Origin of the sequence: Paenarthrobacter sp. MSM-2-10-13, from assembly GCF_011605365.1 — a bacterium.
Lineage (GTDB): Bacteria > Actinomycetota > Actinomycetes > Actinomycetales > Micrococcaceae > Arthrobacter.
Genome location: NZ_JAAOXO010000001.1, coordinates 460,769 through 575,259, shown reverse-complemented (window position 1 = coordinate 575,259; position 114,491 = coordinate 460,769). Strand labels below are relative to the sequence as shown.

General features: G+C 61.4%; 110 protein-coding genes, 1 tRNA gene, 1 other RNA gene, 1 pseudogene and 1 riboswitch (1 of these 114 cut by a window edge). Of the genes and pseudogenes, 34 read left to right on the top strand and 79 right to left on the bottom strand.

Annotated features, from left to right (window positions below):
• The 5 genes from HAV21_RS02710 to HAV21_RS02690 all read right to left on the bottom strand — a co-directional run.
• Window positions 1–2,383 carry the 5' portion of an SMC family ATPase gene (locus HAV21_RS02710; protein ID WP_166840240.1) on the bottom strand. 668 nt of this gene lie to the left of the window's left edge, so only the first 2,383 of its 3,051 coding nucleotides appear in the window; it begins with the start codon at window positions 2,381–2,383; its stop codon lies beyond the left edge, outside the window.
• A complete protein-coding gene (locus tag HAV21_RS02705; RefSeq protein ID WP_166840239.1) occupies window positions 2,380–3,570 on the bottom strand; it encodes an exonuclease SbcCD subunit D in 1,191 nt (396 codons plus the stop codon). Before HAV21_RS02705 ends, HAV21_RS02710 begins: the two co-directional genes overlap by 4 nt.
• A gap of 68 nt (window positions 3,571–3,638) precedes the next feature.
• On the bottom strand, window positions 3,639–4,571 hold the full coding sequence (locus HAV21_RS02700) for an aquaporin (protein WP_166840237.1): 933 nt from the start codon (window positions 4,569–4,571) through the stop codon (window positions 3,639–3,641).
• Window positions 4,572–4,731: 160 nt separating this feature from the next.
• Entirely contained in the window at window positions 4,732–5,076 is a 345-nt protein-coding gene (locus tag HAV21_RS02695; protein WP_142938686.1) for a DUF202 domain-containing protein, read from the bottom strand.
• Between the two features lie 2 nt (window positions 5,077–5,078).
• Entirely contained in the window at window positions 5,079–5,438 is a 360-nt protein-coding gene (locus HAV21_RS02690; RefSeq protein ID WP_284705199.1) for a DUF202 domain-containing protein, read from the bottom strand.
• A gap of 77 nt (window positions 5,439–5,515) precedes the next feature.
• Between HAV21_RS02690 and HAV21_RS02685 the strand changes: the two genes are divergently transcribed.
• Window positions 5,516–6,586 carry an ADP-ribosylglycohydrolase family protein gene (locus HAV21_RS02685; RefSeq protein ID WP_166840235.1) on the top strand — a complete coding sequence of 357 codons (1,071 nt, stop codon included), beginning with the start codon at window positions 5,516–5,518 and terminating at the stop codon, window positions 6,584–6,586.
• Between the two features lie 7 nt (window positions 6,587–6,593).
• On the opposite strand, the gene HAV21_RS02680 is transcribed toward HAV21_RS02685, so the two are convergent.
• From HAV21_RS02680 to HAV21_RS02660, 5 genes are all read right to left on the bottom strand, one after another.
• Entirely contained in the window at window positions 6,594–7,181 is a 588-nt protein-coding gene (locus HAV21_RS02680) for a DUF4395 domain-containing protein (RefSeq protein WP_166840233.1), read from the bottom strand.
• Between the two features lie 78 nt (window positions 7,182–7,259).
• Window positions 7,260–8,270 carry an exonuclease domain-containing protein gene (locus HAV21_RS02675; protein WP_166840231.1) on the bottom strand — a complete coding sequence of 337 codons (1,011 nt, stop codon included), beginning with the start codon at window positions 8,268–8,270 and terminating at the stop codon, window positions 7,260–7,262.
• 96 nt (window positions 8,271–8,366) lie between these two features.
• Window positions 8,367–9,053, bottom strand: coding sequence for a hypothetical protein (locus HAV21_RS02670; protein ID WP_166840229.1), 687 nt, complete (start codon window positions 9,051–9,053; stop codon window positions 8,367–8,369).
• Window positions 9,050–9,988: an ABC transporter ATP-binding protein gene (locus HAV21_RS02665; protein ID WP_142938681.1), complete on the bottom strand. Its 939-nt coding sequence runs from the start codon at window positions 9,986–9,988 to the stop codon at window positions 9,050–9,052. The genes HAV21_RS02670 and HAV21_RS02665 overlap by 4 nt, the downstream gene beginning before the upstream one ends.
• The gene (locus HAV21_RS02660; RefSeq protein ID WP_208095788.1) at window positions 9,985–10,386 is read right to left on the bottom strand and encodes a GntR family transcriptional regulator; all 402 of its coding nucleotides are present in this window, start codon (window positions 10,384–10,386) and stop codon (window positions 9,985–9,987) included. The genes HAV21_RS02665 and HAV21_RS02660 overlap by 4 nt, the downstream gene beginning before the upstream one ends.
• Before the next feature lie 130 nt (window positions 10,387–10,516).
• Here HAV21_RS02660 and HAV21_RS02655 point away from each other — a divergent pair, with 130 nt between their 5' ends.
• Entirely contained in the window at window positions 10,517–11,278 is a 762-nt protein-coding gene (locus HAV21_RS02655) for a VTT domain-containing protein (RefSeq protein WP_347877610.1), read from the top strand.
• 68 nt (window positions 11,279–11,346) lie between these two features.
• On the opposite strand, the gene rdgB is transcribed toward HAV21_RS02655, so the two are convergent.
• The 6 genes from rdgB to clpS form a co-directional block, all read right to left on the bottom strand.
• Window positions 11,347–12,009: an RdgB/HAM1 family non-canonical purine NTP pyrophosphatase gene (gene rdgB, locus HAV21_RS02650; protein WP_166840223.1), complete on the bottom strand. Its 663-nt coding sequence runs from the start codon at window positions 12,007–12,009 to the stop codon at window positions 11,347–11,349.
• Complete coding sequence (gene rph / locus HAV21_RS02645) at window positions 12,006–12,764, bottom strand: ribonuclease PH (RefSeq protein WP_011775233.1); 759 nt, start codon at window positions 12,762–12,764, stop codon at window positions 12,006–12,008. Before rph ends, rdgB begins: the two co-directional genes overlap by 4 nt.
• A 65-nt stretch (window positions 12,765–12,829) precedes the next feature.
• Window positions 12,830–13,627: an MBL fold metallo-hydrolase gene (locus HAV21_RS02640; protein ID WP_142938677.1), complete on the bottom strand. Its 798-nt coding sequence runs from the start codon at window positions 13,625–13,627 to the stop codon at window positions 12,830–12,832.
• On the bottom strand, window positions 13,624–14,694 hold the full coding sequence (gene murI / locus HAV21_RS02635) for a glutamate racemase (protein ID WP_166840221.1): 1,071 nt from the start codon (window positions 14,692–14,694) through the stop codon (window positions 13,624–13,626). Before murI ends, HAV21_RS02640 begins: the two co-directional genes overlap by 4 nt.
• Before the next feature lie 64 nt (window positions 14,695–14,758).
• Entirely contained in the window at window positions 14,759–15,325 is a 567-nt protein-coding gene (locus HAV21_RS02630) for a DUF2017 domain-containing protein (protein ID WP_166840219.1), read from the bottom strand.
• Window positions 15,318–15,680, bottom strand: coding sequence for an ATP-dependent Clp protease adapter ClpS (gene clpS / locus HAV21_RS02625; protein WP_024817261.1), 363 nt, complete (start codon window positions 15,678–15,680; stop codon window positions 15,318–15,320). The genes HAV21_RS02630 and clpS overlap by 8 nt, the downstream gene beginning before the upstream one ends.
• A gap of 37 nt (window positions 15,681–15,717) precedes the next feature.
• Here clpS and HAV21_RS02620 point away from each other — a divergent pair, with 37 nt between their 5' ends.
• Window positions 15,718–17,046: a nicotinate phosphoribosyltransferase gene (locus HAV21_RS02620; protein ID WP_142938674.1), complete on the top strand. Its 1,329-nt coding sequence runs from the start codon at window positions 15,718–15,720 to the stop codon at window positions 17,044–17,046.
• Window positions 17,046–17,672 carry an isochorismatase family protein gene (locus HAV21_RS02615; RefSeq protein WP_142938673.1) on the top strand — a complete coding sequence of 209 codons (627 nt, stop codon included), beginning with the start codon at window positions 17,046–17,048 and terminating at the stop codon, window positions 17,670–17,672. Before HAV21_RS02620 ends, HAV21_RS02615 begins: the two co-directional genes overlap by 1 nt.
• Before the next feature lie 76 nt (window positions 17,673–17,748).
• On the opposite strand, the gene HAV21_RS02610 is transcribed toward HAV21_RS02615, so the two are convergent.
• From HAV21_RS02610 to HAV21_RS02575, 8 genes are all read right to left on the bottom strand, one after another.
• The gene (locus tag HAV21_RS02610) at window positions 17,749–19,524 is read right to left on the bottom strand and encodes a DEAD/DEAH box helicase (RefSeq protein ID WP_142938672.1); all 1,776 of its coding nucleotides are present in this window, start codon (window positions 19,522–19,524) and stop codon (window positions 17,749–17,751) included.
• 109 nt (window positions 19,525–19,633) lie between these two features.
• On the bottom strand, window positions 19,634–19,972 hold the full coding sequence (locus HAV21_RS02605; protein WP_142938704.1) for a DUF3039 domain-containing protein: 339 nt from the start codon (window positions 19,970–19,972) through the stop codon (window positions 19,634–19,636).
• Between the two features lie 8 nt (window positions 19,973–19,980).
• Complete coding sequence (nagB, locus tag HAV21_RS02600; protein WP_142938671.1) at window positions 19,981–20,763, bottom strand: glucosamine-6-phosphate deaminase; 783 nt, start codon at window positions 20,761–20,763, stop codon at window positions 19,981–19,983.
• Between the two features lie 86 nt (window positions 20,764–20,849).
• Entirely contained in the window at window positions 20,850–22,421 is a 1,572-nt protein-coding gene (locus HAV21_RS02595) for a transporter (protein WP_166840218.1), read from the bottom strand.
• Window positions 22,403–23,188 carry an ABC transporter ATP-binding protein gene (locus HAV21_RS02590; protein ID WP_223942651.1) on the bottom strand — a complete coding sequence of 262 codons (786 nt, stop codon included), beginning with the start codon at window positions 23,186–23,188 and terminating at the stop codon, window positions 22,403–22,405. The genes HAV21_RS02595 and HAV21_RS02590 overlap by 19 nt, the downstream gene beginning before the upstream one ends.
• A gap of 158 nt (window positions 23,189–23,346) precedes the next feature.
• Entirely contained in the window at window positions 23,347–24,447 is a 1,101-nt protein-coding gene (locus HAV21_RS02585) for an NADH:flavin oxidoreductase/NADH oxidase (protein ID WP_166840216.1), read from the bottom strand.
• Window positions 24,447–25,448 (bottom strand): tetratricopeptide repeat protein, encoded by a 1,002-nt coding sequence (locus HAV21_RS02580; RefSeq protein WP_166840214.1) that lies wholly within the window; start codon window positions 25,446–25,448, stop codon window positions 24,447–24,449. Before HAV21_RS02580 ends, HAV21_RS02585 begins: the two co-directional genes overlap by 1 nt.
• Window positions 25,449–25,486: 38 nt before the next feature.
• Complete coding sequence (locus HAV21_RS02575) at window positions 25,487–27,268, bottom strand: hypothetical protein (RefSeq protein ID WP_166840212.1); 1,782 nt, start codon at window positions 27,266–27,268, stop codon at window positions 25,487–25,489.
• 202 nt (window positions 27,269–27,470) lie between these two features.
• Between HAV21_RS02575 and HAV21_RS02570 the strand changes: the two genes are divergently transcribed.
• Window positions 27,471–28,784, top strand: coding sequence for an AI-2E family transporter (locus HAV21_RS02570; RefSeq protein ID WP_166840211.1), 1,314 nt, complete (start codon window positions 27,471–27,473; stop codon window positions 28,782–28,784).
• A 101-nt stretch (window positions 28,785–28,885) separates the two neighbouring features.
• Here the strand turns inward: HAV21_RS02570 and HAV21_RS02565 are convergent, their stop codons facing one another.
• The gene (locus HAV21_RS02565) at window positions 28,886–29,680 is read right to left on the bottom strand and encodes an alpha/beta hydrolase (protein WP_166840209.1); all 795 of its coding nucleotides are present in this window, start codon (window positions 29,678–29,680) and stop codon (window positions 28,886–28,888) included.
• Between the two features lie 18 nt (window positions 29,681–29,698).
• Window positions 29,699–30,043, bottom strand: coding sequence for an ATP/GTP-binding protein (locus HAV21_RS02560; protein WP_142938637.1), 345 nt, complete (start codon window positions 30,041–30,043; stop codon window positions 29,699–29,701).
• Window positions 30,044–30,092: 49 nt separating this feature from the next.
• On the opposite strand from HAV21_RS02560, the gene nucS reads away from it, so the two are divergent.
• The 3 genes from nucS to HAV21_RS02545 all read left to right on the top strand — a co-directional run bounded on the left by nucS (window position 30,093) and on the right by HAV21_RS02545 (window position 32,587).
• The gene (gene nucS / locus HAV21_RS02555) at window positions 30,093–30,788 is read left to right on the top strand and encodes an endonuclease NucS (protein ID WP_014922168.1); all 696 of its coding nucleotides are present in this window, start codon (window positions 30,093–30,095) and stop codon (window positions 30,786–30,788) included.
• 47 nt (window positions 30,789–30,835) lie between these two features.
• Entirely contained in the window at window positions 30,836–32,077 is a 1,242-nt protein-coding gene (locus tag HAV21_RS02550) for an amidohydrolase family protein (RefSeq protein ID WP_166840207.1), read from the top strand.
• A gap of 306 nt (window positions 32,078–32,383) precedes the next feature.
• Window positions 32,384–32,587, top strand: coding sequence for a cold-shock protein (locus HAV21_RS02545; protein WP_017199737.1), 204 nt, complete (start codon window positions 32,384–32,386; stop codon window positions 32,585–32,587).
• A gap of 179 nt (window positions 32,588–32,766) precedes the next feature.
• Here HAV21_RS02545 and HAV21_RS02540 read toward each other — a convergent pair whose 3' ends face one another.
• The 25 genes from HAV21_RS02540 to argS all read right to left on the bottom strand — a co-directional run bounded on the left by HAV21_RS02540 (window position 32,767) and on the right by argS (window position 60,308).
• The gene (locus tag HAV21_RS02540; protein WP_142938635.1) at window positions 32,767–35,283 is read right to left on the bottom strand and encodes a DUF2156 domain-containing protein; all 2,517 of its coding nucleotides are present in this window, start codon (window positions 35,281–35,283) and stop codon (window positions 32,767–32,769) included.
• Window positions 35,265–36,563 carry an alpha/beta hydrolase-fold protein gene (locus tag HAV21_RS02535; protein ID WP_166840205.1) on the bottom strand — a complete coding sequence of 433 codons (1,299 nt, stop codon included), beginning with the start codon at window positions 36,561–36,563 and terminating at the stop codon, window positions 35,265–35,267. The genes HAV21_RS02540 and HAV21_RS02535 overlap by 19 nt, the downstream gene beginning before the upstream one ends.
• 5 nt (window positions 36,564–36,568) lie before the next feature.
• A complete protein-coding gene (locus HAV21_RS02530) occupies window positions 36,569–37,000 on the bottom strand; it encodes a DUF2550 domain-containing protein (protein ID WP_142938633.1) in 432 nt (143 codons plus the stop codon).
• Between the two features lie 10 nt (window positions 37,001–37,010).
• Complete coding sequence (locus HAV21_RS02525) at window positions 37,011–37,295, bottom strand: F0F1 ATP synthase subunit epsilon (protein ID WP_014922172.1); 285 nt, start codon at window positions 37,293–37,295, stop codon at window positions 37,011–37,013.
• Between the two features lies 1 nt (window position 37,296).
• A complete protein-coding gene (gene atpD / locus HAV21_RS02520; protein ID WP_091468394.1) occupies window positions 37,297–38,748 on the bottom strand; it encodes a F0F1 ATP synthase subunit beta in 1,452 nt (483 codons plus the stop codon).
• Window positions 38,749–38,832: 84 nt separating this feature from the next.
• Entirely contained in the window at window positions 38,833–39,723 is an 891-nt protein-coding gene (locus tag HAV21_RS02515) for a F0F1 ATP synthase subunit gamma (protein ID WP_011775258.1), read from the bottom strand.
• A 76-nt stretch (window positions 39,724–39,799) separates the two neighbouring features.
• A complete protein-coding gene (gene atpA, locus HAV21_RS02510; RefSeq protein WP_011775259.1) occupies window positions 39,800–41,437 on the bottom strand; it encodes a F0F1 ATP synthase subunit alpha in 1,638 nt (545 codons plus the stop codon).
• 85 nt (window positions 41,438–41,522) lie between these two features.
• Window positions 41,523–42,350 (bottom strand): F0F1 ATP synthase subunit delta, encoded by an 828-nt coding sequence (locus HAV21_RS02505; protein ID WP_142938632.1) that lies wholly within the window; start codon window positions 42,348–42,350, stop codon window positions 41,523–41,525.
• Window positions 42,350–42,907, bottom strand: a complete 558-nt coding sequence (locus tag HAV21_RS02500) for a F0F1 ATP synthase subunit B (protein ID WP_011775260.1) — start codon at window positions 42,905–42,907, stop codon at window positions 42,350–42,352. The genes HAV21_RS02505 and HAV21_RS02500 overlap by 1 nt, the downstream gene beginning before the upstream one ends.
• A 50-nt stretch (window positions 42,908–42,957) precedes the next feature.
• The gene (gene atpE, locus HAV21_RS02495; RefSeq protein WP_011775261.1) at window positions 42,958–43,176 is read right to left on the bottom strand and encodes an ATP synthase F0 subunit C; all 219 of its coding nucleotides are present in this window, start codon (window positions 43,174–43,176) and stop codon (window positions 42,958–42,960) included.
• A gap of 79 nt (window positions 43,177–43,255) precedes the next feature.
• On the bottom strand, window positions 43,256–44,056 hold the full coding sequence (gene atpB / locus HAV21_RS02490) for a F0F1 ATP synthase subunit A (RefSeq protein WP_142938631.1): 801 nt from the start codon (window positions 44,054–44,056) through the stop codon (window positions 43,256–43,258).
• Window positions 44,057–44,137: 81 nt separating this feature from the next.
• Window positions 44,138–44,473 (bottom strand): hypothetical protein, encoded by a 336-nt coding sequence (locus tag HAV21_RS02485; protein ID WP_142938630.1) that lies wholly within the window; start codon window positions 44,471–44,473, stop codon window positions 44,138–44,140.
• The gene (locus HAV21_RS02480; protein WP_142938629.1) at window positions 44,460–44,951 is read right to left on the bottom strand and encodes a hypothetical protein; all 492 of its coding nucleotides are present in this window, start codon (window positions 44,949–44,951) and stop codon (window positions 44,460–44,462) included. The genes HAV21_RS02485 and HAV21_RS02480 overlap by 14 nt, the downstream gene beginning before the upstream one ends.
• Before the next feature lie 119 nt (window positions 44,952–45,070).
• Window positions 45,071–46,183 (bottom strand): MraY family glycosyltransferase, encoded by a 1,113-nt coding sequence (locus HAV21_RS02475; protein ID WP_166840890.1) that lies wholly within the window; start codon window positions 46,181–46,183, stop codon window positions 45,071–45,073.
• 280 nt (window positions 46,184–46,463) lie between these two features.
• Window positions 46,464–47,420, bottom strand: coding sequence for a glycosyltransferase (locus HAV21_RS02470; RefSeq protein WP_166840203.1), 957 nt, complete (start codon window positions 47,418–47,420; stop codon window positions 46,464–46,466).
• Window positions 47,421–48,206, bottom strand: a complete 786-nt coding sequence (locus HAV21_RS02465; RefSeq protein WP_142938627.1) for a WecB/TagA/CpsF family glycosyltransferase — start codon at window positions 48,204–48,206, stop codon at window positions 47,421–47,423. It abuts the gene before it with no gap.
• Entirely contained in the window at window positions 48,203–49,054 is an 852-nt protein-coding gene (locus tag HAV21_RS02460) for an L-threonylcarbamoyladenylate synthase (RefSeq protein WP_166840201.1), read from the bottom strand. The genes HAV21_RS02465 and HAV21_RS02460 overlap by 4 nt, the downstream gene beginning before the upstream one ends.
• Before the next feature lie 12 nt (window positions 49,055–49,066).
• Complete coding sequence (prmC, locus tag HAV21_RS02455; protein WP_166840199.1) at window positions 49,067–49,939, bottom strand: peptide chain release factor N(5)-glutamine methyltransferase; 873 nt, start codon at window positions 49,937–49,939, stop codon at window positions 49,067–49,069.
• A 64-nt stretch (window positions 49,940–50,003) separates the two neighbouring features.
• Entirely contained in the window at window positions 50,004–51,077 is a 1,074-nt protein-coding gene (gene prfA, locus HAV21_RS02450) for a peptide chain release factor 1 (RefSeq protein WP_166840197.1), read from the bottom strand.
• 253 nt (window positions 51,078–51,330) lie between these two features.
• Window positions 51,331–53,472 carry a transcription termination factor Rho gene (rho, locus tag HAV21_RS02445; RefSeq protein WP_166840195.1) on the bottom strand — a complete coding sequence of 714 codons (2,142 nt, stop codon included), beginning with the start codon at window positions 53,470–53,472 and terminating at the stop codon, window positions 51,331–51,333.
• 304 nt (window positions 53,473–53,776) lie between these two features.
• Complete coding sequence (gene thrB, locus HAV21_RS02440; RefSeq protein ID WP_166840193.1) at window positions 53,777–54,751, bottom strand: homoserine kinase; 975 nt, start codon at window positions 54,749–54,751, stop codon at window positions 53,777–53,779.
• A 2-nt stretch (window positions 54,752–54,753) separates the two neighbouring features.
• On the bottom strand, window positions 54,754–55,857 hold the full coding sequence (thrC, locus tag HAV21_RS02435) for a threonine synthase (protein WP_166840191.1): 1,104 nt from the start codon (window positions 55,855–55,857) through the stop codon (window positions 54,754–54,756).
• Window positions 55,858–57,174, bottom strand: a complete 1,317-nt coding sequence (locus HAV21_RS02430; protein ID WP_142938620.1) for a homoserine dehydrogenase — start codon at window positions 57,172–57,174, stop codon at window positions 55,858–55,860.
• Window positions 57,167–58,639 (bottom strand): diaminopimelate decarboxylase, encoded by a 1,473-nt coding sequence (gene lysA / locus HAV21_RS02425; protein WP_166840189.1) that lies wholly within the window; start codon window positions 58,637–58,639, stop codon window positions 57,167–57,169. The genes HAV21_RS02430 and lysA overlap by 8 nt, the downstream gene beginning before the upstream one ends.
• Window positions 58,640–58,643: 4 nt before the next feature.
• Window positions 58,644–60,308 carry an arginine--tRNA ligase gene (gene argS, locus HAV21_RS02420; RefSeq protein ID WP_166840188.1) on the bottom strand — a complete coding sequence of 555 codons (1,665 nt, stop codon included), beginning with the start codon at window positions 60,306–60,308 and terminating at the stop codon, window positions 58,644–58,646.
• 233 nt (window positions 60,309–60,541) lie between these two features.
• On the opposite strand from argS, the gene HAV21_RS02415 reads away from it, so the two are divergent.
• The 6 genes from HAV21_RS02415 (at window position 60,542) to HAV21_RS02390 (ending at window position 65,177) form a co-directional block, all read left to right on the top strand.
• A complete protein-coding gene (locus HAV21_RS02415) occupies window positions 60,542–61,036 on the top strand; it encodes a hypothetical protein (protein ID WP_142938617.1) in 495 nt (164 codons plus the stop codon).
• Window positions 61,037–61,041: 5 nt separating this feature from the next.
• The gene (locus tag HAV21_RS02410; RefSeq protein WP_166840186.1) at window positions 61,042–61,914 is read left to right on the top strand and encodes an FAD:protein FMN transferase; all 873 of its coding nucleotides are present in this window, start codon (window positions 61,042–61,044) and stop codon (window positions 61,912–61,914) included.
• Entirely contained in the window at window positions 61,911–63,413 is a 1,503-nt protein-coding gene (locus HAV21_RS02405; RefSeq protein ID WP_166840184.1) for an FAD-dependent oxidoreductase, read from the top strand. Before HAV21_RS02410 ends, HAV21_RS02405 begins: the two co-directional genes overlap by 4 nt.
• A 108-nt stretch (window positions 63,414–63,521) precedes the next feature.
• A tRNA-Arg gene (locus HAV21_RS02400) sits at window positions 63,522–63,594 on the top strand.
• Window positions 63,595–63,748: 154 nt separating this feature from the next.
• The gene (locus HAV21_RS02395) at window positions 63,749–64,792 is read left to right on the top strand and encodes a M4 family metallopeptidase (RefSeq protein ID WP_223940520.1); all 1,044 of its coding nucleotides are present in this window, start codon (window positions 63,749–63,751) and stop codon (window positions 64,790–64,792) included.
• Between the two features lie 82 nt (window positions 64,793–64,874).
• On the top strand, window positions 64,875–65,177 hold the full coding sequence (locus HAV21_RS02390) for a protealysin inhibitor emfourin (RefSeq protein WP_142938614.1): 303 nt from the start codon (window positions 64,875–64,877) through the stop codon (window positions 65,175–65,177).
• Window positions 65,178–65,239: 62 nt separating this feature from the next.
• On the opposite strand, the gene HAV21_RS02385 is transcribed toward HAV21_RS02390, so the two are convergent.
• Window positions 65,240–66,208, bottom strand: a complete 969-nt coding sequence (locus HAV21_RS02385) for a helix-turn-helix domain-containing protein (protein ID WP_166840182.1) — start codon at window positions 66,206–66,208, stop codon at window positions 65,240–65,242.
• Between the two features lie 81 nt (window positions 66,209–66,289).
• Between HAV21_RS02385 and HAV21_RS02380 the strand changes: the two genes are divergently transcribed.
• The 3 genes from HAV21_RS02380 to hrpA all read left to right on the top strand — a co-directional run bounded on the left by HAV21_RS02380 (window position 66,290) and on the right by hrpA (window position 71,567).
• On the top strand, window positions 66,290–66,460 hold the full coding sequence (locus HAV21_RS02380; RefSeq protein WP_165450181.1) for a hypothetical protein: 171 nt from the start codon (window positions 66,290–66,292) through the stop codon (window positions 66,458–66,460).
• Window positions 66,461–66,613: 153 nt separating this feature from the next.
• Window positions 66,614–67,606: a YafY family protein gene (locus HAV21_RS02375; protein WP_142938612.1), complete on the top strand. Its 993-nt coding sequence runs from the start codon at window positions 66,614–66,616 to the stop codon at window positions 67,604–67,606.
• Between the two features lie 13 nt (window positions 67,607–67,619).
• The gene (gene hrpA / locus HAV21_RS02370; RefSeq protein ID WP_166840180.1) at window positions 67,620–71,567 is read left to right on the top strand and encodes an ATP-dependent RNA helicase HrpA; all 3,948 of its coding nucleotides are present in this window, start codon (window positions 67,620–67,622) and stop codon (window positions 71,565–71,567) included.
• 99 nt (window positions 71,568–71,666) lie between these two features.
• Here the strand turns inward: hrpA and HAV21_RS02365 are convergent, their stop codons facing one another.
• Genes HAV21_RS02365 through HAV21_RS02355 form a run of 3 tightly spaced genes read right to left on the bottom strand, consistent with a single transcriptional unit; the run spans window position 71,667 to window position 74,136 of the window.
• Window positions 71,667–72,095: an HIT family protein gene (locus tag HAV21_RS02365; RefSeq protein WP_166840178.1), complete on the bottom strand. Its 429-nt coding sequence runs from the start codon at window positions 72,093–72,095 to the stop codon at window positions 71,667–71,669.
• Complete coding sequence (locus HAV21_RS02360; RefSeq protein ID WP_142938609.1) at window positions 72,092–73,240, bottom strand: NAD(P)-dependent alcohol dehydrogenase; 1,149 nt, start codon at window positions 73,238–73,240, stop codon at window positions 72,092–72,094. Before HAV21_RS02360 ends, HAV21_RS02365 begins: the two co-directional genes overlap by 4 nt.
• Window positions 73,237–74,136, bottom strand: a complete 900-nt coding sequence (locus HAV21_RS02355) for a sulfurtransferase (protein ID WP_166840176.1) — start codon at window positions 74,134–74,136, stop codon at window positions 73,237–73,239. The genes HAV21_RS02360 and HAV21_RS02355 overlap by 4 nt, the downstream gene beginning before the upstream one ends.
• A 71-nt stretch (window positions 74,137–74,207) precedes the next feature.
• Here HAV21_RS02355 and HAV21_RS02350 point away from each other — a divergent pair, with 71 nt between their 5' ends.
• The gene (locus HAV21_RS02350; protein ID WP_142938607.1) at window positions 74,208–75,290 is read left to right on the top strand and encodes a PLP-dependent cysteine synthase family protein; all 1,083 of its coding nucleotides are present in this window, start codon (window positions 74,208–74,210) and stop codon (window positions 75,288–75,290) included.
• Here the strand turns inward: HAV21_RS02350 and HAV21_RS02345 are convergent.
• Entirely contained in the window at window positions 75,287–75,940 is a 654-nt protein-coding gene (locus tag HAV21_RS02345) for an MBL fold metallo-hydrolase (protein ID WP_166840173.1), read from the bottom strand. The two genes, HAV21_RS02350 and HAV21_RS02345, sit on opposite strands and share 4 nt — an antisense overlap.
• Before the next feature lie 94 nt (window positions 75,941–76,034).
• Between HAV21_RS02345 and HAV21_RS02340 the strand changes: the two genes are divergently transcribed.
• Window positions 76,035–76,502, top strand: a complete 468-nt coding sequence (locus HAV21_RS02340; protein WP_142938605.1) for a Fur family transcriptional regulator — start codon at window positions 76,035–76,037, stop codon at window positions 76,500–76,502.
• On the opposite strand, the gene HAV21_RS02335 is transcribed toward HAV21_RS02340, so the two are convergent.
• The 5 genes from HAV21_RS02335 to HAV21_RS02315 all read right to left on the bottom strand — a co-directional run bounded on the left by HAV21_RS02335 (window position 76,499) and on the right by HAV21_RS02315 (window position 81,887).
• Window positions 76,499–77,389 carry a metal ABC transporter permease gene (locus HAV21_RS02335; RefSeq protein ID WP_142938604.1) on the bottom strand — a complete coding sequence of 297 codons (891 nt, stop codon included), beginning with the start codon at window positions 77,387–77,389 and terminating at the stop codon, window positions 76,499–76,501. The two genes, HAV21_RS02340 and HAV21_RS02335, sit on opposite strands and share 4 nt — an antisense overlap.
• Window positions 77,390–78,205 carry a metal ABC transporter ATP-binding protein gene (locus tag HAV21_RS02330; RefSeq protein ID WP_187697145.1) on the bottom strand — a complete coding sequence of 272 codons (816 nt, stop codon included), beginning with the start codon at window positions 78,203–78,205 and terminating at the stop codon, window positions 77,390–77,392.
• A gap of 153 nt (window positions 78,206–78,358) precedes the next feature.
• Window positions 78,359–79,360, bottom strand: coding sequence for a zinc ABC transporter substrate-binding protein (locus HAV21_RS02325; protein WP_166840171.1), 1,002 nt, complete (start codon window positions 79,358–79,360; stop codon window positions 78,359–78,361).
• A 107-nt stretch (window positions 79,361–79,467) separates the two neighbouring features.
• Complete coding sequence (locus tag HAV21_RS02320; RefSeq protein WP_166840169.1) at window positions 79,468–80,538, bottom strand: hemolysin family protein; 1,071 nt, start codon at window positions 80,536–80,538, stop codon at window positions 79,468–79,470.
• A complete protein-coding gene (locus HAV21_RS02315; RefSeq protein WP_142938601.1) occupies window positions 80,535–81,887 on the bottom strand; it encodes a hemolysin family protein in 1,353 nt (450 codons plus the stop codon). Before HAV21_RS02315 ends, HAV21_RS02320 begins: the two co-directional genes overlap by 4 nt.
• Before the next feature lie 486 nt (window positions 81,888–82,373).
• On the opposite strand from HAV21_RS02315, the gene HAV21_RS02310 reads away from it, so the two are divergent.
• Both HAV21_RS02310 and HAV21_RS02305 read left to right on the top strand, forming a co-directional pair.
• A complete protein-coding gene (locus HAV21_RS02310; RefSeq protein ID WP_166840167.1) occupies window positions 82,374–86,168 on the top strand; it encodes a multifunctional oxoglutarate decarboxylase/oxoglutarate dehydrogenase thiamine pyrophosphate-binding subunit/dihydrolipoyllysine-residue succinyltransferase subunit in 3,795 nt (1,264 codons plus the stop codon).
• Window positions 86,169–86,306: 138 nt separating this feature from the next.
• Window positions 86,307–86,906, top strand: coding sequence for a GDSL-type esterase/lipase family protein (locus HAV21_RS02305; RefSeq protein WP_141282482.1), 600 nt, complete (start codon window positions 86,307–86,309; stop codon window positions 86,904–86,906).
• On the opposite strand, the gene HAV21_RS22135 is transcribed toward HAV21_RS02305, so the two are convergent.
• On the bottom strand, window positions 86,884–87,066 hold the full coding sequence (locus tag HAV21_RS22135; RefSeq protein ID WP_238703398.1) for a hypothetical protein: 183 nt from the start codon (window positions 87,064–87,066) through the stop codon (window positions 86,884–86,886). The two genes, HAV21_RS02305 and HAV21_RS22135, sit on opposite strands and share 23 nt — an antisense overlap.
• On the opposite strand from HAV21_RS22135, the gene HAV21_RS22130 reads away from it, so the two are divergent.
• From HAV21_RS22130 to HAV21_RS02290, 4 genes are all read left to right on the top strand, one after another.
• On the top strand, window positions 86,986–87,390 hold the full coding sequence (locus HAV21_RS22130) for a serine hydrolase domain-containing protein (protein WP_243753118.1): 405 nt from the start codon (window positions 86,986–86,988) through the stop codon (window positions 87,388–87,390). The two genes, HAV21_RS22135 and HAV21_RS22130, sit on opposite strands and share 81 nt — an antisense overlap.
• A 32-nt stretch (window positions 87,391–87,422) precedes the next feature.
• Window positions 87,423–87,656, top strand: a complete 234-nt coding sequence (locus tag HAV21_RS22125; RefSeq protein WP_238703390.1) for a beta-lactamase family protein — start codon at window positions 87,423–87,425, stop codon at window positions 87,654–87,656.
• A 102-nt stretch (window positions 87,657–87,758) separates the two neighbouring features.
• Window positions 87,759–88,607: a DUF4097 family beta strand repeat-containing protein gene (locus HAV21_RS02295; RefSeq protein WP_142938664.1), complete on the top strand. Its 849-nt coding sequence runs from the start codon at window positions 87,759–87,761 to the stop codon at window positions 88,605–88,607.
• On the top strand, window positions 88,607–89,221 hold the full coding sequence (locus HAV21_RS02290) for a PadR family transcriptional regulator (RefSeq protein ID WP_166840165.1): 615 nt from the start codon (window positions 88,607–88,609) through the stop codon (window positions 89,219–89,221). The genes HAV21_RS02295 and HAV21_RS02290 overlap by 1 nt, the downstream gene beginning before the upstream one ends.
• Window positions 89,222–89,529: 308 nt before the next feature.
• Here the strand turns inward: HAV21_RS02290 and rsrA are convergent, their stop codons facing one another.
• Together rsrA and HAV21_RS02280 are read right to left on the bottom strand one after the other, a co-directional pair.
• Entirely contained in the window at window positions 89,530–89,790 is a 261-nt protein-coding gene (gene rsrA, locus HAV21_RS02285; protein WP_142938598.1) for a mycothiol system anti-sigma-R factor, read from the bottom strand.
• Window positions 89,787–90,584, bottom strand: a complete 798-nt coding sequence (locus HAV21_RS02280; protein ID WP_142938597.1) for a sigma-70 family RNA polymerase sigma factor — start codon at window positions 90,582–90,584, stop codon at window positions 89,787–89,789. Before HAV21_RS02280 ends, rsrA begins: the two co-directional genes overlap by 4 nt.
• 180 nt (window positions 90,585–90,764) lie before the next feature.
• Between HAV21_RS02280 and HAV21_RS02275 the strand changes: the two genes are divergently transcribed.
• The 7 genes from HAV21_RS02275 (at window position 90,765) to HAV21_RS02245 (ending at window position 98,049) form a co-directional block, all read left to right on the top strand.
• A complete protein-coding gene (locus HAV21_RS02275) occupies window positions 90,765–91,280 on the top strand; it encodes a DoxX family membrane protein (protein ID WP_166840163.1) in 516 nt (171 codons plus the stop codon).
• Between the two features lie 6 nt (window positions 91,281–91,286).
• A complete protein-coding gene (gene aroA / locus HAV21_RS02270) occupies window positions 91,287–92,669 on the top strand; it encodes a 3-phosphoshikimate 1-carboxyvinyltransferase (RefSeq protein ID WP_142938595.1) in 1,383 nt (460 codons plus the stop codon).
• Between the two features lie 2 nt (window positions 92,670–92,671).
• Window positions 92,672–93,787 (top strand): ribosome small subunit-dependent GTPase A, encoded by a 1,116-nt coding sequence (locus HAV21_RS02265; RefSeq protein WP_142938594.1) that lies wholly within the window; start codon window positions 92,672–92,674, stop codon window positions 93,785–93,787.
• 55 nt (window positions 93,788–93,842) lie between these two features.
• Window positions 93,843–94,655, top strand: coding sequence for a histidinol-phosphatase (gene hisN / locus HAV21_RS02260; RefSeq protein WP_166840161.1), 813 nt, complete (start codon window positions 93,843–93,845; stop codon window positions 94,653–94,655).
• A 170-nt stretch (window positions 94,656–94,825) separates the two neighbouring features.
• Window positions 94,826–94,939: riboswitch (SAM riboswitch) on the top strand.
• 32 nt (window positions 94,940–94,971) lie between these two features.
• Entirely contained in the window at window positions 94,972–96,381 is a 1,410-nt protein-coding gene (locus tag HAV21_RS02255) for an aminotransferase class V-fold PLP-dependent enzyme (protein WP_166840159.1), read from the top strand.
• A gap of 120 nt (window positions 96,382–96,501) precedes the next feature.
• Window positions 96,502–97,326 carry a class I SAM-dependent methyltransferase gene (locus tag HAV21_RS02250; protein ID WP_208096062.1) on the top strand — a complete coding sequence of 275 codons (825 nt, stop codon included), beginning with the start codon at window positions 96,502–96,504 and terminating at the stop codon, window positions 97,324–97,326.
• Between the two features lie 9 nt (window positions 97,327–97,335).
• Complete coding sequence (locus HAV21_RS02245) at window positions 97,336–98,049, top strand: metal-dependent transcriptional regulator (protein WP_142938590.1); 714 nt, start codon at window positions 97,336–97,338, stop codon at window positions 98,047–98,049.
• A 50-nt stretch (window positions 98,050–98,099) separates the two neighbouring features.
• On the opposite strand, the gene HAV21_RS02240 is transcribed toward HAV21_RS02245, so the two are convergent.
• The gene (locus HAV21_RS02240; protein WP_208095778.1) at window positions 98,100–99,548 is read right to left on the bottom strand and encodes an MFS transporter; all 1,449 of its coding nucleotides are present in this window, start codon (window positions 99,546–99,548) and stop codon (window positions 98,100–98,102) included.
• Window positions 99,549–99,585: 37 nt separating this feature from the next.
• Here HAV21_RS02240 and HAV21_RS02235 point away from each other — a divergent pair, with 37 nt between their 5' ends.
• Window positions 99,586–99,960: a hypothetical protein gene (locus tag HAV21_RS02235; protein ID WP_223940528.1), complete on the top strand. Its 375-nt coding sequence runs from the start codon at window positions 99,586–99,588 to the stop codon at window positions 99,958–99,960.
• A 23-nt stretch (window positions 99,961–99,983) separates the two neighbouring features.
• Here the strand turns inward: HAV21_RS02235 and HAV21_RS02230 are convergent.
• From HAV21_RS02230 to HAV21_RS02165, 14 genes and pseudogenes are all read right to left on the bottom strand, one after another.
• Window positions 99,984–100,737: pseudogene (locus tag HAV21_RS02230) on the bottom strand (trypsin-like peptidase domain-containing protein).
• Between the two features lie 176 nt (window positions 100,738–100,913).
• Window positions 100,914–101,282, bottom strand: a transfer-messenger RNA (tmRNA) gene (gene ssrA, locus HAV21_RS02225).
• A 98-nt stretch (window positions 101,283–101,380) separates the two neighbouring features.
• Window positions 101,381–101,851 (bottom strand): SsrA-binding protein SmpB, encoded by a 471-nt coding sequence (smpB, locus tag HAV21_RS02220; RefSeq protein WP_017198498.1) that lies wholly within the window; start codon window positions 101,849–101,851, stop codon window positions 101,381–101,383.
• Between the two features lie 76 nt (window positions 101,852–101,927).
• Window positions 101,928–103,343 carry a M23 family metallopeptidase gene (locus HAV21_RS02215; RefSeq protein ID WP_166840155.1) on the bottom strand — a complete coding sequence of 472 codons (1,416 nt, stop codon included), beginning with the start codon at window positions 103,341–103,343 and terminating at the stop codon, window positions 101,928–101,930.
• Window positions 103,344–103,398: 55 nt separating this feature from the next.
• The gene (ftsX, locus tag HAV21_RS02210; RefSeq protein WP_142938587.1) at window positions 103,399–104,313 is read right to left on the bottom strand and encodes a permease-like cell division protein FtsX; all 915 of its coding nucleotides are present in this window, start codon (window positions 104,311–104,313) and stop codon (window positions 103,399–103,401) included.
• Window positions 104,310–105,074 carry a cell division ATP-binding protein FtsE gene (gene ftsE / locus HAV21_RS02205; RefSeq protein WP_017198501.1) on the bottom strand — a complete coding sequence of 255 codons (765 nt, stop codon included), beginning with the start codon at window positions 105,072–105,074 and terminating at the stop codon, window positions 104,310–104,312. Before ftsE ends, ftsX begins: the two co-directional genes overlap by 4 nt.
• Window positions 105,075–105,271: 197 nt before the next feature.
• Window positions 105,272–106,390, bottom strand: a complete 1,119-nt coding sequence (prfB, locus tag HAV21_RS02200) for a peptide chain release factor 2 (protein ID WP_142938586.1) — start codon at window positions 106,388–106,390, stop codon at window positions 105,272–105,274.
• A 97-nt stretch (window positions 106,391–106,487) separates the two neighbouring features.
• Entirely contained in the window at window positions 106,488–106,943 is a 456-nt protein-coding gene (locus HAV21_RS02195) for a pilus assembly protein TadG-related protein (protein ID WP_142938585.1), read from the bottom strand.
• Window positions 106,940–107,329, bottom strand: coding sequence for a hypothetical protein (locus tag HAV21_RS02190; RefSeq protein ID WP_308196338.1), 390 nt, complete (start codon window positions 107,327–107,329; stop codon window positions 106,940–106,942). The genes HAV21_RS02195 and HAV21_RS02190 overlap by 4 nt, the downstream gene beginning before the upstream one ends.
• Window positions 107,330–107,486: 157 nt before the next feature.
• Entirely contained in the window at window positions 107,487–107,912 is a 426-nt protein-coding gene (locus tag HAV21_RS02185) for a TadE family protein (protein WP_142938583.1), read from the bottom strand.
• A gap of 8 nt (window positions 107,913–107,920) precedes the next feature.
• On the bottom strand, window positions 107,921–108,160 hold the full coding sequence (locus HAV21_RS02180; protein WP_166840153.1) for a hypothetical protein: 240 nt from the start codon (window positions 108,158–108,160) through the stop codon (window positions 107,921–107,923).
• Between the two features lie 94 nt (window positions 108,161–108,254).
• On the bottom strand, window positions 108,255–109,196 hold the full coding sequence (locus HAV21_RS02175) for a type II secretion system F family protein (protein ID WP_142938581.1): 942 nt from the start codon (window positions 109,194–109,196) through the stop codon (window positions 108,255–108,257).
• Window positions 109,193–110,047 (bottom strand): type II secretion system F family protein, encoded by an 855-nt coding sequence (locus HAV21_RS02170; RefSeq protein WP_142938580.1) that lies wholly within the window; start codon window positions 110,045–110,047, stop codon window positions 109,193–109,195. Before HAV21_RS02170 ends, HAV21_RS02175 begins: the two co-directional genes overlap by 4 nt.
• On the bottom strand, window positions 110,047–111,270 hold the full coding sequence (locus HAV21_RS02165; protein ID WP_166840151.1) for an ATPase, T2SS/T4P/T4SS family: 1,224 nt from the start codon (window positions 111,268–111,270) through the stop codon (window positions 110,047–110,049). Before HAV21_RS02165 ends, HAV21_RS02170 begins: the two co-directional genes overlap by 1 nt.
• A 282-nt stretch (window positions 111,271–111,552) precedes the next feature.
• Between HAV21_RS02165 and HAV21_RS02160 the strand changes: the two genes are divergently transcribed.
• Window positions 111,553–114,294, top strand: coding sequence for a GH25 family lysozyme (locus HAV21_RS02160; protein WP_208095775.1), 2,742 nt, complete (start codon window positions 111,553–111,555; stop codon window positions 114,292–114,294).
• Window positions 114,295–114,491: the final 197 nt, after the last annotated feature.

Genomic DNA, 114,491 nt, shown 5'->3' with positions numbered 1-114,491 from the left:
GTGCGTCATCGGCGGCCTTTGAAGCAAGAAGCTTCGCCTCGGCAAGCTCGGCTTCGGCCAAGGGGAGTTCGCCGATGCTGGCTTCCTTGGCCGCAAGGATCAGGTCCTCACCGGCAAACAGCTCATCCAAGCGGGACGATTCGGCCTCGAAATCGGCCAGATCCTTTTCCAGGCCCACCACATCTGCGGGCGGGAGGATCTCCCGGCGGGCTTCGTCAGCCGAAGCAAATCCGGATTCCACCAAGGCTTTGTCAAGGGAAGCGGCTGCGGCTTCGCAGGCTTGTTGTGCCTGTTCCAGTTCCCGCTCTGCATCCACGGCCGCCTGCAGAAGCCCGCGCTCATCGACGAGTGCTTCCAGCCGCTCGCGAAGGCTGGGGAAGCCGTCCTTCAAACCGGCAAGTTCTACTTCAAGGGCAGCACACTGCTCCTGAAGCAGCTGTGCTGCCGAAGACCCCTGGGCCGCAGCGTTCGCGGAAGCGTCGTGTTCTTGTTGCACCAGGGCGATCCGCTTGCTGAGGGCCTCGTGCCGGGCGCGAAGCTTCTCCAATGTCACCGCCGCCTTGCGAGCCGTCGAGGCAGCCTCCTGGGCAGACGCCCGCTTGGATTCTGCTTCAGCAGCATCCGCTGCACCTCCCTGGGCCACCAGTCCGGCGAGCACCTGCGCTGCGGAGGAGAGCTGCTCAGCGAGGAGCGCCAAGGCTTTTTCGCTGGCCTCAAACCGATCCTTGGCTTCTTCCTCTTCCTGGGCGAGGGAGAGCGCCGTTTGCACGGCTTCGGCTGGGTTGGGATGTTCCTCACTTCCGCACACGGCGCACGGCTTACCGCTTTCCAACGCCGCAGCGAGCTCCCCCGCAGCGTTGGCCAAACGCAGTTCACGGACATCAAGCCATTGCTGCCGGAGGTCCTGCGATTCGGTCCGAGCCTGAAGATGCTTCAGGGTGATCCCGTCCAACTCGTTGGTGGCCGTTGCGTGGCGGGCCACAATCCCTACCAGCTCGGCGGCACCAGCAGCCTCCCGCTCCAGTTCCGTGAGCTGGCTAGCCAAAGGTTCCAGAGGCTGGATCTCTGCTTCCACGGTGGACACGTCGGAGCGCAACTGTTCCAGTAGATCGGCCGAAGCGCCGGCAGCGGCCTGCTGTTCGGCGATATCACCACACATGGTTGCCAAACGTGCCGTGATGACTTCCAGACGTTGTTCATCGGGCAGCCGTGCCTCAACCACTGCGCAGACGGCTTTAACGGCTTCCAAAGCTACATCCGTAGTAGCGGCGTCCAGGCCAGCTGCACCAAGCTTCCCGCGCACACCGGCAGCCCGCGCTGCGGCGGCTTCGAGTTTGCGCGCCGTCGAATCGACAGCTTCGAGCTGGCCGCTGAGAACGGCGGCACCCCGGTGTCTGCCCAGCATCTCCTTGTTCTCCAGCGCTCGGGGCGCTGCCAGTTCAAGCAACACCCGCCGTTGCATCGCAGCGCCCAGCCGACCATGTCTGAGCGACCTCTCCTGAGCCTCGTGGAATTGTTCCAGCAGGCGGGTGGCCGCTGATTCTGCCTCCGCTGCCTCGTCCTGCCGACGCTGCCATTCAGAGTGAATTTCAGCCTCCATGACGGCCAGCCAAGCTTCCGGTTCCTTGCCTGGTTCCGGCGTTGGCTCTTGCCCCGGCTCCTGGTTTGGCTCCTTGTCGGCAGCCGGAGTAGCAGCTGCAGGAAGATCCAGATGGTCATGCTCAGATGCGACCCGGTCAAGTAGTTGCTGGAGTTCGGAGGCATTGTCCTGCACAGCGCGGGCGGCATCGGCGGCTTGCTGCAGGAGCTGGCGTTCCACCGCTTCGAATCGCTGCGTGCCGAACAATTTTTGGAGCAGGTCCAGTCGGTCGTTGGCCTTGGACCTCAGGAAAGCGGCAAAGTCGCCCTGTGGCAACATCACCACACGGGTAAACTGCTCCCTATCCATTCCCAGGACGTCCGAAAGCTCAGCCCCTACCTCGTCATTCCTGGACGACTTCTCCTCCCAGCTCCCGGCTACGCGTTCCCTGAGAAGGGTCTTGGCCTGCTGGGTAGTGAATCCATTGCGGCCGCGGGCGCTTGGACGGTCCCACGCCGGGGAGCGCGTCACTTCAAAACGGCGGCCACGCGCAGAGAACTCACACACCACCCGCGGCTCAGCACCCGGCGCAGCATGATCGCTTCGGAGCCGTTTGCCTTCCTGGCGGGCGCCGGGAACGGACCCGTACAGGGCGAAGCAGATGGCATCCAGAATGCTGGTCTTGCCGGCGCCTGTGGCGCCGTTAAGGAGGAAAAGGCCCTGCGCACTGAGCTGGTCAAAGTCAATGTGTTGGGGTGTTGCAAACGGACCGAAAGCTTCGATGTCCAAACGATGAATCCTCATAGCTCAGCCTCCTGCAGCCGGACGGCTTCAAGTGCTTCCGTCAGGGCAGCTTCTTCTGCACCGTTTGCACCACGTTCCCGGACATGTTCCAGAAAACCGCAGCAGACACCGAGGTCGTCTTCTGCGGCGGCGAGGCGGTTGCTGTAACTGGTGGAGGGCCGTGACTGACCACCTTGGGGATCGAAGGAGAGGACCAAGGTGTCCGGGAAACGTGTGCGCACCTTCTCCATGGCCTGCCCAGGACGTTGCGCGTCCGTCAGCGTGATCTGGCAATAGGCTGTCTCTGCCCACGCGTGCTCTTCACCGCCCAATAGCTCCTCCAGCGTTCCGCGCAAGGTGGCCAACGCTTTGGGAGCCTCCCACAGGACCTCCTCAACGGCGATCGCGCCGCTGGCGTCGAGGTCTACCAGCCAGGCACCCTTGTGGTGTTTGGCTTCCGAGAACGAGTAGGCCAAGGGAGAACCGGAGTACCGGACATTGGGTGCCAGCTCCTGCCGCCCATGGAGGTGACCTAAAGCTGTGTAGGCGAAGTCTTCAAAGAGATCCAGGGGAACCGCGCCCAAGCCGCCAATGCTCAGATCCCGTTCGCTTTCCGAGGTAATGCCCCCACTGGCAAAGGTATGCGCGAGGACCACCGGATACACCGGCCCTGATGCACGACGCGCCTGAACATCACGCCGGATCCGTTCCACTCCGGCCAGGGTCACATCAAAATGGTTGGCGTTCTCAGCTCCCAACCGTTCAGCCACAAGCCGGGGTTCCAGATAGGGGATGCCGTAGACCGCCACCTGGCCGTTCCCTACGCCGTCCTTGCCAGCCCCTTTGTCTGCCAACGGGAAAAGCACCGGTACGTCGAGTTCCTCCACCTTGGTCCTGAGGTGGACTCCTCCGCGTTCCAACAAGCGGGAAGCGAAGCCCAGCCTGATCGCGGAGTCGTGGTTGCCGCTGGTCAGGACCACTGCGGCTCCTGCCTGCGTGATGCGCACCAGTGCGTCATCGAGCAGCTTGACCACATCCAATCCGGGCAAAGCACGATCATAGACGTCCCCGGCAATCAGCACGACGTCAACGGACTTGGCTTCCACCAGTGATACCAACTGGTCCACAAAGCTCCGCTGGGCATCGAGCATGCCAACGCCGTGGAAAGACCGGCCAAGGTGCCAATCGGAAGTGTGAAGTAGCCGCATATTTTTAAGCTAACCGGGGGCACCGACAATAAAGCGCAGGCGAGCCGTCCGCCGTCGAGCCCGTAGGGTCATTTGCCCTTTTTACCGTCGAAGAAGTCCCGGGCGTCATCATTGACCGGCGTGGCCGGCACTGCGCGGGAAGGGGAACCGTCTGCTTCCGCAGCAGCGTCCTTGGCCCCGGTGTCCTCGTCCGGCTCATCGTTGGCATCATAAGAGTCGTTGACGCCATCGCTGCCGCCTTGAACGTCACCAGGCGCCGCCACGGCAGTAGTGGAGAAGCCTTGGAAGCCGCGGAAGGCAAGGCCTGCAAGCGCGGCGCCCATCAGCGGGGCCACCCAGAAGAGCCACAGACCCTCAAGCGCCCAGGACGAGCTGAAGAATGCCTGCGCTGTTGCCCGCGCAGGGTTGAAGGGAAGGTTTCCCAGTACCTGTCCAAGCTGGAGCAGGACAGCCATAGCCAAGCCGACGGCGAAGGGGGCCATAGCCGGAACAGCGCGGCGGCCGGCGGTCGCGCCAAGAAACACAGCCACGATGAGAGCTGCACCCAGGACCTCGACCAACAGAACCCCGGCGAGCTGTGTTTGGGCGGCAGCGTGGTCGCCATAACCTGGTGCAACGACGTCAAAAGCGGCCCTCGCGTCCGTAAGGACGGGCACCGTGCTCACCACAAAGTAGATCAAGGCAGCACCAACCACGCTGCCGATAATTTGCGCTGCTACATAGCCCAAGGCCGCAACGGCCCGGACTCGACCGGCTATCAGATTGCCCACAGTGATCACAGGGTTGAAGTGGCCTCCCGAGACATAGCCGAAGGCCAGCATGGCCACTGTCACCGCAAGGCCGGTTGCAAGAGCAACAGGCACGGGGGCACCACCAGGATTGGAGAAAATCCCGACTCCCGCCGCGACAACCACAACGAACATCGATCCCAAAGCTTCAGCCGACAACCGGGCAACAAGTCCCGGTTGGGGTTCAGGTGTGGCCTGTACAGGAGAGGTCATGTCCAAGGAGTCCTTCGGTTGGTGTGGATGCCGGTATGGCCGGCTTCGGTCGCGGCGGACGCTGATGCTTGGCACCGACGCTGCAGGGGTCATGCAAGCTCAAGGCCACTGAGCATTTTGTCAGCCGAGTCTGGGCGCCAGCTGAATCCCGCCTCCGAGCTTATCCGCCCAAGGCGATCGCTGCGATCGCGGTAGCACCGAGCCCCACCACAGCCAACATGCTGACCCGGACCAGCCGGGCCGAAGCAGCTCCGTTGCCGGCGTGGAGTTGCCGTGAGCGAACCCACACCACTGCCGCCACCACGATGGTGGCTGCAGCCGCCACGAGAGCGCAGATGCCTTGGTAATCAAGCCCGGGAAGGCCCGCGACGAGGTGGCCGGTTGAGGGCTCAGACGTCAGCCAGCTTCGCCAAATGAACAAGTCCACCACCACCAGGGAGATCAGCGTCCGGCGCCATGCCAAGATAGTGCGCTCAGGCTGCAATCCGGGGTCACGGACTTCCATAGTTACCGCGCCACCAAAATCAGCACCGCGAAAGCGAAGGCCGCCACGGCAACCACGATGGTCATGAACAGCATGACCCGGGAGAAAGGGAGCGCCTGATCATTGCGCATCGCCGCTTCCATCTGACCCCAACGACGATACGAAAGTGCCGCCAACCCCGCACCAACCAAGGCAAGCAAAACACAAAGAACCAGCCGCACCGGGGTGGGCGCGATGTTCGGGGCCAACTGGTCTACGGCAACCGCCCCGGCAAGCAGTGCCAAGGATGTGCGGATCCATGCGAGGAAAGTACGTTCGTTGGCGAGAGAAAACCTGTAGTCGGGTGTCCTGCCTGTCCGTCGCCACTGAGGTTCACGCGCCATGTCTCTCCAAGTTTTGTCAGTGCCGGGCAGCTTCCCCACCATACCAGCGGGGCCTCACGGCACGGTAAGTTACTGGCATGAGTGTTGAACCTAAATCGCCCGCTGATCCATCCTTCGAGTCCCGTGTCCATGGGTCACTGTTGGGAGGGGCACTGGGTGATTCGCTTGGCTACGCAGTGGAGTTCGACTCCATCGCCGCGATCCGCGCACGGTATGGTTCCGAGGGCCTGAGGACTTTCGGTCAGCTCGACGGCGCCAGCCACTTCTCGGACGACACGCAAATGACGCTGTACACCGTTGACGGCCTGGTGGAAGCACTCGAATGGGCCAACGATGGCGTAGCTGCGGACGAGATCGCCTGCCTATGGCTTGCCTACCTGCGTTGGCTCGCCACCCAGGACGTTGCTGTTGACTCCGCCGCTCCCGTGCCGCAACCGCGGTGGATCGATGCCCAGGAGGTCCTGCGCCACCGCCGCGCACCCGGTAACGCCTGCCTCAGCGGTTTGGCAACGGGCACTATGGGAACGGTGGCCCGTCCGGTCAATGCCGACTCCAAAGGGTGTGGCACCGTGATGCGTTCAGCCCCGTTTGGACTAATCCCCCACATTTCACGCGAAGCCGTGTACAAGCTCAGTTCGGACGCCGCGTCGTTGACGCACGGACACCCTTCAGCACGGCTCAGCGCAGCCGCCTTCAGCCTGCTGATCCACAACGTCGTGGCCGGTATGGACGTCCGCACCGCAGCAACCGAGGCGCTCAACTACGTCAACGCCGTTCCTACCAAAGCACCCGAACTGGCGGAGCGTCTTGAAGGAGCCTTGCAGTTGTCCCTGCGGCCCGCCCCTCTGGACCCGGAAGAACTGACCACAGCACTTGGTGAGGGTTGGATCGCCGAGGAAGCGCTCGCCGTCGGGCTTTACGCGGTGCTGGCAACCAAAGGCGGCACGCCGGCAGAGCACTTCCGCAACGCAATCGCCGTGGCCATCAATCACAGTGGCGACAGTGACTCCACAGGGTCCATTACCGGGAACATCCTGGGCGCGTACTATGGTCTGGCATGCTTGCCGGCCGATTGGCTGGAGGCCCTGGAGGCCCCGGAAGTCATTCGCGGCATGGCGGACAGATTGCTTGCCGTCACCACCGGGTAGGTAGTGGCTACGCCTTGCGGAGCGTGACGTTGTTGCAGGCTTCGCACACGTCCTCAGGGATAAAGCCACGGCGCTGCAGGAAGCCAAAGATCGCGCATCCGAGGCAGAAGCCCACGAATGCTTCCAGCGAAGCCGCCACGATCAGCAGCGTCAGCAGGATCCAGGCGGCGGGCTGGAAACCGGTGAAAAACAGCACGACGGCGGCACTCGTCAAGGCGGCACCGATGCCTTGCGCGAAACGCTTTGGTGGACCGGCAACGAGCTTGGCGTGTCCAAGCCGGGGTGCCAACACCTTCACTGACAGAAGTGCGAGCGGGGAGATCCGCGGACCGAACAGCACACGGAGCCAGAAGCCCACAGCCAGAGCCACCAGCCCCCAAGCCCAGCCGGTCAGGAGGGTGGCGACGGCCACCGCCACCACCAAGCCGGCCGTGATCCGGGCGGCGTATTCGTTAACCGGGTTGGGGAAAGCAAAAACTGCCCGCCAGTCCACCCCGCCGCGTTGAGCAGCGCCGGCAGAAGTAGCAGCGCCAGCAGAAGTAGCCGCAGCGGCAGGCTGGCGAGCGGGTGCTTGGGGAAGGACTGGTTTGGCCATGCCCCAAGGCTAGGAGTGCGGCTCTCCCAGCGGATAGCTTTGTTGCGCAGTATGAACTGCTGACCGCGTGGTTGGAAGCTATGCGCCGCCCACCATCTGCAGGAATTCACCTTCGGAGACAACCTCGATTTGCTGGCCCTTGGCGTGCAGCTCCAGGACGCGCTTGGCCTTGCCTGTGAGGCGGCCTGCGCGCAAGTCACCCGCCACGAAACCGTCACCAACTATCAGCACAGTAGTCCGCGCTGTTACCCGGCTTTCGGGACGTGCTCCCATGTCCGCGGCCCGTGACTTCGCCTCCGGCCTGGTGATGGCGAGGTCGCCCGTGAACACCACGGTCTGCCCGAAAAGCGGATGTCCGGGTTCCGCGGAAGGGTTGGGCAACGGGTTGGGCCCCTCCTCCGGCCAGGCCTGGAAGCTTCCTGCAACGCCCAGTGCGCGTTCGACCGTGCGTTCGGCGGCGCTTCCGGTCCGTGCCGCGAGCGCGGACATGGTCGCCTTGGAGAGGCCACGCGCGGGATCGAAGGCGGGTTGCTGTGGCAGATTCAGGCCGAGGGAAAGGTAGAGTTCGGCGATGCTGTTGGCGTTGTTCCGCCTGGCAATGTCCACCAGAATGCCGGCGCAAGCGCGGGCATCTTCCGCGGCGTCGTGGTGGTTGACCAAGGGAACCCCGGCTTCCTCGGCGGCGTAAGGGAGGGAATTTGAAACCAGTGAATAGCAGCGGCGGGAGAGCATGACCGTGCACACATAGTCGTAAGCGGGTCCGGCAAGGCCGGAGACTTCCAGTCCTGAGCGAATCACGCCGAGGTCGAAGGCTGCATTGTGGGCGGCGAGTACGTCGTTGCCAATGAAGGCGCCGATTTCCGGGAAGAGTTCACCGAAGCGGGGGCGCCCCGCCACGTCTTCGGCACGGATCCCGTGGATTCGGGTGTTGTGGAACTCGAAATGATCATGGTTCTCCGGCGGGCGCATGAGCCAGGAGGCTTCCTCCACCACGACGCCGCCACGGACTTTGCTGAGGCCCACCGAACACGGCGACCCCCGGAAGCCGTTGGCTGTTTCAAAGTCGATCGCCGTAAAGTCCAATGCCACTGGACAAGATTACAGCCGAAAAAGGCCGCCCTTGCCGATTTGCACGGCGGGGCGGCCCTTCCGGCCTGCATTGTGGTCAACGTGACATTTGGGCCTCTATGGAGTGGCCCTGCGCAGGGTTGCATAGGAACCTGCTGCGAGGACTACGCAAAGGAGCGCCGTCCATCCGCTGATGCTCAGGGGCGACTGTTGGGCAAACCAGTTCCCTACGTACCCCCACCATTCGGCCAATGTTGCCAAAGCTGCCAGGCCAATCAGGACCAACCCCGTGCCCAGGGTTGAGATGAGGGTGCCTGTGGTTCCCCAGCGCTTGAAAATGGTGGCGAACCAGAATCCGACGATGAACATGAACATCATGACCACGAAGAAGAATGCTGCGGTGGAGTACCAGGGGCCCTCGGTTACCCATGGAATGTTGAAGAAGTACCCATATACTCCCCAGCCGGTGGTTGCCTTCTCAATGACGCCACCGATCAGGTAAAGCGCCGTCATCCCCAGGGCAATGAGGGAGAACAGGCCCAGGGTCCCCAGGTAGAAGGCCCTCCGGCTGATGCTCAGACCCTGCGAAAACGGGAAGACCAAGGTCATGCTTTGGATGCCGAGGACCAGGAAGTACCACAGGGGTGCCTGGCTTCCGCCACCGTTTTTTCCTTCGGTGACTGGGATCAGCGCGAAGATGGCGATCGACATCAGGAACGATGCCGCCAGGATGGTCAAGGGCCATCCGATGTATGTCCACTTGTTGATCAGCTGCATCCGGGCAACTGCTACGGTCCTGCTCATCGCCTTGCCTCCAACGTGTCATCGGCGAAATCGTTTGTTTTTGACGCGGCTCCGGTGGCTCCCGGTCCCGCCATGGTCTTGCGGACTACCAGCTGCTGCAGGGAGACGGGCGAGAGCTCCAGGCCCAACTCCTGCGCTTCGGCACGATCGCGGCTGCCCAGCGCCTCATCCACAGTCACTGATGCCAGGGAACCGAGGGTTTCGCGATGCAGGATCTTCCGGCCGGCCAGGAACGTGTCCACCTTTTCGGCGGAGCCCGAGACAGTCACAGCCGAACCCCGGATTTCTTCGGCGTCGGCGTCCATAATGATCCGTCCCCTGTCAATGACCACAACATGTTCCAGGAGGTTCGCTACCTCGTCGATCAGGTGGGAGGACAGGATGATGGTCCGCGGGTGTTCTGCATAATCTTCCACGAGGCGGTCGTAGAACAGTTGGCGGGCCACGGCGTCAAGGCCGAGGTAGGGCTCATCGAAGAACGTCAGCTCGGCGCGCGAGGCGAGGCCGATGATGACTCCCACCGCGGACAACTGGCCGCGGGAGAGTTTCTTGATCCTTCGCTTGAGGGGAAGCTGGAAATCTTCTGCCAGGCGGTCAGCGAAGTCCTGGTCCCAGTTCTTGTAGAAAAGTGCGGCGGAGCGGAAGGCGTGCTGCGGATGGAAGTCCTCAGGATACTTCTGCGATTCCCGGATGAAGCAGATCCGGGACAACACGGCGTCGTTCTCGTAGGCGCTGGCGCCGAAGACGAGCGCTTCACCGGACGTGGCAAAGGCCTGCGCGGTCAGAATGGACATCAAGGTGGTCTTACCTGCGCCGTTGCGCCCAAGCAATCCGTAGATGCGGTTGGCCGTCAGGCTCAGATTGACGTTGTCCAGCGCGTTGAGTTCCTTGTAATGCTTGACCAGATGACGGGCCTCGATGATGGTCTCGTTCACAGGGCCGCGCTCCTTTCCTTGTCTGTCCCGGTGTCCGGGGCCAGCCCGGAATTGCGTTCGATCATGGTGTTCAGCTGCTCTGCCGAAATGCCCAGCTTCCGGGCCTCCACTGCCAGCGGCTTGACGTACTGCTCAACAAACTCTTCGGTGCGGCGCGCTATCAGCTGGGCGCGGGCTCCTGTGGCGACGAACATCCCTATCCCCCTGCGTTTGTAGAGAATTCCCGAATCCACCAGCACGTTCACGCCTTTGGCGGCGGTTGCCGGGTTGATGCGGTGGAAGGCCGCGAACTCATTGGTGGAGGGCACCTGGGATTCCTCTGCCATGGTGCCGTCCACGATGCCGTTCTCGATGAGTTCGGCGATCTGCATGAAGATCGGCTTGCTGTCATCGATCATGAGCTCCACCGCCTCATTGGTTCATTACTCATGTAACTAACCATACAACTGACAAACCTAGTGTCAAGAGGTCCCCGGGAAAAATACGACGACGGCCGTCAAGTAGGCTTGATGGGTGATCTTCTCTGCGATAAGCGACCTTGCCGTATCCACTTTCGGGGGCGCGGGCCCGGTACAGCCGCCTATGGCTTCGTTCCTGCCGGACTGGTTGAACCCCGACGTCTTCCTCCGTGATTCACCCCTGGGGCCGTGGGTGGTCCTTTTGGTCTGCGCCATTGTGTTCGCAGAAACGGGCCTCCTGGTGGGGTTCTTCCTTCCCGGCGACTCGATGCTGTTCACGGCGGGACTCCTGGTCTCCACGGGTGCCATCGAGTTCAATCTTTGGGCCATGTGCGGCATGATCATCGTGGCCGCGATCATTGGCAACCAGACCGGCTATCTCATTGGGTCCAAGGCCGGCCCTGCCATCTTTAATAAGCCGGATTCCAGGCTTTTCAAGAAGGAAAACGTGGAGAGCGCCCACGCATTCTTCGAAAAGCACGGCGGCAAGGCCTTGATTCTGGCGCGCTTCGTGCCCATCATCCGCACGTTCGTGCCGGTGATCGTGGGCGTGGCTCAGATGGACAAGCGTAAGTTCTTCCTCTTCAATGTCATCGGTGCCGTCCTGTGGGGCGGCGGCGTTACCCTGCTCGGCGCATGGCTTGGCCAGTTTGAGTGGGTTGGAAACAACATCGACATCATCTTCATCGTCATCGTCCTGATCTCAGTCATCCCGATCTTCATTGAGATCGGGCGTGGATTCATGGCCAAGCGCCGGGCCGCTGCCGAAGGCACGGACCCTGTGGAGGAATTCATCGAGGAACACGAGGGCGGCAAGCACAGCGAGCACTAAGCTCCCTGAACCCTGAACACAAAAGGCACCCCGCAGCAGCGGGGTGCCTTTTCGCGTAGGGGAAGAAGCTACGTAGCGTTGGGCCCGGACAACGCCGCGACGATCGCGGGAAGCAGTGAACGGAACGCCTGTCCACGGTGGCTGATGGCGTTCTTCTCCTCCGAGCTCAATTCCGCACAGCTGCGGTCCATCCCGGCCGGCTGCAGTATGGGGTCATAGCCGAAGCCACCTTCGCCACGGGGTTCACGCAGCAACGTCCCTTCCAACTGGCCGTACTCCACCGTCTCGTGGGCAATGCCGTCCGGACCCGGCACCGCCAATGCAGCAGCGCATACAAACGCAGCTGAGCGGAAAGCGTCCGGAACATCGGAGAGCTGTGCCAGCAACAAGTTCAGGTTGCCGATGTCATCACCATGCGTGCCGGACCATCGCGCCGAGAAAATACCCGGAGCCCCGCCCAGGACATCAACGGCCAATCCCGAATCGTCGGCGATGGCTACCAGGCCGGTCGCCTCCGCCACCGCTCTGGCCTTGAGGAGGGAATTCTCAGCAAAGGTGACACCGGTTTCGGCAACATCCGGGGCACCTGCCGCAGCGGCGTCCACCACTTGGGTGTCGACGTCGAGACCTGGTACCTGGCCCCGCAACAGTTCCCGGAGTTCCTTCAGCTTGCCCTTGTTGTGTGTTGCCAGGACGAGGCGTGGAGCCCCGGAGGCCTGTGCGCTGCTCACGGGGCTTCGGCCAGCGTCTCGCGCTGGATGGCGGACAACTGGGTGGTGCCCAGCAGTGCGAGGTCCAACAGGGCGTTGAGCTCGTCGCGATCGAACGGAGCGCCTTCCGCAGTGCCCTGAACTTCCACGAACTTCCCCGAACCGGTCACCACAACATTCATGTCCGTCTCCGCGCGAACGTCTTCCACATACGGCAGATCCAGCATGGGAACGCCGTCAATGATGCCCACGGACACTGCCGCAATGGTGTCCACCAGGGGCTCCGCGTTGCGGGCAATGAGCTTGTTCTCCCGGGCAAAGCGGATAGCTTCCGCCAGCGCCACGTATGCGCCGGTGATCGCGGCGGTGCGTGTGCCACCGTCGGCCTGCAGGACATCACAGTCCAGAACGATCGTGTTTTCGCCCAGTGCCTTGGTGTCGATGATGGAGCGCAACGAGCGGCCAATGAGGCGCGAGATCTCATGCGTGCGCCCACCGATCTTGCCCTTGACGGATTCCCGGTCCGAACGGGTGTTTGTGGCGCGCGGCAGCATGGCGTACTCGGCCGTGACCCATCCGCGGCCTTCGCCCTTGAGCCAACGGGGCACACCTTCAGTCAGGGAAGCGGTGCACAGAACCCGGGTGTTGCCGAATTCGATCAGTGCCGAGCCCTCGGCCTGCTTCGACCAGCCGCGGGTGATGCTGATGGGTCGCAGTTGATCGGGGGTCCGGCCATCGGCGCGGATGACGGGAGTGGCTGTAGCTTCAGAAGTCATGGTTCAAGCTTAGCCAAGCTGACGGCACCACCCCGACGCCGGGTAGGGCTGAACATGGTGTGAGGCTAGATCGTGTAGTGGACTCCGGCAACCGCCACTGCCACGTCACCGGTGAAGACCGGTTTAGCTTCGGACAACACCTTGGTCTGCGAGGTCCATACAGGGATGTGCGTGAGGAGGAGTCGCTTGGCACCGGCATTCATGGCAGCCTCACCTGCACGCTTGCCCGTGAGGTGGACGTCCTTGATGCCGTCATCCCTGCCTTCCTCGAATGCCGCCTCGCACAGGAACAAGTCCGAGCCCCTCGCGGCGTCCTCGAGTCCCTGGCAGGAATCCGTATCCCCCGAATAGGTCAGGACCTTGGTGACGGGAAGGCCGTCCTTGCCCGGTTCCGTAGCGGTGACGCGCAAGGCATAGGCCTCTTCAACGGGGTGGTTGACGGCGAAAGGGGTCACGGTGAAGGGACCCACCGTCACCGGCTTGAGCTCGGTCCAGTTGGTAAAGTCGAATTCCTCGTGCATGCCGGGATCGAGATCCAGCCCATAGGCGGTGGCCATCCTGTCCGCGGTGGCTGCAGGTCCCCACACCGGCAGGCGATCCCTGCCCCAGCCGCCCGGCTTCCAACGAACCGCGACGTGAAGGCCGCAGAGGTCCATGCAGTGATCAGGATGCAAGTGCGTGAGGAAGATCGCGTCGATGTCTTCCAGATCCGTATAGCGCTGGATGGCACCCAAAGCTCCGCTGCCCAGGTCCATCACGATCTTCCACTCGCGCTCACCGTCGTGCGCTGTCACCAGATAGCACGACGCCGGCGAGCCAGGGCCGGGGAACGAGCCCGTGCAGCCCACGATGGTCAGCTTCACAGGTCACGTCCCATGGTTGTTCCGGTGCCGCGACTGAGCGTCTCATCGGGCTGGACGAAGTACGAGCGGCGGGAGAGCCCGGATCCGGACCGTGCTGCTTCGAGCATCTCGGGAGTTATTCGAGCCAGGCTGCCTGTGGGGTACTGGGCCGCGACGTGGTCCACATGCTTTACGGAGAGGACTTCCGGCCCCAGGAAGCGGCGGGCCAGAGTCTCGAATTGGGTAGCATCACCGGTAGCTATGAATTCGTGGCTCGGTGCCCGCGTCTCTGTCCGCTGAATGCCGTGGTTGGCCAACGCGCGGTAGACGTCTTTGGCCGTCTCCTCGGCACTGGAAACCAGCGTGACGTCCTCCCCCATGACGAATGAAATGACACCAGTCAGCAGCGGGTAGTGGGTGCAGCCAAGGACAACAGTGTCCACTCCGGCGACTCTGAGGGGCTCGAGGTACTCATTGGCAGCAGCCAGGAGCTCGGGGCCCGTGGTGATTCCGGCTTCCACGAACTCCACGAATGCCGGGCAGGCCACGGACGTGATGCTAAGGTCCGGGGCGGCAGCAAAAGTGTCCTCATAGGCTCTCGAACCCACGGTGGCCGAGGTTCCAATAACACCAATCTTGCCGGAACGGGTGGCCGAGACAGCGCGCCGGACTGCCGGCTGGATCACTTCGATCACCGGGATGCCATAACGGGCGGTATAGCGTTCCCTGGCATCGCGGAGCACCGCGGCGGAGGCTGAGTTGCACGCAATCGTCAGCAACTTAACGCCCGAATCCACGAGCTCGTCCATGACGCCCAGCGCGTTCGCGCGAACTTCGGCAATAGGCAGCGGACCGTAGGGGCCATTAGCGGTATCGCCCACGTAAAGGATTGATTCGTTGGGGAGCTGGTCAATGATGGACCGTGCGACAGTCAGCCCACCCACGCCTGAATCAAAGATGCCGATCGGACGTGTCCCTAGGAGTTCCCCATTGCCAATGGGGGCATTACTGCCCAACGCGCCGATGGGTGAGCCCGAATCTGAAGTCATAATTATTCGAGAATAAGGCTTCCCGTGGTGTGCGGCCATTACCTGTGCTCTCCGCCTCGTGTCTGATGTGTCACACGGTGTGAGGAGCATCCCGCCACCCGGATCAGGATTTCGCCTGTCGTGCAGCCATCATCGCCTGCACCAAAGACTCCTGAAGCCAGGTGGCGAAGTTGTAGACGAGGGCCAGGTAGCTCTCCACGTCCTCTGCCTGGCTCCAGTCCTGCATGCTGTGGATGTGCTCGGCATCGGCTTCATCGCGAATATCCAGGCGTTCGGCCAGCACGAGCCGGACATCGTTCAGCGCCATGGACCAGCGGGTCGCGTCCTCGGGGGTCAAAACGAGCTCGTTCTTGTCCAGGCCCAAAGCCGCAGCCCTCAGGGCACCGATTTTGTTTTCCCGGACAGAGCGTTCGGTGAGTTGGCGGAATTCCAGCGAGCCGTCGTCGTCGTCCTTCATGACGTTCGGCAAGAGACGCAGCAGGGCGCGGTCGCTGGGCTGCTGGACGTCCATATCCAGGCCGATCAGCGCAGCCAGCGGATCCTCGTTCTCCCGGGCGTCCGACTCCAGCATGGAAATGACGTCGTCCAGCAATCCCCGCAGGAGGTCACGCTCCGCGGGCTCCAGGTATCCGCTGATGCCCTTGAGTCCGTACTTGAATGCCTTAGCCACGCTGGCGGCCGCCCTTCCCGGGTGTCTCGTTGCCGCTCGCGGCCTTTTCAACCGTGGCCCACAAGCCAAAGCCGTGCATGGCTACGGCATGCTGCTCCACTTGTTCCTTGCTGCCATGGGCAACAATGGACCGGCCCTTCTTATGGACCTCCATCATGAGCTTGTGGGCTTTGGATTCGGAGTAGCCGAAGTAACTCTGGAACACAAAGCTCACGTAGCTCATCAGATTCACGGGATCATTCCAGATCACAAGGTTCCACGGGATATCAGGGGCTGTCAGGACATCGGTGGAGGACTGCTCTGCAGCTTTGGTCCGCTCATCGATGTCCGTGCCGTACGCAACGCTAGGGCTCATCTGTCCATTCTAGGGCGGCTCGCACTAGAGTGAATTCGTGAGTAGAGCCTCGTCGTGGGACCACCCCGCAACTTCCTTGTACACAGACCACTACGAACTGACCATGCTTCAGGCAGCCCTGCACTCGGGCGCCGCGCACCGCCGCTCGGTGTTCGAAGCATTCGCCCGGCGACTGCCGGATGGCCGCCGGTATGGCGTGGTAGGCGGCACGGGACGCCTTTTGGAGGGCATAGCGGACTTCCGGTTCGGCGACGCCGAGCTCGCATTCCTTGAGCAAAACAAAGTGGTCAACCAGGAGACCCTGGACTACCTGGCCGACTACAAGTTCAGCGGCGACATCTGGGGCTACGCCGAAGGTGACGCCTACTTCCCCAACTCCCCCATCCTCATTGTCGAATCCACGTTCGCCGAAGCCTGCATCCTGGAAACCTTCATCCTGTCGGTCCTCAATCACGACAGCGCCATTGCTTCGGCAGCCTCGAGGATGACCTCGGCAGCCGGCACACGCCCTTGCATCGAGATGGGTTCCCGGCGCACCCAGGAGGAATCGGCGACGGCGGCAGCCCGCGCCGCCGTGATTGCCGGCTTCGCCAGCACGTCCAACCTCGAAGCCGGACGGCGGTACGGTATCAGGACCGTCGGCACGGCAGCGCACTCCTTTACGCTCCTTCATGACACCGAGCGTGAAGCATTCGAGGCACAGATCGCAGCGTTCGGCCCCGGTACATCCCTCTTGGTAGACACTTACGACGTCGAGACCGCGGTGCGTACCGCCGTCGAGCTGGCCGGCGATAAACTCGGCGCCGTCCGGCTGGACTCCGGCGACCTCATTGCGCAAGCACAGTGGGTCCGGCAACTTCTTGATGACCTCGGCAACGTCAACACCCGCATTGTGGTCACCTCCGACCTCGACGAATTCGCCATCGCCGCCCTGCAGTCCGCCCCGGTGGACTCCTACGGTGTTGGAACGTCGTTGGTCACCGGATCCGGTGCTCCGACGGCCAGCATGGTCTACAAACTCGTCAGCCGCACCAACGATGCCGGCGAGTTCATCTCGGTAGCCAAGGCCGCCAAGAACAAGGCAAGCGTCGGAGGTCGCAAATACGCCCTGCGGAAGCTCAACGAGCGCGGGCGGGCCACCCAGGAAGTCGTGGGGATCGGCCACCGCCCCGAAGATGACGGCAACGACCGCGAACTGCTTCACCAGTTCGTCAAGAACGGTGAGGTGTTGCCCGGGTGGACCGGACCCGAAGGTGTCATCCGCGCCCGGGAACGGCACGCTGCCACCATGGCCGAGCTGCCCGCCGTCGTGAACCGACTCCAGCGAGGCGAAGCTGCCATTCCCACCATCTACGAGGAGAACTGATGTCCAGGGCCCTGATTATCGTCGATGTTCAAAATGACTTCTGCGAGGGCGGAACGCTTGCTGTTGAAGGTGGCGCCGCCGTTGCAAGTGCCATCACCGAATACATGGACGCCAACCAACAGCATTTCGATCACATCGTGGCCACTCAGGATTGGCACGTCGAGCCCGGCGACCACTTCTCAGATAACCCGGACATGGTGGATTCCTGGCCTCCGCATTGCAGGGCCAGGAGTAAAGGTGCCGAGCTACACGAAGACCTGGATCCCGAGTACATCCATGCCTACTTCCGGAAAGGTCAATTCACCGCGGCCTACTCCGGCTTCGAGGGCGTCCTGGCTCCTGAAGACGACGTCCCCACCGGCGACCTCAAAGCCGGAGCAGCCACGGTGGAGGTCCTCGACGAAGACGCGATCGGACTCGACGATTGGCTCCAAAGCCACGACGTCGAGGAAGTGGTGGTGGTAGGACTTGCCACGGACTACTGCGTGAAGGCTACGGCGCTGGATGCGGTACAGGCCGGATACACCACCACGGTGATTGCCGGGCTCACGGCAGGAATCGCCGATGACCTCAGCGATGCCTATGACGAAATGGAAGCCGCCGGAGTGGAAGTCGAACGCGACTGATTCGTGAATTCCTGGAAACAGGGAAGGGCGCCGCAACCGCGGCGCCCTTCCCTGTTTCAGCTGCTAGTGGTTCCAGCTACTTCCTGCCGATGAACCAGTCCTGAAGCTTGCGCAGGCGGGCCTGCAGCTGCTCCTCGTTCGCTTGGGCGACAGCCGGGCCACCACACACTTCACGCAGTTTGGTGTGAACCACACCATGGGGCGTGCCGGTACGGGCAGCCCAGGCAGCCACGTTTTTGGCCAGCTCGTTGCGCAGGTCCATGAGCATCCGGTGGTCAGGCACAGCCGGCGCGGCCGCAGCCGCCAGCGGTGACTGGCGTTTCTTGCGGGACTGCTGATCGTGCTGGCGTTGGCGCAGCAGTGTGCCCACTTGTTCTGCGTCCAGGAGCCCGGGAATGCCAAGGAAGTCCAATTCATCATCGGAACCGATGTCCGCTCCCGTGCCAAACTCACCACCGTCAAAGAGGACGCGGTCAAATGACGCTTGGGAATCCAGAGCCTCGAACTTGCCTTTGGTGAGCTCGTCCGACGCTTTGTCTTCCCGATTGGCCTCTGCCATGAGGTTCTCTTCGGGATTGAAGAGGCCGTCTTCGTCCTTCTCCGGGCGGTCCAACGCGTGGTCCCGCTCTGCCTCCATGGTGTTGGCGAGAATCATCAGCGGCGGCACGGAGGGCAGGAAGACCGACGCCGTCTCACCCCTCTTGCGGGCACGCACAAAACGCCCCACGGCCTGAGCGAAGAACAGAGGTGTGGAGGTGGAGGTGGCATAGACGCCCACCGACAGCCGCGGCACGTCAACGCCTTCGGACACCATGCGGACAGCAACCATCCAGCGCTGTTCACCCGCGGAGAATTCCTCGATCTTGCTCGAAGCCTTGGAGTCGTCCGAAAGGATCACCGTGGGCGACTGGCCCGTGATCTTCCTGAGCTGGCCCGCGTAGGCCCGGGCGTCCTCGTGGTCTGTGGCAATGACCAGGCCACCGGCGTCCGGCACCGTCCTCCGGACCTCGCTGAGGCGCTTATCCGCCGCAGCCAGGACGGCAGGAATCCACTCGCCGGTGGGGTTCAACGCCGTGCGCCAGGCCTGGGAGGTGATGTCCTTGGTGACAGCAGCTTCACCCAGCGAGGCAGCCATCTCGTCACCTGCACTGGTACGCCACCGCATCTGGCCCGAATACGCCATGAAAAGTACGGGGCGCACTACGTGGTCCCGCAGCGCATTGCCATAGCCGTACGTGTAATCGGCTTTGGAACGCCGGATGCCGTCCCGGTCCTCAGCGTAGTCAACAAAGGGAATCGGCGAGGTATCCGAGCGGAACGGAGTACCTGTCAGTGACAGGCGCCTGGCGGCCGGATCAAAGGCCTCGCGCAGGCCATCGCCCCACGATAAAGCTTCGCCGCCGTGGTGGATTTCGTCCAGGATCACCAAAGTGCGTGCCGCTTCAGTTTTCGCCCGATGCAGCATGGGCTTGCTGGCTACCTGTGCGTACGTGACGGCAACGCCCACGAAGCCACGACCATGCTGGCCATCGGAATTCTTGAAGTTTGGATCAATGGCGATTCCCACTTTGGCTGCGGCATCCGCCCACTGACGTTTCAAGTGGTCCGTAGGTGCCACGATGGTGATCCTGTTGACCACTCCACTATCCAGCAGCGTGGTGGCGATGCGAAGGGCAAAGGTGGTCTTACCGGCGCCGGGGGTTGCCACGGCGAGGAAGTCCTTGGGATTGCGGTTCATGTAGAGGTCAAGTGCCTCCTGCTGCCACGCACGGAGCTTGGGCGCTGTACCCCACGCGGCACGTTCCGGGTACGCCGGAGGCAGGGACGGTCCACCAAATAGTGTTTCTGTCATGCTGGCTCCCCCGGGCTGATGGCAGCGATGATCATTTCCGGATTTCCGGGCACGCCAAAGCTGACGGGCAGGAGATGATCAGATAGGGCCGGTGTTCTCTTCCCACCCACTACTTGGAGTTGCCCGGGCCGCCGTTGTTTCCACCGTCGTTGCCGGGGCGGAGGCCGTCGTAAATCTCCTTGCACTCCGGGCAGACCGGGAACTTTTTGGGATCGCGCCCCGGTGTCCAGACTTTGCCGCAGAGGGCAATGACTGGCTCACCGCTCAGGGCCGACTCCATGATCTTTTCCTTGCGGACGTAGTGCGAAAACCGCTCGCGGTCGCCGGGTTCCACTTCCTGGCGCGTTTCCTCGCGCTCAATGGTGGCAGTGGACGTTCCGGCTCCGGAAAGCTCTCGCATGGGGTCGTTTTCGAATGGATCCGGAGGAAGCGTAGTCATGCCAAACATCTTACCGTCTACAGTCCCTGCCACTCCGGCTTGTTGTCGTAAGTGTGCCGATAATAATCAGCCAGTTTCAGCGATGACGCGGCTGCCTCATCCACCAAAATCGTGGCGTGCGGGTGCATCTGAAGGATTGATGCTGCACAAATTGCAGCTACAGGTCCCTCCACGAAATCACGCACAGCCTGGGCTTTCTGCGCCCCTGTTGCGACCAACACCACATGCCGGGCGTCCATGATGGTTCCCAGTCCCTGGGTGACTACGTGGTGGGGCACGTCGTCGATGCTGTCGAAGAAGCGGGCGTTGTCCTTCCGGGTCTGCTCGATCAGCGTCTTGATGCGCGTCCGGGATGCCAGGGAGGACCCGGGCTCGTTGAAGCCAATGTGCCCGTCTGTCCCCACACCCAGGATCTGGAGATCCACTCCGCCCACGGCTTTGATGGCATCCTCATAGGCCTGGCATGCTGCCTCAAGGTCCCCGGCTGCGCCGTCGGGTCCATGGACGTTTTCCGGCTTGATATTCACGCGGTTGGTGAACTCGCGCCGGATGACCTCGCGGTAGGACTCGGGATGTCCCGCTTCAAGCCCCACGTATTCGTCCAGCGCGAATCCATGCGCCTGGCTGAAGTCCAATCCCCCGGCCTCGTAACGGCTGGCCAACTCGTCGTAAATGGGCAGAGGGGACGAACCCGTTGCCAAGCCCAGTACAGCATTGGGCTTACGGCGGACCAGCGCTTCGATGGCATCGGCTGCAAGTGCACCGATCTGTTTAGTGCCAGGGAGAATGACAACTTCCATCGTCACGGCCTTTCTAGTTGTGGTCGTCGAGCTATCTGACAAAGACGTTATCCCATGTCCCACCTACGGGCACGGTTGTTACGTGGTTATCGGTTTGCGCTGAGCTGGGCGAACATCTCCGGCCCCCTGGCGTCCAACCACTTTCCACCAAGGCGGACGCCCACCACGAACAGGATAACGCCCAGTACCGGACCTACTGCCAAGTTGATCCATCCAGCTTCCGAACCTCCACTGAACGCCTGAACAGCCACCAGCGCAAGCTCCGGAACCAGTAGAAGAGCCAAAAGACCCATACCAACTGCCTGAACTGCGAGGGTCTGGGCGACATTTCCCGGGGGTTTCTTGAACGGGCTGTCCCCCGGCAAGGGCACGGCGATGTTGTAACGCGCTGAAATCACGGATGAAAGCCCCAGCCCGGTCAAGAGCGTGCCCAACGACAAGCCCAAGAGATTGGGCAGCCATTGCCAGTCACCGGTGACAAAAAGCGGCCCTACGGTGAACACCAGCACCACCGGAAGGGAAAGTGCCAGGCAAGCCAACGCCCGGCCCAGGCGGTCATCGATGCCACGGACACCTGCTGCGAGGTGAAGCGCAAAAGCTGTGTTGTCGTACGAGACATCAGCGCAAATCGACCAGGCCATCACAAAGGCCGTCAGCGGCCCCAGGATCATGAGCATGCCGTAACTGCCGCTCTGTGAGCCGCTGAAGAAAAAGATGACAGGAAACAGGGGAACAATAACCAGGGATGCCGCGTACCGCGGATCCTTCATCCAATAGACCAGAGCCCGGGCAGCAACTGCACCTGCCGGTGTTGCGGGAAGAAGACCGAACAGTCCAAGTTTTCCACCCTTCTTTGCTGACCCTCCGGAGTACGGAGGCGTCACCAACGCCCGCTGCAGCAGAACATGCCAGCACAGGAGCAGGGCGACGATGGTTGCTGCCGCAATGAGCAACTTGAGCCCCGCGGCGGCCACATTGCCTGATTCGAGGTCTCCGCCCAGAGACCACGCTGCACCCAGCGGCGTCCAGGAAACAGCCCTGGCCAACACGGGGAGGTAATCAGCACTTCCGCGAACGCCGTCAATAATTCCCATCATGATGGGGCCCAGCAACACCAGCGGAATGAACACAATAATGCTGCTGGCATCTTTGAAACGCCGCGACGCCGCAAGGCCGGCAGTCGCCGTCGTGACTGCTTTGGACAGGACGATGCACGTTATGGCACCCAGAACCGCACCCAACAAGGCACCTGCCACCGCTGGAAAACTACGCCACCAGGTCCCTACCGTCCCGAGCGCAGCCAGCAAAGTGGCCAGACCGGGAATACCGATGAAGCCCGCGAGGGCAAGGCCGGTCAAGAGTTGTCTAGGCGGTATGGCAAAGGTGGTGAACCGGGCAGGGTCCAAGGTCATGTCCGCGGCCGAAGCAATAAGCGGAATGATGGCCCAACCCAGGACAGCGGCCGCTCCACCCAATACCACTACAGTGTGGGCGATCTCCGGATCAGCCCACCGCAGCGCTATGAGGCCTCCAACCAGGAGGACCAGCAATCCCAATGCATAAACGAGCCCCAACGCCATGCCTACCAGCTGCCACGGGCTGCGCTTGAACCCGTTCAGGAGCAGGCGCCACTTGAGGTTTAGAAGGTGCGCAACCATTCCAAGCCCTCCGTCCGGTGTCCGCCGCCCACCAACTGGACGAAGCGTTCCTCCAACGTGGAACCATCGCGGACCTCGTCCACGGAGCCCGCGGCCAAAACACGCCCACCAGCCACAACTGCTACGTGGCTGCACATGCGCTGCACAAGATCCATGACGTGGCTCGAAACGATGACCGTACCGCCGGAAGCAACATACCCCTCAAGGATGCCCCTGATATTGGCGGCCGACACAGGATCCACCGACTCAAAGGGCTCGTCAAGGACAAGCAGACGCGGAGCATGGATCAGCGCTGAGGCCAAGGCAATTTTCTTGGTCATACCTGCCGAGTAGTCCACAACCAATTTGCCGGCGTCCGCTTGGAGATCCAGGGCAGCCAGCAATTCAGGCACCCGGGAGCCCACCACTTCACGGTCCATACCGCGGAGCAGACCCGAGTACGTCACCAGCTGTTCGCCGGTCAGCCGATCAAACAGGCGCACGCCATCAGGCAGGACGCCCATGAGCTTCTTGGCCTCCAGCGGCCGCGACCAGACGTCAACCCCGTGGATCAAGGCTGTGCCAAAGTCCGGCCGCAGCAGTCCGGTGGCCATGGACAACGTGGTGGTCTTTCCTGCACCGTTAGGCCCGACCATCCCGTAGAAGGATCCGGCAGGGACTTCCAGGCTCACGCCGTCGACGGCGATTTTCTCGCCGAATCGTTTGGCCAGGCCCCGAATGGACAGCGCAGCCAGTGGCTCGCTCCCGGGCGAGTCCTCCGAGGGCATCGGGTGAGCGGCCACCTGCGGTGGCTCGGCAGCTTGTGGCGGCTCGGCAGCTTGTGGCGGCGCGGCAGCTCGTGGCGGCTCGAATGTGGGCATGGGTTCATGGCGTGGTTCCGTCATGAACCCAGCCTAACCTTGCAGGCGGAAACCTGGAGGAGGTCCTAGAAGCCGTGGCGGGGAACGGCCCGCTGGTACTGCGGGACCCACGCAATGTCATGGCCTAATTCGTAGGCGGCCCTCAGCCACCAGTGCGGATCACGCAACGCGGCACGGGCCATGAACACCGCATCAGCCCTCCCGTTGGCCACAATGTCCTCCGCCTGCGTAGGACTCGTCAACAAACCAACCGCACCGGTGAGGACCCCGGCGTCGTTCTTTAACTGCTGGGCGAACCCTGCCTGGTAACCTGGCACGGCCCTGATCTGTTGATGCGCAACCGCGCCGCCACTGGAGACGTCCACCAAGTCAACGCCACGTTCAGCAGCGGCGCGAGCCAAACGCACTGAGGCCTCCACATCAACCCCGCCCTCGGCCCAGTCCGACGCCGAGATACGGAGCAGCAGCGGCATCGAATCCGGGATGACTTCCCTGACCGCGTCCACCACCGCGAGCATCAGCCGGTTGCGCCGTTCCTCGCTGCCGCCCCAAGCGTCTGTCCGGGTGTTGATGAGCGGGCTTTGGAACTGGTGAAGGAGGTACCCGTGGGCACCATGGATCTCCACGGTGTCAAAACCCACGGCCACCGCGCGCTTGGCAGCAGCGGCGTAGTCGGTCACCACGGCTTGGATATCCTCTTCGCTCATCATTCTGGGCGAAGCATAGCCGTCAAAAGGAGCGCTGCCGGGCCCTACCGTGAGCCAACCGCCGTCGCTTTCCGGAACAGAGCCGGAGCGTTCGGAAAACGGCCAGTAGGTGGACGCCTTGCGCCCGGCATGGGCCAGCTGGACACCGATCTTGGCATCGACGGCGCCATGCCGGTGGACAAAGTCCACAATCCGTTCCCACCCCGCGGCCTGGTTATCGGAATACAAACCGGCGTCCAGCGGGCTGATCCTGCCCGCCGCGTTCACTGCAGCTGCCTCGGTAAGGATTAATGCGGCACCACCGGCTGCAAAAGAACCCAGGTGCATCAAGTGCCAGTCGTGCGGGACACCTTCTCCGGTCTCCGGGTGGCAACTGTACTGGCACATGGGCGATACCCAGCCGCGGTGTGCAACGGTGAGTGCACGCAGCTGCAGCGGCGTGAACAGCGCGGACGGCACTAGAAGAGGACCCTCGCGAGTCCTTGGCGGGCCTTAGCCACGCGCTCGTCCTGTGTCCCTACCACCTCGAATAGCTCCAGGAGGCGTACCCGGGCCGTCTCGCGCTCCGGACCGAAATTCCTGCCGATAAAGCTGATGATGCGATTGAAGGCGTCATCGATGTGGCCGCCGGAAATGTCGAGGTCAGCAACCGTCAACTGAGCCTGAATGTTGTCGGGTTCTGTTGCGGCGAGGTGGCGGAGGCTTTCAGCCTCAGGCGCGGAGAGCTTTTCCAGCCTTGCCATCAGCTCCACCTGCACCAGACCCGCTTTGGCGTCGGTGTCTGCGGGTTGTTCGAGAAGCGCCTGCTTGTAGGCCGCTATGGCCCCCGCATAGTCGCCGGCCTCTATCGCATCAATGGCTGCTTGGTGAAGCGGCGGGAGCGGTGCGGGCTCCGGGTCCTCACCTGACTCATCAGCCTCACCTATGCTGCCGGTGACTCCGTTGGCTGCAGCGACCTTTAGAAGTTCCTCCACCAGGTTGCGGATCTGTTCATCATCGGCAGGTCCCTGGAAAAGCGGTACAGGCTGTCCTTTGACCACAGCAACAGCTGTGGGAACGGCCTGAACCTGGAAGGCCTGCGCCAGCTGGGGGAAAGTATCAACATCGGCAGCGGCAAGCACCAGCCGGCCACCGTAGGTTTCGACAACGCGTTCGGCTGCTTCGAGAACGGCCGGGGACTCCGGTGCGTAGCGCGACCAAAGAAGGAAAAGCACGGGGATCTGCGCAGACAATTGCACCAGATCCTGGAAATTTGTTTCGGTGGCATCCACTCGGAGTGGTGCTTTGCCGTTTTCGCCCCCTTGGGGCGCGCCGGCCGCGGGCGATCCGCCGCCCGCCGAAGCGGAGGGGGAAGACGCCGGCGGGGCGGCCGGGCGGCGCAGCGACGATAGGTCGACGGCACCGCGAAGATTGAGCTGGCTGGCAGCGGCTGGAGTGGGTCGGTATCCGGGCGAACTCATACCGTCCACTCTAGCCGCTGCCCTGCCATGGGTAAGCCCTACTTGAAGCTGGCTCCGACCAGTCCGCGGGTAGCTGCCACGAGCTTCATGGGGTCTGCAGAACCAGCTGGCGGAATGTACACCGCCACGGACTCGGCGAAGTTCAGGACCATGCCCGTGGTGGTTTCCTTTCCACCGGCGAAGACAGCGGAATCGTCCTCAAGGAGAAGCTTGTCTCCTGCCGCCTTGGGCGTGCCTTCGAAAGCGAAGTCCAAACGTCCCACAACCACGGCACCGCCGTCGGCAGTCCGGAGCACCACGGTCTGATTGGTGACCGGAGTGTGGGTGAACTTGAAGTTGGCGCTTGTTCCGTTCTTCACGGTGTCCGCCTGGTACGCCAGTGCCCCTGCGATGTACGGGGAAGACTGCCCGTCAGCCAGCTTGCTGCGGTTGGGAGACTCCGGGTTGGTGAGCATTTCACTCAGGATTTCCAGAGCCTCGTTACCGCTGTAAGCCAGTCCGGTGCTGTCACTCGCCGGTACAGGTTCGGTACCCTTGCGCGGAATCGGGAAAGAGGGGAAGTTGGTCCCGGGCTGAAGCGGGGCACTGCCCCACAACTTGTAGTTTTCGCGGGGTGAAAGCTGCACCAGGGTCAGAACCTGCGGCACAACATTGCCCTCACCCTGCGTGAGGGCAAAGACCGTGCGGGGCCAGTCACGCTTGGTGCTGATCACACTGCTCTGAAGCTTGGTGGCACGGACCGGCATGCGCGGCTCATAGGCGGAAACCGCGGACCGGATCTTGTAGTTCTGCGTCCGGATCTGGAGTTCCATCTTGTCTACGCGCGGAGCCAGCTTGGCCGCATCCTTGGCCGCATCGGCTGCATCCACAGTGCTGGCGACCTGCTCAAGAATCCGCTGCAACTGGGATTCCAGCATGACCGGCGTTCCGCCTTCGGCAGCAGCTGCGGCCGAGGATGTGGACGTGGCCTCGGGTGTTGTGGTGGCTTGGGCAGCAATGGCTGTCCCTCCCACCATGACTGCTGCCATTGTGGCGGCAAGGGCAGTGATCCGGAGTGCCGGACCTTCGGTGCCCGCGCCACGACGGCGGCCTTCGTCACCCGTGGGCGACTGGACTTCAGTTGACTGTTTGGCTGAGGGTTGAACCGGCAGCGTGGTGGTTTCCCCACCATCGCGCGGCTCATCGTCATCACGGTCCTTGCGTCGATTGCTCATTGCCTTGGCGATGAACGGCAACGCCGCTCCCACCAAGATGATGATGATGCCCACAACAATCAGCGGCACTGCCCAGGGGGTGGTGGCGTTGTTGGGGAACGTCATGGAAATTGACGACGGCGCGGGCTTGGTACCGTCTCCGGCTACCAAAAGGGACCACTCGCCGTCAGCGGGAGGGTTCCAGGTGTAGTCAAGATCTCCGCTGGCATCCTCAGTGCTGACCCACAAATCGGATCCAGCCGGGGACGGCGCCGTGGCCTCGCCATCTGCGGAGGACACCTCCAGCGACTTCTGGTCAGCAGAGACACCGGTCAGCGTGTTGTGGGCGGTCTCACCGACCCACGCTTCCACATCGTCCGGTCGTCCGGTGGCTACCATGAAGTTGCCTTCACCCTGGATTTTGATCTTCACCGGCCCGTCATGGAGAGCGATCAACTTTTGGTCAATCACGGTCAGCGGGGCAGCTTTGGTATCGCTCGGAACCGAAGCCGTCACGGTCTCAGCGGGGGCCCAAAAAGTCAGCTGGCCTATACCGGCCAGCATCGTCAGCAGGCCCAGCAGCACCAGCAAGGCTGCAGTCTTCAAACGCACAGGATCACCTATCATCAGCGGTCGTTGAACTTCAAGGGTAACCGTTTTGTTATCAGAGAGTCAGATCGAGGTGATCTCCCCGACACCCCGAAAAGCCCGCCACCGCGCCGCTCCGGCGCCATTACGCGGTCCTGATAGTGTGGCGATGATCATGATATACGGGCCTCCCAACGCCTAAGTCCACCTTGTACCACCACTGAAAAGGCAGCTAAACCGCGTGAAAGACCACATGGAGCCCCGTCCCGTCGAAGAGTCAGGGGCAGGTGCGGTGGATTCCCCTTCCGGGGGTGGCACCGCTACTTCCGAGGGCCCTGCTGCAACGGTTCCGGTCCGCACCGGACGCCTGGCTGCCATCAGCCGCAGACTTCGGCAGCCCATTCCCGGAGCCCGCAACCGGGTGCGATTCGAGATGCCCCCGGAAACTGAATCCGATGAAGGCAGCGAAAGCTTCCGCCCCGAGGACGACCACGGATTCGGCGCCCCCGGCCCGCGAATGTCATCACAGCATCCTGTATATGTCGGATTCATGGGTACCGCCGGCGTCGGCATCGCCCTGGCCGTGTTCTACATTGCCAGCAACACCACCCAACTCATTTTGTGGATCGTGGCCGCGCTGTTCATCGCACTTGGACTTGATCCCGTGGTTCGTTGGCTTGAAGGCCGCAAAGTCCCCCGCCCCGCGGGCATCCTCATTTCCGTCTCAGCGCTTGTCCTTGCAGTGGCAGGCTTCTTCGCAACACTGATACCCACCATCGTCGAACAGGTATCGGAAATCGTCCGCCAAGCCCCTGAGTGGATCCGCGGTTTCCTCGACTCGGACTTCTTCCGCAGCGCAGACAGCCAATTCGGCGTGCGTGACCGTATCACTACTGAGCTGGACAAGTTCGTCAAAGACCCCGAGGCGATGGGTGGCATCTTCGGCGGCGTGGTGGGTTTCGGTTCCACCGTGGCCAACGGCCTGTTTGGTTCGCTGATCGTCCTGGTCCTGAGCCTGTATTTCCTGGCAGCCCTGCCGTCCATGAAGAAATGGGCTTACCGCCTGGCTCCCCGGTCCCGCCGTCCGCGTGTTGAGGCGCTTTCCGAAGCGATCACCGATTCCGTGGGTAATTACGTCATTGGCCAGGTCTGCGTAGCCCTCCTGAATGCTATTTTTGCGTTCATCCTGATGACCATCCTGGGCATACCATTCAGCGTCCTGCTTGCGTTCGTCGTTGCCCTGCTGGCGTTCATCCCCTTGGTGGGCGGCATGATCGCTGCAGTAGTGGTTATCCTGGTGGCACTGACCGCCGGCTGGCAGACAGCGGTGGTTTACGCGATCGCCTACTTCGCCTACCTGCAGTTCGAGGCGTACTTCATCTCACCGCGCATCATGCAGCGCGCTGTGGCGGTTCCGGGAGCCGTGGCCGTGATCTCGGTGATAGCCGGTGGCAGCCTGCTTGGCGTCCTTGGCGCGCTGATCGCCATTCCAACAGCAGCGGCGATCATGCTGCTCATCAAGGAAGTCTTCATCGTCCGGCAAGACAGGCACTGAGCCTTCTCTCGGTTTTTGTACAGATAATGCCCCTAAGCATCGTGTTTTGGGGCATTATCTGTACAAAAACCGGACACGGGGCCCAGCTGGTTGCTGCCGGGCTAGGCGGTTGCTACCCGCCCCGCCCACTCCCGAGGTAGACCGTCGGCTCCGGCACCCGCCGGAGTGACGTCGTCGACGATTTCATTCAAGACTCGCGCTGCGTACTTTTCGCCAACCCAGAGGTGCTTGGCGCCGTCGACGCCGACAATCCGGGCTTGAGGCACCACAGCGAACCGCTGGGCTGCTTCAGCGGGCTGCAAGTAGTCATCGTGCTCCGGCACCAGCACTGTGAGCGGCTTACCGGACTCGGCCCACTCCTTGAGGTGCACGTCCGTGGCCCGGTGCAACGGTGGCGACAACAACACGGCACCTTCGATCTCCGAGGCAACCGGATCCACCGCCCCGTACATCAGGGCCAGTTCAGTTCCGAAAGACCACCCCACCAGCCAGCGGTGCGGCAAGCCGCGTTCAACGGCGAAACGGACGGCGGCCTCGACGTCGTACCGCTCACCAATGCCCTCTTCGAACTGACCATCGCTGGTTCCGCGCGGCGATGCCGTGCCCCGCGTATTGAACCTCAGCACGACGACGCCGGCCAGCGCCGGAAGCCTGTACGAGGCCTTGCGGTACACGTGCGAATCCATGAACCCACCGTGAGTGGGCAACGGGTGGAGGGTGATCAAGGTGGCAGTAATCTCCCCTGACGCCGGGAGCGCGAGTTCGCCCAGCAGGACCTTGCCGTCCTCTGTGGTGAACTCCACATTCTCGCGCACAGCGGGAAGGACCGTGGAAGCACGGATTTCCGAGGGCGCATTCTGCGGGGTGAACACGAACGAGGCGGGGTCGAAAGTCATGGTTCCAAGCCTAGCGAATCAGCGGTAACGGTACGTCCGGCCCGTCCAGCAGTTGGTGTGCCAGTGCCTGCGTTCGGCCAGCCCTGCGGCCTGTCCAAACAGATGGCTGTCGGACCACACCACCAAGTGGGCGATACCCGGGACGATGGCAGTGGAGCAGCCAGGGCAGATGTACTGCTTCTCCGCTTTCCTGGCCGTCATGGTTCGCACCATCCAGTCACCATCCGGGGCGCTTTCCCTCCTGGCGATTCCGGCACGGGCCCGCTCAAGGTCCAGCTCCTGCGCCGGTTCAGTCCACTTTCCACCGGAGTTGCCGGAGCGTGTGCTGGACGCGTTGCGACGGGGACGGTTGGAGCGGGGCATACTTCCATTCTGCCCCAGCCATACCGTTGCAGACGGTAATGTGGGGCGGGTGCGACTCGTCATAGCCCGTTGTTCTGTTGATTACGTTGGCCGCCTCAAGGCCCATCTCCCGCTCGCCACCCGGCTCCTGCTGGTCAAAGCGGATGGTTCAGTGTTGGTGCACTCCGACGGCGGCTCCTATAAGCCGCTGAACTGGATGAGTCCCCCCGCGACCCTTCGGGTGACCTCACCGGAGGAGACCGAAGTGGAGGAAGGGGTGGTGGAACAGTGGACCGTTCAGTCCGCCAAAACGGATGACCGCCTCATCATCAATATCTACGAGCAACTGCACGACACCTCGCACGAGCTCGGCACCGATCCCGGCCTGATCAAGGACGGCGTCGAAGCGGATCTCCAGAGGTTGCTGGCCGAGCAAATCGAACTTCTGGGGTCCGGTTACTCCCTGATTCGGCGCGAGTACTTCACAGCTATCGGTCCTGTGGACATTTTGGCCAGGGACGCGGCCGGGGCCACTGTTGCCATCGAACTCAAACGCCGTGGAGACATCGACGGCGTTGAACAACTCACGCGTTACCTCGAGCTGCTCAACCGCGACCCCCTGCTGGCACCGGTACGGGGAATTTTTGCCGCACAACAGATCAAACCCCAAGCGAAGGTCCTGGCCAATGACCGCGGAATAGATTGCGTCACGCTGGATTATGACGCCATGCGCGGCGTGGATGACAGCGAGTCACGGCTTTTCTAGGTTCCCGTCTTCGGGAGGGTGTGCCGCAGGCCACTAGAATCAAGACCATGACTGTTGCATCCTCCCCATCGTCCGCTCCAAGCCATCAGATCATTAGAGGAACGCTTGTCAGCGACGGCGAGGTGGTGGAAGACGGATTGGTTGCCGTCGACGGCGACAGGATTGCCTATGCAGGCTCGGCCAGCGCCTTCGATCCGGAAGAATTCGACGGTTTTCGCAACGCGATCCACTTAGGCATCCCCAGCGGTAGCTACCTCTTCCCGGGTCTCGTTGACGTGCACTGCCACGGCGGCAATGGCGGCGACTTCCCTGGCGGTGAAGAATCTTCCGCACGCAAGGCCGTGGACTTCCTTCATAGATCAGGTACCACCACATTCCTTGCCAGCATGGTCACTGCTCCCCGGGAAGACCTCCTCCGGGGTATCGAGCTCTATGTGAAGCTCGTGGATGAGGGACTGGTGGCCGGCATTCACCTTGAAGGCCCGTTCCTCTCCCATGCCCGATGCGGGGCCCAGAATCCCGACTACTTGTTGGAACCGGATCTGGAGCTCATGGACGAACTGGTGGCTGCCGCGGCCGGCAAGCTGTCCACCATGACCTACGCCCCCGAACTTCCAGGCGCAGCTGCCCTGGTGGACCTGATGACTTCCCATGGCGTTACTCCCTCCTTGGGCCACACCGACTGCGACGACGCCACGGCCGCGGCGTCGCTCGCTGCGGCACGGGAGGGACTTGAGTCGGCAGGGTTCGACGGCGTCAGCTCGCTTCCCACCGTGACGCACCTCTTCAACGGGATGCCGCCCATGCACCATCGCGCCCCGGGTCCCGTTGCGGCGTGCCTGCGCATGGCGCAGGAGGGAAAGGCCGTTGTTGAACTCATTGCAGACGGAACGCACCTGGCCCCGAGCACCGTGGCAACTGTCTTCCAGTTAGTGGGCGCCGGAAACATCGTCCTGGTCACGGATTCAATGGCTGCCGCAGGATTGTCCGATGGCAGCTACATGCTCGGCCCGTCCCCGGTCACCGTCAGCGACGGCGTGGCCACACTCGATGCCACGGGATCCATCGCCGGAGGCACCTCCACCCTCTTGGAAGTTGTCAGCAAAACGGTGGCAGCCGGCGTTGGACTTCCCGACGCGATTTGCTCGGCAACAGCGGTCCCGGCCGCGGTCCTTGGACTTTCCGATGAAATAGGCGGGCTCCGAAGAGGACTTCGCGCCGATGTGGTGGTAACAAACCAGGATCTGCAACTGACGGGCGTAATGCGCAATGGGCAGTGGTTGTCCTAGATTCCCGGCGTCCGGGTTCCTACACGTTCCTTGGAAAAGGCCGTTGAATTGTCGGACCCGGCGTTACCTTCTTTTTACCGAAAATTTTCCTGAATTGCCCAAAAGACCGTTGACCTCCGGCAGAGCACATGAAAGTGTTATAGCAGTCTTTGTGTAGGTGTTTTTCATGCTCGCAAGACCAGTTGCGAGCGTGAAGCTCCTGCGAATCAATCAGGCCCAGGCTTGGTTGGTATTCGGGTCTTCTCGCGGAGTAACAAATCCGGTACGAGGTGTATCGGACTGATGTTCCACAATGAGGAGATATACATGGCACTGGGAACCGTCAAGTGGTTCAACGCCGAAAAGGGCTTCGGCTTCATCACCCCGGATGACGCGGATGGGGACGTTTTTGTCCACTACTCCGAGATCCAGACCGGTGGCTTCAAGACCCTCGACGAGAACCAGCGCGTTCAGTTCGAGATCGGTCAGGGAGCCAAGGGCCCCCAGGCAACCGGCGTTACGGTCGTCTAGTCGTACCTGTTGATCCCTGCATATTGCGGAGACAACACAACTCGTTGACCCTGGCTTTCCAGCCGGGGTCAACGTGTCTTAATGGAGGAAACCCCGGCCACCCTCTGCGGGTTCTCAACAACGACTGTTACTAACCATGAAGAAATACCAAACGCGCCCTTCGAATAGGCGTTGACAATTCAACCAACCAAGCTCCGGAGCAGCCGTGCGGAATGCCGGACTGATAATCCAGGAAGGTACGCCCTGCTGAGCGCGCGACCTATTGCAGGAAGATGCAGTGGGTCTTGATAATACATGTACAACGTTCTGTACTCGGGTTGGAATCTCGACTTAAATGAGGCCAGGGACCTGAATCCGTAAACGGGCTCCAAGGCCTGTCCCACCACCTCAAGTATTCCGGCCAAACCTTTGGCCCTCTGCTCGATCTCCCCCTCTTCCCGGGCCAAGGGCGACCCGGACAAGGAAATAAGTTCCACGGAGTCCCGCAAATGCAATACTGCCGATGCGATGAGAAACTCCATGACCCCGGGAAAAGCGTCGCCGCGCCGCCGCATGAAGTCCAACGTCCAACTGACAACAACGCCGTCTTCATACACGGGAAGCCAACTGGTGACGCCATAGACGAAGCCCGTGCCATCAACCGCAACGCAACACAGGACGTCTTCATCATCCAACTCGTCCAGACCGCCCATAGTGAAACCCATTTCCGGGATCTTCTTTTGGGCTGCCCACTCTTCCGAGACTTCACTCACTTGGGCGCGTACCCCGAGCGGCAGTTCGGAGTAACGACCCCAGTTTGCCGTGATCCCCATCTTCGAGGCGCGGTTTAGTGAGGTCCTGACGTTCTGCCACTCCTTGCCCCTGAATTCCAGGCCCCTAATTCGTAGGCGGGTTTCCTGGGCGACAGACACACGGCGGAAACCGCGCGATCGCAGCATGGGCCATAGCTCGTCTGTGCAGGAGTAGAGGCACGGAGTCAACGCGCGCTGGGAGCAGAAATCCAGGAACCCTTGGGCGGTCACCGCATGGTGCTGGCGCGCTCCGAAGGGACCGGCCAGCGTCAATGCCACGTGACTGTGCTGTTGGTAGGCCACTCCCCCGGTTCCATCTGGAGTGAACCAATACTTGTTCGGTTCCCACAGCGCCATCCATGAGAGCGAATCTCCGCCCCTCTTCACCAGTGCACGGGCCGCCTGCCGCGCCTGGCGGTCAAGTCCTCCGGCGTGATGTCCCCGGATTAGCAGCACCCACACACCAAGTAACGCTACGAGCCAAAACAGTGTGCCCGAATAGGAAAAGAGGAAGACTTCCAGCACATCGCGCTCGGCGAAGACTTTACGGTAAACGCCGGGAAGCGGAACGGGGAGGTACTGCCTGGCAAGTTCAGCCGCCAAACCCAGCAGACCGCCGTCGCGAACCAACCCCCCGGAGGCCAACCACACCACCGTGTAGGCCAGCGCCAGGCCTCCCCCAGTCAGTCCGACCAGCAAAAACACCTTCCGGCGGAGACGATCAGAAGTCTCCACCCGGAAATGGCCCCTGTAGACAAACAGGAGCAACGCCAACGCCAAGGGAACCAGCACCAGCGGAATGATATGAACCACTGCCGTATTGAGCATCCCCGCATGTGGTCGACCTGGGGGCCGCGGGATGCCGGCAAAGAGACCAAGGTAGATCGTGGACAAGGCCACCACCACCAACTGCACCCCGATTGCGATTCCCAAGGCCAACCGCCGCCCACGCCTCATGCCGTCGGCGCAAATGAGTAGCAATACAACGGGAACCACCGCCAGTGCCAATCCGAACGGCCCTGTGTAGCCTTGGCGGGTGATGTCGAGGCAGGTGACGTCGATGGTTCCCCCGCAGTTGCTCTCCAGCTGACTTAGCGTGGGCAGCGGGTTGAGGATGACATCCCTGAGCAAAGCCAAGGGTCCGGACGGGCTTTTTGCCGCAGCGGTCACGATGGGACCCACGGCGAAAATTGCCATGGTCAATGAAAGAAGGTTGCGGATTTCCCGGCTGGTTGACCTGTGCAGGTGGAGATGGCCCTGGCTGCTTTGCATCCACCACCCGGTCAGTAGACCTATGAGCGCGCCCAGGAAGCCCACCACGGTCTCCGCATGCCCTACGTACAGAACCAATAGCAGGGAAATCGCGAGCACCACGGTCCTCAGGCGCCGTTGCCACAAGGTGGGCAGGATCGCACTGGCTGCCAAAACGGTGGTGAGGACGGCGCCGTAGGGGCCGATCAGGCGGATGCCGGCCATTCCTGATAGCCAGCCGTCGCCCAGGTATTGGGCAACCTGGGTTACAAGGAGGAAGGCGGATACGCAGGCGAACTGGCCACCAAAGAGCACTCCGGCCGTCCTGAGGGATCCCAGGTGCCGCTCTGCCAAGCCAAGGAAAAACAGAATCATTAGGACAGCCGTGACATAGGCCACTGGATTGGTGGTGAAGAACAACGACGTCCAAATAGACCACCATTCTCCGGACCGCAGACCCTCCAGCGAAACACTGGCAACGGAAAGCCAAGGCTCCGCCGGGCCCGTCAGGAAGCTCGCAGACACCAAAGACAGGCCAACAAAGAGGGCGAGAACCATCATTGTGAACGGCGTTGATCGCAGATGCCGTCCTGCTTGGCCCAACGCAGGTCTGATCACGCCTTTGACGGCCAGGCTCACCGCCGCAACCCCCATCGGGAGGCCAGGAAGTCGAGGCCACCGGGCATGCCACGTATCACGGCGTCCCATGAGTGCCCGGCCTGTGGAATTGAATGTTCTTCAGTTGCAAAACCGGCGTTTCTTGCAGCGTCCGCAAGCTCATGCATGTAGCTGGTGAACTCATGGTCAGCCTCACCTGAAACCAGGTACACACCGCTTCCGGAGAAATCGCGTTGCTGCATCAACACCAAAGGTGTCCTGGACTCGAACGATTCAACATCACCGTCGAACGAGTCCGAGATTGTCTTGCTTCTGTCTTTAGCGAGTGCAGGTTCCCGCTCGGCGGCGAAGGGAAGAATGGACGCGAAAAGGTCCGGGTGGGAGGTTCCCATCTGCATGGCACACGTGCCGCCAAAGGAAAAACCGCCTACAGCCCACAGCTTGTGATCCCTGGAGACATCCAGCGTTTCAGTGATCCACGTGGGTACATCCTGCGAAAGATACGTATCCACGGAAGCGATTTTGCTATCCATACACATGGTGTTGGCATTGGCTGATCCGTTGGGGTCCACCACCACGGTGACAGGGGCGATTCCCTGATGGGCTTCAGCGTACTGGTCCAGGAGGGACCGGAGCTGGCCACCGGTAAGCCAGTCCGCAGGACCGCCTGGTTGACCAGCGAAGAGGACAAGCACAGGCAAGGTTGGACGTTCTGCAGTCTGGTAGGAGGGCGGCAAGTAAATATAAGCATCCCGTGCGTTGAAACCTGAAGCGGTTCCAGGAATGGCGGCTTTGCGCAGGACGTCGTTTCGGGGCATGGAATCGGGGGCTTTCCATGCGGACAGGGCAGGGCCTGGCTTTGCATCCGGACTGCGTTTGAGGCTCGCTTCAAGTGGCTGTATGCGTGCCACCGCGGTACCCAGCAGGTCCGAGACCGTGTTGTTCAGTCCGAAATAGAGGTTTATCTGGACAACGCATAAAAGAAGAACGCCAAACATCGCCGCCACGCTGAACGAACGGCCGCGCCAGGAATTTCGGGGAAACCGCGCAACGCACAGGAGCACTGCAGCGACAGCTGGTACCGCCCAAGCCACGGTCTGAAACGGCAGGTTCTCCGAGAATGTGGCCAACAGATCCACAAGGATCCAGTGAATAAGGGCCACTACCCCGATCGCCACAAGCAGGCTGGCCGGTACCAGCAGCAGCCAAGATCGTCGTCGACGCCATAGGAGGTAGGCCCCGCCGACTCCACCGCAGGCGATACTGAACCAAAGGAAAGGCCCATCCACCAAGCTGACGTCCGAAAGAAAATCCATAACGCCTAACGCCAGGTTCCGACGCCGATGACCGGCCCCGCTTCGAGCCAGGACGACAAACCAGCATAGGCATCGAAATTCATGGCGAGCATGAACTTCTGACCTTCATACTGCAGTTCAACCACCACGACGCCAGGTTGAATCCGGACGAGCTCGTCTTCCGTGGGCTGACGGCGTCCCAACAATTCAAGGGAGCTGCGCGTGAATTTATGTTTGGGGATGACGCTCAGGGACATCAGGCGGAACCACTCGAGCTCGTTGTCCTGATAACGACAAACCCCCATCTGCCAGCTGTTTCCAGCCATGCAAATGGAGGCGTCGACCGTGCCCAGGGCGCGCCGCAGATTGAAGCGACGCACCCCGAAAAGGCACAGTGAAATAATCAGCAACGTAAACGCTGTTGCCAGGGCGATGAACGGAATAAGGGAATCGTCCATCAAGGTCGTGCTATCGGATCCCCGCTGTAGCCGCTTCGCCCAATTTGGCGTTGTCAGCAACAATCACCACGCGATCGTTGTCGACGGAGAAGAATCCGCCGTCAACGACTACTGCAATGCGATCACCGGAAACCGGCTGGATTGCCAGCTCGCCCGCGGCCATGATGGCCAAAAGGGGCGAGTGGCCCGGCAGGATTCCGATTTCACCATCGCTGGTGCGGGCCTTCACCATCTTGGCCGCACCGGACCACACGAAGTGGTCCGCTGCGACAATCTCAACCTCGAGCTCAGCCATACTACTTGGTCTGTTCCTGGATCTTGGCCCACTGACGCTCGACGTCATCCAGGCCGCCGACGTTGAAGAACGCCTGCTCTGCGATGTGGTCAAGCTCGCCGTCGCAGATAGCCGTGAAGCCTTCCACGGTGTCCTTGATGGACACGGTGGAGCCTTCGACGCCGGTGAACTGCTTGGCGGTGTAGGTGTTCTGGGAGAGGAACTGCTGGATACGACGTGCACGGGACACGACGATCTTGTCCTCTTCAGACAGTTCGTCAACACCGAGGATGGCGATGATGTCCTGAAGTTCCTTGTTCTTCTGCAGGATCTGCTTTACACGGACAGCCGTGTTGTAGTGATCCTTGCCGATGTACTGGGGATCCAGAATACGGGAGGTGGACGTCAGCGGATCAACGGCCGGGTACAAACCACGGGAGGCGATTTCACGGGAAAGTTCCGTGGTCGCGTCCAGGTGTGCGAAGGTCGTTGCCGGAGCCGGGTCGGTGTAGTCGTCAGCCGGCACGTAAATGGCCTGCATCGACGTGATGGAGTGACCCTTGGTGGAGGTAATGCGCTCCTGGAGCAGACCCATCTCGTCAGCAAGGTTGGGCTGGTAACCCACAGCGGACGGCATACGGCCGAGCAGCGTGGAGACTTCCGAACCTGCCTGCGTGAAGCGGAAGATGTTGTCGATGAAGAGCAACACGTCCTGGTTCTGAACATCGCGGAAGTACTCCGCCATGGTCAGGGCAGACAGGGCCACGCGAAGGCGCGTTCCCGGCGGCTCATCCATCTGGCCGAACACAAGGGCGGTGTCCTTGAGAACGCCTGCCTCTTCCATTTCAACCCAGAGGTCGTTTCCTTCACGGGTACGCTCACCAACACCGGCGAATACCGAGGTACCACCGAAGTTGCGGGCAACACGGGTGATCATTTCCTGGATCAGAACGGTCTTGCCAACGCCGGCGCCGCCGAACAGGCCGATCTTTCCACCCTTGATGTACGGGGTGAGAAGGTCGATGACCTTGATGCCGGTCTCGAGCATCTCCGTGGAGCCCTCGAGGGACGCGAAGGACGGAGCCTTGCGGTGGATCGGCCAGTAGGCATCTGCCTTGATCTCGGACTCTTCGACGTCCAGCGGCTTGCCGAGAACGTTGAAGATGTGGCCCTTGACGCCGTCGCCGACGGGCACGGAGATGGGAGAGCCGGAGTCCCGCACGGTGGTACCGCGGACCAGGCCGTCGGTTGCCTGCAGGGAGATGGCGCGAACGAGGTTGTCACCCAAGTGCTGGGAGGTCTCGAACGTGATGGTTTTCGTCTGGCCGTTGAGAGTGATCTCAGTGGTCAGAGCGTTGTAAATCGAGGGGATTGCGTCAGCCGGGAATTCGACGTCGACAACCGGACCAATAACACGGGCAATGCGGCCGGTGGCACCGGCCGTAGCTACGTGTTCGGTAGCAGTGGCAGTCATCTCTCTCACTTCACTCAGTAGATGGCGTGGGGTTAAGTTTATCTGTTTGGTGCAGGTGCGGCTTTGAGCCGAATCCGTTGCTGGCTAGGACGCGAGGGCGTCTGCGCCGGCCACGATTTCGGAAAGCTCCTGCGTAATCTCGGCCTGGCGGGCCGTGTTGCGAAGGCGCGTGTACTTCTTGATCAAATCCGTAGCGTTGTCACCGGCCGACTTCATAGCGCGCTGGCGGGCTGCGAGCTCGGAAGCTGCGGCCTGCAGCATGGCTGCGAAAATGCGGGACTCGATGTAACGCGGAAGCAGTGCGTCAAGCACCTGCTCTGTTTCCGGTTCAAACTCGTACAACGGCAACAGCTCGGATTCCGAGGCTGCTTCCTCCTCTACGACCTCCAGCGGAAGCAAACGGATGACCGTCGGCTCCTGCGTCACCATGGACTTGAAGCGGGTGTACACAACGTGGATCTCGTCCACGCCGCCCTCTTCGAAGTCGGTGGAGAAGTCTTCAAGAAGTGCAGCTCCGACTTCCTGCGCGGTTTCGAATTCCGGTGCGTCCGTGCCACCGGTCCATACGCGGGCGTAGGACCGGTTGCGGAAATCGAAGTACGCCTGCGCCTTGCGGCCAACCAGGTACGCCTTGACTTCCTTGCCTTCTGCGTGAAGAAGCTCGGTGAGACCTTCAGCCTGCTTGAGCACACTTGCGGAGTAGGATCCTGCAAGACCGCGGTCCGATGTAATGATCAGGACTGCGGCGCGGCGGATCTGCTCCGGCTCGGTGGTCAGCGGGTGGTCGATTTCGCTCTGAGTTGCGACAGCAGAAACGGCGCGGGTAATCGCGTTCGCGTAAGGCAGTGAAGCTGCTACGCGGGCGCGGGCCTTACCGATGCGCGAGGTAGCGATCAGTTCCATCGCCTTGAAGATCTTGCGCATCGACGTCGTCGAGCTGATCTTCTGACGGTAGACCCGAATCTGGGCTCCCATACTTATCCTTTCCTAAGTTCCCGATGTGCTGCCCTGCCGGGGCCCTTACGGACCCCGGCAGAGCAGGTTATCGAAACTAGCGCTTCTGCTTGACGATCTTTTCCTGGTCGACGTCGCCGCCGGAGATCGCTGCGTGCTCTTCGTGGCCAGCGCCAACCAGGTGGTTGTCGCCTTCGCCGAAGAAGCCCTTCTTGAAGGAAACAATGGCTTCCTTCAAGGCTGCAGCGGTGTCGTCATCCAGGACGTTGGTCTGAGCCAGCGTGGTCAGGATGGAGGACTTGTGCGTGAGGTGCTCCAGGAATTCGGACTCGAAGCGGCTGATGTCCTCAACCGGAACGTCGTCCAGGTAACCGTTGGTACCGGCCCAGATGGACACAACCTGGTTCTCAACCGGGAACGGTGAGTACTGGCCCTGCTTCAGCAGTTCCATCAGGCGTGCACCACGGGTCAGCTGCTGACGGGAAGCAGCATCCAGGTCAGAGGCGAACATAGCGAATGCCTGCATGTCGCGGTACTGAGCCAGGTCCAGCTTCAAGGTACCGGAGACCTTCTTCATGGACTTGACCTGTGCAGCGCCACCAACGCGGGAGACGGACACACCAACGTCAACAGCGGGACGCTGGTTGGCGTTGAAGAGGTCCGACTGGAGGAAGATCTGGCCATCGGTAATGGAGATCACGTTGGTCGGGATGTAGGCAGAAACGTCATTTGCCTTGGTCTCGACGATCGGCAGACCGGTCATGGAACCTGCACCGAGCTCGTCGGAGAGCTTGGCACAACGCTCCAGCAGACGGGAGTGCAAGTAGAAAACGTCACCCGGGTATGCTTCGCGTCCCGGCGGACGACGCAGCAGCAGGGATACGGCGCGGTAGGCTTCGGCCTGCTTGGACAGGTCATCGAAGATCACCAGAACGTGCTTGCCGCCGTACATCCAGTGCTGGCCGATGGCCGAACCTGCATACGGTGCCAAGTACTTGAAGCCGGCGGGGTCAGATGCCGGGGACGCCACGATGGTGGTGTACTCCAGTGCGCCGTGATCCTCGAGGGTCTGACGAACGGCTGCGATGGTGGAAGCCTTCTGGCCAACACCAACATAGACGCAACGTACCTGCTTGGTGACATCTCCCGAAGCCCAGTTGGCCTTCTGGTTGATGATGGTGTCCACGGCGATGGCGGTCTTGCCGGTCTGGCGGTCACCGATGATCAGCTGACGCTGGCCACGGCCGATCGGGATCATGGCATCGATAGCCTTGAGGCCGGTCTGCATCGGTTCGTGAACCGACTTGCGTTCGGTAACGCCCGGAGCCTGAAGTTCCAGTGCACGGGTGGCCTCGGCCTTGATTTCGCCGAGGTCATCGATGGGCTGGCCCAGGGGGTCGACAACGCGACCCAGGAAGGCGTCGCCAACGGGAACGGACAGGATCTCACCGGTACGGTGAACTTCCTGGCCTTCTTCAATACCGGTGAAGTCACCGAGGATAATGACACCGATCTCGCGGACGTCAAGGTTCTGGGCCAGGCCCAGCGTGCCATCTTCGAAGCGAAGCAGCTCGTTCGCCATGACCGAGGGAAGACCCTCAACACGGGCGATGCCGTCACTTGCGGTGGTCACACGACCAACCTCTACGCGCTCTGCGTTTCCGGGTTCGTAGGACGCCGCGAACTCGTTCAACGCATTACGGACGTCGTCGGCGTTGATGGTCAATTCGGCCATCTGCAGTCCCTGCTCTCCTGTTTTCGTGATCATCGTTGCTCACGATGACCGGGTTTTATATCAGTTAAGTTGTGCTTTGTCTTCGCTAGCCAGCGAGCTGGCGGCGGAGTTCGGTCAGGCGGGCGATAACCGAAGCGTCGAGCACTTCGTCACCCACCTGCACGCGGATTCCACCGATCAGTGCGGGATCAACATTGACGTTGACCTTCAGTTCGCGGCCGTACAGGGCATCCAGCCCGGCCTGCAGACGGCTGGCCTGCGTTTCCGTCAACGGACGGGTAACGCTGACAGTTGCAATCCAGCGCTGCTGACGCTTGGCTGCAAGCTTGGCGAATGACTCGACGAGCTTGCTCGGCTTGACACCACGCGGCTGCGTAACTGCCTGGCTGATGAGAACTTTTGCTTCCTCGCTGCTGCCAGGAACAAGTTTCTCGGCCAATGCAATCTTCGCCGCTGGTGATGCCTGCGGCTCAGACAGAGCACGTTGTACTTCGTGGCTGGAGGCGACGGCCTGGTTGAAGGCAAACAGGTCGTTTTCCAGCTCTTCCAGCCCCGTGATACCGGAGGCAGAAACGGCCGACTTGTTTTCAGCTACGGCAATGACAACCGTGGCGGCAAGCGTCTCGAGTGCATCGCCGATATCGCGTGCCGATGCCCAGCGCGAGCTGGCCAATCCGCCTGCAATCTCAGCAGCATCAGCGGAGACTTTTCCGCCAACCAGCTGCTTGACCAGCGCCGACTTCTCGTCACCGGAACGGGACGGGTCAGTCAGGGCGCGGCGCAAGCCAGCCGAGCTGTCCACCGTTCCCAGGATTCCGAAGAGGTCCTTAGCCAACTGCAGCGAGGCGAAGGGAAGCTTGGCTTCCAGCTGCGCCAGCGCTGTGGTCAGCGATTCGCTCGATATACCTGCCATTACTTAGCTGCACCTGCGCTCTGGGTCTCCAGATCTGCCAGGAAGCGGTCCACAACGCGCGCGGCACGCTGATCGTCGGTGAGTGCTTCCCCAACGATGCGGCCGGCCAGCGTGGTGGCCAATGTGCCAACCTCCGAACGAAGCGAGACAACAGCTGCCTGGCGCTCCGACTCGATGGCAGCATGTGCCTGCTCAGTGATGCGTGCAGATTCTGCCGCAGCCTTTGCCTTCAGGTCCGCGAGGATCTGGGCGCCTTCGGCGCGTGCTTCTTCGCGGATGCGGTTGGCTTCGGCACGGGCGTCGGTGAGCTGCTGCTTGTACTCTTCAAGAGCTGCAGAAGCTTCCGCCTGGGCCGCTTCGGCCTTTGCAATGCCACCTTCGATTGCTTCAGCGCGCTCTGCGAAAGTCTTCTCGAACATCGGGACAACAAACTTGACCACGATGTACATGAGGACCGCAAAGCCCACGAGGACTACGCCCATTTCCCAGACGTTGGGAACGAGCGGATTAGCCTCCGCAGCGCCTTCAGTGGCGGCTGAGATGATCAGCTGATTCATATTTCACCCGTCCTATCTACTCGTGCTTGGGATTCGCTTGGGTTCCAGGACTAGGAAAGAACGAAAGCGAAGACCAGGCCGAGGATGGCGAGAGCTTCAGTCAGAGCCAGACCAAGGAACGCGATCGGCTGCAGCACACGCTGAGCTTCCGGCTGACGTGCAACACCGTTGATGTAAGCGGCGAACACGAGACCCACACCGATACCACCGCCGATGGCCGAGAGACCGTAGCCGATGAGGTTGAGGGAGCCGTTGATGGTGCCTTCCATTTTTTCTTCCTTTCAAGATGCCGCCCGTGCGGCAGGTTGTTTGGGTTGCTTCATCCCCGCGAGGGGAAGTTTTGGGAGCCTAGTGGCTGTCGGCGTGCAGGGCGCCTTCGATGTAGATCGCGGTCAACAGTGTGAACACGTAAGCCTGCAGGGCCATGATCAGTGCTTCGAGCATGTACATGGCCACGGCGCCTACCAGCACCAGTACCGATGCGCCCTTGAGCAGGACGTTCTCCTGCATAACAAGGAACTCGATGCCGGAACCGGCGAGCATGACGATCAAGTGGCCTGCCAGCATGGTCGCAAACAGACGGAGGCTGTGCGTGACCGGGCGGACCAGGAAGTTGGAGATGATTTCGATCGGTACGACGATCGGAAGGATGTACCACGGAACACCGGAGGGAACGGTGGCGAGTTTGAAGTACTTCAGGCCGTTCTTCTTGATGCCGATGGCGATCCAGGTGACATATACGATGCCGGCCATGACGTAGGCGCCGCCTACATGCGAGAAGCTCGGGAGCTGGATCAGCGGGATGGCGCCATAGATGTTGTTCACCAGGATGAAGAAGAACAAGCTGAACAGCAGCGGGACGTACTTGATGAAGTCCTTGCCGCCGATGATGTCCTTGGCGATGCTGTTGCGCACGAAGCCGTACGCCATCTCGCCTGCGAACTGCAGCTTGCCGGGTACCAGCTGCTGCTTACGTGCAGCGAGGATGAAGAATGTAGCGATAATGACGACCGAAAGGATCACCAGCAACATCTGCTTGGAGAAGCCATCGTGCGCACCCCAAGGCAGGATTGCCGGCAGGTGCATTTCGTCGATTCCGGGTGGGGTGAATGACCCCGAATCCTGGGCGGGGAGCGCAAGCGCGATCAACGCGTTTCCTCTCTGCTGTGTCCATCATTGGGCATTGGTTGGAATCCGGACGCGTTGGACGCATCTGTAATCCATGTGAAATTATTTGGCATTACTGTCCCCGTCCGTGGACGGACCGCTGTCTGCTTTGCTCTCGCCAGATGAGGAGCTTTGTCTGGTGAGGCCATGCATATGGGAAAGATAGAACCCTCCTGCGGCTCCCAGCAGAGCGCCAAGGAGCACAATCCAGCGGGTCCCCCACAGATTATCCAGACCCCAGCCTATCAAACTCCAGACAATGATCCCGCCAATGATGTAGCTGAAGACGGCTATGCCGGCGTTGTATCCGCCATCGTTTCCGGCTTCTGCTGATTCACCATGTTTGACGGGCTGCTGAGTAGTGGCCCCGGGGCGTGTATAGCGCTTACGCGGAGACATCCGGGCCACCCTTCTGCTCCTCTGGATCGTTGTAGATCTGGAGACGGGCCTTGCTGAAGCCGTAGATTTCGGCGGCTTGCCAGAACACGACTGTCACAACGGCACCGATGAGGAACCATCGGCCATGGAGCCAGTCCGGAGCACCCAGCACAAAAAGCACTACAGCAAAGCCGACCACCTTGATGAAATATGTTGCAACAAAGAGGCCTACTGCGCCGGAGGGGTTGTTACGGCCAACAAAGTGACCGATCAAAAGGCTGATTCCAAAGAAGAGCATGACCAGCACGGCACCGAACGCGGCTGATAGCGCGCCTTGTCCGCCGTTCATGAAGGCCGCAATCACGCAGGTGACGGCAGTGGCTGCCAGAGCTGCTACGGAACTAAGAAGAAGCAACCGGAGCCACAACGAGGACGGCTTGCCAACGGCCCCAACACCACGTTTACCGGACGGGTGTCCGGTTTCGGCGTTGGATGTCATGGGGATACCAATCCTCGTGGCACGGGTGCCATATTCTCAAAGTGGGGTTACGGGCGAGTGACTGTCCGCAGTAAGAATTCTACATGAGATAGAACTGTGACCATAACCGACTCTCACAACTACTCCCCCGGACGCGTCGAGTTCCGGGTGAAGTAGGGCCACGCCGTCACGGCAGCCATGACCAGCGCTGCCGCTATGAGGACAATGAGCACGATCTGCCATGGGAACACCGCAAAGGCGACGCCGCCAAAGGCAAGAATGCTCGTCCAAACATAAAGCATGACGACGGCGCTGCGGTGCGAGTACCCAAGGTCCACCAATTTGTGATGAAGGTGCCCGCGGTCAGCGGACCACGGTGACTGGCCTCTGGCTGTTCTTCGGACAACGGCCATCCCCAAATCAAGAAGGGGCAGGGAAAGCACGGCAAAGGGCAGCAAGATGGGAACAATGGTGGGGATACCGTTGGCGCGGTCGTAGAGACCGGAGCTGATCTGCCCGGTGGCCACGACGCCGGCCGAAGCCATGAGCAAGCCAATGAGCATCGCCCCGGAATCTCCCATGAAGATTTTGGCGGGGAACCAATTGTGCGGCAGGAATCCGATGCAGCTGCCAACCAGGATGGCCATCAGGAGTGTCGCGAGGTCCGAGTTGTCCGTGGACGGATTGTTACGGTGAACCCAGTAGGCGGTAAGGAAGAAGGCTCCGCCACCGATGATGGCGACGCCGGCGGCCAATCCGTCCAGTCCATCAATGAAGTTGACCGCATTCATGGTGGTAACAATTAGCCCTGCGGTCAGCGCAATCTGAACTACCTCGGACTCAAGGACAATCGGTTCCGGGATGAAGGGAACCACAGACATCCGCACGCCCCAGATGGCCACGATCAACGCAGCTGCAGCCTGGCCCAGCAATTTGATCCACCAACGGATGTCAAGGATGTCATCAGCCACCCCCACAGCGACGATCACCACGGCACCCGCCAGGATCCCCCAAGGTGCATCGTTGTGCCTGAAGATGTCCTTAACGAAGAAGGAATTGCTCGCCACCACCAGTGCGACGAAGAATCCGACAAAAATGCCCAGTCCACCGAGTTTTGAGATCAGCGCCGAGTGCATGTCACGGCTACGTATGGGCTGATACAACCGCAGCTTGTTTCCCAGCACGCGGGCACCCCACGTCCCGGCGTACGCTACAACGGCCGCCGTCAGGGCCATCAGCATGTACATGATCATGACGCGGCCCCGAATAGCAGCCCGCACACCAGAGGGCAAGAATGGATCATCGAATGCAGCCGGCGGGATTGAATGCCGTCGGGTTGTGGGCAGCTCAAGGTGTGGAAATCTGTCTTTGGATAAATGGAACTACTCCGTCGCCATGCCTGCACCGGCTGTGCCGAATGTTGCGGGATTTCTGTGGACTCTAGTCACGATACTAATGCCAATGGCCGTGACCACCCTGTGATGCAGCCGCGAAGCCCCAGCGTGTTCGGCTAGGGTTCAGGCCGCCTCATGGCTACCTGACGGGCTCCTGGACGTTACGCAGTGCGTAGATTCCGTTCAGCACATGGGCGTTGGCGCGCGGGGCTCTCAGGCTGTGGCGCAGGCCCTTGAGAAGACCGGCCAACAGCACCTTACGATTCGGCGAGGCGGCAATCGTGCGGGTCCAGTTGCGCAATGAAGCACCCGTAAAAAGAACCTTTTCCCACGGTGCCAAGGCGTTCGATCGAGTGTAAACCCAGAGCTTGTTTCGCACTTCATAGTAGAAGCGCGCGCCAGGATCCGCTCCGGCGTCGCCAAAGACCTTCGTATGGTGATTGGCCACTGATGCGTTGGTAGTCAGCGCGGTCCCTCTACGGGAAATCCTGGCGGTGTACTCCAGATCGTCATTCCAGATGAAGTAGTCCGCGATGGGCAGGCCGTGCTGTCTGATTTCCTCAGCACGAATCAGCACCGACACGAAGGAAGCACTGCGGATTTGGGTGGCACCCAGCCTGGCAGCAGCGGTGCGCGCGTTCTCGCTTGCCCCCATACGCGGCCGCATGCGGTTCATCGGGTGGTCGCGGCCATCAGTCCACACCACACGGCTGGCGATGAACGCCGGTGCCTCTCCGGTTTCCCGAAGGTAGGACTCGGAGAGGTCCAACGCCTCGCGCAGGGCGTTCGGCTGAGGTTCGGTGTCGTCGTCCATGATCCACACGTGATCCGCCCCGTGGTCGAGTACAGCCCGTTCCATGCCGACGACGAAACCCCCGGCACCGCCCACGTTGGTGTTCAAGGTGACCACATCAGTGGTCAATGCGCCGTGGTACTGCTGGAGGAACTCAGCGGTTTCATCCGTGGAGGCGTTGTCCACGATCACGACGGCGTCCGGTACCTGTGTACCTGCAGCAATGCCGTCCAAGGTGGTCTGGAGAAGTTCACGCCGGTTATAGGTCACTACAACAGCGACCACGACAGGGTGGGACGTCATTTACTTGCCTTTGGTCTTGGATGGTTGGAAACGGCGCCCGATCAGCAGGCCAGCCAGCTTCCAAGGTTCAACAAAAACTCTGTAAGCCACGCGGCCCGGGTGAAGGACCAGCCGCCAGGCCCACTCGAGTCCTAGGCGACCAAGCCACCGCGGCGCCAGTTTCTGGATGCCCGCAACCTGCTCAATGGCGCCGCCGACGGCGCAATAAACGGCAGCCGGCAGATGGGCGAGCCTGCGGTGAAGGACAGCCTCCTGAAGGGGCATCCCGAGTCCCAACAGGACCAACTGCGGACGGAAGTCCGTCAGCCAGTCCACCACCGCGTCTTCCAGGGTGCTGTCCCACCCCTCACCGGGCATTCCGTCCACTGTTGCACCGGGGACGATAGCGCGCAGCCGGGCGACCGCCGTCGTATTGGCCGCGCGTCCCGCGCCTACTACGGCCACGCGCTCCAGCCCCTTGACCTTTCCAAGCTCCGGGATCCAATCCATGGAACCCAGCCGGTATGCCATGGTTCCCTCACCCAAGGGCTGGAGTTGACGCTTGTGGGCTAGCCCCCAGAGCATCGCGACGGGAGCACCATCCAAGAGGACGATCGAGCTGCCCTCATACAAAGAACGGACATCCGGGCGCGAATGAAGCAACGTGATGCTGTGCAGATTGTGGCCAAGAACGGTAGCGGTTGATCCGGCTGAAATGAGACTGCCCATTGCGTCTATAACCTCATTGACGCGCATCGGCGTGGCGTCGACGTCAAGGACGGGGACGCGTTGACGCTCCGGAATCATTCGGACTTGGCTTCGTTGGAGGCCTCCGGCTTTGCAGTCTCATGGGTTGACTCCTCGACGACGACGGCGTCGGCTGCAGTTTCTTCAACTGGGGTCTCTTCAACTGCGGTCTCTTCACCTGGGGTCGCTTCAACTACAGGTTCTTCGGTTGCCGTGTCATCAGAAGCCGGCGGCGCAGCAGGAATGGTTTCACCAACACCCAGGATGGACGGAACGATCTCGCGAAGCCGTTCCAGCTCAATCGCTCCTTGGCGCACCACCCGGAACGGAGTGGACGTGGCGTCCACAATCGTCGAGGGCAAGGCAGCAGTTCCCTTGACCGGACGGAAGCCGCCTTCGAGGTAGACCTCAACGGACTCCGCCAGTTGGAGTCGCGCTTCCGAGGCTGTCTGTGCCGCTTCCTGGCCCGTCCGGTTGGCGGAGGAAACAGCCAAGGGGCCCGTGAGCCCCAGGAGTTCCAGGGCGATCTGGTCGTCGGGCATCCTCAGGGCAACGGTGCCCTTGGTCTCGCCGAGGTCCCAGTCCAAGGACGGCTGGGCATGAAGGATCAGCGTCAACCCACCGGGCCAGAAGGCTTGGGCCAGCGCCCGGGCATCGGCTGGTACGTCGGTGGCCAGTCCGTCCAGGGCGTTGACCCGTGGAATCAGGACCGGAGGAGGCATTTGACGGCTGCGCCCTTTGGAGGCCAACAACATGGTCACGGCCAACGGCGAGAAAGCATCTGCGGCAATACCGTAGACGGTGTCTGTTGGCAGCACGACGCACTTCTTCTCGCTGATGGCGCGCTGGGCATGCTGAAGCCCTTCAGAACGCTGGTCATCGGAAGTGCAGTTATAGGTTGTGGTCACAGCGCCATTCTTTCACTCATCAGGAGACAGGCTTGCCAGGATCGCGCTGGTGGCACGTTCCTTGCCGTTCAGGTCGTAGTGCGTGGTGACGTTGTTCCAACGTCCGGTTCTTTGCAGCATCCGGCAGATCCATGCAGCCTGGACTTCCGCGTGCTCCATCACAAAATAGCCACCGGGCTTGAGGAGACGGGCCGCTGAGGCAGCTGCCGCGGTCGGAAGTACCATGCCGTCCGCTCCCCCGCCGTAAAGCGCCTCTGGTGGATCGTGCAGTGCAACTTCAGGCTCTGTGGGGATCGCTTCGGCCGGAATGTACGGCGGATTGGATACGACGACGTCGAAGGTTCCGTTGTGCTCGGGAAGGGCATCCCGTAAGTCGCCTTCAATAAGTACCACGCCCAGCGGTTCGAGGTTTCTGGCAGCCCAGGCATGCGCGAGCGTGCTGAATTCCACCGCATGCACTTCAGCGCCTGGGATTTCGTAGGCGATGGAGCCGGCGATTGCACCTGATCCTGTGCCAAGATCCACCACCTTGGGACTTTGCAGTCCTGAGAGGTGGTCGATGACCAACTGAACAACTGACTCCGTTTCGGGACGCGGAATGAAAACGCCCGGACCCACCCGCAACGCCAGGTGCCGGAAATATGCGACGCCGGTGATGTGCTGGAGGGGGACGCGTCCCGCGCGTTCCTCCACCAGTTCCCGGTAACCTTCGGGAGCGGGAGTGTCGCCGAGCAACAGGGCACGGAGACGACCAAGGCCGACGCCCAGTAGGTGATCGGCAAGCAACTCGGCATCCACACGCGGGCTGGGTACGCCGGCGTCGGACAGGACAGCAGTAGCCTCGCGGACAGCGTCCGCGAGGCTTTGGCCTTGGTGAAACGTCATGGATGTACTCTGCTGTGGTTGTTCGGCGCTGTGGTTGTTCGGCGCTGCTCTGATCGGCAGGTCGTTACTCGCCGATTGCGTCCAGGCGTGCCTGCTCGTCAGCTTCAATGGCTGACTGGATCACTGGTTCAAGATCACCGTTCATGACGGCATCAAGGTTGTAGGCCTTGTAGCCGGTTCGGTGGTCAGCAATACGGTTTTCCGGGAAGTTGTACGTACGGATGCGCTCGGAACGGTCCATGGTGCGGATCTGCGACTTGCGCTGTTCCGAGTTGGCGGCGTCAATCTGTTCCTGCTGGTGGGCCAGGAGGCGGGCGCGGAGAACGCGCATGCCGGCTTCGCGGTTCTGCAGCTGCGACTTTTCGTTCTGCATTGCTACAACGATGCCCGTAGGCAAGTGAGTAATGCGTACAGCGGAGTCGGTGGTGTTCACGGACTGGCCACCGGGCCCGGATGAACGGTAAACGTCAATCTTGAGGTCGTTCTGGCTGATCTCGAGTTCTTCGGGCTCATCAACTTCGGGAAGCACCAGCACGCCGGCGGCCGAAGTGTGAATGCGGCCCTGCGACTCCGTGACGGGTACGCGCTGCACTCGGTGGACGCCGCCTTCAAACTTCAAACGGGCAAAAACGCCCTGCGCAGGATCGTTGGAGTTGCCCTTGATGGCAACTGCAACGTCCTTATAGCCACCCAGATCGGATTCAGTGGCGGAAATCATTTCGGTCTTCCAGCCGCGCGACTCCGCATAACGCATGTACATGCGCAGAAGGTCGCCGGCGAACAATGCAGCTTCGTCGCCGCCTTCGCCACCCTTCACTTCGAGGATGACGTTGCGGGCGTCGTCCGGATCACGCGGGATCAGCAGACGACGCAGCCGCTCTTGTGCGGCGGGGATCTGTTCCTCCAGCTGCTCCACTTCGGCAGCGAATTCGGGATCCTCGTCAGCCATCTCTTTGGCAGCTTCCAGGTCATCGTTGAGCCCGCGCCACTTGTTGTACGCCTCCACAATGCCCTGAAGCTGAGCTGACCGCCGCCCCAACTTCCTGGCAGCAGACTGATCGGCATAAACGGCAGGATCACTCAACTGCGCCTGAATAGCAGCATGCTCATCAAGCAATCCCTGTACGGACTCAAACATTTTCAAACCTCTTTCGACTCGCAGACAAGTCTAGTTGCGACGGTTGGTGACTTAACGACCAACCGCTCAAATAAGCCGGCCAGCGAAGGTGACGGCAACGCTCAAGGTGACCTGACCGCCGTCGAGTAATTTTGCCGGCCCGGGAGTGGCATCGGGCCTGTCGTAGCGTTGCTGCTGACGTACGCAGTATGTCAGCAGCAACGCGAAGGGGCGGGGCCGGCAAAATTACTCGACGGCCCCACCCCAGATAACGCTATTTGTCGTTGTCCGACTTCGCTCCGAGCGTCGTCTTCTGAACCTGCATGAGGAACTCGACGTTGCTCTGCGTCTCCCGGATCTTGTTGGTCAGCAGCTCAAGGCTCTGCTGCTGCTCCAGGCCCGAAAGGACGCGGCGCAGCTTCCACATGATCTTGACCTCTTCAGGCGAGAGCAGGTTCTCTTCACGGCGAGTACCGGACGCATTGACGTCCACGGCCGGGAAGATACGCTTGTCTGCCAACTGGCGGGAAAGGCGGAGCTCCATGTTGCCGGTGCCCTTGAACTCTTCGAAGATGACCTCGTCCATCTTGGAACCGGTCTCGACGAGTGCGGTTGCAAGGATGGTGAGCGAGCCACCGTTTTCGATGTTGCGGGCTGCACCGAAGAAGCGCTTCGGCGGGTACAGTGCTGCAGAATCGACACCGCCGGACAGGATGCGGCCGGAGGCCGGTGCTGCCAGGTTGTAGGCACGGCCCAGGCGGGTCATGGAGTCCAGCAGAACCACCACGTCCATGCCCATTTCCACGAGACGCTTGGCACGTTCAATGGAGAGCTCGGCAACGGTGGTGTGGTCGTCGGCGGGACGATCGAAGGTGGAGGCAATGACCTCGCCCTTGACGGTCCGCTGCATGTCCGTGACTTCTTCGGGTCGCTCGTCAACCAGAACCATCATGAGGTGAACCTCAGGGTTGTTGGTGGTGATTGCATTTGCGATGGACTGTAGGATGAGCGTCTTGCCGGCCTTCGGCGGGGAGACGATCAAGCCGCGCTGGCCCTTGCCGATCGGTGCCACGAGGTCGATGACTCGCGGGCCAATCTTCTTGGGGTCGGTTTCGAGGCGCAGACGCTCGGACGGGTACAGCGGCACAAGCTTGGCGAACTCGACGCGATCCTTGAGCTCTTCGGGCGTCTTGCCATTGACGGAAGTGACGCGAACCAGCGCATTGAACTTCTGGCGGGCGGACTGCTGACTGCGGTCCTCACCGTCACGCGGTGCGCGGATGGCACCGACGACGGCGTCGCCCTTGCGAAGGTTGTACTTCTTGACCTGCGCCAAGGATACGTAGACGTCGTTGGCACCGGGCAGGTAGCCGGATGTACGGATGAACGCGTAGTTCTCCAGTACGTCCAGGATGCCGGCGACAGGCAGCAGGACGTCGTCTTCGGTTACTTCGACGTCGTCGACGTCCGGTCCCTGCGCGCGACCACGGCGGCGTTCATTGCGGTCACGGAAACGGTCGCTGCGGGTATTGCCGTCACGGCTGTCCTGACCCCCACGACGATCGCTACGGTCGCTCCGGTCGTTCTGCTCGTTGCGGTCACGACGGTTGCGACGGTTACGGCGGTTGCCGGTATCGTCGCCGTCGTTGTTGTCGTCACGGCGACCGCGGGTGTTGTCGCGACGCTCGCCGCGCTGGTCGCCCGAATCGGACTGTTCGCGCTGCTCCGAACGGTCGGCGCGCTGCTCACGCTGCTCCGAACGATCGGCACGCTGCTCACGCTGCTCCGAACGGTCCGCACGCTGCTCACGCTGCTCCGAGCGATCGGCACGCTGCTCGGTGGCGGGTGCTTCTGCCGCTTCGGCAGGCGCGGCGGCAGCTTCGCCGCGGCGCCGGTTACGGGTGCGTGGCTGACGGCGCTCCGTAGCGGCCTCAGCGGTCTCGACGACCACCGGAGCAGCGTCAGCTTCGGGTGCGGCTGTTGCCTCGACCGGTGCAGCAGCGGCCTCAGCAGCTGCTACGACTCCGTCGCTGGTGGCACGGCGGCTGCGGCCACGACCGCGGCCCCGCGGTGCTTCCTGGGCAGGGGCTTCCTCAGCCACCGCGGCAGGCGCGCTGGCTTCCTTGGAAGCTTTTGGCTCTGCAGCCGGTGTTTCCTTGGCCGCAGTTGCCTTGGCCGTGGCCTTGGCGGGCGCCTTGGTGGTGGACGTTCCGGCACGATGTGCAGAAATGGCCGTGACCAAGTCCCCCTTGCGCATGCGGGATCCCCCGGAAATGCCCAGCTGGCTCGCAAGAGCCTGAAGCTGGGCGAGCTTAAGGCCTGCAAGGCCGCTGCTCTTGGTGGTTGCTGCAGTTGACGAATCAGCAGCAGAAGATGTTGTGTCCACAGCTGAAGCCAGCTCAGTGGTTTCTGTCACGAAGGATCCTTCCCCCTCGACGGCGTCCAGAGCGAGAGCTGGACGCGATGATTTGTTCTGGGCTGCAGTTCAGATCTGCAGCCGGTGACTTGGGCCGTGCCTGATGGATTATGGCCAACAGGGCCGGATACTGATCGTCATCACTGGATCCAGTTGCCCGGACAGCCGGCGTGCGTTCAGGGAACAGAGAGATTTCTGCGGCACCTGAGACAGGCCGGAAAGAGACGACACCACCGACGTTGGCACAGTTGACGAAAGGTACGGCAAAACACCGAGATCCAAAATCAGGGAACTGCCCGCGGCTTTACCGGCGGTGCACTTCCACTCTAGCACCTTGAACGTCCACAGCCAGCGTCATCACGCGCCAACTGACGTCGGGTGTGTTGACCGCCGTGAACGCTTCAATGAATTCAACAACCGCAGCGGCTTGGTCAGCACCATTAGCCAGCACCATCACTGTGGGACCAGCGCCGGAAACAACGGCCGCATGGCCCGCACCACGGAGGGCTGCAAGGAGGTCTGCGCTGGGCCGCATGGCCTGTGCCCGGTAGCTCTGGTGGAGATAGTCTTCCGTTCCTGGGAGCAGCAAAGCGGGATCTGCAGTGAGCGCATGGATCAGCAAGGCCGCCCGCCCGGAATTCATGGCCGCCGCGTGGTGACCAACCGATGCGGGGAGTAGACCGCGCGCAGTTTCAGTAGCGAGCTCGTAGTCCGGGACTGCCACTACAGGAATAACCGACGACGCGACGTCAGCGCGCGTGCTGCTGTACTGCTCGCTGTCCTGCCATGACAGCGCCAGTCCGCCGAAAATCGCGGGTGCGACGTTGTCCGGGTGCCCTTCCATCTCGCTTGTCAGCTGCAGGATCCAGTCACGGTCCTGCCGGGATTCCGAAGGGACCAGCGCATTGGCGGCAGTAACCGCGGCTACTACAGCCGAGGCTGAAGATCCCAGCCCCCTGCCATGCGGGTTGACGTTATCCGCAATGATCTTCAGGCCCGATCGCTGGTAGCCAAGGCGATCCAAGGCAAGGTCAATAGCGCGCACAACCAAGTGACTTGCATCACGTGGGAGAGTCTCAGCGCCCTCACCGGAGAGCTCAAACTCAAGCTCCCCGGTGCTGAGGGTTTCCACCGTCAAGGTGTCGTAGATGGACAGGGCCAAACCGAGGCTGTCGTAACCGGGGCCCAGGTTGGCACTCGTACCGGGGACCTTGACGGTCAGCCGCTGGCCTGCCGCGACGAGTGCACGATCGGTCGCGGTGGGCTGCATTGATTCCACTCTTAGTTTTCTTCCAGTCCCAGTTCTGCGGCAACGGTGACGACGTCGTTCGGCACCTTGACGGGCTGCACATCGCTGCCGTCTTCGGTGCGGAGGGCCCACTGCGGGTCCTTGAGTCCGTGTCCGGTAACCGTGATGACGATGGTTTTGCCCGACGGAACCTCGCCTGCGGAATGCTTCTTGATCAAGCCCGCGACACCGGCAGCGGAGCCGGGTTCAACGAAAACGCCTTCCTTTGCCGAAAGCCAGCGGTGAGCCGCAAGGATCTCGTCATCGGTGACGGCCTCGATCAGTCCACCGGATTCGTCACGGGCCGCAACGGCGGTTTCCCACGAGGCCGGGTTGCCGATGCGGATGGCGGTGGCGATCGTGTCGGGCTCGGTAATGGGGTGGCCTGCAACGAACGGCGCGGCACCTGCGGCTTGGAAGCCCCACATGACTGGCGTCTTGGAGGAAACAGCCGGAAGTGTTCCATTGGCGGTCTCGAAGGGCGCGGAGTATTCCTTATAGCCCTTCCAGTAGGCCGTGATGTTGCCGGCGTTGCCCACGGGCAGCACGTGGATGTCAGGGGCGTCGCCCAAGCTGTCCACTACCTCGAAGGCGCCGGTCTTCTGGCCCTGAATACGCGCAGGGTTGACGGAGTTCACCAGGAACACAGGGTAGGACTCGCCGAGTTTTCGAGCGATGTCCAGGCAGTTATCGAAGTTGCCGTCCACCTGGAGCAGCGTGGCACCGTGGGCGATGGCCTGGCTCAGCTTGCCCATGGAGATCTTGCCTTCGGGTACCAGCACAGCGCATTTGAGGCCTGCCGCGGTGGCATAGGCCGCAGCCGAGGCGGAAGTGTTGCCGGTGGAAGCGCAAACTACAGCCTTTGCACCGGCTTCGACGGCAGCGGTCATGGCCATGGTCATGCCGCGGTCCTTGAAGGAACCCGTGGGGTTCATGCCTTCGACCTTCAGGTACACCTCTGAGCCGGTCAGCTCGGAAAGCTTCTGCGCGTGGACAAGCGGCGTGCCGCCCTCGCCGAGGGTGATGACCTTGGTGGCTTCCGTTACAGGCAAACGATCAGCGTATTCGCGGATTACTCCGCGCCATTGGTGAGCCACTTAGACCCCTTCTACCCGAAGTACGGATGTTACAGAATTGATGACGTCCAAGCCTTTGACGGCCTCGACGGTTGCCGCTAGTGCAGCTTCGGACGCACGGTGCGTCACGATTTTCAGCTCGGCTGACTCAACGTTCGAGGCAGAGTCGCGGTGGATCGTTTGGCGCATGGTTTCGATGGAAACGCCGTTCTCGGCAAAGATGTGGGCAATCCGGGCCAGCACGCCGGCCTGGTCAGCGACATCCAGGCCGATGTAGTAACTCGTGGTGGAGGCATCGATGGCCAACGCCGGAACGTGGCCCGTGGTGGTCTCAGTGCGCCCGGGGCCGCCCAGGACCAGACGACGCGCAGCGGACACGAGGTCCCCCAGCACGGCAGATGCAGTGGGAGTCCCACCGGCGCCCTGGCCATAGAACATCAGTTCGCCTGCGTTCTCGGCCTCGATGAACACAGCGTTGAACGCACCACGGACAGCTGCCAGCGGGTGTTCACGCGGCAGGAGGGTGGGGTGAACCCGCACGGAAATTCCGCTGCCGTTATCCGATGAATCGATCTTCTCGGCAATGGCGAGCAGTTTGATCACAAAGCCGGCTTCCTTGGCCGATGCGATGTCGGCAGCGCTGACCTTGGTGATGCCTTCGCAATACACATCGTCCAGGGAGAAGCGGGTGTGGAACGACAACGACGCAAGAATCGCCGCCTTCGCTGCAGCGTCGTGGCCTTCGACGTCGGCAGTGGGGTCCGCTTCCGCATAGCCAAGACGCTGTGCTTCGGCGAGGGCATCGGCGAACTGTGCGCCGGTGCTGTCCATCTGGTCAAGGATGAAGTTGGTGGTGCCGTTGACGATTCCGAGGACGCGGGTAATGCGGTCTCCGGACAAGGAGTCACGGATAGGGCGCAGAATGGGAATCGCTCCCGCTACGGCGGCCTCGTAGGACAGCTGGACTCCGGCCTTATCAGCCTCTTCGTAAAGAGTGGGGCCATCCTGGGCGAGCAAGGCCTTGTTGCCGGTAACGACGCATGCGCCGTTCTGGATGGCCGTCAGGATCAGAGAGCGTGCAGGCTCTATGCCGCCCATGAGTTCGATGACCAGGTCAGCGTCCTTGACCAAGGTATCGGCGTCGGTGGTGAACAGTTCACGCGGCAGTTCGACCTCACGCGGCGCGTCGACATTGCGGACGGCGATGCCGGAGAGTTCCAGGCGGGCGCCGCTGCGTGCGGCGAGGGCCTCGGCGTCGTCAATCAGAATCCGCGCAACCTGGGCCCCAACGTTGCCACAGCCCAGCAGGGCCACCTTCAAGGTTCGCATTTCAGACATTCGCCACTCCCATGTCGCGGTTCAAGAGATCTTCTTCGGTTTCCCCGCGGACAATCAGCCGGGCGGCTCCGTCGCGTACAGCGACAACGCCAGGCCGGGCCAGGTAGTTGTAGTTGCTGGAGAGGGCCCAGCAGTAGGCGCCGGTACCCGGTACTGCGAGCAAATCACCGGCTGCCACATCCGCGGGCAGATATACATCTCTAACAACTATGTCGCCGCTCTCGCAATGTTTGCCCACTACGCGGGACAGTTGCGGAGCCGCCGAAGAGTTCCGGGAGGCCAGAATTGCCGAATAATCCGCGTCGTACAGCACCGGACGGGCGTTGTCGCTCATTCCGCCGTCCACCGACACATAGCGGCGCGGATACGTAACGTTCTCTTGCCCTTCTTCGCCCTCAGGGGCGTCAACCCGGACCGTTTTGAGCGTGCCGACTTCATAGAGCGTGAAGGTTGTGCTGCCCACAATGGCACGTCCGGGTTCTATGGAGATACGCGGTGGCGTGATGTCCAGCTCGGCGCACTTGGCGCGGACGACGTCGGCCATTGCCTGCGCGATTTCCGCTGCCGGGCGGGGCGTGTCCACGGGGGTGTAAGCGATCCCGTAGCCACCGCCGAGATCCAGTTCGGGCATGACGATGGAGTACTTGGCCTGCATCGCGGCAAGGAAGCCCAAAAGCTTCTCCGCTGCAACAGCAAAGCCATCGGGCTCGAAGATCTGCGAACCGATGTGGCAGTGCAGGCCAAGCAGCTCGATGCTGGCGTATGAGGTTGCTGCGGCTACTGCCTCTTCGGCTGCGGACAGGCCGGCTTCCTCGGTGGAATCCTCGGCCATGGAAAGGCCGAACTTCTGGTCTTCGTGGGCCGTGGCAATGAACTCGTGGGTGTGGGCGTGCACGCCGGGGGTAAGCCGCAGCATGACCTTGGCAGTCTCGCCGCGGCTGGAAGCGATCTTGGCAACGCGCTCAAGTTCATCGAGGCTGTCCACCACGATCCTGCCAAGCTTCATATCCAGGGCACGGTTGATCTCGGCGTCGGACTTGTTGTTGCCGTGCAGGCCAAGGTTGGGACCTTCAATACCAGCACGTGCCGCCACAGCCAACTCGCCGCCCGAACAAGTGTCCAGGCGAAGGCCTTCTTCAGCCACCCAGCGGGCCACTGCAGTGCACAGGAACGACTTCCCGGCGTAGTAGACGTCCACTCCCCCGCAAATGTCCGCGAAGGCGGCATCAAAGGCGTCCTTGAACGCACGTGCACGGGAGCGGAAGTCCGATTCACTCATGACGAACAGCGGGGTTCCGTACTGTTCCTTGAGTTCGCTAACGGACACGCCGTCAATGGTGACCTCGCCGGCGTCGTTCTTCCCAACCCCAGCCGCCCACATAGGTGCTTGCAAGGCGTTGAGGTCTTCGGGAACAGCCAACCACCCGGGCGCGAGCGGAGAAGCATGTGCAGTGTCTGTGTTCATTTCCCTACATCCGTTCCGGCGCAGAAACGCCCAGCAGTTCGAGTCCGTTGGCGAGGACCTGGCTGGTGGCGTCGTTCAACCACAGACGTGTGCGGTTGACGTCGAGCACGGGTTCCTCACCCTGCGGCGAGACGCGGCAAGCGTCGTACCAGCGGTGATAAGCGCCGGCGATGACCTCAAGGTGGCGCGCCACACGGTGCGGTTCACGCAGTTCGGCGGCCTTTGCCACGATGGACGGGTAGCTGCCCAGATAGGAGAGCAACTCGTTTTCGGTGGCGTGGTCCAGAAGTGATGCGTCAAAGGCGTCCACTCCGTCAACCTGGCGTTCCACCCCGGCCTCGGCAGCATTGCGGGCCGTACCACGCGACCGGGCGTGGGCGTACTGCACGTAGAACACGGGGTTCTCGTTGCTGTGCTTCTTCAACAGTTCGGGATCCAACGTCAGGGGCGAGTCAGCCGGGAAACGAGCGAGCGAGTAGCGGACAGCGTCCTTCCCGAGCCATGAGATGAGGTCCTTGAGCTCGATGATGTTACCGGCGCGCTTGGACAGTTTGGCACCATTCACGGACACAAGCTGGCCGATGAGGACCTCGATGTTCACCTCGGGATCATCGCCCGCGCAGGCTGCAATCGCCTTCAGACGGTTGATGTAACCGTGGTGGTCCGCGCCGAGAAGGTAAATCTTCTCCGTAAACCCGCGGTCCTTCTTGGAAAGGTAGTACGCGGCGTCCGCTGCAAAGTAGGTGGGTTCGCCGTTGGCACGGATCATCACGCGGTCTTTGTCGTCGCCGAAATCGGTGGTGCGCAACCAGACGGCCCCGCCGTCGTCGAATACGTGGCCCTGTTCGCGAAGCCGGGCGACGGCAGATTCGATCGCACCGGCGTCGTGCAGTTCCTTCTCCGAGAAGAAGACGTCGAACGCAACACCGAATTCAGCCAGCGTGGCCTTAATGTCAGCCATCTGGGCCTCGTAGGCTGCGGCGCGGATGACGGGCAGTGCCGCCTCGTCCGTCAGTTCGCGGATGCCTGGGTGGGCTTTCAGTACTTCGTCGCCCAGTTCGCGGATGTACTCGCCGGGGTAGCCACCCTCCGGTACGCCACGGCCATGAAGGCGGGAAAGGACCGAGTTCGCGAACACGTTCATCTGCGAACCGGCGTCGTTGATGTAGTACTCGGCGGTGACGTCGGCACCGGAGGCGCGCAGGACGCGGGCAATGGCGTCGCCAAGAGCCGCCCAGCGCGTGTGTCCGATGTGGAGCGGGCCGGTGGGATTCGCAGAAACGAACTCCATATTGACCACCCTGCCGGCGAGCGCCTTGTTGGTGCCGTAGCTGGCCCCGGCTTCAACAATGGCCTTGGCGAGTGCACCGGCTGTGGCAGCGTCTACGGTGATGTTCAGGAAGCCCGGACCGGCAATCTCCACTCCCGTAACACCGGGAATGCCCTGCAAATGGTTGCTGAGGACTGCCGCGAACTCACGGGGGTTCATACCGGCCTGCTTGGAGAGTTGCAGGGCGATGTTGGTGGCCCAGTCTCCGTGCTCCCGGTTCTTGGGTCGCTCCACTCGCACGGCGTCGGGCACGGCAGATTCCGTCAAGGCGATTTCGCCGGTAGCGACGGCGTCCTTAAGGCAGGCGGATATGGCAGCAGAGAGTTCTTCGGGAGTCACGCTTCTAGCCTACCGGGGGCCCGCAGAGTCACGGAATTGAGGATGCCGTATGTGGATAGTGGAACAAAGCCCGCTCACAGGAATGGCTATCTGGCAGCACAGAGTGAACCATTACGCTGAATCCGACGTTGTGAACACTTAGGAGGTGGCCTAGTTGGCCATCACCGTAGTAGAAGCACCTCTGACGAAAATGACCATTGACGAAATCTTGTCCAGTTGAAACGAGCAGACCCATGACTACGCCACTCCGCAAGAGCCTCTACGTTGGTTTCGCCGGCCTCTCCATCATCGGAACGGCCGCGGCATGCGCCCCCACAACCGAAGCCCCCACCAGCAGTACACCGGCCACACAGGATGGCGGTCAGGCCGCGACAGGCAGCCCAACACCTGCAGGTACGTCGTCATCAACCGCTGTAGCCTCCACCGGGGGATCCACCTATAAGGACGGAACCTACAGCTCCGACGGCACGTACACCTCGCCCAATGGTCAGGAAAAGGTGGGTGTTGAACTGACGCTTGCCTCGGATAAGGTTTCTGCGGTCAACATCACGGTCCACCCTTCCAACCCGAATACCAAGAAGTTCCAAGGCGAATTTGCCAGCGGAATCGCCGCGCAGATCGTGGGCAAGGACATCGACGACCTCAATGTCTCCAAGGTCGCTGGCTCTTCCCTGACGTCCGGCGGCTTCAACGAGGCCGTGGAACAGATCAAGTCCCAGGCCAAGTAGGGGCCATGCCCCACCCTGGCTGGAGCACTTTCCGCTTCGAAGGGATCGGTACGCAGTGGGAAATCTCGACGCCGGACCGTTTGGCACCCGCGATCCGCAGCGAACTGCTGGAGATTGTTGCGGAGTACGACAAGACGTGGTCCCGGTTCAGGCCGGATTCATTGGTGTCCATCCTGTCCCGTGGCCCGGGCATCATCACGCTGCCGGATCATGCAGTAGCCCTGCAGAAGCTCTATGCCGTGCTGTACCGCCTCAGCGATGGTGCCATGACGCCACTTATCGGGAGCAGCTTGGAGCGACTGGGTTACGACGCCGGTTATGCGCTTGTTCCGTCAGGACTCCCCCTCGCTCCGCCGCGGTGGGAAGACGTCCTCGATTGGACAGGCACGGACCTGGCCGCGAAAGAACCGGTGGTTTTGGACGTCGGAGCAGCCGGGAAGGGCCAGCTCGTTGACCTGCTGGGCGCAGCCCTGCGAGCACAGGGACAGAGCGATTTCCTGGTGGATGGAAGCGGCGACATGCTGCACTCCGGTGACCATCCGGTCACCGTTGCTTTGGAACATCCCTATAACCCCCGGCAGGCCATAGGAACGGTGGAGCTGCACAATTCCGCGCTGTGCGCCTCCGCCTCCAACCGGCGCACGTGGGGTGACGGTCTCCACCATGTCCTGGATGGAAGTACGGGCGAGCCCATACACACCACTGTGGCTACATGGACCATGGCTGAAAGCGCCCTGGTTGCGGACGGACTTGCTACGGCATTGTTCATGCTTGAACCGCCTCGGCTGGAGGTCGAATTTGATTTCTCATGGCTTTCGGTGTCATCGAATGGTGCTGCCGCGTTTTCGCACGGTTTTGAGGGGAGACTGTTCACATGATTGCCGCTAAGTCGCGCCTGGACACCTGGTTGGGCCACTTCACCATGTACCGCCTGATTCTCTGGGTGCTGGGCGTACTGGTTGTTTACAGCATGGTCCTGAACATCCTGGGATGGTTGACCTTCGGGCTTCCGGAGATGGCGGTACACCTTGTGCTTTGCCTGGGTGTGACCTACGCGTCCAGCCGGCTGCTTGCCTTGCTCTTCGGGGTCAAACCGCACACGGAGTCCTCGCTGATCACCGGGCTGCTGCTGTACTTCCTGTTTTGGCCCGCTTTTGGGGTGATGGACATGGCGGGGGTTGCTTTGGCTTGCGTGCTGGCCAGCGTCTCCAAGTATGCCCTGGCGTTCCGTGGCCGGCACATCTTCAACCCGGCCGCGGTGGGCGCGTTCATCACGGGTCTGACCGGGCTGAACATCGCCACATGGTGGGCCGCGACGCCGGCCATGCTCTGGCTCCTGGTTCCCGGGGTCCTGCTTGTCCTGTACCGCACACGAAAATTGCTGATGGCCACCGTTTTCCTGGTGGCTGCCACAAGCATCATCACGGTGGAGCTGCTCAGCCGCAATATGACGTTGGGCCAGGCCCTGTGGCAGTCCCTGGCGCAACGGCCCTTGCTGTTTTTTGTGGGCTTCATGCTCTCGGAGCCCCTCACCCTGCCTCCCCGTCGTTGGCAGCAGCTGGCGTTGGCCGCCGTCGTGGGTGTTGTTTTTGCGGTGCCTTATAACTTTGGTTTCATTGCCAACTCCCCGGAACTGGCACTGTTGGTGGGCAACCTCATGGCGTTCTTCCTGGGACAACGAGGTGGCATCCAACTGACGTTCAAAGGTTCGCGCCCCCTCACCCCGGCAAGTACTGAATTCAGGTTCGAGGCGCACAGGCCGGTGCGCTTTGCCGCAGGGCAGTTCATGGAGCTCAACCTCCCGCATGCAGGCTCTGATGGTAAGGGGCGTCGTCGCGTCTTCAGCATCACCAGCCCGCCCGGCGCCACCGAAATAACGTTTGGCGTGGGCACGGCGGAGCCCCTTTCTACGGCGAAGAAGGCACTGTTTGCGCTTCGGCCCGGGGACCGTATCTCCGCAACGGCAGTGGGTGGGGACTTTGTTCTGCCGAACGACGCCGGGAAGCCGGTGTTGCTCATCGCTGCGGGAATCGGCATTACCCCTTTCCTGTCGCAGCTGGCGGCCAAGGACGCCGCGCGCGACACCGTGGTGCTGTATCTCGCGAAGGGGCGCCATGAGCTGGCCAGCGTGGAACAACTGGAAGCATCGGGCGCCAAGGTAATAGCCCGGCTTGCGGACGGGTCCACTCCCCCGGAGTTCATGGTCGACGCCGGCGCCTCCAGGATCGACGCCCCGCGCCTTAAGGAGCTGGTTCCGGACATTGGGGAACGGGAAGTGTTTGTATCCGGGTCTCCGGCGAGCGTGGATTCCCTGCGCGCTGCGGCACGTGATGCAGGAGCTCGGCGGGTCCACGTGGACTCGTTCGCAGGCTACTGATGGGCTAGGTTCCGGCCGGGCTCGCCGGCTTGGCGCCGGGTTTTCATTTGCGGCTCAGTGGCTGCTAAGCTCTAGGACGTCCCACCGGCAACGGAGGGAACCCTGGATGCCCTCGTAGCTCAGGGGATAGAGCGTCTGCCTCCGGAGCAGAAGGCCGTAGGTTCGAATCCTATCGAGGGCACAACGAATACCCCGCCAGCAAAGCTGGCGGGGTATTTTTGTGTGCCGGATACTCACTATCAGTTCGGGGCTTGCCGGTCCTGTGCCGCAATAATGTCTGCCCCTACTCCTAGGCTGAATTCAGTTGGTCATACCGATAGCCAAAGGGGTTAGCCATGATGTGCTCCATCGTCCCTCCGTACATGCTTCGCAAGTTAGCCGCCCAGAACGAGCCACGGCTGCGCGCCGTGGCCAGGGCAGCAAAAGAGTCCCTGCTTCACATCAAAGACTTGCAGGCCATCCGCACAGCCCCCATCCCCGCCGCTCCCCCCAGCGCACGCCAAGCTAAGCCCGGCCCCGCCAAACGGACCATTTACGATGCTGAGTCTTTGGAAACTTTGCCCGGACGCGTAGTCCGGAAGGAAGGTGCGGCACCTGTCGGGGACGTGGCAGCCGACGAGGCCTACGACGGCCTGGGGAGCACGCATCGCTTGTATGGCGAGATTTTCGGCAGGGACTCCATTGATGATGCCGGGCTGGCCCTGGACGCCACCGTCCATTACGGGAAGCTCTATGACAACGCCTTCTGGGATGGCTCCCAAATGGTGTTTGGCGACGGCGATGGGCAGATCTTTCAGCGCTTCACCAAGTCCCTTAGCGTCATCGGCCACGAACTCGCGCACGGAGTTACCCAATACACGGCCAATCTGGCCTACCGGAATCAGGCTGGCGCGCTCAACGAGTCCATGTCTGATGTCTTCGGCGTCCTCGTGGAGCAATACCTGAAGAAGGAGTCGGTAGAGCAGGCTAGTTGGCTCATCGGGGAGGGCCTCTTCACGGACCAGGTTCAAGGCGATGCCCTGCGTTCCCTGAAAGCACCGGGCACCGCTTACAACGACGACGTTCTCGGCAAGGATCCCCAGCCGGACTCCATGGATACATACGTACGGACCAGTGCTGACAATGGCGGAGTCCATATCAACTCCGGCATCCCCAACAAGGCTTTCTATGTGGTGGCCTCTGAAATTGGTGGCAATGCGTGGGAAGCGCCGGGCCAGATCTGGTACGGCACGCTGACCAGCGGAAGCCTTCCAGCGACGTGCACGTTCGGAAAGTTTGCCAAGACCACTGTGGCCACGGCAGAGGAACTCTTCGGCTCCGGTTCAGCGGAGCATGACGCCGTCCTGAAGGCGTGGGAGACTGTGAAGGTCAAGGTTTAGTCAGGTGGCGGGACCGGATGTCTTTCCTTCGGTCCCTGCCGGTCGGCTAACTAAGGATCAACCGAACGAGAAGCAGCCGGTCATGAAGATCACCGTCCAACGCAGTGGGGGAATCGCAGCGCTGACCCGCATCTGGAGCGTGGACGCAGTCTCCCCTGATGACAAGAATCGATGGGTCCCGATCGTGGAGGCTTGCCCATGGGATGAGGCCAAAAGCCAGGCGCAAGCGGCCAACGAGCCGGACCGCTTCATGTACTCCATCAGGGCAGGCCAACGCCGTGCCACCCTCCCGGAACGTGCTGTTACCGGCCCTTGGCAGGAATTGGTCGAATGCGCCAAGGCTGAAGGATCAGAGTCACGGGGTCGTTTAGGTAGCCGTCGTTAAAGCCGCTGCCCCCGTGGAGCCGGCGTCCGCCCGGCAAAGCTGCGAACATCTGCCCAGCTGACTCAGATGGCTTCTGCCAACTGCCCACGGAATGCACGACGATAACTTTGCGGACTTGTGTCCAGCACCTTTGTGAAGTGGTGGCGGAGCAGCACTGAATGTCCGAACCCGGCTTCCCTGGCAATTTCGTCGATGTTCAATTCAGTGGTCTCCAACAGTTCCTGCGCACGCAGCACGCGTTGCGAATTCAGCCACGCTGCAGGGGTCGCTCCGGTTTCCGCCCGGAAACGGCGGGCGAACGTCCTGGGAGACATGTGGAGTCGGGCCGCCAGTTCGTTCACACTGTGCTCTTGGTCGAGGTGTTCAACCATCCAGCGAAGCAGCTCCTCCATGGGCGCGGAACCGCAACGGGGCATTGGCCTGTCGATGAACTGGGCCTGGCCGCCGTCGCGGTATGGCGGTACCACCATGTCGCGTGCAATTGCGGCGGCCACATTGGCTCCCAGCTCCTCGCGGACAAGATGGAGGCAGGCGTCGATTCCGGCGGCCGTCCCGGCGCTGGTGATGATGGTCCCGTCCTGCACATAGAGGACATTCTCATCCACGATCGCAGACGGGTACCGACTGGCCAGATCCTGAGAATAATGCCAGTGAGTGGTGCACCGGCGCCCGTCCAACAAACCGGCACGGGCAAGCGCGTAGGCGCCCGAACAAATGGACATCACCCACGCGCCCCTGGCATGTGCTGCCCGCAACGCCTCCATGACGGACTCGGGGACGTCCTGGTCCCGGCCAAACGGCGCCATGATGACGAGGTCTGCATCGGCCGCTGCTTCGAGGCCGAGGTTCACATGAAGGGACAGGCCGGACTTCATACGGACGTCACCCGGTTCCGGTGTCACCACCCGGAAATCGAAGGCCGGCACCCCGGCCCCACGGTCAGATCGGTCGATGCCGAAGACCTCGAAGGCCGTACCGAATTCGAAGACCGAGAAGTTGGGTACCACCATCACAGCCACTGATTTCAACATATCTCCAGTGTGGCAGAAATTTATCTATTTGGGGCATTTCTGCCACTGTTTCTTGTCCGTCCTCAGGAGCAGGCTTGAGGCATGGAAATCTTCGGAATCATCCTCTTCATCGTCCTCATCACCGCCGTAGCAGCTACCGTTTCAGCCCTGCTAAAGGATGGACTCGGGCACAACCCGCCCATCAACTCAAAGGAACCCTGGAGCGCCTTCGACTCTCCGAGCAGCCCGTACTGGAACCCCCGCATCTACTAGGGGCATGCCAAGCGACTGCAAGGTCCACCAAAGCCAATCAAACCGACGCCCGTCAGTTCACGGAATTCTGCAGGATTCTTCGATCGACGGGCGTCCCTACGCGGTCCCAATCCCACCAAGGTTTTTCCGCGGACATGAGCTAGATTCACTTGCATGATCCAAACCTCTGCCCGGCTCCTCCAGCTGCTGTCACTGTTGCAGGTGCGTCGGGAATGGACTGGCCCGGCACTCGCTGATCGGATGGGCGTGACCGAACGGACCGTCCGCCGCGATATCGACAAACTGCGCAATCTCGGGTATCCCATTCACGCATCCCCGGGAATCGCGGGTGGCTATCAACTTGGAGCAGGTGCGCAGCTCCCGCCTCTGCTCCTGGATGACAATGAAGCCCTGGCGGTGGCCTTGGGATTGAACTCTGTGGCTGCTGGCCCCGTAGCCGGCATTGGTGAGGCCTCTGTGCGCGCGTTGGCGAAGCTGGAACAGGTCCTGCCGTCCAGGCTGCGTCCCAAGTTCGCCATGCTGAAGGCCGCCGTCACTACCCTTCCCAGCAATGCAGGAACTGTTGATCCTCAACAACTGACCGTCGTCTCCGCCGCAATATCGGACAGACGGCAAATCTCCTTTGAGTACGTCACGTCCGGCGGCGAATCCGCACGAAGGCTGGTGGAGCCCTACAGGTTGGTGGACACCGGCCGGCGATGGTATCTGGTGGCGTGGGACGTCGAACGGGAGGACTGGAGAACCTTCCGGGCGGACCGTCTTGCTTCGCTGCCATCGGAACGCAAGAAATACACTCCACGTCCGCTGCCCGCGGAAGACCTCGCCGCCTACGTGCAGCAGTCCATCACCCGTTCGCCGTACAGGTTCGACGTCGTGGTGCGGCTCCGCGCGCCCCTGGCCGAGATTGCCGCCGTCGTAAATTCCCAGTACGCAACACTGGCGTCCGACGGACCCAAAGCCACCATCCTGCGGTCCGGATGGGACAACCTCGCAGCTCCGGCGGCGTATCTTGCAGCACTCGATGTTGACTTCGAGATCCTCGAGCCTGCTGAATTCAAGTCCTACGCCATGGAACTTTCGCACCGTCTCAGTGCTGCAGCCGGGACTGTGACGGACACAGCGGACGCGGGAGCCCAGCCACAGTAGACTGGCAGCAGCCATGACACTTCATATTTCCTACCCCGCAGAGCTGCCCGTATCCGAGCGCCGCGAGGATCTGATGGCGGCCATCTCCGCAAACCAGGTGACCATCATTGCCGGTGAGACCGGTTCGGGCAAGACCACACAGATCCCCAAAATGTGCCTCGAACTGGGCCTTGGAGACAAAGGCCTGATCGGGCATACCCAGCCACGCCGACTCGCAGCCCGGACGGTGGCCGAGCGCATCGCCTCTGAACTGGACGTAGAGATTGGCCAGGAGGTGGGCTTCCAGGTCAGGTTCACCGGTGAGGTCAGCTCATCCACCAAGATCAAGCTGATGACTGATGGCATCCTCCTCGCCGAGATTCAGCGGGACAAACTGCTCCGGAAATACAGCACCATCATCATTGACGAAGCCCACGAGCGCAGCCTCAACATCGACTTCATCCTGGGCTACCTCAAGCGCATTCTCCCCCAGCGCCCGGACCTCAAAGTCATCATCACCTCGGCAACCATTGATCCCCAAAGGTTCGCCAGGCACTTCGGCAGTGAGGATGATCCAGCGCCGGTCATCGAAGTCTCCGGACGAACTTATCCGGTGGAGATCCGGTACCGGCCTTTGTCCCAGCCGGCCGGTGGAGAAGACGATACCTCGGACGACGAACTCGAAGAGGACCGCGATCCCTTGGACGCTGTGTGCGACGCTGTGGACGAGCTCGCTAAGGAAGCGCCCGGGGACATCCTCATCTTCTTCTCCGGCGAGCGCGAAATCCGGGACGCCGCTGAGGCGATCAACGGCCGTATCCAAACAAACAGGCGACTTGCCGGGACGGAAGTCCTGCCGCTCTTTGCCCGTTTGAGCCTGCAGGAGCAGCACCGGGTGTTCAATCCCGGCGGAAAACGTCGCATCATCCTGGCTACCAACGTGGCCGAGACGTCCCTGACAGTTCCCGGCATCAAGTACGTGATAGATACCGGAACCGCCCGCATCTCGCGCTATTCACACCGGACCAAAGTACAACGGCTCCCTATCGAGCGTGTTTCCCAGGCTTCTGCCAATCAGCGCTCGGGCCGCTGTGGCCGCGTCTCGGAGGGCATTGCCATCCGTTTGTACTCCGAAGAGGACTTCGAGTCGCGTCCTTTGTTTACGGACCCGGAGATCCTCCGGACCAACCTCGCGGCCGTCATCCTGCAGATGACCGCCATGGGAGTTGCCCGCGGTCCCAAGGACGTTGAAAACTTCCCGTTTGTGGAACCACCGGACTCGCGGGCCATCAACGACGGCGTCACTCTCCTGCGCGAACTCGGCGCCTTGACCTCGCCCAAGTCCGGTAACGCGGCCGGCAACGGTCGCAGCGGCAGTGGACTGACCGCCGTCGGGCAGAAATTGGCCCAACTGCCGGTGGATCCACGGCTGGGCCGGATGATCGTGGAGGCGGGCAAGCGGGGTTGTGTGCGCGAGGTGATGATCCTGGCGGCTGCCCTGACCATCCAGGACCCCCGGGAACGGCCGTCGGACAAGCAACAGTTGGCTGCGGAGAAGCATGCTCGTTTCCGCGACGAGCTCTCGGACTTCACCGGCTTCCTCAATCTGTGGAACTACATCCAGGAAAAGCAGCGCGAGCTCTCCTCCACCCAGTTCCGCAAACTGTGCCGCAACGAGTTCATCAATTACCTGCGCGTCCGTGAGTGGCAGGACCTCTTTACCCAGCTCCGGCAAATGGCCAAACCCCTCGGCATCGCGCTGGACAATAAGCGCGAAGCAGATCCCGTGGGCAACTACGAGGGCATCCACATCAGCCTGCTCTCCGGGTTGCTGAGCCACATCGGCCTCCTTGATGAGCGCAAGCGTGAATACGCCGGTGCCCGCGGAAGCCGTTTTGCGATCTTCCCCGGCTCAGCGCTGTTCAAGAAATCACCCACCTTCGTGATGGCCGCAGAGTTGGTGGAGACAAGCCGCCTCTGGGCGCGCGTCGCCGCCAAGTTCGATCCCCTGTGGGCTGAACAGGTAGCCCCGGATCTGGTGAAGCGGTCCTACAGCGAACCGCATTGGTCATCACGGCAGGGCGCTGTCATGGCTCACGAGAAAGTGACGCTGTACGGCGTACCCATCATTCCCAACCGTCGCATCAACTACGGGCGCGTCGATCCCGAGTTGTCGCGCGAATTGTTCATCCGCCATGCCTTGGTGGAGGGCGAGTGGAAGACACACCATAAGTTCTTCCACCGGAACCGGGCCCTGCTTCAGGAGATCGAAGAACTCGAAACCCGCATGCGGCGCCGGGACATTCTGGTGGACGACCAGACACTCTTCGAGTTCTATGACGCCCGCGTCGGCAAGGACGTAGTTTCCGAGAGGCACTTTGATAAGTGGTGGAAGGATGCCCGGCAGTCAGATCCCGATCTCCTGGACTTCGACCAATCCTTACTCATGAGCGAAGACGCCGAAGCACTGGACGACTCCGCGTATCCGAAGAGCTGGCTGCACAAGGGCTTCGACCTGCCGTTGAGCTACGAGTTCCATCCCGTAGGGCCAGGCGCGGCCCCCAACCCATCTGACGGTGTCACGGCTGAAGTCCCGGTGCTGTTCCTGAACCAACTGGACGACGCCCCGTTCCGCTGGCAAATTCCCGGGCAACGGGTGGAACTGGTCACGGCGCTGATCAAGTCACTACCCAAACAGGTACGGAAGAACTTTGTGCCTGCCCCGGACGTTGCACGGCAGGCAACCGCAGCGCTGGAAGCCGACTTTGATCCCGCCACCGACGAACTTGAGCCATCCTTGGAACTTGTTCTTCGCCGGCTCCGCGGACACGTCATTCCTCCAGGTTCGTGGAACTGGGATGCCGTACCGCCGCACCTACGGGTTAGCTTCAAGGTGGTGGACAGCAAGGGCAAGGTGCTTGACGAAGGAAAGAACCTTGCTGAACTCCAGGAGAAGCTGGCGCCGGCAACGCGCCGCGCCATCGCCGAATCGCTCGGCGCCACACCCGCGACGACGTCACGCGCCAAGGGCGGCAAGGGAACCGGCACGTCAGGCGCACCCAACGGTCAAACGCCAGCCCCGGGCGCAACGCCGGCAGGCGATGGAATTATTGCCGAACGCGGCGGCATCACCATGTGGGAGTTCGGCACGGTGGAGCGCCAGGTTACCCGGACTGTCAAGGGCCATGCCGTCACCGGCTTCCCGGCGATAGTGGACGAAGGAAAATCCGTGGCACTGCGGGTATTTCAGACCCGGCCGGAGCAGGAAGCCGCCATGCGTGGCGGCGTCATCCGATTGCTTGCCTTGCGGATCCCGCCACCGGACCGTTACGTGCTGGAGCACCTCAGTAATACGGAGAAGCTGACGTTTAGCCAGAACCCGCATGGATCCGTGAGCGCACTCATCGCGGACTGCGCACTGGCAGCCATCGACAAACTGGTTCCGCAGGATCTGCCGTGGGAAAAGAAATCGTTCGATGCGTTGTACGAGGTAGTCCGTGCAGAACTGATCGATACCGTGTTCACGGTGACGGCCGTCGTCGAACGTGTCCTGGCCAGTACCCGCCGCATCCAGAAGCAGCTGAAGTCCAACACCAGCCTGCATCTGATCAGCGCCCTCAATGACATGAAGAGCCAACTGGAGCAGCTGGTGTTCCCGGGCTTTGTGGCACAGACGGGCTATGCGCAGCTCAGCCAACTCCCGCGGTACCTTCAGGCAATCGAGAAGCGGCTGGAAAAGCTCCCGGGCAGCGTCCAGCGTGACGGCCTGAACATGGCAGTGGTACAGGCGTTGGAGGATGACTACGACGACGCCGTATCGGCTCTGCTTCCAGGGCGCGGCGCCGGCCCGGAGTTAACACGTGTGCGCTGGATGATCGAAGAACTGCGGGTGAGCCTCTTCGCGGTTGAACTTGGCACGGCCTACTCCGTGTCGGAGAAGCGAATCCGCACGGCACTGAACCAAGCACTCGCGCCGGTATAACCGGGCAGGCATGAGAAAACCCGGCGGCGCTTCACAAGCACCGCCGGGTTAAATCATGCAGGAATCAGCCACAGGCAGAGACCGCCACCACTGGCAAAGTCACACCTCGGGGACAGCGTCGCTGTGGCCCGCGTCGCGTAAAGCCGCGCGCAGCTTCACGGCAGTGGCATCCATGATGGCGGGGTCCGGGTTGTGGTCCACGTTGTGAAGTTCAAAATCCGCCGTGGAATACGCCGGCCACACGTGGACGTGCAGATGATCCACCTCGAAACCCTCCATCAACACGCCAACACGCTTGGCGTCGAACAGGGACTCCTGCACCTTGCCGATGCGCTGGGCCACGTCCATGACCTTGGCCAGCAATTCCGGGCTGGCTTGCGTCCACGAATCCACCTCTTCACGCGGCACCACCAAGGTGTGTCCTTGGGTGATGGGCGAGATGGTCAGGAACGCCACCACGTCTTGGTCCTTCCAGACAAAGCGGCCCGGGATCTCACCGTTGATGATCTTGGTAAACAGCGTGCTCATGCGTCTGCCCTTTCCGATGGTTCCTGAAGTGTTGCTGTGTCCAGAACGAAACGGTACTTCACGTCTCCGGCCACCATGCGGTCATAAGCTTCGTTGAGTTGCCCGGCCGCCACCACCTCGATGTCGCTCACTACGCCGTGTTCGGCACAGAAGTCCAGCATTTCCTGCGTCTCCTCAATGCCACCAATCAACGAACCTGCGTAGGCGAGCCTCCGGCGGATGAGCAACCCGGGGCTGACCGGTGGCATGTCATCGGCGGGAAGGCCCAGCTGGAAGAGGGCCCCGTCCAGGCGAAGGGTCCGGAAGTACGGGTTGAGATCGTGCGGGGCTGCAACGGTGTCGATGATCACGTCAATGCTCCGGTTGGCTGCCTCCATGGCATCGGCGTCCTTGGACAGGACCACATGGTCCGCGCCCAGCTCCCGTGCGGCCTCGAACTTGGATTCGGAGGTGGTGAATACCGTTACTTCAGCACCCATGGCCTTGGCGATCTTGACGGCCATGTGTCCCAGTCCGCCCAGGCCAACAACACCCACGGAGTCGCCTTCCTCTACCTCGAAATACCGCAGCGGCGAGTACGTGGTGATACCGGCACACAGCAGCGGAGCCGCCGCAGCCGGATCCAGCGCATCCGGGACCCGCAACACGAAACGCCTGTCCACCACCACCGAGGTTGAGTATCCACCTTGGGTGATCTCGTCACCGTGCCGCGGATCTGCAGCCCCGTAGGTGCCTACATTGCCCCGCTCGCAGTACTGTTCCAGTCCTTCGAGGCAGCTCTCGCATTCGCGGCAGGAATCCACCATGCAGCCAACGCCCACGCGGTCGCCTGGGGCGAAGTCCTGAACGGCCGCCCCAACACGGGTTACGCGGCCCACGATTTCGTGACCCGGGATCAACGGGTAGGGCGGAACCCTCCACTCACCGCGCGTTGCGTGCACATCCGAGTGGCACAGCCCGCAGAACTCAATGGCAATCTCCACGTCATCCTCTGTAGGTACGCGGCGGGCCACCGTCAGGGGTACCAACCCACTATCCGGGGATGTGGCACCGTACGCTGCAGCCAGCGTTCCGGGGCGATCTTCACTGGTGTCCATGGTGATCGGCTTGGCAAGAGGTGGGGGCACAGGGCGTCCGGGAGTCATGCTTCGACGCTACTCCCGGCAGCCCTGCTTGTGCCACTTGGTCCGGCGGCGTGCTGTTCAAACGGCGCACTGCCCACGGCAACGTCATGGGCAGGATTGTTGGACCATTGCGAAAACGAGCCCGGATACAGCGCAGCCCGGTATCCAGCGATTTCCAAGGCAGCCACCTCGTGGGAGGCCGTCACCCCAGACCCGCAATAGACAGCCACCTTGGACGACGGCTCCAGACCCAGCTCCTCAAAGCGCCGGCGTAGCTCCTCTGCCGGAAGGAACGTGCCATCAGCGGCGACATTCCCCGTGGTGGGCGCGCTCACGGCGCCCGGAATGTGCCCGGCCTTGGGATCGATGGGTTCCACCTCACCGCGGTACCGCTCCCCTGCCCGGGCGTCCAGCAACACACCGTTGCGGTGCCACTGCCCCGCGTCATGCTCAGTGATCGCCGGCATGCGGCCCTCACCCAAAGTGACATTTCCGACGGCGGGTCGCACGTCACCGAATTCCACCGGGTGCCCTGCCGCGCGCCAGGCGGCCAGGCCGCCGTCGAGCAGGTACACAGAGTCAAAGCCCGCATTCCGCAACATCCACCAAACGCGTGCCGCGGCCATGCTGCCACTGTTGTCATACGCCACCACGGTGTCGCCGTCGCTGATGCCCCACGAGCGCGCGGATTCCTGAAAGCGCTCACGGGTTGGCAGAGGATGGCGGCCTTGCCGGGGCTGTGCGTGATCGGCCAGCTCTGTGGGGAGATCCACGAACACCGCGCCAGGAAGATGACCGGCCGTGTATTCGTCGTGTCCATCAGTACGGCCCAGGACCCAGCGGACGTCCAGAAGTGCAGTGCGTTTCCCGGACTCGAGGCGCGCGTGCAGTTCCGACGCGCTGATCAGCGTGGCCATAAGTTCTCCTTCGTTCCTGCGGCATGGACCCCTTTGCTTCCGGCGCCCGGATTCCAGCCTAGGCTTATCCGGTGAGCAATTCGTGTATTCAGGACAGGGCATGGGCCAACGAGGCCATCCGTAAAATCGAGGCTGAGAACAACCGCTCGGCCGACACCCACCTTTATGCCGTCCCACTCCCGGACCACTGGGGAGTCAACCTGTACCTTAAGGACGAGTCGACCCACAGATCGGGCAGCCTCAAGCACCGCTTGGCCAGGTCACTTTTCCTATACGGCCTGGTCAACGGCTGGATCACCGAAGGCACTACCATCGTCGAAGCCTCAAGCGGGAGCACCGCGGTGTCCGAGGCATACTTTGCCCGGCTCATCGGGCTACCGTTCATCGCGGTCATGACCAAGACCACCAGCCCGGAGAAGATCGCCCTGATCGAAGACTTCGGCGGCGCATGCCTGCTGGTTGACCATGCTTCGGAGGTCTACGCCGTTGCGGAAGAGACCGCAAAGACCTCGGGTGGTTACTACATGGATCAATTCACCTACGCCGAACGGGCAACGGATTGGCGCGGCAACAACAACATCGCGGAATCGATTTTTGAACAGCTCTCCTTGGAAGAACACCCGATTCCGGAATGGATTGTGGTGGGTGCAGGCACCGGCGGTACCAGCGCCACCATTGGCCGCTACCTCCGATACAACCGCTATGACACCCGGCTGGCCGTCGTGGACCCCGAAAACTCGGCTTTCTTCCCGGCCTGGCGCGACGGAAACGCGGCCGCGGCAACGGGCCTTCCGTCCAGGATCGAGGGCATCGGCCGGCCGCGGTCAGAGCCCAGCTTCGTCCCGGCAGTCATCGACCACATGATCCAAGTGCCTGATGCTGCCTCGGTAGCCGCCATGCGGCACTTACGGAAACTCACCGGCCTGCACGCAGGACCATCCACAGGGACAAATCTTTGGGGCGTCTGGCAGTTGGTGGCCGCGATGGTGGCCGAGGGCCGGCAAGGCAGCATCGTGTCTCTCATGTGCGACGCCGGCGACCGTTACGCGGGTAGTTACAACGACGCCGGGTGGCTGGCCGCGCACGGCCTGGACCCCGCACCGCATGAAGCAGTTCTGGAACGCTTTCACGACACCGGGGTGTGGCCCGCCTAGACCTCCACCGACTCCTTCGGGGCAAGACGCCTGTAGGTGGTTCCGTAGCGGGCGCCGATCCGGGTGACATGGCCCTCTACGATCCCCCGGCCCAGTTCGTTGAGCAGGGCGTCGTGGACCGGAAAAGCCTGGGGAGCACGGACGGAGATGACGAAGTCCACTACCTCGCCCACTTTGGACCACGGAGCATGGAGGGGAACCAAAAGGGTCTGGACATTGATTCCATCGGGGACTACGAACGAATCGCCGGGGTGAAAGACGTTGTCATCCACCAGATAGCCAATATTCGCCACCACCGGGATCTGAGCGTGGATGACAGCGTGCTGGCCACCAAAAGTCCGGATGCTGAACCCTGCCGCTTCGAAGCCAGAACCGGCCTCCACGGCATACACGCGATCGGCCACATCCCCGTTTTCCTTCAAAGCAGCAGCCACCCCGGCCGGCGCATGGACCTCCAGCGCAGTGTTGCTGCGCAGGGCTGCTGTCACTGCCGCTTGGTCGATGTGGTCACTGTGTTCGTGGGTGACAAGTACGGCGTGGGCTCCGCGCAGGGCTTCCTCAGACTCGGAGAAAGTCCCGGGATCAATCACCAGGACCTTTCCTTCCTTCTCCAACCGGACACAAGCGTGGGTGTACTTGGTGAGCTTCATGGAGACAGCCTATGGGCGCCCACTGACAGTTTCCAAGCCCCCCCTACTGGTAAAATTGGGCTTTGCCAACATCCCCAGGGAAGTGAGTCTTTCAATGCCACAGGGCACCAATTCGGCCACGACCGGCAACGCAGCGCCGGCCACCAGCGGTGTCAGGGAGCAGCGCGTCACCAAGCAGCGCTTGGCCGTCAGCGCCGCCCTGGACGAATTGGATGACTTCGTGAGCACTCAAGAGCTTTACCGGCTGCTGCAGAACAAAGGCATCTCCGTGTCGCTTGCCACGGCCTACCGGATTCTGCAGTCCCTGGCCGACGACGGCCTCATTGATGTCCTTCGAAACGGCGACGGTGAAGCCGTCTACCGGCGCTGCGCGGTCACCGGACACCACCACCACCTGCTCTGCCGCAACTGCGGTAAGGCAGAAGAAGTGGAGGCACCCGCCGTCGAGACCTGGGCTGCCCGGACGGCAACTGAACACGGCTTCACCGAGGTTGCCCACACAGTGGAAATCTTCGGGTTGTGCCCCGAATGCACAGCCAAAAAGGCAGCCGGCAAGCTTTAGAGCGCTCCCGCCGGCTGGTCCCGTGATACGCGGCCATTAAGGCCCCTGTTAGCGCGGACCCTGCCGATGATCCGGCACACCACGTAAATCAGGAAGGACAGCGTGGTGACATACGGGCTGATGGGGAGGCGGCTGCCCAAAGCCAAAAGAATTCCACCCACTGTGGCCGTCATCGCGAAAAGCACACTCAGCAGCACTACCAAACGGGGTGATGTAGTCACCCTCAGCGCGGCAGCTGCAGGGGTGATCAGCAAGGCGAGGACCAAGAGCGCGCCCACGATCTGGATGGACAACGCCACACTGACACCCAGCAGCACCATGAAAGCGATGGCAAGGCCACGAACCGGCACACCCCTCGCTTCTGCCATTTCAGGGTCCACGCTGGCGAAGCTCAGTGGACGCCAGATTGCCGCCAAAGCAATCATCACCACCACAGCCGTGCCGGCAAGCACCTGCAGTTGCACCGTATCAACGGACACGATCTGACCTGTCAGCAGACCGAACTTATTTGCCGCGCGACCCTCATAGAGCGCCAGGAACAAAATGCCCAGGCCCAGCCCGAACGGCATAATCACACCAATAATCGAGTTCTTGTCGCGTGCCCTTACTCCCATGAAGCCCAGGAGTACAGCCGCGGCCACAGAGCCAATCAGGGAGCCGAAAATGATGTCGGCTCCGATCAGCAGGGCGAAGGCAGCACCGGCGAAGGACAGTTCGGAGATGCCGTGGACCGCGAAAGCCAGGTCCCGTTTCATCACGAACGTACCCACCAACCCGCCCAGAAGCCCCAGTACGGCACCCGCCCAGATGGAATTCTGGACGAGAACCAGCAATTCACCATAATTCTCAAAATTGAAAATGGTCTGCAGGATGCTCTCGACGTCCATCTAGAACTCCTCCCCGGTGGTTGCGTGGGCTTCGTCATGGAAGTGGGTGGTTGCGTCGGGAAGACCCACCACCACGATCCTTCCATTGGCGTGAATGACTTCCACGTGGCTGTCGTACAGTTCGGAGAGTACTTCCGTGGTCATGACCTCCTGCGGAGTTCCGACACGGAACTTTCCACCGGCCAGGTAGAGCACACGATCCACGTAGTCGATCACAGGGTTGATTTCGTGGGTCACGAAGACCACGGCGCTGTTCCGCTCATGGCATTGCTTGTTGATGAGTGAACTGACGCCCTGTTGATGATGCAGGTCCAGGGAAAGCAGTGGCTCATCGCAGAGGAGAACCTGCGGCTCGGTCGCCAAGGCCTGCGCCACCCTGAGACGTTGCTGCTCGCCGCCGGATAACTGTCCAACCGGCACCCTGGCGTAGTCCGATGCGCCCACCTGCTCCAGCAGCTGGTCGATCCGCTCGTTGACTTTGCCGGATGCAAACCGCATTCCCCAGCGGTGCCCATCGATCCCCAGCCCCACCAGGTCACGGGCGCGAAGCGGGGTGTCCGGGGCAAACGATTTTTGCTGGGGTATATAGCCGATTTTTTTGCTTCCCCGCTCCACCGGGTGCCCACCCAGGGACACGGTTCCGGAATGCAGTTCCTGCAATCCGAGCAGAACTTTCAGGAAGCTGGTCTTGCCGCTGCCATTTGGACCAAGGACAGCGAAGAACTCACCCGGGTTGATGTCCAGGTCCAGGTCCCGCCAGAGTGTCCGCTTGCCGAACTGCAGGCTGGCTCCGCGGAGGCTCACTACCGGTGTCAAAAGTTATCCTCATATCCATGCATTCCGTGGAACGCAGTTGTTGTGCCGCTGGTATTGGCCACCAGGCTGGTGGCAAGCAAAAGGCCCCGCAGCCATCCTGAATATCTTAGGACGCCAGCGGGGCCCTTCACCCCATAACGGGTGCAGGGAACGCTACTTCTTGAGTGCGGCGGTGACTGATTCCACGTTGTCCGTCATCCACTGGAGGTAGTCTTTCCCGTCCGGCAGCGTTTCAGTGAAGTTCACAACAGGTACCCCGGCCGCTTCCGCAGCCCGCTTGACCGACTCGGTCTGCGGCCCCTCCGTCTGCTCGTTGTACGCCAGGAACCGGACCGATTTGGCACTGACCAGATCTGTGGTTTCCTTCAGTACCGCAGCCGGGACATCGGTCTCTTCTTCGATTGCCGCGCTGTAGGCTTCCGGCGTCTTGTTTTCCAAGCCTGCAGCTTCGAGGAGGTACAGCGGAACGGGTTCAGTGACGGCCACGGGGGCGTGCTCATTGCCGGCCTTGATCTCGTCAAGCTTGCCCGTCAATTCTGAGAGCTTTGCCTTGAATGTCTCCGCATTAGCCGTGAAGGTCGAGGCCGATCCCGCGTCAAGGCTGCCCAGCTTGGCGGCCACCGCGTCGGCAACCTTGCCCATGGTGTCCAGGCTGTACCAAACGTGCTCGTTAAAGTCTCCGTGGTTGTGGGTGTGGCCCTCTTCGCTGTGCGCTTCTTCGCTGTGGCCTTCCTCTTCCGGAGCAAGGCCTGAAATCTCGACGGCGCTGATCATGTTCTCGTGGCCGACTTTCGTCTCATCAGCAATCTTGTGGAGGAACTCGTCATAGCCACCGCCGTTCTCCACTACGAGCTTGGCTTTGGAAATCACCAGCTTGTCCTGGGCGCTTGCCTCGTATGAGTGCGGGTCCTGGCTGGTCTTGGTGATGATGGCGTTCACGTTGACTTTGTCCCCGCCGACAGCCTTCACGACATCCCCGTAGACATTGGTAGAGGTGACAACTTCAATGGCGCCTGTTGTGGGATCATTGTTCGCTCCGGCGGTCCCGGCACAGGACGACAGCAGTAGGGCGGACAGAGCTGCAGAAGCGGCCACGGACAGGCGGGTGGCGGAACGACGCACGAAGACCTCGGATCTACTCAAAATGAGAATCAAACACAATTACTGGGAGATTTCAGTGTAGCCCCAAATGGGAATGATTCCTATTTAGAAGGCTCTGGCGTCACCTGGAACCAGGCGACGCCAGAGGGATCTACCGCTTCCTACTGCACCTGCTGACCGCCATAACGGCGAATGCCGGTTGCCTGTGTAGCATCGCGGATCTCACCCACTAACTGCTCAATGACGTCCTCCAAGAACAACACGCCCTGGGTCTCCCCGCCCGAACCCACTACACGGGCCAAGTGCGAACCCGTTCGCTGCATGACGGACAATGCCTGCTCGATCTCGTCGTCCGGAGCCAGGTTGGCCAATGACCGTATCCTGCCCTCGGCAATCGGGTGTTTCCTGCCCTCGTCCGGAATGGACAGGATGTCCTTCACGTGGAGGTACCCGGCGAGTTCGCCGTCGTCGTCAACCATCGGGAACCGTGAGAAACCGGTGCGGCTGACCGCCTTCTCCAAATCCACGGGAGTGGATGCTGTCTTCAGGACCACCAGCTTGTCCAAGGGAACCATGATGTGCGAAGCAGTGTGTTCGGAAAATTCCAGAGCACCGCTCAAAAGACCCGCTTCATCGTCCACCAACCCATGGCGCGTGGACTCCTGGACGATCGACTGGACTTCCTCAAGCGTAAAGGAAGAGGACACTTCATCCTTGGGTTCAATTTTCATCAGCCGCAGGATGTGGTTGGCGAGCCAGTTCAATGACCAGATCACCGGGTTCACCACCCGGGCTATGAACATCAGCGGCGGCGCCAACAAGAGAGCCGCCTTGTCTGCAACGGAAACCGAGATGTTCTTGGGCACCATTTCGCCAAAGGTAACGTGCAGGAACGTGACGAACAGCAAAGCGATGGCAAACGCGATGATGTCTGCCAATTCAACCGGAACACCAACCAGCTCAAGGGGCTCCGCCAACAGATGGTGGATGGCCGGCTCCGCAACCTGAAGGATCAGGAGCGAGCAGACGGTAATGCCAAGTTGCGCACAGGCGAGCATCAGCGAGACGTTTTCCATTGCACGCAGTGTTGTTTGCGCGCGCTTGGACCCGGCTTGTGCCAACGGCTCAATCTGGCTTCGACGCGCGGACATGACCGCGAATTCAGCGCCAACAAAGAAGGCGTTGCCAATCAGAAGCACCACAAGCCAGACGATTCCTACCCAGTCATTCATAGGGCACCTGCTTCACGGCGCGGATTTTCGGCATCCGCAGCATCCGACATGTCCGTCTCCACGTGATGGAAACAGATCCTGTCGATCCTTCGGCCGTCCATCCTGGTCACAGTCAGCGTCCCGCCGACGGTTTCGACGACGTCGCCAGTCCTTGCGATGCGCCCCAGTTGGCTCATGACGTACCCGCCCACGGTCTCGTAGGCCGATTCGTCGGGGACAGTGAGGTTGGGTATCTGCTCGGATACCTCGTCCGGCCTCAGCAAGCCCGGAAAGTACCAATCGCCGGATGCACTCTGCAGCACTCCCGGCCGGACTTTGTCGTGTTCGTCAGCAACTTCCCCGACGATTTCTTCCACAAGGTCCTCCAGCGTGGTGATTCCTGCGGTTCCGCCGTATTCATCGAGTACAACCGCCAGTTGGAGGTTGCCTTCCCGCAACTCGGACAGGAGCGCATCCAAGTGGATCGTCTCCGGGACCTGCAGGACATCCGTCATGATGGCACCGGCCTCGAGCTTGGCCCGGCGCTCAGCGGGGACGGCTACCGCCTTCTTGACGTGGACCACGCCGCGGATGTCATCGGTGGAATCACCAATGACAGGGAATCGGGAGTATCCGGTCCGTCGCGCAGCATCCAGGACATCGGATACAGGCTGGTCGGCGTCGATCGTTTCCATGCGGATGCGTGGCGTCATGACGTCCGCCGCAGTGCGACCGGAAAAGTTCAAGGTGCGGGCAACAAAGTTGGCCGTGCCGGCATCCAATGTCCCCAACTCGGCGGAGCGCCGTACCAAGGAAGCGAGTTCTGCAGGTGTCCTTGCCCCTGAGATCTCTTCCTTGGCTTCAAGACCGAACAGGTTCAACACCTTGTTCGAGAATCCATTCAGCACCACGATTGCGGGCTTGAAGACAGCTGTGAACATCAATTGGGGGCGCGCCAGGCGCTTACCTAACGGAAAAGCGAGAGCAATGGCCATGTTCTTGGGGACCAGTTCGCCAATCAGCATGGACAACAGGGTTGCGATCACCATGGCAAGGATCAACGCCACGGAATGGGTGACCTCGGCAGGGATGCCCACCGCACCCAATGGTCCCAGGAGAAGCTGCCCCAGCGACGGTTCCATCACGAAACCTGTCAGCAAGGTGGTGAGCGTAATGCCCAACTGGCAGCTGGAAAGCTGGGTGGAGAGGGACTTGAGGCACTTCAACAGCGGGGCGGCGGCGTGGTCGCCATTATCCACCGCGCGCTGAACGCTGGCTTGGTCCAAAGCAACAAGGGAAAACTCAACTGCTACGAAAAAGCCGGTGCCAAGAATCAGAGCAAAACCGGCTAGGAGGAGAATCCATTCCACTTAGCGCATCACTCCAAGAGTGGGCGCGTGCAGTGGAGATAATGCCTGCTGCGCCGGGATTCGCCCGGGCGGAGGCTGGTCGGGTCCCGCAGACGGACGGTCCGCAGAACCACCGGCAGTGAGCGCCGGCGAGTGATGGGCATGTGAACGGGTGTTGCCGGCTCGACGGGCACGCTGTGCGGGGTTGCCTGAGCGGCTCCCCCGACAGTTCCCAGGCCGGCACCTAGATTTACTGTCCATAAGACTTTCAGTCTACAGTCAGCCGGGCAGTGATGCCCTGCCGGCGTCACGTACCCTTCAAAGAAGAGGCACATGTCCATTAAGTCAGCCACAACATGATTTAGGTCACCACTATTGGCAGTTAACCAACGATGCTAACTAGACTGACATGGGTCTGAGTTCGCGGGACCCGGACCCTGGCCCGTCATTGTGGAGAGCATCTGTGGCCAGCGGGAAAACAACACTCATGGAAGAGGCGTATTTCAAGTGCCAGAGCAGCCCAGCCACCGTCTACCAGAGGAATTTGGCGGAAACGAGTGGCTCGTTGACGAACTGTACGAGCGGTACCAACAGGACAAGAATTCGGTCGACGCCAAGTGGTGGCCGCTCTTCGAGTCCTTTGCTTCCGGTGACGGCACTTCTTCCAACGGATCCTCCGCAGCCGCTTCGGCTGTCAATCCCCCTACCCAAGCACTTCCCGTGGTAGCTCCGCCCGCAGCGGCACCGGCACCGACGCCGGCCGCTCCCGCAGCTGCCCCCGAGCCTGCACCGGCGGCACCCGCCCCGGCGAAGAAGGCACCCGCCACGGTTGCCCGGGACGGAGCAAAGAAGCCCGTCGCCGGTGCCACGGCCCAGCCGATTCCGGCACAGCTTCCCAAGAGCACCAAAGCTCCCACGGCACCCGAGGAAGACGTCGTTTCCGTCCTCCGCGGCCCGGCCAAGGCCATCGCCACCAACATGGTGACCAGCCTGGAAGTACCCACCGCCACGAGCGTCCGGGCAGTTCCTGCCAAACTGCTCATTGACAACCGGGTTGTCATCAACTCCAACCTTGCCCGCGCCCGCGGTGGCAAGGTGTCCTTCACGCACCTCATCGGTTACGCCGTTGTCCGCGCGCTCTCCCAGTTCCCCTCGATGAACGTCTACTACGACGAAATCGACGGCAAGCCGAGCGCCGTCCAGCCGGCTCACGTCAACTTCGGCATCGCCATTGACATGCCCAAGCCCGATGGCACCCGCCTCCTGATGGTTCCGAACATCAAGAAGGCCGAGACCATGGACTTCGCGGAGTTCTGGCACACCTACGAGGACCTCATCAAGCGCGCCCGCAACGGCAAGCTCACTGCTGACGACCACGCGGGCACCACGGTGTCCCTCACCAACCCCGGTGGGATCGGCACCGTCCACTCGGTGCCGCGCCTTTCCAAGGGCCAGGCTGCCATCATCGGCGTCGGCGCGCTTGATTACCCGGCCGAGTTCCAGGGTGCCAGCGAGAAGATCATCGCCCAGAACGCCATCAGCAAGATTCTCACCCTGACCTCCACCTATGACCACCGTGTTATTCAGGGCGCAGGCAGCGGAGAGTTCCTGAAGCTCGTCCACCAGCTCCTCCTTGGCGCGCAAAACTTCTATGATGAGATCTTCGAAGCCCTGCGCATCCCGTACGAGCCCGTGCGTTGGAGCCCGGACCTCCAGGTTGATCCTGCAGACGAGATCAACAAGGTTGCCCGTATCCAGCAGCTGATCCACTCCTACCGCGTGCGCGGCCACCTGATGGCTGACACCGATCCCCTGGAGTATGTCCAGCGCAAGCACCCGGACCTTGACGTCCTGACCTACGGGCTGACCCTCTGGGATCTGGACCGCGAGTGGCCTACCGGCGGGTTTGGTGGCAAACCACAACTCAAGTTCCGCGACATCCTTGGCGTCCTCCGCGACGCGTACTGCCGCACCACGGGCATCGAATACATGCACATCCAGGAGCCGGCGGAACGCAAATGGTTCCAGGATCAGCTGGAGCACCCGTACTCCAAGCCGAGCCGCGAAGAGCAGCTGCGCATCGTTTCCAAGCTCAACGCCGCAGAGGCTTTCGAGACCTTCCTGCAGACCAAGTTCGTTGGCCAGAAGCGCTTCTCCCTCGAGGGCGGCGAGTCGCTGATTCCGCTGCTCGACGCCGTCATCTCTGACGCGGCCGACGACGGACTGGACGAAGTTGCCATCGGCATGGCCCACCGTGGCCGCCTCAACGTGCTGACCAACATCGCAGGAAAGACCTACGCACAGGTCTTCCGCGAATTCGAAGGCACCCAGGACCCCCGCTCGGTCCAGGGCTCCGGTGACGTCAAGTACCACCTCGGCACTGAGGGTACTTTCACCTCGGACAACGGCAAGCAGACCAAGGTCTACCTCGCCGCCAACCCGTCCCACTTGGAAGCTGTTGACTCCGTCCTCGAAGGCATTGTCCGCGCTAAGCAAGACCGCCTGGACCAGGGTGAGTCCTTCCCTGTCCTGCCCATCATGGTCCACGGCGACGCAGCCTTCGCGGGCCAGGGTGTTGTGGCTGAAACCCTCAACCTCTCGCAACTGCGCGGCTACCGCACCGGCGGTACCATTCACGTGATCGTCAACAACCAGGTTGGCTTCACCACCGCACCGTCGTCATCGCGTTCGTCAACGTACTCCACCGACGTTGCCAAGATGATCCAGGCACCGGTGTTCCACGTGAACGGCGACGACCCCGAAGCCGTGGTGCGCGTTGCGCAGCTCGCCTACGAGTTCCGTCAGCGGTTCCACAAGGACGTCGTCATCGACATGGTGTGCTACCGCCGTCGCGGCCACAACGAGGGCGACGACCCCTCGATGACCCAGCCGCTCATGTACAACCTGATCGAAGCCAAGCGCTCCGTTCGCAAGTTGTACACCGAGTCGCTCATCGGCCGCGGAGACATTACCGAGGAAGAAGCTGAGCAGCTGCTCCGCGACTACCAGGAGCGCCTTGAGCGCGTCTTCGCTGAAACGCATGCCGCACAGACTTCCCCGATCCCGATCATCACGGCGGACTCCGCTGCTGTCTCGGACATCGAGCGTCCCATTGCGCAGCAGTCTGACTTCGGGACGAACTCCCCCACGTCCACAGCGATTTCCGCCGAAACCCTTGCCCGCATCGGCAAGGCGCACCTGGAAATTCCGGATGGCTTCACCGTTCACTCCAAGCTCAAGCAGCTCCTGGAGAAGCGTGAGCAGATGTCCCGTGAGGGCGGCATCGACTGGGGCTTTGGCGAGATCGCAGCCTTTGGCTCACTGATCATGGAAGGCGTACCCGTACGCCTGGCCGGCCAGGACTCCCGCCGCGGCACGTTCGTCCAGCGTCACGCAGTGTTCCACGACCGCGCCAACGGCAACGAGTGGCTGCCTTTGGGCAACCTCTCCGACGACCAGGCCAAGCTGTGGATCTACGACTCCCTGTTGTCCGAATACGCTGCCATGGGCTTCGAATACGGCTACTCTGTGGAGCGTCCGGATGCTCTGGTCCTCTGGGAAGCCCAGTTCGGTGACTTCGTCAATGGCGCCCAGACCATCATTGACGAGTTCATTTCCTCGGCGGAACAGAAGTGGGGCCAGCGCTCCTCGCTGGTGCTCATGCTCCCGCACGGTTACGAAGGCCAGGGACCGGACCACTCGTCGGCACGCATTGAGCGCTTCCTGCAGATGTGCGCCGAGGACAACATGATCGTGGCCAACCCCACCACTGCTGCCTCACACTTCCACCTGTTGCGCCGCCAGGCCTACAGCCGCCCACGGAAGCCGTTGATCATCTTCACCCCCAAGCAGCTGCTTCGCCTCAAGGGCGCGGCTTCGGCTGTTGAGGACTTCACCACCGGAGGCTTCAGGCCGGTTATCGGTGATCCGGACGTGCAGCCGGCCAACGTGGACCGCGTCATTCTGGTCTCCGGGCGTTTGTACTACGACCTCCTGTCCAACCGTCAAAAGTCCGGCGATACCTCGACGGCGATCATCCGCGTGGAGCAGCTGTACCCGCTGCCCAAGGCAGAGATCGATGCCGAGCTCGCCAAGTACCCGAACGCTGACATCGTGTGGGCACAGGATGAGCCCGCCAACCAGGGTCCTTGGCCGTTCATGGGCCTTAACCTGGCACCGGAGCTTGACCGCAAGCTCCGCCTCGTGTCGCGTCCGGCTTCGGCATCCACCGCTGCCGGATCCATGAAGCGCCACGCCGCTGAACAGGACACCCTGATAAAGCAGGCGTTCGAACGCAAGTAAGCGAAACTGCCCGGCCTGAGGAGCGATGTGCGCGCCTTAGGCCGGGCAGTTCTGTTTAATGGGACAGGACCCGGTTCCCAAACCGGCCGATGATCGGCCAAACCGTGCAAGGACCGTAACGAGTGTGAAGAGGTAGCCGTGGAAGACAGGAAGCTGCGCATCGCAGCTGTAGGAGATGAACTGCTCGCGGGCCTGGGGGATCCCCGCGCCTTGGGCTGGCTCGGTAGAGTCCTGGCCCGCACACCCCAGGATTCCGTCGTGGTGGAAAGTTTCCCGCTCCCCTGCCCCATGGAAGGCACCGAGGGCCTCGCCGCACGCTGGCAGGATGAAGCCGGAAGGCGCTTCAGTGATCAGCATGAGAATCGACTGGTGATCGGCCTTTCGGGTCGCGACCTTGAGTTTGGACTGTCCACGGCACGCAGCCGGCTGAACCTTGCGAACATCCTTGACGGGGCTTCGCACAGCAGCGTGGAGGTCTTTGTGGTGGGCCCGCCGCCTACCTTGGACCCCGCACGCAACAAACGTCTGGCCGAGCTGAACACGGCGTTTGCCGACGTCACCACCAGGCGGAACCACCATTACGTTGACACGTTCTCTCCCTTGCTCAATCATGAGCAGTGGAGGACGGACCTCGCAGCCAATGGGGGAACTCCGGGCCAGGCCGGCTACGGATTGATTGCGTGGCTTGTCCTGCACCGCGGCTGGTTCCAGTGGCTTAATATCGCCCAACCGGAGTAGCCATGACGCGGATCGTGTAGGTTTCTGTCAGAGCACCATTCACCGCGGCCGTTGTTGCCGCAGTGGTCGCTACAGTTTCCTGCAGTTCCGGTCCGCCCTCACGGCTTCGTACGGCACTGGTGTCCGCGACGCCCAGCGCGAAGTATCCATCGAGGACCATATCCGGGTGGGCTCCGTCACCAAGACCTGGACCACAACTGCCATTTTGCAGATGGTCCAGGAGGGCAGGCTTTCCTTGGATGATCCGGTGTCCCGGCACCGCCCCGACGTTCCCAACGGCGACAACATCACCATCGACCAACTGCTGACCATGCGGAGCGGGCTGTACAACTACACGGAAACCCTTGACCTCAATTCGGCCATGGACACAGACCCGCAAAGGGTCTGGCAACCGGACGAACTACTTGCCCTGGCGTACAGGCACCCACCGTACTTTGCGCCCGGCCAGGGTTTTCATTACTCCAATACCAGTACGGTCTGCTAGGCCTCATCGCCGAAAAAGTCGACGGGAAACCCTTGGGGCAACTGTTCAGGGACCGCATCTTCGAGCCGCTGGGCATGACAGGAACAGTCTTCCCGGACATTTCGTCCAACAGCATTCCCGCACCCCACCCCCAGGGCTACTTCTTCGGGGACAACGTCCTGACCATGACTAATCCCGCGCTGCCGGAGGCCATGCAGCAGGAAGCCATCGCCGGCACGCTCGCGCCCAACGACGTCACGCTCATCGGAAAGATGTACCGGTCCTAGGCCCACCCTGCCGTTGATTAGCACACGCAGAACCATTGCCTCCACAGCAGATGCGATATATCGTGTTTACATAAACGCGATATATCGCAACGTGGAGGAATGATGTCTGACGAACTATGGACCGTGACGGACCCCCAAACCATTGACGTGGAGAATGTGCGCTCACTCAAACTCGGCATTGTCAAAGGCCGCTTTGACGTCGTGACGCACCAGGAACCTTTTGTCCGCATCGAAGTCAGTGAGATCACGGGCGACCCGCTGACGGTCACTCTTGTTGACGGAAGGTTGGAAGTACGCCACCAACTGCAGGGACCGCAGGGCTGGTTCCGCAACTTGATGAGCACCGTCAATAACACCAGCAGCAACTCGGTGATCGTCGGCATTGCGCTGCCATCCGGCGTCGACGTTGAGGCGGGTACCGTGAGCGGTGACGGAATGGTCTCGGGCATCAGTGGACGCACCCGGCTCAATACGGTGTCCGGTTCTGTCCTGGCGGACGGCACCAGCGGCGAACTGCACGTCAATACAGTCAGTGGCGAGGTCATCGCCAGAAACCACGACGGCGTCCTGACCGCCAAGAGCGTCTCAGGCGAAGTCACCGCTTCGGGCAAGTTCAAGAACGTCCGTGCGAGCACCGTGAGCGGCGACCTCAGCTTTGACCTGCAGGACTACACCAACGACCTCGGGGCCAACTCCGTTTCCGGAGACCTGACCATCCGGCTGCCGCACGACGTCGGCCTGGACATCGTGGCGAAGTCGGCCAGCGGAACCGTGGTGATCGATGACCAAATGTACGCCCAAGCAGGCAGCACTGTTCACACTATTGTCGGTCCCGACGAAAGGCTGATGCTGGTGCGGACCAACACCGTTTCCGGCAAGACCTACATCATGCACGGATCGGCTCCCACACCGGAAAGCGGCCACCCCATCCCCGGGGAAGCAGGCCTCTGATGCCTCCGGTTTTCGCTCACGGCGCCCTGCGGCTGTACCTGCTCGCCTTGCTGGAGGCCGGTCCCAAGCACGGCTACGAGCTCATCAAGGCGTTGGGCGAACGGTTTGGGGGCACCTACTCCCCTAGCGCCGGTACTATTTACCCGCGCTTGGGCAAGCTGGAGGAGGAAGGCCTGGTTGCCACGGAGACCGAAGGCCGCCGCACCAAGTACCTCATTACGGACGCCGGCCGCGCTGAGCTCGATAGTCGCCGGGATGAGCTGGCCAATGTCGAAGACACCATCTCCGCGTCCGTCAGGCGACTTGCCGACAACCTGCGGGAGGACATCCGCACCAACATGCGCGGCCTGCGGGCAGATCTTGCGGCCACTGCTGAAGCTGCACGAACCAGCGCTTCTTCGGCCCATTTGCGGAGCAGGACGATGGGGCATACTCCCGAAAGTCAACGCATGCTCAAGGAAGCGGAATTATTGGTTCAGTCCTTCAGGGATGACATCCGCGTCGAGTTACGCCAATACGGCGCCTCGCAGTCCCTGACTCCCCTGACGCTCGAAACTGTGCGCACCGTATTGGACCAGGCCCGCATATCGATCAGGAACACGCTGCACCATTGACGACGCCGGCGGCCACCAAGCAGCTCAAATTCTGCCGGTTCGCGGCGCAGCACCCGGATGTGCGAAACTGGAGGGCAGCTTTATTGAGTATCAATCCTTGAAGGAGGCCAGCTATGAGCAAGCGTGCACGTAAGCGTCGTGACCGTAAGCGCGGCGGCGCGAACCACGGCAAGCGTCCCAACACCTAAGCCACCGGCTTAGCGTCACAGGCTTAAAAGCGAAGGCCCCGGAAACCATGCGGTTTCCGGGGCCTTCGACGTTAAGGTCAATCCTGTAAAAGAATGAGGCTCTTCAGCATCCGGCCGGGATCAGGCGTCCACTGGCTTGATGGCGTGGATGCGGTCCAGTATGGAGTTTTTCAGGTTCTCCGGGGCGGATTCAGTGCATGACCGCTTAACCATGGTGCGGATGAGGCACTCAAGGTCATACTGCTCGGCGCACTCCTCGCAGGTATCCAAGTGCTGCTTGATCTCAGTGAGATCCTCGCGGGTCAATGCGCCGTCGAGGTACTCGTAGATCCGTTGCATTCGCGTATCGTCGCAATCGCCCAATCCCTGGCAGTCGCTCATTTCTCTTTCTCCTGATTGTTGCTTCCGGCCGCGGCCTGATCTTCGGTTTGGGCCCTGAAGCCCCGTTCGGCGGCGTAGTCCGCCAACATATCCCGCAGCATCTTCCTGCCGCGGTGCAACCGTGACATGACCGTGCCGATCGGGGTATTCATAATCTCTGAAATTTGTTTGTATGCGTAGCCCTCAACGTCCGCGAAGTAGACCGCAAGGCGGAATTCCTCAGGAATCGACTGCAAAGCGTTCTTCACGTCGGAGTCAGGGAGGTGATCCAGTGCTTCGGTCTCTGCCGACCGTAAGCCTGCCGAAGTGTGCGACTCCGCCTTGGCCAACTGCCAATCCTCGATCGTGTCCGAGTTGGACTGCAGCGGCTCACGCTGGCGCTTCCGATAAAGGTTGATGTAAGTGTTGGTGAGGATCCGGTACAGCCAGGCTTTGAGATTAGTTCCCGGCTTGTACTGATGGAACGCCGAAAACGCCTTGGTGTAGGCCTCTTGGACCAGATCTTCGGCATCGGAGGGGTTGCGCGCCATACGCATGGCTGCCGAATACAACTGGTCCACGTACTGCATGGCGTCACGCTCAAAGCGTGCCCGCCGCTGTTCCGGGGTTTCCGAAGCAGGATCGACGTCGTTTGCCGCCGTCGCGTCATCATCCGCGCCGGCTGCCTGGTACTTGGCCGCTGCGGCCGGTTCAGTGGTGCTCATCGTTGCCAAGTCTACTGTCAGCTGCCGCGATTCCGGCTGCATTCCATATCCAGGCTCCGGCAGCACCACCCGGTCCTTAACCAAAGTCAAAAAACCCACTCCGTTCAACAGGCGGCACACACCATGCCTCAGTCCGGTCTCCGCCGCACCTGTGGTTCACAACGGTGGCTGCCGGGTAAATATTCCGCAAAAGTGCAAGACTAGATCAGACTGCACCCCTTGAACACAACATTCACCGAACTAATGTGGCAAGCCATCAGGAGGCAAGACATGTCTGTTATCCGTTTTCTCGCACGTCCCATGCTCGCGTCCAGCTTCGTCGTCGCAGGGCTGGACAAGCTCAGGAACGCGGACGACACTGCGAAGCAACTCTCTCCCGTCCTTCGTCGCGCCTCCGAATCGCTGCCCTTCAAAGCTGACGAAAAGACACTCGCGCGCGTCCTCGGCGGTGCACAGTTGGGCGCCGGCGCTTTGCTCGGGCTCGGGAAACTATCACGCTTTGCCGCCACGGTTCTCGCTATCACTTCGGCGCTGAACACCTATGTCGAGTGGCGTTCGGCCGACATCAGCACCAAGGAAGGCCGGAGCGCCCGCAAGGCGCAGTTGCTGAAGAACATTTCCCTCACGGGCGGCGTGCTTCTTGCCGCAGTTGATACCGACGGCCGTCCGAGCATTGCATGGCGGGCAGAACACTTGGCGGCCGATGCCAAAAAAGTGACAGGCAAGCAAATCAAGCGCGCAGACAAAGCAGTTCGCAAGGCCGTAGACAACGCAGTTGGAGCATAAGGAAGCATGACCGGCACCACCTCCGCTAACACCGAATCAGCAAAAGCCGCCACCACGCTGCCCTTGTGGCCGGCGCCTCACGCCAAGGGGCCAGTGGACGCAACGGTGACGGTCCCAGGTTCAAAGTCGCTAACAAATCGGTTCCTGGTGTTGGCGGCTTTGGCGGATGGTCCCTCACGGTTGAGGGCTCCCCTTCACTCGCGCGACTCCGCACTGATGATCCAAGCTCTCCAGCATCTGGGTGCCACCGTCAAGGAGGTACCCGGCGACGGCCACTTCGGTCCGGACCTGGAAATTACTCCGTTGGATCCGGCTGCACCCGGAGCTGAGACGGCAATCGACTGCGGGCTCGCAGGAACCGTTATGCGGTTCGTTCCCCCGTTGGCTGCGCTGCGTCACGGCGTCACAGTCTTCGACGGCGACCCCCACGCCCGCAAGCGGCCCATGGGGACCATCATCGAAGCCCTGATCGCCCTCGGAGTCCCGGTGGCAGCAGATGGCGGCAGGACGCCGTCGTCCCTTCCCTTCGCTGTGGACGGTACCGGCGAAGTTCGGGGCGGCCACCTGGTGATTGATGCCAGCGCTTCCTCGCAGTTCGTTTCCGCGTTGTTGCTGGTGGGTGCCCGGTTCGTTGAGGGCCTGCATCTGGAACACGTGGGCAAACCCGTTCCCAGCTTGGACCACATCACCATGACGGTGGAGGTCCTCCGCAGCGTGGGTGTCACGGTGGACGACTCCGTACCCAACCACTGGCGTGTCTCGCCCGGCCCCATCCGGGCCTTTGACCAACGGATTGAACAGGACCTCTCCAACGCCGGACCCTTCCTCGCCGCGGCGCTGGCCACACGTGGCACCGTCCGCATTCCCAATTGGCCTGCCGGCACCACGCAGGTAGGCGATCAATGGCGGAGCATCCTGGCTGCCATGGGTGCAGAAGTAACGTTTGACGACGGAACGCTGACAGTGACCGGCGCGGCCGAGATCAAAGGTGCCGACTTCGACGAAACCAGCGAACTGGCGCCCACGGTCGCCGCATTGTGCGCCCTGGCCAACGGGCCCTCACGGTTGACCGGCATCGCCCACCTCCGGGGACACGAAACCGACCGGCTTGCCGCGCTGGTTGCCGAGATCAATGGCCTCGGAGGCGATGCTGAGGAAACCGCCGATGGCTTGGTGATCCGCCCGGCTGCCCTTCATGGAGGCGTCGTCCACAGCTACGCCGACCACCGCATGGCTACTGCCGGCGCGATCCTCGGGCTCGCTGTCGAAGGCGTACAAGTCGAAGACATCGCCACGACGTCAAAAACCATGCCGGAATTCCCACAGATGTGGGCGGCCATGTTGCAGCAAACAGATGACAGCGACGATCTTGATGAGGCCAGTAACTGACCATGGGCCGTGACGCACGTTCCTGGGACGAATCCGACGTCCGGATCCGTCCCAGCAAAAAAGGATCCAGGCCGCGCACCAAGGACCGCCCCAGCCACGATGACGCCGTGATAGGCAGGATCATCACTGTGGACCGCGGGCGCTACCGGGCAATTGTTGGCGAAGATTCCGCCAACGAGCGGATCGTGATTGCAGCCCGCGCCCGTGAGCTGCGGCGAAATCCCGTTGTCCCAGGGGACTTCGTCGCGCTGGTAGGTGACGTCTCCGGGTCCCCCGACACTTTGGCGCGGCTTGTCCGGGTGGAAGAGCGGAAGACACTTCTTCGCCGCAGCGCTGACGATACCGACCCCATAGAACGGGTAGTTGTAGCCAACGCCGATCAGCTTGTTGTGGTTGTTGCGGCGGCCAACCCGGAACCACGCACCGGGTTTATTGATCGTGCCCTGGTTGCGGCATACGACGCCGGCATCGAGCCGTTGCTGCTGATCACCAAGGCGGACGTCAAGGATCCGGCGGAGCTCCTTGCCAATTACCTGAGCTTGGACTTTCCCGTGATCATCAGCCGTACCGCTGACTCCGAGGCCGGCGGCATTGATGCCCGCTCGGATGATGGACTCTCAGCCCGGCTGGACAAGGACGCCGTATCCCAGCTCCGCTCACATCTAGGTGGCAAAGTCACCGTCATGCTGGGCCACTCGGGTGTCGGCAAATCCACCATGGTTAACGCACTGACAGGGGCGGAGCGCGCCACGGGCGGCGTCAATGCGGTGACGGGCCGTGGCCGGCACACCTCATCCTCGGCCTTGGCGCTGAAGCTGGACGACGCCCCGTCCGGCAGCTGGATTATCGATACGCCCGGCATCCGTTCCTTCGGCCTGGCTCATGTGGACCCGGACCGGATCCTCCATTCGTTCCCGGACCTTGAGCCCGGCACGGAAACCTGCGACCGCGGCTGCAAGCACAGTGCAACCGCCACCAATTGCGGGCTGGATGCATGGGTGAACGATGGCCACGCAGGACCATCAGGAGTAGCACGGTTGGCCTCCCTGCGCCGCCTGTTGGGTGCAGACCCAAGACTCGAGGCGAAAGAGACCAAGGAACTGGGCACCGTCAACTGATCGTTACCGGCTTCACGTCCCCAATGAGGCGAACGATTCAGGATAGTTTGGTGGCATGACCCATCCCGTTTCCACGTACAACGATGACCTGCGCCTGGCCCACGTCCTCGCTGATTCAGTCGACGCCCAGACCATGGATCGCTTCAAGGCACTGGACCTCAAGATCGAAACCAAGCCCGACCTCACGCCGGTCACTGATGCTGACAAGGCCGCTGAGGAAGCTATCCGCGGCCAGCTGTCCCGCTCGCGCCCACGTGATGCGGTCCTGGGCGAGGAGTTCGGCAGCAGCGGCCACGGCTCGCGCCGTTGGATCATCGACCCCATCGACGGAACCAAGAACTTCGTCCGGGGTGTTCCGGTGTGGGCAACGTTGATTGCCCTCGTGGACGACGGCGAACCTGTGGTGGGCGTTGTGAGCGCCCCGGCATTGGGGAAACGCTGGTGGGCCGCCAAGGACATGGGCGCCTACATGGGCCGGTCCCTCGCCTCGGCCACGCGCCTCAAAGTTTCCAACGTCTCCAGTTTGGCGGACGCCTCCATGTCCTACTCCAGCCTCTCGGGCTGGAAGGAACGCGGCAATCTTGACGAATTCCTGGACCTCACCGAAGATGTTTGGCGCACGCGCGCCTATGGTGACTTCTGGTCGTACTGTCTCGTGGCCGAGGGCGCAGTGGACATCGCCTGCGAGCCTGAGCTGAACCTTTATGACATGGCAGCACTCGTCCCCATCGTCACTGAGGCCGGTGGCCGTTTCACCTCCCTGGAAGGCGAAGACGGTCCCTTCGGCGGCAATGCGCTGGCCACCAACTCGATCCTTCACTCAGAAGTCCTCAAGCGGCTCAACCCCGGCTTGGACGATCTTTTCTAGTCCTCCTGCAAACCAGCAGGAACGGAATATTCGACGGCGGCAGCCCCCTTTTGGGGGTCTCCGCCGTTTTTTATTCGACAAAACGCGCATTTTGACTCCGACGTAATAAAGGGCTTAACAATCGGCAGCGGCTTTGGAAGGGCCCCCGGACGTGCTTTAGCCTTTTTACAGGTCACGAGTGCCAGCGCTAAACCCCGGTTTGCTGGCCGGCAACCCTCCATTCGCGGTGGGGTGCCCCGGGTGACGACCCGGCCGGTCCGGAACGGATGCGGCAAGCGCGGATTCCCTGTGGGGGGTCCCTCTTGAGTGAGGTCCTATGAGCACTGTCACGTTCGACTCAAACATCATTCCGTCCTTCGCCGCAGAAACCACAGCAGAGACAGCCGCCGCTGCACGGCCGCTGGCAGCTGTTACCGGCGCCGAGTTGCAAGCGCCCCTGATTCAGGGCGGACACGTTCGCTACGCAAACCTCGACTACGGGGCATCGGCTCCGGCGTTGACCATCGTCTCGGCGTACCTCAACGAAGTCCTTCCCTACTATGCGAGTGTCCACCGCGGCGCGGGCTACGCCTCCCAGATCAGCACCTCGGTGTACGAAAATTCACGGAACATCGTCCGCGAATTCGTTGGCGGGCGGGCAGATGATTCTGTCATCTTCACCCGGAACACCACGGACTCCTTGAACCTGCTGGCCGGCTGCCTTCCGCTGATTGACGGCAAGCCCGCAGGTGAGGTCCTGTACCTGGATATCGAACACCACGCCAACCTGCTTCCGTGGCAGGGTGTCCCGCACCGCAGCGTCGTAGCGGCACCAACCTTGGCCGAGACCCTGGACAAACTCCGCGGGGAGCTGGCTCAAGGCGGTGTCAGCCTGCTTGCGGTGACCGGAGCCTCCAACGTCACCGGTGAGATCCTACCCATCGCAGAGCTTGCTTCCCTGGCCCACCAGTACGGTGCACGGATTGTGGTGGATGCCGCCCAACTCGCACCGCACCGTCGGATCAACATCACCGAGGCAGACGTGGACTACGTGGTCTTCTCCGGACACAAGCTCTACGCCCCCTTCGGTGCCGGCGTTGTGGTGGGCCGTCCCGACTGGCTCGACGCCGGCACTCCGCACCTGGCCGGTGGCGGCGCGGTCCGTGAAGCCCGATTGGACTCCGTTAGCTGGGCGGCAGGCCCTGCGCGACACGAGGGCGGCTCGCCGAATGTTCTGGGTGCCGCAACCCTCGCCCGTGCCACCCAGGTGCTGGCCGGGTTGGACCAGGACGAGTGGCACGCCCATGAAACCGCCATCCGCTCCTACTTGGTGGAAGGCCTGGAAGCCATCGACGGCGTGACCGTGCACAAGATCTTCACAGACTCCTTGGACACCATCGGTGTGGTCAATTTCTCCGTCGAAGGATTCGACGCCGGATTGGTGGCCGCCTACCTGGCAGCAGAGCACGGCGTGGGCCTGCGGGACGGCCGCTTCTGCGCCCACCCGCTCCTCAAGCGCCTGGGGCTCCCGTCTGGCTCTCTGCGTGCCAGCTTCGGCGTCGGCTCCCGGTTGGAGGACGCTTCCAGGCTGCTCGCAGGCATCCAAGGGCTCAAGCGCGACGGATTGGGTTGGGACTACGTGGTGGACGAGGGCCGATGGGTTCCCGCCAATGACCACCGCACCTACCCCGAATGGGCGCCCAACACTCCGGGCACTGCGGGAGCAGCTCCCTGCACAGTCGACTAGAAAACACACAGTCGACTAGAAACACTGTGGACCAGGCACACTGTGGACCAGGCGTAACGGCCGCTGAGGTAAATTCGTAGGGTACCCACTGGCCATCCTGTGAAGGAGTTCTGCGTGTCCCTGCGTCCCCCGGGCGCCGCAAACGGTGCGGCCGGCATTCCCGGACCCGCTGGACCGCGAGGTCCCAAGCTCCACGCTGCCCGTCGGCGCGAACTCGGCCAGAGCTTCCAGGACGGCGGAGAACACTATGACCGTGTGCGTCCTGGCTACCCACGGGACTCCCTGGATTGGCTCGTTCCTCCCGGGGCAAGGTCGGCGGCCGACCTCGGCGCAGGCACAGGAAAATTCACGGCACTCCTTATCCAGCGCGGACTGGCGGTCACCGCCGTCGATCCTTCCACGGACATGCTGGAGCAACTGCGAAAAAGCTACCCCCTCGTCAACGCGCTGGAGGGAACGGCAGAGGCAACTGGACTGACGGACTCAGCATTCGACGTCGTCAGCGTTGCCCAAGCCTGGCACTGGTGTGAGCCCATGGCAGCGAGCACCGAGATCTCCCGGATCCTGCGTCCCGACGGAGTCCTGGGGCTGATCTGGAATCAGTTGGACACGTCCATTCCCTGGGTACACCGCCTTTCCCGCATCATGCATGCAGGCGATGTCCACAAGCCCGGCTTCCGGCCAGTCATTGGCCCGGAGTTTGGTGGTTTGGAAAGCCACCTGACCCAGTGGGAGGATGCCCTGACTCCTGAGGACATCATGGAACTCACCAAATCCCGCAGCTACTATCTCCGAGCCAACGACGCCACCCGGGCTAAGGTCATGCACAACCTGGAGTGGTACCTCCATGACCACCTCGGTCATGCCCCAGGTGAAACCATCGGGTTGCCCTACATGACGCAAACCTGGCGGGCGTTCAAGATTCAGGGTCCGGCGCCACGGTAGGCTTGGGGTGTGAAGACCAGTACGCCCTCCTCCTCGATTGAGGACTACGTCAAGGTCATCTACTCCTACACGGAGTGGCAGGACAAGCCGATTACGTCATCCCAGCTCGCCCTGCGCCTCGGGGTGGCAAATTCCTCAGTGTCGGAGATGGTGCGCAAACTCAAGGACCAGGGTTTGGTTGATCACCAGCCCTATAGCGCTATCAGGCTGACCCCTGAAGGCATGCGGCTCGCCCTCTCCATGGTGCGCCGGCACCGGCTCATTGAGACGTACCTTGTTGAGGAACTCGGATACAGCTGGGACGAAGTCCACGACGAAGCCGAGATGTTGGAACATGCGGTGTCCGATACCTTCATCGAACGCATGTCCGCCAAGCTTGGCCATCCTGTCCGGGACCCGCACGGGGACCCGATACCTTCGGCCGATGGATCGGTTGAGCTGCCGCACGCCTACCGAATGATCGAGTTGGATCAGGGCCACTCGGGTCGCATCACACGAATCAGCGACGAAAATCCGGACCTCCTGCGCTACCTTGCCTCGGAGGAGATCTCCCTGGACGCACCGGTGGAAGTGGTGGGGCGTAAACCCTTTGGCGGAGCTTTGGTAGTGCGCATCGGCAGCGGCTCCCGTGGCCGGGAATTCGATCTCGCGGATGAAATCACGTCAGCTCTGTGGGTCCAGAGCTCCGAGACGCACGAAGGCTGCGTTCTTCCCGCCCGCTGAGTCCGTTCGCGCCTGAGCCCGTTCGCGTCTGAGCCCGTGCGCGCCCGAGGTCAGTTGACCTGCCCGCCCGGCCCGCCGTCGTCGGACGCTGTACCAGGTTCGCTGACAGCGGCAGTTGCGGCGTCCTGGACAGGGTTCCGGATTCCGACGGCGGAAACCACCGCCCCGAACAGGAACAGGCCCGCCGTCACCAGCAAAGCGTTATACAGGCCTTCCCGGGTAAAGGCCGGCCCCACAATGACCCCGGCGAAAGCGATGGAGATCAGACCCGCAATACGCGCCACGGCGTTGTTCACCGCCGACCCAATCCCAGCCTCCTCAGACGGGACGGCGCCAAGGATTGCAGCCGTCAGCGGCGCCACCAAGGTAGCCAGCCCGAGACCAAAGACCACCTGGCCCGGCAGCACCTGCGTCCAGTAGTTGAGGGGGTCCTGAATAGTCAACGACATCAGGAAACCCCCACCACACAGAATCGGTCCGATCGTCATGAACCATCGTGGGCCGTACTTACCGGCAAGCCCACCAAAGTAGGACGCACCCAGCATCAGGATGACCGTCCCTGGCAGCAGCGCCAAGCCCGCCACAGTGGCTCCCATCCCACCCACCTGCTGCAGGTAAATGCCCAGCACAAAGAAACCCAGGGAGATCGCGGCGTAAATGGCCAAGGTAGCGAGGTTACCCCAGGCAAAGTTGCCGATAGTGAAGAGCCTCAGAGGCAACATGGGCTGAGCAGTCCGGGCCTCGTGGAGGAGGAACAAAACCATTGCCGCAATGCCCACCATAAGCGGGATCCACACTTGCGGGCTCCCCCACCCCATCCTCCCCTGTTCGATGAACGCATACACCGGCCCACCCAAGCCGACCATGGCCAGGAATGCTCCCAAGTAGTCGATGCTCTTGCTCTTGTCCCTTGCGGCGTCGGATGCGCGCAAACCCGCAAGCAAAGGCCAGATGGCAACGGCCGGGATGACATTGATGAAGAAGATGACCCGCCAGGACAAAAGGTCCACGGCCATTCCGCCGATCAGCGGACCCACAATGGCCGCGGCACTGGTCCACCCGGACCACTGCCCAATGGCCTTCGACTGCGCCGGGCCGGAGAACGACGAGATGATCATGGCAAGCGAACTCGGAACCAGGAGTGCGCCGGCGATCCCCTGCAACGCACGGGACACCACCAGCACTTCACCGGTCCATGCCAGACCACACATCACAGAGGTGACCGCGAAACCAGCAAGGCCCCATTCGAGAATCCTTGCCCTGCCGAAATGGTCGGACAGTGAGCCGGCAACCAGGATCAACGCCCCCAGGGTGAGCAGGTAAGCGTCCACCACCCATTGCTGGATGACCAGCCCACCACCCAGTTCACGCCCGATGGCCGGGAGTGCGAGATTCACCACAAATCCATCAAGGATGGCGATGAACGAAGCCACAATTGCCACCACAAGTACGCGCTTTTGGAGCGGAGTTCTCGGCAGGAGGGCCGCTGCGTCAGTCATGTGCACAGCCTACGCCGGGGAAGTCCCGTATCGTTGAATGGTGATTAGCAGACGTGATGCCGCCTTGGCCCTTGATATTTCGATGGAAATGGCCCAACGCCACGGTATTCCGTCCCGCCTCTCGGAGGCCGACCTCAGGGACATGCAGGACAACCCCCCAGCGTGGTTGGTACAGTCCCGAGCCAACCGAACCGGTAAGCGACCCGTGTGGGTCCATCTGACCTGCGCTGTGTGCGGCTACACCGAGGCCGTTCGCCCCAAGAAATGGTGGCCCGATTTCTCCTTCGTCTTCTGTGGCACCCACCGGAACAGCGAACTGCCCGAACTCTTCCTCGGTGACGTACGCAGCGAATATGAAGGCGTCGGAAGCCGATTCGTCGGTGTAGTGGACGTCCGCAAGGACCAAGGCTAAACAGGGAGCCTAGCCGGGAACTCCTAGGCCGGCTGACTCATTTCGGATGGCACGGCAGTGAGCTGGAGGGCCTTGCCATCGCGGAGCACCGTCAACGGGAAAGTTTCGCCGATAGCCTCGGCAAACAGCAATTTCTGCAGGCTTTCAGCGCTGGAAACCGCTCGGTCCTGCGCGCGCAACACCACATCCCCTGCTTGGAGTCCGGACAACTCCGCGGGCGAGCCCGGAATGACCTCCACCACCCGCAGACCCTCCTTCTGGCCGGTCCTAACCACCGCACTCGCATCGAGGGGTATGGGCGTGCTGACCAGGCCCAGGTATGCGCGGCGAACGCGGCCGTCCCTCAGCAGCGACGCGATGATCCGTTGCGTCGTGGTGTTGATTGGTACTGCCAGCCCGAGCCCGAGGCCGGCAACGGCGGTGTTGATGCCCACGATTCGCCCCCTTGTGTCGGCCAGTGCACCTCCGGAGTTTCCCGGATTCAGGGCGGCGTCGGTTTGGATGACATCCTCGATCACCCGCCTGTGCTCGCCTGCCCTCACGGGAATGGACCGCCCCAAGCCGCTCACTACGCCAGCGGTCACCGAACCGGCCAGGCCCAGCGGATTGCCCACGGCAATCACTAATTGGCCTACCTGCAACGTGTCGGCATTGCCCAGCAATGCCGGCAACGTGGGGTGTCACAGATTCAGCAACGCGTATGACGTTCCGGGAGTACGCGTCCAAGGCTTCATGGTCGTCCGCGGCTTGCTCTTCAAATGCTGGATTTGTGCTCATCACGTGTCTCCTGCCAACGCCCTGCCACGCTTAACCGCGATCCTTCAGCGAAGCGCCCAACCAGTACAACTGCCAAGCAGGTGCCGGTAGTCCTGAACGCGCTACGCCGTAGGTGAACGCACCCTGCAGACGGCAAAAGGAAAGCCCCCGGATCACGAGGATCCGAGGGCTTTCAGGGGTGGAGATGGGGGGAATTGAACCCCCGTCCGATGTCGTTTTGTCAGGGCTTCTCCGGGCGCAGTTCGCGTCGGATTTTCTCGGCCCCAGCCATCCTGCGAACAGGTGGCTGATCCGGGCCCAGTCATCTAAGAGTCCCGTTTACCTCAATGACGAAGGCAAACAGCAGTGGCTATCTAAATGACGCCAGGAACCGGGGCGATAGCAACCCCGGGCTGACGGACTGTCTTACTGCTTAGGCAGCGAGAGCGAAGTCAGTGCGCTTAGATTCGGCACTTATTGGTTTGCAGACAGCGTTTACGAGATAATTCTGCATCCTCGGCCCGCTTCACCTGTCGCGACTAACATCGTCGAAACCGATCATCCCCGTATTTTGTTACCAAACCCGCCAAGAGTCTTTGAACTCTCGTCGGACTACTTATCATAACGCATTCATGCAGTGGATCATTCCCCGGACACATGCCACTTAGCGGCGGTTGCGCTCGCGCAACTCACGCAGAGATTCTCGCTTGTCCTGCTGCTCGCGAAGGGTCTGACGCTTGTCATAGTCCTTCTTACCGCGGGCAATCGCGATCTCCACCTTGGCCCGGCCGTCCAGGAAGTAGAGCTGGAGAGGCACAACAGTGAATCCGGACTCACGAATCTTCTGCGAAATCTTGTCCAGTTCATCGCGGTGCAGCAAAAGCTTACGACGCCGGCGGGCGGCATGGTTGGTCCAGCTCCCCTGGTGATACTCCGGGATATGGATACCCTCCATCCACAATTCGTCATTGTAGAAGGTGCAAAAGCCATCAACCATGGAGGCATGGCCCTCACGGAGGGACTTCACCTCTGTTCCCATGAGGGCAATACCTGCCTCATAGGTATCCAGGACATGGTAGTTGTGCCGGGCCTTTCGATTGGTGGCCACTACCTTACGGCCACTTTCCTTGGGCACGGTAGAACTCCTTGTTAGATGCGGATTTCAACTAGTGTACGCCAGCGCGGCGGTGCCACCGCGCGCCAGGCGCACGTTAGAGAAGAGTCATGGGATCCACTGCGGCACCGTTGAGCCAGGTTTCGAAGTGCGCGTGGCAACCCGTCGAGTTACCCGTGCTGCCCGAATAGGCAATGAGTTGCCCCGCCGAAACCTGCTGACCATTCGCCACCACAATGCTGCTGTTGTGGTAGTAGATGGTGGTCAAAGAGTTGCCTTGCACCACACCATGGGAGATCTTCACACGCCATCCGCCGCCATCGGCAGAGTTCCAACCAGAATTGAAGACCTCACCCGCAGCGGCTGCGTAGACGGGCGTGCCGCATGCCGCTCCGAAGTCGATCCCTGTGTGCATGTAACCGCCGGTGCCATAGAAATCAATGGTGCCCGGTGGTGTCGCCCGCCAGCCAAAACCAGAGGTAATGGGAACAGCGCTGGCGAACGGGTGCCGGAGACCAAACGCCGACGGCGAACCGGCAGGCGGAGGAGAATACGGCGGCTCAGGAGGTGCAGGCCGTCCTTGGGCTGCTGCCGCAGCAGCGGCGGCAGCAGCAGCTGCTTCCGCGATCCGCCGTTGTTCGGCTTCCCATGCTTCCCTCAGCTTCCGGTCGCGCTCCACGATTTCGGCGGCGATCGTATTCTGTTCTGCCTTTACCCGGGCCAGGTTGGCTTCAATGCCGGGTTTCGCGGCCTGAAGTTGCCCATTGAGGCGGGTGGTGTCCTCAATCAGCTTGTCGACTTCAGCTTTTTTGCTCGCAGCTTCATCCCTTGCCGACTTTTCGCGCTCCAGCGCGGCGTCCGCCTTGCTCTTCAGGTCCTGGATTTCTTCCTCAACAGCAACAAGCCTCGCCTGCGAGTTCACATTGGTGGCGTTCTGCTGGGTGAGTTTGGTCATCGCCGCGTTTTGGCTACGCATGGCCTGATCAGCCAAGTCCATGGACTCTGTCAGGCTGCCGGATTCACTGGATCCGAACAGCAGTGCAATATTGGTGGGGACGCCACCGGATTTGTACGCCTGTGAGGCGATCTGACCGATCAGCTTCTTGGTGTCGGTGATTTTCTGCTTGTCACTCTCCAGCTGCTCAGTAATCTTGGCCTTGTTCTGCTGGGCAAGTTCAACCCTGGCGGCAAGAGCTTCGACTTCCTTGACCGCACTGGCCACCCTGCCCTGCGCCTCCAGCAGCGCCTGCTGTGCTCCGGGAAGGCGGCCCTGGTAGATCACCAGATCACCGGCAGCCTTTGCAATGTTCGCATCAACAAACTCCAATGATGCTTGAACCCGCGCAGATTCTGCTTCCAAGGCAGCTTGCTGGTCTTCCAGGCTGTCAGCTGTTGCGGTTGGCGCGCCCGATAGCAGACTGACTGCCAAGCCCACAGCGAGGACGGCCCCCAAAAACCGAGCATGGCCTGACGCAAAGCGCCGGCGCAGGGGGTTCGGGTCCAACGTGGTCATCAGAAGTCCTTTTCGCTTGTCAGCATGGCAGTTATTTCATTCCGGGTATCCACGGTTACACCTTCAGGTAACGCCGAAGGGTCAACAGCGAAGATATACCCGCCAAACCGGCGCCAAGTGCAATCAGGACCGGTGCGATCACCAGGACCTGGGTCGAGGAGATGAACGGAGTATTCAGGAACTGACGCGACAAATCACCATTGAGCCAGAAATGTGCCATCAGCCAGAGAGTGACGGAGGCCAGCAGTGCCCCCACCACGGCCGCTATGACACCCTCAAGGATGAACGGCAATTGGATCACCATCTTTGATGCTCCCACGAGCCGCATGATTCCCGTCTCCCGCCGTCGGCTGAAGGCCGAGAGCCGGATGGTGGTGGTGATCAGCAGGACCGCGCAGAAGATCATCACCGCCGCCACGCCGATGGCTGCAACTGATGCCCCGTTCATCCAGGAAAAGATGCGTTCCAGCACCTGCCGTTGGTCGCTGACCGTCTCAACACCGGGCTGCGAAGAAAACGTCTCGCTGATGATTTGGTACTTTTCAGGGTTTTTCATGTTGATGCGGAAGGAGGCCGGCAACTGGTCTTCAGAGACGGAGTCCACAATGGGCGAATTGGAGAACTGCTCCTTGAAATGCTTGTACGCCTCAGCTTGGGACTCAAACTGGAAATCGTTGATATACGGCTTTATTGCCGGGGATTCTAGCATCGCCTGCAGGTTAGCCTGCTGCTCCTTGGTGGCCGAACCCGAAGCGCAACCGACCGCCGTCGAGCCATCGTTGCAGAGGAACACCGCAACCTGGACTTTGTCGTACCAAAAGCCCTTCATCTGGTTGATCTGCATCTGCAGCATTCCTGCCGCACCGACGAACGTCAGGGACACAAAAGTCACCAGGACCACGGAAATGACCATGGAGAGATTCCGGCGCAGGCCACTGCCGATTTCCCCCAGGATAAACAAAAGCCTCACAGCTGTGCCCCCTGCGCACGGTTAAGTTCCTCGCCGCTGGCATCCCTGAGCCGGCGCGACTCGCCAACCACCGGAATCATCGAGGTGTACAGTGCCTTCGCTTCGTCGCGAATAACCTTGCCGTTCTTAAGTTCCACCACGCGGCGGCGCATTTCATTGACGATGTCGTCGTCGTGGGTTGCCATGACCACAGTGGTCCCGTTCTGGTTGATTTTGTCCAGGACGCCCATGATTCCCATTGAGGTAATGGGGTCGAGGTTTCCGGTCGGTTCGTCGGCCAGCAAAATGCCCGGACGGTTGACGACGGCGCGGGCAATCGCCACGCGCTGCTGCTCGCCACCGGAGAGTTCATGGGGCATACGGCGTTCTTTGCCCTCCAGGCCAACGGTCTTCAAGACCTCCGGCACGGTCTCCCGAATAATGGAGCGACTCTTACCTATCACCTGCATCGCAAAAGCTACATTCGCGAACACATTCTTCTGCGGGAGCAACCTGAAGTCCTGGAAGACAACACCGATTCCGCGCCGAAGCTTTGGAACACGCCAACTCGAAATGTTGGCAACGTTCTGGCCCGCGACGTACACCGAGCCGGACGAGGCTTTGTCCTCCTTCAGGATCAGCCGAAGGAAGGTGGACTTGCCAGAGCCTGAAGCGCCCACCAGGAAGGTGAATTCGCCGCGGTTGATCTCAAGGCTCACAGAGTCGAGCGCCGGTCGGGCATTCTGCTCATAGACCTTGGTGACATTCTCAAATCTGATCATGGCCCTTTAGAACCCCGCCGGACATGACGTAGCCGCCCAGTCCAACAGCCGGAGCGCGGGCTTTCGATGGGGGAAGTGAGAGCACCGGCCACTCGACTATACGCACGGGGCAACTGTAATTCCGCAGCTTTCAAAGGCGTGTCGCGGAATCCGAAGACTCATGTGGTTCATGTGGCTCACATGAGGCAGCCCAACTCCTAGTTGGCTGCCGCGTTTCGGTTTCCGGTACGCCAGCGGATGCCGGCGTCGATGAAGTCATCAATGTCGCCGTCAAGTACGGCCGAGGTGTTGCCCACTTCGTGTTCCGTCCGCAGGTCCTTGACCATTTGGTAGGGATTCAGGACGTAGGAGCGCATTTGATCGCCCCAGGACGCCTTGACGTCTCCAGCCAGGGCTTTCTTTTCGGCGTCCTGTTGTTCCTTCTTAACCAGCAGCAATCGCGACTGGAGCACACGCATGGCGGCCGCACGGTTTTGAAGCTGCGATTTCTCATTCTGCATAGAGACCACAATGCCCGTAGGGATGTGTGTCAGCCGCACGGCGGAGTCAGTGGTGTTCACGGACTGCCCACCCGGACCCGACGAGCGGAAGACGTCAACACGGATCTCGTTATCCGGGATCTCGATCGAGTCCGTCTGCTCGATCAAGGGAATGACTTCTACCGCAGCGAAGGATGTCTGACGGCGTCCCTGATTATCAAAGGGACTGATGCGAACCAACCGGTGCGTACCGGCCTCGACGCTCAAGGTGCCGAAGGCGTAGGGGGCCTTCACTTCGAAGGTGGCGGATTTCAAGCCCGCTTCTTCAGCGTAGGACGTATCCATGACGGTGGTCGGATAGCCGTGGCGTTCAGCCCAACGCAGGTACATCCTCATCAACATCTCGGCGAAATCGGCTGCATCAACGCCACCGGCTCCGGCCCTGATGGTGACGACGGCTTCGCGTTCGTCATACTCTCCGGACAGCAGCGTAGTAATTTCAAGCTCAGCCAGCGCTTTGCGGATGGAGGAAAGTTCCTTGGCCGCTTCGGACATGGAGTCCTCGTCGCCCTCGTCCTGGCCGAGTTCCACAAGGACTTCGAGGTCGTCAATACGGGACGCAAGCTTGGACAGGCGCTCAACTTCAGACTGCCTGTGCGACAAACGCGAGGTGATGACCTGGGCGGAAGCAGGATCGTCCCAAAGGTCCGGAGCCCCTGCCTGCTCGCTCAGCTCAGCGATCTCAGCCTTGAGGGCATCGACATCGGTGACGTTTTCAATGGAGCTGTACGTTGCTCGAAGTGCGCGGATTTCCGCGGGAAAATCAATTTCAGCCATGATCATCCCAGCGTACGCTATCCATTGCACTCCCCGATGGCTCCCCTAACCCCGTGCCCGTGGGGCACTCCCCCATAGCTCCCCGCCCGGCGGATTATTACTGGGTCAGTCGGGATCGGGCCGTCGCTTTCGCCTCGATGAGAATCCCATCCGGTAGAAGAAAACTGACCACGGGAGGGCGCACGACGGCGGTGAGGACCACTACGGCAGTCCCGCCAGGCTCACTTCCGGTACCTTCCGCGACAGCCAGGTTTTCATGCCGGGATCCGGCATTACCAGCTCTCAGGTACGACTCCGTTGCGGCCAGCACTCTCGCTTCGACCAAGGAGGGGGAGGGGAAACTAGCTCCACCGACGTCTCCCGCCACGAAGGAATCCGCTGCCGTGAGCGCGGCACCGTCAGCCAGGGACAGCAGCTTCTTGTGTTCCAAATAGACCGTGGAAGCAGCCATCACCACCGAGGCGAGGAGAAGGGACAAGAGGACGAAGCCAACAATGAGAACCGTTATTTGGCCTTCTTCCGAGGCCCCGCTCCTCGACGAGACCACTCTCACCGGTAACGCCCCACAACCTGCGACGCTGATGCGCTGAGTCGGCTTGCCTTCAACTGCAGCGAGTCCCCGAACGGCATTAGAGGCAGCGAAACGTCCAGGCTTACCGTCACAGTCACCGTTGTACCCGCCGACGAACAAACCGCACGATCACACTCGATCGCCACGCTCGCTAGTTCGGGCGAATAACCGTAGTCCTTGAGGGCAAGGAGCACACTACGCTCCGCCGCAATCCTCGCCATGGCCGGGTCCGATTGAGTCACGAAGACTTTTGCTGCTTGATCCGCAGCACCCACCACCGCAAAGGATCCGCCTTGGACTTGACCTACGGTTACTACGAAATAGACCACAGGAACCATGAGCAACAACGCGAGGAACGTAAATTCCACGACGGCGCTTCCCCGTTGACGTTCAGGATTCTGAAGTCCAGGATTCTGAAGTTCAGGAGTCGCAGAGCCATCAGACGCGCCGCCAGGCGATCTGGCCGGCGAGCACAAGGCCTGGCGCACCCTTTGCCGGCAAGCGGCCAGCACAGCCTTTGGCGCGTCAACCCGGGAGATCCGCATGTCCCTTGACCTCCAACATCCCACCAGGACCGATCAGGCCAACAACAGGCAAGGGTGCCTTCACCGTAACTTCCAAGGTTCGTATCCCATCAATACTGACTTCAGTCGACGTGACGTCACGGGCAAAATCGTGGTTCAAGGCGCCACCGATCAACTCAGCGGTCCTGGCCCGGGCATCCATGAAAGTGCGGTCCGACAACGCCCCGTAACGCGCACCCGACGCCGCTGCATCAATGAGTGTGTTCCGCACATGCAGGACCAGCATGAGTTGAACAATCGACATAAAAAACATAGTCAGCAATGCACCAACCAACACGAAGTCAACCACCGCGGATCCGCGCTCCTTTGCGGCTCCGGCTGGCCCTACGGAAACACGGTCGTGGGTGATCCATGTAGCACGTTCCATCACGCGCGCTACTTGCCTACCTTGCTCATTGCCTGATTGAAGAGGTCGCTCAGCGCCGGCGTGGCGATGGCAAGAAGTCCTGCCACGAGGATCGCGGACATGAGGGTGATCATCACCCAGCCCGGTACGTCACCACGTTGGCGGTCACTCCGCAGCGGCAACGCTCTGCGTGTGATCAGCCCGAACAACCAAGAGGAGCCGAGCAGCAGGAGTGATAGTACGGACAGTTTGCGTGCACTTTGTTTCATGATTTTCCTTAAGGTTTCGAGAAGTGTTGACGTGTTGTGGCGTCTTGGAGCGTGGCGCGTTAAGCGACTACCTAGTTGGCTTGATGGCTGGACGTCAAAGGCTCATTTCCAATGCAGCGATAGCAGGGAAAGCGGCGAATACTACGGTCAGGGGCAGCACTCCGAAGACGAGCGGCACCATCATGGCAATTTCTTTTCGCCCCGCGGACTCCATGAGTTCCCGCTGTGCGGCATCGCGGACGTCCGCCGCCTGCGCCCGGAGAACGTCTGCCAAGGGCGTCCCGCGTTCCACAGCCACCACCAGTCCGTCGATGAACCTGACCAAAGGTGGCAGTTCCGCCCTTGACGAGAAAGCCTGGAGCGCCTCAGTCAGGGGCTTACCGGATCGTGTATCCGCCAGGATTGTGGCGAACTCCCCGGAGAGCTCACCGTTGGAGCTCCGACTTACCCTGTCCATCGCGCCCATTGCGCTCTCCCCCGCAGCGACGGCGAGCGCCATCAACTCCGCGAGGCTGGGAAACTCAGACAACATCCTTGATTCGCGTCGTTTGATCGTCTGCCCCAACAGATAGTCGCGCAACAGGTAACCGCCCAGTGCGCTTCCGATGACCGAGATGCAGGACACCACCGGGCTGAACCGGCCGGCACTGGCGCCGGCAACAACCACGATGACAGCAAGCACAAAAGCGACTCCGGCCCAAAGAAGCTGCTCGGCCCGGAAGTCCAGCGTTGATTTAGTTGAACCGGCACGGGCAAGGCGCTTTGCAAGGGCGGTGGAGCCTACGTTGAAGCGGGACATGGAGGAGACCGCATCGCGGATGATAGGCCGGAGTATTCGTTCCAGGGGTCCAAACGGCGTGAGATTGTGCGTGGGCCTGCGGAGAAGGCGTGATTCGAGATTCTGCGACTTCAACTGCGGTTCGATGCGCTCGGAGAACCTCGTTCCCCGCATGAACGGGAGCCTCGCCAGGATTAACCAGCATCCGGCACCCAGAAGCAGGCCGCACAGCAAGGCTAAAGCGGTTGACGTGTTCATCCGAAAACCCGCTCGTCCTCTGGCAAGGCGCCGACCCGAAGCATCACGGAGTAGCAGAAAGCAGAGACCACAAGGCCTCCAAGCAACACCATGGCGCCGATGCCGGAGTTGAACGCAAGCATGGCTTCAGGCCTGCTTGTCATGACCACCAAAACTATCCAGGGCGCGGCTACGGCGAGTCTGGCTGCATTGATGGTCCATGATTGACGGGCTTCAAGCTCGCTACGCGTCCGTGCGCTATCACGAAGGAAGCCCGACAAAGTCCCCAACATCCGCCCGAGGTCGGAGCCGCCCACTTCGCGGGTCATTCGCAAGGCCTCGATGATGCGATCGGCCACGGGATCAGCGAGGCGCTCTTTGAGTTTGTTCACCGCAGCCTCAAAATTGCCGGTGGCTCTGTAGTCGGACCCGAAATCCAGGAACAATTCCCGCAGTTCTTCGGGCCCGTTGTGTCCCAGCTGTATCAAAGCCTCCGGTAGTGCGAGACCGGCACGGATCGCTGAGCGCAAGTGGTCCACTACGTCCGGCCATAGCTGCCGCAGTGCGTTCCTGCGCTTCCCCGCCCGCCAACGCACAATGGCAAAAGGAACCCAGGAGCCGAAAATTGCGAAACACAGTGCAATTGGCGGGGATCCTGTCAGCACATAAAACGCAAGCAGTGCAAAGAGGCCAAATCCGGCGCAGGTTAGCAGGAGTCCGCCACCGGAAACTTTCTCGATTCCTGCTGACATCAGGAGAAGGTCCAGGCGTCGGGGTCTGTGTCGTTTGGGTTCAGAGGGTGGCTGGACCCACGTGGACCACCACACGAGAAAGACTCCCAAGCCGGCGATGATCCCCAGGAGAGGCGCCATCAGTTCGACTCCAGCAGGGCAGCCACGTCAAAGCCTGCACGCGCAAACTTTTCCGCTGCAGGCATGGAGTTGGCCCGGGGCTGCAGCCGCCCCGCAACCATCCCGAAAACTCCGGAGGACTCGATGATCCCGTTCTCCACCCTCCGTCCCAGGGACAGGATCTCTGTCACCTGCCTGCGCCCGGTTGAATGACGACCGCAGTGCACTACGAGGTCAATGCATGATGCGACAGTCGGCACCACGAAGGCGCTTGAAATATTAGCCCCGGCCAAGAGCGGGAGGGTGCAGATCTTGGTGACAGCGTCATGGGCGGAATTGGCGTGCACAGTACACATCCCGGGTAAGCCTGAGTTCAGTGCAATGAGCATGTCCAGGCTTTCCGCTTCGCGAACCTCTCCTACTATCAAGCGATCAGGACGCATTCGGAGCGCTTCCTTGACAAGCCGCCGCAGAGGAATTTCGCCCTCACCCTCAAGGTTGGGTTGGCGGCATTGCAAACCCACCACGTCGCGCAGAGGCAGCTGTAGCTCAAAGATTTCCTCAACAGTGATGACGCGTTCACGGGAACCGATGCTTGAAGCCAGGCAGTTCAACATGGTGGTCTTCCCCGCTTGGGTTGCCCCCGACACCAGAATGTTCAATCCGCTGGCTACCGACGCTCCCAGGAATCTGGCAGCCTGGGGTGTCAGGCTGCCGAGCTCAACCAGATGTTCGAGCCGGCTTGCCCTTGCGATGAACTTCCTGATGTTAACAGCCCAGTGCTTTCGGGTGATGTCCGGGATCGCTACATGCAATCTGGAACCGTCCGGAAGGGCCGCGTCCACAAAAGGGGACGAAAGATCCACACGGCGCCCGGAACTCTTGAGCATCCTTTCAACAAGATCGTGCACTTGCTGCTCACTAAGACTGATGGCCGTCAGCTCGGACTCCCCATTGCGGGCCACGTAGATTTCGTGCGGCGCGTTGATCCATACCTCTTCAATTCCGGGATCATCCAGAAGTGGCTGCAGGGGGCCAAATCCGGCCACCGCATCAAAGATTTGTTGTCGGGCGGCCTCGAGCTGTCCGAGCGAAGGCAGCGGGCCCAGTAATGCCCGTTCGTCGTAATCGTTGACTGCGGCGTCCACTAGGAGCCGCACGTCCTTGGCTTGTTCCAATGGATCCAAGCCGCGGCGTCGTATGAGCTCCCGGACTTCTCCTTCGACGATTTTTACAGCATCCACATCTTTCCCCGATGATCGCGAGCACGTAAACGAGAGGCGCATCTCGAGTTCTCACGCTAGGCGAGCGGATTCGGGGCCTCAAGTTGCCGTGAAGCGCATGTGGATAACTATCACCAACTGTCACCTCAGCATCGTCAATCCCACTAGTCACTCCAGTTTCGGAATGTTAGGGTAAGCCCGTTAGGAGCTGGCCTTTGGTCTCATGCGCAAGCGCCCGCCCTGGAGCTTGTCCGCAAGCCACCCCATGCGCCGCTGAGCCGCGGTACAGGGCCGGATGTGAAAATGAACATTAAGTCGATGGACCCGGTCCGCCGCATCCCGCTGGCACGTGCAGCCCTGGCGCTCATTCTCGCCTTGGTGGGGGGAAGTTGCCTTGGGGCGCCTGCAGGGGCCCAGACCCCCGGACCGCAACCGGCTCCGCAGTCGGAAGCCCAGGACACTTCGCCATCGCAGGGTCCCCGCCCGGCCGGAAACGGCTCCGGATCATCGGCCCCCGGCAGCGAGTTGCCGGGTAATCCGGCGGTGCCCAACCAGCAAGAGCCGCTGCCCGCCGTCGAACCTTCACCAGCTGTTGCACCGCCGCAAGCCTCGAAGTCCTCGGGGCAGGGTGAAGCCCAACGGCCGACGCCCCAGGCAACGCCTGGCACCGCACCCAATGCCGATGCCATGAAAGCGGCCATGCGGGCAGCAATTCCGGCCGGTGGCGCTGAAATGGGCCAGCGATCGCCAAGGGTGTTGTCGTCAAAGCAACAGAGCGCAAGTGCACCGCCTTCGGGAGCACGTTCAATAGGCGGAGCAGTGAATTCGGTGGTTCCCATGGCGGCCGACCCGGGTCACTGGCGCCCAACCATCGGCATCGCCGGGCAGGATGTCAGCGCCCACCAGGGCAACGTCAACTGGCAAAGCCAATGGAACCAAGGTTCCCGATGGGCCTACGTCAAGGCGTCCGAAGGCAACTACTACCTCAATGAAAACTACACACAGCAGTACAACGGCTCCCGTGACGTAGGCATGGTCAGGGGCGCCTACCACTTCGCTATCCCCAACTGGTCATCGGGCGCGGACCAGGCCAGGTACTTCGTGGCAAACGGTGGCGGTTGGACTGCCGACGGTTACACCCTCCCGCCCGTCCTGGACATCGAATACAACCCCTACGCCGGACGCACCATCAACGGCTTCTACTTCGGCAACACTTGCTACGACATGTCTAAAGCCCAGCTCGGACAATGGGCGGCTGATTTTGGTAACACCGTCAAGGCCCTCACCGGCCGCTTCCCTGTCATTTACAGCACCACCGATTGGTGGAACACCTGCGTAGGGAACCCGACCTTCGGAAACTATCCGCTGTGGCTCGCCTCCTATTGGAACAACCCCACCAACTCGCCCGGGAACATGCCCGTCAGTTGGGACAACTACACCATGTGGCAGTACAGCAGCACCGGTCCCTTCGAAGGTGATTCAAACATCTTCAATGGCACCTATGACCAGCTTCGAACCTTCGCGCGAGGCGCCTCCCGCCCTTCCAGCCCTTCGATCCGATCCGGGGCCGACCTACTCGCCGTCATGCCCTCCGGGCGCCTGGACAATTTCCCGGCGGACGGACAGGGCCGCATCACAGGGCCGGTAGCCATAGGGTCCGGTTGGGGAACCGCGCAATCCGTCCACGTCGTTGACTGGAACCAGGACGGCGTCCAGGACATCCTCGCTCAATGGTCGGATGGCTCGCTCCAAGTCTTCAGAGGAACGTCGGGCGGCGGTTTCCTCACTCCGATACTCGTGGGAACAGGGTGGCAGGAGATGTCGCTGACCGTGGGATGGTGGAACTCCAAGGACGCATATCCCGGTGTTATTGGGCAGGATGGCAAAGGAAACCTCTACCGCTATACGAATGCCGGCGCGGGCGCCCTCAGCGGCGGCGTGCTGATCGGGACCGGATTCGGTGGGCACCAGTTCAACCAATTGGACTTCGACGGTGACGGCAACCAGGACATCGTCTCCCGAACCAACGATGGCACTATGCGCCTCTACCGTTCAAACGGCGTAGGTTCGTTCTTTGCCGAACCGAGCCGGGTGATTGGAAACGGCTGGTCTGCCATGACATCGGTGAGCTCCGCAGCCGGTTTCAACGGCGCCGGTTCGCAGGGACTTCAAGCCCGAACCGCCAACGGCGACCTTTACTACTATCCTGCGGTCTCCGAGTCCTGGGGTAACCGCTTCCTCATCGGCGTGGGCTGGAATGACGCAAACGTCATCAGTGGAGCGCCTGTCAACGTCGAGGCAACTCTGGGAGTCGACACGCAAGACGTCGTCGCTGCCCGCCAGGACGGCAACCTGTACCGATACCCGGGATCAGGTTCCACTTCCTTACTGCCTGCCGAACTTATCGGCGTACAGTGGACCGGCCTAAAGGCAGGTTTCCTGACAGACTGGAACAAAGACGGCGCCTTGGACATCCTTGCGCAATGGAATGACGGGCGGCTCAGCGTCTACCCGGGGTTCAAGGGTCGTGGCTACGGGGCCCCGATCAGCCTCGGCACCGGCTGGAAGGACTGGACCCTCACAGTGGGTTCGTGGAAGAAGTCCGATGCCAGGCCCAGCATCGTAGGATACGACCCCTCAGGTCGTTTATTCCATATCAGCAACCCGTCCGGCGCAGGATTGGGAGCGCGCGTGCAGATTGGTACGGGTTGGTCCGGCTTGAGCATCATCCAGGTGGACTTCGACAAAGACTCGAATATGGATCTGCTGGCCAAGAATACTGCCGGCGAGTTGGTGCTCTACAGATCAAATGGCAGTGGATCATTCGTGCAGGAACCGGCCAACACCGTGGGGGTCGGCTGGAACGTGATCAACAGCTATGGAGCCATCCGTGGATTCGCCGGAGCCGGGTCCACCGGAATCCTGGCACGGACAACTGGCGGCGATCTGCGTTACTACCCTCTGGGACAGAAGGGAAGCTGGGGCACGCCCACCAGGGTGGGCACCGATTGGGGCGCTCTGAAAATTTTCACCCCTGCCGGTTAGGCCCCCGCCGGATTGGCCCCCCGGATCGGCCCAGCTCAGCTGAGGTCCCGGAATTTGAGAAGGACCTGCACGCTCCATAATTGAGCGTGCAGGTCCTTTCGCATTTGGAAAAACTCTCTAAAGGAAACAAATAATGTTTCGGTCGAAGGACGGGGTCTAAATCACGGGGTTGCGTGATCTAATGAAGGTGGTCTCAC

What these genes read in the sequence shown, in the direction of transcription:
- HAV21_RS02705 (WP_166840239.1), bottom strand. Translation starts at nt 3,570, where the DNA reads ATGCGGCTACTTCACACTTCCGATTGGCACCTTGGCCGGTCTTTCCAC.
- HAV21_RS02700 (WP_166840237.1), bottom strand. Translation starts at nt 4,571, where the DNA reads ATGACCTCTCCTGTACAGGCCACACCTGAACCCCAACCGGGACTTGTT.
- HAV21_RS02695 (WP_142938686.1), bottom strand. Translation starts at nt 5,076, where the DNA reads ATGGAAGTCCGTGACCCCGGATTGCAGCCTGAGCGCACTATCTTGGCA.
- HAV21_RS02690 (WP_284705199.1), bottom strand. Translation starts at nt 5,438, where the DNA reads ATGGCGCGTGAACCTCAGTGGCGACGGACAGGCAGGACACCCGACTAC.
- HAV21_RS02685 (WP_166840235.1), top strand. Translation starts at nt 5,516, where the DNA reads ATGAGTGTTGAACCTAAATCGCCCGCTGATCCATCCTTCGAGTCCCGT.
- HAV21_RS02680 (WP_166840233.1), bottom strand. Translation starts at nt 7,181, where the DNA reads ATGGCCAAACCAGTCCTTCCCCAAGCACCCGCTCGCCAGCCTGCCGCT.
- HAV21_RS02670 (WP_166840229.1), bottom strand. Translation starts at nt 9,053, where the DNA reads ATGAGCAGGACCGTAGCAGTTGCCCGGATGCAGCTGATCAACAAGTGG.
- HAV21_RS02660 (WP_208095788.1), bottom strand. Translation starts at nt 10,386, where the DNA reads ATGATCGATGACAGCAAGCCGATCTTCATGCAGATCGCCGAACTCATC.
- rph (WP_011775233.1), bottom strand. Translation starts at nt 12,764, where the DNA reads ATGACTTCTGAAGCTACAGCCACTCCCGTCATCCGCGCCGATGGCCGG.
- murI (WP_166840221.1), bottom strand. Translation starts at nt 14,694, where the DNA reads ATGGCCGCACACCACGGGAAGCCTTATTCTCGAATAATTATGACTTCA.
- clpS (WP_024817261.1), bottom strand. Translation starts at nt 15,680, where the DNA reads ATGAGCCCTAGCGTTGCGTACGGCACGGACATCGATGAGCGGACCAAA.
- HAV21_RS02615 (WP_142938673.1), top strand. Translation starts at nt 17,046, where the DNA reads ATGTCCAGGGCCCTGATTATCGTCGATGTTCAAAATGACTTCTGCGAG.
- HAV21_RS02610 (WP_142938672.1), bottom strand. Translation starts at nt 19,524, where the DNA reads ATGACAGAAACACTATTTGGTGGACCGTCCCTGCCTCCGGCGTACCCG.
- HAV21_RS02605 (WP_142938704.1), bottom strand. Translation starts at nt 19,972, where the DNA reads ATGTTTGGCATGACTACGCTTCCTCCGGATCCATTCGAAAACGACCCC.
- nagB (WP_142938671.1), bottom strand. Translation starts at nt 20,763, where the DNA reads ATGGAAGTTGTCATTCTCCCTGGCACTAAACAGATCGGTGCACTTGCA.
- HAV21_RS02595 (WP_166840218.1), bottom strand. Translation starts at nt 22,421, where the DNA reads ATGGTTGCGCACCTTCTAAACCTCAAGTGGCGCCTGCTCCTGAACGGG.
- HAV21_RS02590 (WP_223942651.1), bottom strand. Translation starts at nt 23,188, where the DNA reads ATGCCCTCGGAGGACTCGCCCGGGAGCGAGCCACTGGCTGCGCTGTCC.
- HAV21_RS02580 (WP_166840214.1), bottom strand. Translation starts at nt 25,448, where the DNA reads ATGAGTTCGCCCGGATACCGACCCACTCCAGCCGCTGCCAGCCAGCTC.
- HAV21_RS02575 (WP_166840212.1), bottom strand. Translation starts at nt 27,268, where the DNA reads ATGATAGGTGATCCTGTGCGTTTGAAGACTGCAGCCTTGCTGGTGCTG.
- HAV21_RS02565 (WP_166840209.1), bottom strand. Translation starts at nt 29,680, where the DNA reads ATGACTTTCGACCCCGCCTCGTTCGTGTTCACCCCGCAGAATGCGCCC.
- HAV21_RS02560 (WP_142938637.1), bottom strand. Translation starts at nt 30,043, where the DNA reads ATGCCCCGCTCCAACCGTCCCCGTCGCAACGCGTCCAGCACACGCTCC.
- HAV21_RS02550 (WP_166840207.1), top strand. Translation starts at nt 30,836, where the DNA reads ATGACTGTTGCATCCTCCCCATCGTCCGCTCCAAGCCATCAGATCATT.
- HAV21_RS02545 (WP_017199737.1), top strand. Translation starts at nt 32,384, where the DNA reads ATGGCACTGGGAACCGTCAAGTGGTTCAACGCCGAAAAGGGCTTCGGC.
- HAV21_RS02540 (WP_142938635.1), bottom strand. Translation starts at nt 35,283, where the DNA reads ATGGGGGTTGCGGCGGTGAGCCTGGCCGTCAAAGGCGTGATCAGACCT.
- HAV21_RS02535 (WP_166840205.1), bottom strand. Translation starts at nt 36,563, where the DNA reads ATGGATTTTCTTTCGGACGTCAGCTTGGTGGATGGGCCTTTCCTTTGG.
- HAV21_RS02530 (WP_142938633.1), bottom strand. Translation starts at nt 37,000, where the DNA reads ATGGACGATTCCCTTATTCCGTTCATCGCCCTGGCAACAGCGTTTACG.
- HAV21_RS02525 (WP_014922172.1), bottom strand. Translation starts at nt 37,295, where the DNA reads ATGGCTGAGCTCGAGGTTGAGATTGTCGCAGCGGACCACTTCGTGTGG.
- atpD (WP_091468394.1), bottom strand. Translation starts at nt 38,748, where the DNA reads ATGACTGCCACTGCTACCGAACACGTAGCTACGGCCGGTGCCACCGGC.
- HAV21_RS02515 (WP_011775258.1), bottom strand. Translation starts at nt 39,723, where the DNA reads ATGGGAGCCCAGATTCGGGTCTACCGTCAGAAGATCAGCTCGACGACG.
- atpA (WP_011775259.1), bottom strand. Translation starts at nt 41,437, where the DNA reads ATGGCCGAATTGACCATCAACGCCGACGACGTCCGTAATGCGTTGAAC.
- HAV21_RS02505 (WP_142938632.1), bottom strand. Translation starts at nt 42,350, where the DNA reads ATGGCAGGTATATCGAGCGAATCGCTGACCACAGCGCTGGCGCAGCTG.
- HAV21_RS02500 (WP_011775260.1), bottom strand. Translation starts at nt 42,907, where the DNA reads ATGAATCAGCTGATCATCTCAGCCGCCACTGAAGGCGCTGCGGAGGCT.
- atpE (WP_011775261.1), bottom strand. Translation starts at nt 43,176, where the DNA reads ATGGAAGGCACCATCAACGGCTCCCTCAACCTCATCGGCTACGGTCTC.
- HAV21_RS02485 (WP_142938630.1), bottom strand. Translation starts at nt 44,473, where the DNA reads ATGTCTCCGCGTAAGCGCTATACACGCCCCGGGGCCACTACTCAGCAG.
- HAV21_RS02480 (WP_142938629.1), bottom strand. Translation starts at nt 44,951, where the DNA reads ATGACATCCAACGCCGAAACCGGACACCCGTCCGGTAAACGTGGTGTT.
- HAV21_RS02475 (WP_166840890.1), bottom strand. Translation starts at nt 46,183, where the DNA reads ATGATCATGTACATGCTGATGGCCCTGACGGCGGCCGTTGTAGCGTAC.
- HAV21_RS02470 (WP_166840203.1), bottom strand. Translation starts at nt 47,420, where the DNA reads ATGACGTCCCACCCTGTCGTGGTCGCTGTTGTAGTGACCTATAACCGG.
- HAV21_RS02465 (WP_142938627.1), bottom strand. Translation starts at nt 48,206, where the DNA reads ATGATTCCGGAGCGTCAACGCGTCCCCGTCCTTGACGTCGACGCCACG.
- prmC (WP_166840199.1), bottom strand. Translation starts at nt 49,939, where the DNA reads ATGACGTTTCACCAAGGCCAAAGCCTCGCGGACGCTGTCCGCGAGGCT.
- prfA (WP_166840197.1), bottom strand. Translation starts at nt 51,077, where the DNA reads ATGTTTGAGTCCGTACAGGGATTGCTTGATGAGCATGCTGCTATTCAG.
- HAV21_RS02430 (WP_142938620.1), bottom strand. Translation starts at nt 57,174, where the DNA reads ATGTCTGAAATGCGAACCTTGAAGGTGGCCCTGCTGGGCTGTGGCAAC.
- lysA (WP_166840189.1), bottom strand. Translation starts at nt 58,639, where the DNA reads ATGAACACAGACACTGCACATGCTTCTCCGCTCGCGCCCGGGTGGTTG.
- HAV21_RS02415 (WP_142938617.1), top strand. Translation starts at nt 60,542, where the DNA reads ATGACTACGCCACTCCGCAAGAGCCTCTACGTTGGTTTCGCCGGCCTC.
- HAV21_RS02410 (WP_166840186.1), top strand. Translation starts at nt 61,042, where the DNA reads ATGCCCCACCCTGGCTGGAGCACTTTCCGCTTCGAAGGGATCGGTACG.
- HAV21_RS02405 (WP_166840184.1), top strand. Translation starts at nt 61,911, where the DNA reads ATGATTGCCGCTAAGTCGCGCCTGGACACCTGGTTGGGCCACTTCACC.
- HAV21_RS02395 (WP_223940520.1), top strand. Translation starts at nt 63,749, where the DNA reads ATGATGTGCTCCATCGTCCCTCCGTACATGCTTCGCAAGTTAGCCGCC.
- HAV21_RS02390 (WP_142938614.1), top strand. Translation starts at nt 64,875, where the DNA reads ATGAAGATCACCGTCCAACGCAGTGGGGGAATCGCAGCGCTGACCCGC.
- HAV21_RS02385 (WP_166840182.1), bottom strand. Translation starts at nt 66,208, where the DNA reads ATGTTGAAATCAGTGGCTGTGATGGTGGTACCCAACTTCTCGGTCTTC.
- HAV21_RS02380 (WP_165450181.1), top strand. Translation starts at nt 66,290, where the DNA reads ATGGAAATCTTCGGAATCATCCTCTTCATCGTCCTCATCACCGCCGTA.
- HAV21_RS02375 (WP_142938612.1), top strand. Translation starts at nt 66,614, where the DNA reads ATGATCCAAACCTCTGCCCGGCTCCTCCAGCTGCTGTCACTGTTGCAG.
- hrpA (WP_166840180.1), top strand. Translation starts at nt 67,620, where the DNA reads ATGACACTTCATATTTCCTACCCCGCAGAGCTGCCCGTATCCGAGCGC.
- HAV21_RS02365 (WP_166840178.1), bottom strand. Translation starts at nt 72,095, where the DNA reads ATGAGCACGCTGTTTACCAAGATCATCAACGGTGAGATCCCGGGCCGC.
- HAV21_RS02360 (WP_142938609.1), bottom strand. Translation starts at nt 73,240, where the DNA reads ATGACTCCCGGACGCCCTGTGCCCCCACCTCTTGCCAAGCCGATCACC.
- HAV21_RS02355 (WP_166840176.1), bottom strand. Translation starts at nt 74,136, where the DNA reads ATGGCCACGCTGATCAGCGCGTCGGAACTGCACGCGCGCCTCGAGTCC.
- HAV21_RS02345 (WP_166840173.1), bottom strand. Translation starts at nt 75,940, where the DNA reads ATGAAGCTCACCAAGTACACCCACGCTTGTGTCCGGTTGGAGAAGGAA.
- HAV21_RS02340 (WP_142938605.1), top strand. Translation starts at nt 76,035, where the DNA reads ATGCCACAGGGCACCAATTCGGCCACGACCGGCAACGCAGCGCCGGCC.
- HAV21_RS02335 (WP_142938604.1), bottom strand. Translation starts at nt 77,389, where the DNA reads ATGGACGTCGAGAGCATCCTGCAGACCATTTTCAATTTTGAGAATTAT.
- HAV21_RS02320 (WP_166840169.1), bottom strand. Translation starts at nt 80,538, where the DNA reads ATGAATGACTGGGTAGGAATCGTCTGGCTTGTGGTGCTTCTGATTGGC.
- HAV21_RS22135 (WP_238703398.1), bottom strand. Translation starts at nt 87,066, where the DNA reads ATGGTCCTCGATGGATACTTCGCGCTGGGCGTCGCGGACACCAGTGCC.
- HAV21_RS02295 (WP_142938664.1), top strand. Translation starts at nt 87,759, where the DNA reads ATGTCTGACGAACTATGGACCGTGACGGACCCCCAAACCATTGACGTG.
- HAV21_RS02290 (WP_166840165.1), top strand. Translation starts at nt 88,607, where the DNA reads ATGCCTCCGGTTTTCGCTCACGGCGCCCTGCGGCTGTACCTGCTCGCC.
- rsrA (WP_142938598.1), bottom strand. Translation starts at nt 89,790, where the DNA reads ATGAGCGACTGCCAGGGATTGGGCGATTGCGACGATACGCGAATGCAA.
- HAV21_RS02275 (WP_166840163.1), top strand. Translation starts at nt 90,765, where the DNA reads ATGTCTGTTATCCGTTTTCTCGCACGTCCCATGCTCGCGTCCAGCTTC.
- aroA (WP_142938595.1), top strand. Translation starts at nt 91,287, where the DNA reads ATGACCGGCACCACCTCCGCTAACACCGAATCAGCAAAAGCCGCCACC.
- HAV21_RS02265 (WP_142938594.1), top strand. Translation starts at nt 92,672, where the DNA reads ATGGGCCGTGACGCACGTTCCTGGGACGAATCCGACGTCCGGATCCGT.
- hisN (WP_166840161.1), top strand. Translation starts at nt 93,843, where the DNA reads ATGACCCATCCCGTTTCCACGTACAACGATGACCTGCGCCTGGCCCAC.
- HAV21_RS02255 (WP_166840159.1), top strand. Translation starts at nt 94,972, where the DNA reads ATGAGCACTGTCACGTTCGACTCAAACATCATTCCGTCCTTCGCCGCA.
- HAV21_RS02240 (WP_208095778.1), bottom strand. Translation starts at nt 99,548, where the DNA reads ATGACTGACGCAGCGGCCCTCCTGCCGAGAACTCCGCTCCAAAAGCGC.
- HAV21_RS02235 (WP_223940528.1), top strand. Translation starts at nt 99,586, where the DNA reads ATGGTGATTAGCAGACGTGATGCCGCCTTGGCCCTTGATATTTCGATG.
- HAV21_RS02215 (WP_166840155.1), bottom strand. Translation starts at nt 103,343, where the DNA reads ATGACCACGTTGGACCCGAACCCCCTGCGCCGGCGCTTTGCGTCAGGC.
- ftsE (WP_017198501.1), bottom strand. Translation starts at nt 105,074, where the DNA reads ATGATCAGATTTGAGAATGTCACCAAGGTCTATGAGCAGAATGCCCGA.
- prfB (WP_142938586.1), bottom strand. Translation starts at nt 106,390, where the DNA reads ATGGCTGAAATTGATTTTCCCGCGGAAATCCGCGCACTTCGAGCAACG.
- HAV21_RS02185 (WP_142938583.1), bottom strand. Translation starts at nt 107,912, where the DNA reads ATGGAACGTGCTACATGGATCACCCACGACCGTGTTTCCGTAGGGCCA.
- HAV21_RS02180 (WP_166840153.1), bottom strand. Translation starts at nt 108,160, where the DNA reads ATGAAACAAAGTGCACGCAAACTGTCCGTACTATCACTCCTGCTGCTC.
- HAV21_RS02175 (WP_142938581.1), bottom strand. Translation starts at nt 109,196, where the DNA reads ATGAACACGTCAACCGCTTTAGCCTTGCTGTGCGGCCTGCTTCTGGGT.
- HAV21_RS02170 (WP_142938580.1), bottom strand. Translation starts at nt 110,047, where the DNA reads ATGGCGCCTCTCCTGGGGATCATCGCCGGCTTGGGAGTCTTTCTCGTG.
- HAV21_RS02160 (WP_208095775.1), top strand. Translation starts at nt 111,553, where the DNA reads ATGAACATTAAGTCGATGGACCCGGTCCGCCGCATCCCGCTGGCACGT.